General features: G+C 69.5%; 105 protein-coding genes, 3 tRNA genes and 2 pseudogenes (1 of these 110 cut by a window edge). 64 read left to right on the top strand and 46 right to left on the bottom strand.

Annotation, left to right across the window (positions count from 1 at the left end; all coding sequences use genetic code 11):
* Nucleotides 1–1705: the 3' portion of a YhgE/Pip domain-containing protein gene (locus Q0818_RS00545; protein ID WP_298870212.1), read on the top strand. It extends 233 nt beyond the left edge of the window; the window shows 1705 of its 1938 coding nt (coding positions 234–1938); its start codon lies off the left edge, out of view; the stop codon is at nt 1703–1705.
* A 93-nt stretch (nt 1706–1798) separates the two neighbouring features.
* Here the strand turns inward: Q0818_RS00545 and Q0818_RS00540 are convergent, their stop codons facing one another.
* Nucleotides 1799–3331 carry an ATP-binding protein gene (locus Q0818_RS00540; protein ID WP_298870211.1) on the bottom strand — a complete coding sequence of 511 codons (1533 nt, stop codon included), beginning with the start codon at nt 3329–3331 and terminating at the stop codon, nt 1799–1801.
* Nucleotides 3328–4050 (bottom strand): response regulator transcription factor, encoded by a 723-nt coding sequence (locus tag Q0818_RS00535; protein WP_298870210.1) that lies wholly within the window; start codon nt 4048–4050, stop codon nt 3328–3330. The genes Q0818_RS00540 and Q0818_RS00535 overlap by 4 nt, the downstream gene beginning before the upstream one ends.
* A 133-nt stretch (nt 4051–4183) precedes the next feature.
* On the opposite strand from Q0818_RS00535, the gene Q0818_RS00530 reads away from it, so the two are divergent.
* The 4 genes and pseudogenes from Q0818_RS00530 to Q0818_RS00515 form a co-directional block, all read left to right on the top strand.
* Nucleotides 4184–5662 (top strand): ABC transporter permease, encoded by a 1479-nt coding sequence (locus Q0818_RS00530; protein ID WP_298870209.1) that lies wholly within the window; start codon nt 4184–4186, stop codon nt 5660–5662.
* A 31-nt stretch (nt 5663–5693) separates the two neighbouring features.
* A complete protein-coding gene (locus Q0818_RS00525) occupies nt 5694–6401 on the top strand; it encodes an ABC transporter ATP-binding protein (RefSeq protein WP_298870208.1) in 708 nt (235 codons plus the stop codon).
* A gap of 416 nt (nt 6402–6817) precedes the next feature.
* Nucleotides 6818–7360 (top strand): SRPBCC family protein, encoded by a 543-nt coding sequence (locus tag Q0818_RS00520; RefSeq protein WP_298870207.1) that lies wholly within the window; start codon nt 6818–6820, stop codon nt 7358–7360.
* Nucleotides 7361–7471: 111 nt separating this feature from the next.
* A pseudogene (locus Q0818_RS00515) lies at nt 7472–7765 on the top strand (FAD-binding protein); the annotation flags it as partial.
* A 33-nt stretch (nt 7766–7798) separates the two neighbouring features.
* On the opposite strand, the gene mnhG reads toward Q0818_RS00515, so the two are convergent.
* From mnhG to Q0818_RS00480, 7 genes are all read right to left on the bottom strand, one after another.
* On the bottom strand, nt 7799–8179 hold the full coding sequence (gene mnhG / locus Q0818_RS00510; RefSeq protein ID WP_298870205.1) for a monovalent cation/H(+) antiporter subunit G: 381 nt from the start codon (nt 8177–8179) through the stop codon (nt 7799–7801).
* On the bottom strand, nt 8176–8445 hold the full coding sequence (locus tag Q0818_RS00505) for a monovalent cation/H+ antiporter complex subunit F (RefSeq protein ID WP_298870203.1): 270 nt from the start codon (nt 8443–8445) through the stop codon (nt 8176–8178). Before Q0818_RS00505 ends, mnhG begins: the two co-directional genes overlap by 4 nt.
* Nucleotides 8442–9056, bottom strand: coding sequence for a Na+/H+ antiporter subunit E (locus tag Q0818_RS00500; RefSeq protein WP_298870201.1), 615 nt, complete (start codon nt 9054–9056; stop codon nt 8442–8444). The genes Q0818_RS00505 and Q0818_RS00500 overlap by 4 nt, the downstream gene beginning before the upstream one ends.
* Nucleotides 9053–10609: a Na+/H+ antiporter subunit D gene (locus Q0818_RS00495; RefSeq protein ID WP_298870199.1), complete on the bottom strand. Its 1557-nt coding sequence runs from the start codon at nt 10607–10609 to the stop codon at nt 9053–9055. The genes Q0818_RS00500 and Q0818_RS00495 overlap by 4 nt, the downstream gene beginning before the upstream one ends.
* Nucleotides 10606–11187: a Na(+)/H(+) antiporter subunit C gene (locus tag Q0818_RS00490; protein WP_298870197.1), complete on the bottom strand. Its 582-nt coding sequence runs from the start codon at nt 11185–11187 to the stop codon at nt 10606–10608. Before Q0818_RS00490 ends, Q0818_RS00495 begins: the two co-directional genes overlap by 4 nt.
* On the bottom strand, nt 11184–14111 hold the full coding sequence (locus tag Q0818_RS00485; protein WP_298870195.1) for a Na+/H+ antiporter subunit A: 2928 nt from the start codon (nt 14109–14111) through the stop codon (nt 11184–11186). The genes Q0818_RS00490 and Q0818_RS00485 overlap by 4 nt, the downstream gene beginning before the upstream one ends.
* A 96-nt stretch (nt 14112–14207) precedes the next feature.
* The gene (locus Q0818_RS00480; RefSeq protein WP_298870193.1) at nt 14208–15257 is read right to left on the bottom strand and encodes a LacI family DNA-binding transcriptional regulator; all 1050 of its coding nucleotides are present in this window, start codon (nt 15255–15257) and stop codon (nt 14208–14210) included.
* Between the two features lie 77 nt (nt 15258–15334).
* On the opposite strand from Q0818_RS00480, the gene Q0818_RS00475 reads away from it, so the two are divergent.
* From Q0818_RS00475 to Q0818_RS00455, 5 genes are all read left to right on the top strand, one after another.
* Nucleotides 15335–16573: an MFS transporter gene (locus Q0818_RS00475; RefSeq protein WP_298870192.1), complete on the top strand. Its 1239-nt coding sequence runs from the start codon at nt 15335–15337 to the stop codon at nt 16571–16573.
* Between the two features lie 69 nt (nt 16574–16642).
* Nucleotides 16643–17341: an endonuclease NucS gene (gene nucS, locus Q0818_RS00470; protein ID WP_298870190.1), complete on the top strand. Its 699-nt coding sequence runs from the start codon at nt 16643–16645 to the stop codon at nt 17339–17341.
* A 69-nt stretch (nt 17342–17410) separates the two neighbouring features.
* Nucleotides 17411–18097 (top strand): HAD hydrolase-like protein, encoded by a 687-nt coding sequence (locus Q0818_RS00465; protein WP_298870188.1) that lies wholly within the window; start codon nt 17411–17413, stop codon nt 18095–18097.
* Nucleotides 18090–19286: a hypothetical protein gene (locus Q0818_RS00460; RefSeq protein ID WP_298870186.1), complete on the top strand. Its 1197-nt coding sequence runs from the start codon at nt 18090–18092 to the stop codon at nt 19284–19286. The genes Q0818_RS00465 and Q0818_RS00460 overlap by 8 nt, the downstream gene beginning before the upstream one ends.
* 36 nt (nt 19287–19322) lie before the next feature.
* A complete protein-coding gene (locus Q0818_RS00455; protein WP_298870185.1) occupies nt 19323–21401 on the top strand; it encodes a bifunctional lysylphosphatidylglycerol flippase/synthetase MprF in 2079 nt (692 codons plus the stop codon).
* A 58-nt stretch (nt 21402–21459) separates the two neighbouring features.
* Here the strand turns inward: Q0818_RS00455 and Q0818_RS00450 are convergent, their stop codons facing one another.
* Nucleotides 21460–21666: a cold-shock protein gene (locus tag Q0818_RS00450; RefSeq protein WP_136586350.1), complete on the bottom strand. Its 207-nt coding sequence runs from the start codon at nt 21664–21666 to the stop codon at nt 21460–21462.
* 331 nt (nt 21667–21997) lie between these two features.
* Between Q0818_RS00450 and Q0818_RS00445 the strand changes: the two genes are divergently transcribed.
* From Q0818_RS00445 to Q0818_RS00430, 4 genes are read left to right on the top strand one after another with little or no spacing between them, the layout of a single operon-like run.
* Nucleotides 21998–22606: a GntR family transcriptional regulator gene (locus tag Q0818_RS00445; protein WP_298870183.1), complete on the top strand. Its 609-nt coding sequence runs from the start codon at nt 21998–22000 to the stop codon at nt 22604–22606.
* A 48-nt stretch (nt 22607–22654) separates the two neighbouring features.
* Nucleotides 22655–23083 (top strand): hypothetical protein, encoded by a 429-nt coding sequence (locus Q0818_RS00440; RefSeq protein ID WP_298870182.1) that lies wholly within the window; start codon nt 22655–22657, stop codon nt 23081–23083.
* Nucleotides 23084–23087: 4 nt separating this feature from the next.
* Nucleotides 23088–24347 (top strand): histidine kinase, encoded by a 1260-nt coding sequence (locus Q0818_RS00435; RefSeq protein WP_298870181.1) that lies wholly within the window; start codon nt 23088–23090, stop codon nt 24345–24347.
* A complete protein-coding gene (locus Q0818_RS00430) occupies nt 24344–25021 on the top strand; it encodes a response regulator transcription factor (protein ID WP_298870179.1) in 678 nt (225 codons plus the stop codon). Before Q0818_RS00435 ends, Q0818_RS00430 begins: the two co-directional genes overlap by 4 nt.
* Nucleotides 25022–25250: 229 nt before the next feature.
* Here the strand turns inward: Q0818_RS00430 and Q0818_RS00425 are convergent, their stop codons facing one another.
* From Q0818_RS00425 to Q0818_RS00415, 3 genes are all read right to left on the bottom strand, one after another.
* On the bottom strand, nt 25251–26249 hold the full coding sequence (locus Q0818_RS00425) for an endonuclease/exonuclease/phosphatase family protein (RefSeq protein ID WP_298870177.1): 999 nt from the start codon (nt 26247–26249) through the stop codon (nt 25251–25253).
* A 141-nt stretch (nt 26250–26390) separates the two neighbouring features.
* Nucleotides 26391–26657 (bottom strand): GlsB/YeaQ/YmgE family stress response membrane protein, encoded by a 267-nt coding sequence (locus tag Q0818_RS00420; protein WP_298870161.1) that lies wholly within the window; start codon nt 26655–26657, stop codon nt 26391–26393.
* Nucleotides 26658–27242: 585 nt separating this feature from the next.
* Nucleotides 27243–27326 (bottom strand) — tRNA-Leu (locus Q0818_RS00415).
* Between the two features lie 152 nt (nt 27327–27478).
* Here Q0818_RS00415 and Q0818_RS00410 point away from each other — a divergent pair.
* Genes Q0818_RS00410 through pknB form a run of 7 tightly spaced genes read left to right on the top strand, consistent with a single transcriptional unit; the run spans nt 27479 to nt 36411 of the window.
* On the top strand, nt 27479–28216 hold the full coding sequence (locus Q0818_RS00410) for a DUF3662 and FHA domain-containing protein (RefSeq protein WP_298870159.1): 738 nt from the start codon (nt 27479–27481) through the stop codon (nt 28214–28216).
* The gene (locus Q0818_RS00405; RefSeq protein WP_298870157.1) at nt 28213–28755 is read left to right on the top strand and encodes an FHA domain-containing protein; all 543 of its coding nucleotides are present in this window, start codon (nt 28213–28215) and stop codon (nt 28753–28755) included. Before Q0818_RS00410 ends, Q0818_RS00405 begins: the two co-directional genes overlap by 4 nt.
* A 9-nt stretch (nt 28756–28764) precedes the next feature.
* A complete protein-coding gene (locus Q0818_RS00400) occupies nt 28765–30003 on the top strand; it encodes a PP2C family serine/threonine-protein phosphatase (RefSeq protein WP_298870156.1) in 1239 nt (412 codons plus the stop codon).
* Nucleotides 30000–31403, top strand: a complete 1404-nt coding sequence (locus tag Q0818_RS00395; protein WP_298870154.1) for an FtsW/RodA/SpoVE family cell cycle protein — start codon at nt 30000–30002, stop codon at nt 31401–31403. Before Q0818_RS00400 ends, Q0818_RS00395 begins: the two co-directional genes overlap by 4 nt.
* A gap of 40 nt (nt 31404–31443) precedes the next feature.
* A complete protein-coding gene (locus Q0818_RS00390) occupies nt 31444–32898 on the top strand; it encodes a penicillin-binding protein 2 (protein WP_298870153.1) in 1455 nt (484 codons plus the stop codon).
* Nucleotides 32895–34679, top strand: coding sequence for a serine/threonine-protein kinase (locus tag Q0818_RS00385; protein WP_298870152.1), 1785 nt, complete (start codon nt 32895–32897; stop codon nt 34677–34679). The genes Q0818_RS00390 and Q0818_RS00385 overlap by 4 nt, the downstream gene beginning before the upstream one ends.
* Nucleotides 34680–34710: 31 nt before the next feature.
* On the top strand, nt 34711–36411 hold the full coding sequence (pknB, locus tag Q0818_RS00380) for a Stk1 family PASTA domain-containing Ser/Thr kinase (RefSeq protein WP_298870150.1): 1701 nt from the start codon (nt 34711–34713) through the stop codon (nt 36409–36411).
* Here the strand turns inward: pknB and Q0818_RS00375 are convergent.
* The 3 genes from Q0818_RS00375 to Q0818_RS00365 are packed head-to-tail and all read right to left on the bottom strand — an operon-like array spanning nt 36383 to nt 37973.
* Nucleotides 36383–37039, bottom strand: coding sequence for an aminodeoxychorismate/anthranilate synthase component II (locus Q0818_RS00375; RefSeq protein ID WP_298870148.1), 657 nt, complete (start codon nt 37037–37039; stop codon nt 36383–36385). The two genes, pknB and Q0818_RS00375, sit on opposite strands and share 29 nt — an antisense overlap.
* Nucleotides 37036–37191: a hypothetical protein gene (locus Q0818_RS00370; protein ID WP_256334149.1), complete on the bottom strand. Its 156-nt coding sequence runs from the start codon at nt 37189–37191 to the stop codon at nt 37036–37038. The genes Q0818_RS00375 and Q0818_RS00370 overlap by 4 nt, the downstream gene beginning before the upstream one ends.
* The gene (locus tag Q0818_RS00365; protein ID WP_298870142.1) at nt 37191–37973 is read right to left on the bottom strand and encodes a class E sortase; all 783 of its coding nucleotides are present in this window, start codon (nt 37971–37973) and stop codon (nt 37191–37193) included. Before Q0818_RS00365 ends, Q0818_RS00370 begins: the two co-directional genes overlap by 1 nt.
* Before the next feature lie 54 nt (nt 37974–38027).
* Between Q0818_RS00365 and Q0818_RS00360 the strand changes: the two genes are divergently transcribed.
* Nucleotides 38028–38267 carry a cell division protein CrgA gene (locus tag Q0818_RS00360; protein ID WP_076673116.1) on the top strand — a complete coding sequence of 80 codons (240 nt, stop codon included), beginning with the start codon at nt 38028–38030 and terminating at the stop codon, nt 38265–38267.
* A gap of 51 nt (nt 38268–38318) precedes the next feature.
* On the opposite strand, the gene Q0818_RS00355 is transcribed toward Q0818_RS00360, so the two are convergent.
* The gene (locus Q0818_RS00355; RefSeq protein ID WP_298870135.1) at nt 38319–39245 is read right to left on the bottom strand and encodes a rhomboid family intramembrane serine protease; all 927 of its coding nucleotides are present in this window, start codon (nt 39243–39245) and stop codon (nt 38319–38321) included.
* A 16-nt stretch (nt 39246–39261) separates the two neighbouring features.
* Nucleotides 39262–39819 (bottom strand): peptidylprolyl isomerase, encoded by a 558-nt coding sequence (locus Q0818_RS00350; RefSeq protein WP_298870133.1) that lies wholly within the window; start codon nt 39817–39819, stop codon nt 39262–39264.
* Between the two features lie 101 nt (nt 39820–39920).
* Here Q0818_RS00350 and Q0818_RS00345 point away from each other — a divergent pair, with 101 nt between their 5' ends.
* Entirely contained in the window at nt 39921–40493 is a 573-nt protein-coding gene (locus Q0818_RS00345) for a DNA helicase (RefSeq protein WP_136586367.1), read from the top strand.
* Complete coding sequence (locus Q0818_RS00340; protein WP_298870132.1) at nt 40490–40963, top strand: aminoacyl-tRNA deacylase; 474 nt, start codon at nt 40490–40492, stop codon at nt 40961–40963. Before Q0818_RS00345 ends, Q0818_RS00340 begins: the two co-directional genes overlap by 4 nt.
* Nucleotides 40964–40969: 6 nt before the next feature.
* Here Q0818_RS00340 and Q0818_RS00335 read toward each other — a convergent pair whose 3' ends face one another.
* From Q0818_RS00335 to dnaA, 14 genes are all read right to left on the bottom strand, one after another.
* Entirely contained in the window at nt 40970–41401 is a 432-nt protein-coding gene (locus Q0818_RS00335) for an NUDIX hydrolase (protein WP_298870130.1), read from the bottom strand.
* Nucleotides 41402–41500: 99 nt separating this feature from the next.
* Nucleotides 41501–42928 carry a GntP family transporter gene (locus Q0818_RS00330; RefSeq protein WP_298870129.1) on the bottom strand — a complete coding sequence of 476 codons (1428 nt, stop codon included), beginning with the start codon at nt 42926–42928 and terminating at the stop codon, nt 41501–41503.
* Nucleotides 42929–42972: 44 nt separating this feature from the next.
* The gene (locus tag Q0818_RS00325) at nt 42973–43875 is read right to left on the bottom strand and encodes an NAD(P)-dependent oxidoreductase (protein ID WP_298870127.1); all 903 of its coding nucleotides are present in this window, start codon (nt 43873–43875) and stop codon (nt 42973–42975) included.
* Between the two features lie 54 nt (nt 43876–43929).
* Complete coding sequence (locus Q0818_RS00320) at nt 43930–45345, bottom strand: four-carbon acid sugar kinase family protein (protein WP_298870125.1); 1416 nt, start codon at nt 45343–45345, stop codon at nt 43930–43932.
* Between the two features lie 111 nt (nt 45346–45456).
* Nucleotides 45457–46158, bottom strand: coding sequence for a FadR/GntR family transcriptional regulator (locus Q0818_RS00315; RefSeq protein ID WP_298870123.1), 702 nt, complete (start codon nt 46156–46158; stop codon nt 45457–45459).
* 170 nt (nt 46159–46328) lie between these two features.
* A tRNA-Ala gene (locus tag Q0818_RS00310) sits at nt 46329–46401 on the bottom strand.
* 13 nt (nt 46402–46414) lie between these two features.
* A tRNA-Ile gene (locus tag Q0818_RS00305) sits at nt 46415–46488 on the bottom strand.
* Nucleotides 46489–46553: 65 nt separating this feature from the next.
* A complete protein-coding gene (locus tag Q0818_RS00300) occupies nt 46554–46955 on the bottom strand; it encodes a DUF3566 domain-containing protein (protein WP_136586371.1) in 402 nt (133 codons plus the stop codon).
* The gene (gene gyrA, locus Q0818_RS00295; RefSeq protein WP_298870120.1) at nt 46952–49582 is read right to left on the bottom strand and encodes a DNA gyrase subunit A; all 2631 of its coding nucleotides are present in this window, start codon (nt 49580–49582) and stop codon (nt 46952–46954) included. The genes Q0818_RS00300 and gyrA overlap by 4 nt, the downstream gene beginning before the upstream one ends.
* Before the next feature lie 45 nt (nt 49583–49627).
* Nucleotides 49628–51664, bottom strand: coding sequence for a DNA topoisomerase (ATP-hydrolyzing) subunit B (gene gyrB, locus Q0818_RS00290; RefSeq protein WP_298870119.1), 2037 nt, complete (start codon nt 51662–51664; stop codon nt 49628–49630).
* A gap of 119 nt (nt 51665–51783) precedes the next feature.
* Nucleotides 51784–52272 carry a DciA family protein gene (locus Q0818_RS00285; protein ID WP_298870117.1) on the bottom strand — a complete coding sequence of 163 codons (489 nt, stop codon included), beginning with the start codon at nt 52270–52272 and terminating at the stop codon, nt 51784–51786.
* Nucleotides 52265–53419: a DNA replication/repair protein RecF gene (gene recF / locus Q0818_RS00280; RefSeq protein WP_298870115.1), complete on the bottom strand. Its 1155-nt coding sequence runs from the start codon at nt 53417–53419 to the stop codon at nt 52265–52267. The genes Q0818_RS00285 and recF overlap by 8 nt, the downstream gene beginning before the upstream one ends.
* Before the next feature lie 59 nt (nt 53420–53478).
* Nucleotides 53479–54630 (bottom strand): DNA polymerase III subunit beta, encoded by a 1152-nt coding sequence (dnaN, locus tag Q0818_RS00275; RefSeq protein ID WP_298870113.1) that lies wholly within the window; start codon nt 54628–54630, stop codon nt 53479–53481.
* A gap of 449 nt (nt 54631–55079) precedes the next feature.
* Complete coding sequence (gene dnaA / locus Q0818_RS00270) at nt 55080–56510, bottom strand: chromosomal replication initiator protein DnaA (protein WP_298870111.1); 1431 nt, start codon at nt 56508–56510, stop codon at nt 55080–55082.
* Between the two features lie 294 nt (nt 56511–56804).
* On the opposite strand from dnaA, the gene rpmH reads away from it, so the two are divergent.
* The 9 genes from rpmH (at nt 56805) to Q0818_RS00225 (ending at nt 67693) form a co-directional block, all read left to right on the top strand.
* Nucleotides 56805–56942 carry a 50S ribosomal protein L34 gene (rpmH, locus tag Q0818_RS00265; protein ID WP_055952712.1) on the top strand — a complete coding sequence of 46 codons (138 nt, stop codon included), beginning with the start codon at nt 56805–56807 and terminating at the stop codon, nt 56940–56942.
* 8 nt (nt 56943–56950) lie between these two features.
* The gene (gene rnpA / locus Q0818_RS00260; RefSeq protein WP_076673104.1) at nt 56951–57289 is read left to right on the top strand and encodes a ribonuclease P protein component; all 339 of its coding nucleotides are present in this window, start codon (nt 56951–56953) and stop codon (nt 57287–57289) included.
* On the top strand, nt 57286–57642 hold the full coding sequence (yidD, locus tag Q0818_RS00255; protein WP_298870101.1) for a membrane protein insertion efficiency factor YidD: 357 nt from the start codon (nt 57286–57288) through the stop codon (nt 57640–57642). Before rnpA ends, yidD begins: the two co-directional genes overlap by 4 nt.
* A gap of 2 nt (nt 57643–57644) precedes the next feature.
* The gene (gene yidC / locus Q0818_RS00250; RefSeq protein ID WP_298870099.1) at nt 57645–58718 is read left to right on the top strand and encodes a membrane protein insertase YidC; all 1074 of its coding nucleotides are present in this window, start codon (nt 57645–57647) and stop codon (nt 58716–58718) included.
* 15 nt (nt 58719–58733) lie between these two features.
* Nucleotides 58734–59237: a R3H domain-containing nucleic acid-binding protein gene (locus Q0818_RS00245; protein ID WP_298870097.1), complete on the top strand. Its 504-nt coding sequence runs from the start codon at nt 58734–58736 to the stop codon at nt 59235–59237.
* Between the two features lie 8 nt (nt 59238–59245).
* Nucleotides 59246–59875 (top strand): 16S rRNA (guanine(527)-N(7))-methyltransferase RsmG, encoded by a 630-nt coding sequence (gene rsmG / locus Q0818_RS00240; RefSeq protein WP_298870096.1) that lies wholly within the window; start codon nt 59246–59248, stop codon nt 59873–59875.
* Between the two features lie 5512 nt (nt 59876–65387).
* Nucleotides 65388–66308: an AAA family ATPase gene (locus Q0818_RS00235; RefSeq protein ID WP_298870094.1), complete on the top strand. Its 921-nt coding sequence runs from the start codon at nt 65388–65390 to the stop codon at nt 66306–66308.
* Nucleotides 66308–67273 (top strand): ParB/RepB/Spo0J family partition protein, encoded by a 966-nt coding sequence (locus Q0818_RS00230; RefSeq protein ID WP_298870093.1) that lies wholly within the window; start codon nt 66308–66310, stop codon nt 67271–67273. The genes Q0818_RS00235 and Q0818_RS00230 overlap by 1 nt, the downstream gene beginning before the upstream one ends.
* Before the next feature lie 72 nt (nt 67274–67345).
* Entirely contained in the window at nt 67346–67693 is a 348-nt protein-coding gene (locus Q0818_RS00225; protein ID WP_298870091.1) for a tryptophan synthase subunit alpha, read from the top strand.
* A 324-nt stretch (nt 67694–68017) separates the two neighbouring features.
* On the opposite strand, the gene trxA is transcribed toward Q0818_RS00225, so the two are convergent.
* From trxA to Q0818_RS00205, 4 genes are all read right to left on the bottom strand, one after another.
* The gene (gene trxA, locus Q0818_RS00220) at nt 68018–68341 is read right to left on the bottom strand and encodes a thioredoxin (protein WP_108319841.1); all 324 of its coding nucleotides are present in this window, start codon (nt 68339–68341) and stop codon (nt 68018–68020) included.
* Between the two features lie 62 nt (nt 68342–68403).
* A complete protein-coding gene (gene trxB, locus Q0818_RS00215) occupies nt 68404–69390 on the bottom strand; it encodes a thioredoxin-disulfide reductase (RefSeq protein WP_298870090.1) in 987 nt (328 codons plus the stop codon).
* A gap of 73 nt (nt 69391–69463) precedes the next feature.
* Nucleotides 69464–71062, bottom strand: coding sequence for a murein biosynthesis integral membrane protein MurJ (gene murJ, locus Q0818_RS00210; RefSeq protein ID WP_298870089.1), 1599 nt, complete (start codon nt 71060–71062; stop codon nt 69464–69466).
* Complete coding sequence (locus Q0818_RS00205) at nt 71059–73266, bottom strand: DUF6049 family protein (RefSeq protein WP_298870087.1); 2208 nt, start codon at nt 73264–73266, stop codon at nt 71059–71061. The genes murJ and Q0818_RS00205 overlap by 4 nt, the downstream gene beginning before the upstream one ends.
* Before the next feature lie 109 nt (nt 73267–73375).
* Between Q0818_RS00205 and Q0818_RS00200 the strand changes: the two genes are divergently transcribed.
* Both Q0818_RS00200 and Q0818_RS00195 read left to right on the top strand, forming a co-directional pair.
* Entirely contained in the window at nt 73376–74887 is a 1512-nt protein-coding gene (locus Q0818_RS00200) for a methyltransferase (RefSeq protein ID WP_298870085.1), read from the top strand.
* Between the two features lie 89 nt (nt 74888–74976).
* Nucleotides 74977–76404 (top strand): CCA tRNA nucleotidyltransferase, encoded by a 1428-nt coding sequence (locus Q0818_RS00195; protein WP_298870084.1) that lies wholly within the window; start codon nt 74977–74979, stop codon nt 76402–76404.
* A gap of 258 nt (nt 76405–76662) precedes the next feature.
* Here the strand turns inward: Q0818_RS00195 and Q0818_RS00190 are convergent, their stop codons facing one another.
* Complete coding sequence (locus Q0818_RS00190; protein WP_298870083.1) at nt 76663–77697, bottom strand: NAD(P)-dependent alcohol dehydrogenase; 1035 nt, start codon at nt 77695–77697, stop codon at nt 76663–76665.
* 201 nt (nt 77698–77898) lie between these two features.
* Here Q0818_RS00190 and Q0818_RS00185 point away from each other — a divergent pair, with 201 nt between their 5' ends.
* From Q0818_RS00185 to Q0818_RS00160, 6 genes are all read left to right on the top strand, one after another.
* A complete protein-coding gene (locus Q0818_RS00185; protein ID WP_298870081.1) occupies nt 77899–79185 on the top strand; it encodes a GAF domain-containing protein in 1287 nt (428 codons plus the stop codon).
* Between the two features lie 77 nt (nt 79186–79262).
* A complete protein-coding gene (locus Q0818_RS00180) occupies nt 79263–79787 on the top strand; it encodes a hypothetical protein (protein WP_298870079.1) in 525 nt (174 codons plus the stop codon).
* A 205-nt stretch (nt 79788–79992) separates the two neighbouring features.
* A complete protein-coding gene (locus Q0818_RS00175) occupies nt 79993–81543 on the top strand; it encodes an aldehyde dehydrogenase family protein (protein WP_298870078.1) in 1551 nt (516 codons plus the stop codon).
* Nucleotides 81544–81794: 251 nt separating this feature from the next.
* Entirely contained in the window at nt 81795–82190 is a 396-nt protein-coding gene (locus tag Q0818_RS00170; protein ID WP_264629552.1) for a DUF779 domain-containing protein, read from the top strand.
* Nucleotides 82191–82787: 597 nt separating this feature from the next.
* The gene (locus Q0818_RS00165) at nt 82788–83060 is read left to right on the top strand and encodes a hypothetical protein (RefSeq protein ID WP_298870076.1); all 273 of its coding nucleotides are present in this window, start codon (nt 82788–82790) and stop codon (nt 83058–83060) included.
* A gap of 170 nt (nt 83061–83230) precedes the next feature.
* Nucleotides 83231–83455: a hypothetical protein gene (locus Q0818_RS00160; RefSeq protein ID WP_298870075.1), complete on the top strand. Its 225-nt coding sequence runs from the start codon at nt 83231–83233 to the stop codon at nt 83453–83455.
* Between the two features lie 46 nt (nt 83456–83501).
* Here the strand turns inward: Q0818_RS00160 and Q0818_RS00155 are convergent, their stop codons facing one another.
* From Q0818_RS00155 to Q0818_RS00145, 3 genes are read right to left on the bottom strand one after another with little or no spacing between them, the layout of a single operon-like run.
* Complete coding sequence (locus tag Q0818_RS00155) at nt 83502–84263, bottom strand: hypothetical protein (RefSeq protein WP_298870073.1); 762 nt, start codon at nt 84261–84263, stop codon at nt 83502–83504.
* Nucleotides 84260–84595: a hypothetical protein gene (locus Q0818_RS00150; RefSeq protein WP_298870071.1), complete on the bottom strand. Its 336-nt coding sequence runs from the start codon at nt 84593–84595 to the stop codon at nt 84260–84262. Before Q0818_RS00150 ends, Q0818_RS00155 begins: the two co-directional genes overlap by 4 nt.
* On the bottom strand, nt 84592–84987 hold the full coding sequence (locus Q0818_RS00145) for a YbaB/EbfC family nucleoid-associated protein (RefSeq protein WP_298870070.1): 396 nt from the start codon (nt 84985–84987) through the stop codon (nt 84592–84594). Before Q0818_RS00145 ends, Q0818_RS00150 begins: the two co-directional genes overlap by 4 nt.
* Before the next feature lie 224 nt (nt 84988–85211).
* Between Q0818_RS00145 and Q0818_RS00140 the strand changes: the two genes are divergently transcribed.
* The 3 genes from Q0818_RS00140 (at nt 85212) to Q0818_RS16700 (ending at nt 86933) form a co-directional block, all read left to right on the top strand.
* A complete protein-coding gene (locus Q0818_RS00140; RefSeq protein ID WP_298870069.1) occupies nt 85212–85922 on the top strand; it encodes a hypothetical protein in 711 nt (236 codons plus the stop codon).
* 177 nt (nt 85923–86099) lie between these two features.
* Nucleotides 86100–86390 carry a hypothetical protein gene (locus tag Q0818_RS00135; protein WP_298870068.1) on the top strand — a complete coding sequence of 97 codons (291 nt, stop codon included), beginning with the start codon at nt 86100–86102 and terminating at the stop codon, nt 86388–86390.
* A gap of 159 nt (nt 86391–86549) precedes the next feature.
* Nucleotides 86550–86933 carry an alpha/beta hydrolase gene (locus tag Q0818_RS16700; protein WP_366943081.1) on the top strand — a complete coding sequence of 128 codons (384 nt, stop codon included), beginning with the start codon at nt 86550–86552 and terminating at the stop codon, nt 86931–86933.
* Here Q0818_RS16700 and Q0818_RS00130 read toward each other — a convergent pair.
* Nucleotides 86903–87733: a class I SAM-dependent methyltransferase gene (locus tag Q0818_RS00130; protein WP_298870066.1), complete on the bottom strand. Its 831-nt coding sequence runs from the start codon at nt 87731–87733 to the stop codon at nt 86903–86905. The genes Q0818_RS16700 and Q0818_RS00130 overlap by 31 nt on opposite strands.
* Nucleotides 87734–87835: 102 nt before the next feature.
* Between Q0818_RS00130 and Q0818_RS00125 the strand changes: the two genes are divergently transcribed.
* Both Q0818_RS00125 and Q0818_RS00120 read left to right on the top strand, forming a co-directional pair.
* Nucleotides 87836–88777, top strand: coding sequence for an alpha-L-glutamate ligase (locus Q0818_RS00125; RefSeq protein WP_298870064.1), 942 nt, complete (start codon nt 87836–87838; stop codon nt 88775–88777).
* The gene (locus tag Q0818_RS00120) at nt 88770–90083 is read left to right on the top strand and encodes a PLP-dependent transferase (RefSeq protein ID WP_298870062.1); all 1314 of its coding nucleotides are present in this window, start codon (nt 88770–88772) and stop codon (nt 90081–90083) included. Before Q0818_RS00125 ends, Q0818_RS00120 begins: the two co-directional genes overlap by 8 nt.
* A gap of 37 nt (nt 90084–90120) precedes the next feature.
* On the opposite strand, the gene Q0818_RS00115 is transcribed toward Q0818_RS00120, so the two are convergent.
* Nucleotides 90121–91182 (bottom strand): LLM class flavin-dependent oxidoreductase, encoded by a 1062-nt coding sequence (locus Q0818_RS00115; protein WP_298870060.1) that lies wholly within the window; start codon nt 91180–91182, stop codon nt 90121–90123.
* A 126-nt stretch (nt 91183–91308) separates the two neighbouring features.
* On the opposite strand from Q0818_RS00115, the gene sfnG reads away from it, so the two are divergent.
* Complete coding sequence (gene sfnG, locus Q0818_RS00110) at nt 91309–92442, top strand: dimethylsulfone monooxygenase SfnG (RefSeq protein WP_298870059.1); 1134 nt, start codon at nt 91309–91311, stop codon at nt 92440–92442.
* Between the two features lie 104 nt (nt 92443–92546).
* The gene (locus Q0818_RS00105) at nt 92547–93584 is read left to right on the top strand and encodes a putative FMN-dependent luciferase-like monooxygenase (RefSeq protein WP_298870057.1); all 1038 of its coding nucleotides are present in this window, start codon (nt 92547–92549) and stop codon (nt 93582–93584) included.
* A 7-nt stretch (nt 93585–93591) separates the two neighbouring features.
* Here Q0818_RS00105 and Q0818_RS00100 read toward each other — a convergent pair whose 3' ends face one another.
* The gene (locus Q0818_RS00100; protein ID WP_298870056.1) at nt 93592–94497 is read right to left on the bottom strand and encodes a LysR family transcriptional regulator; all 906 of its coding nucleotides are present in this window, start codon (nt 94495–94497) and stop codon (nt 93592–93594) included.
* 104 nt (nt 94498–94601) lie between these two features.
* Between Q0818_RS00100 and Q0818_RS00095 the strand changes: the two genes are divergently transcribed.
* The 6 genes from Q0818_RS00095 to Q0818_RS00070 all read left to right on the top strand — a co-directional run bounded on the left by Q0818_RS00095 (nt 94602) and on the right by Q0818_RS00070 (nt 102450).
* Nucleotides 94602–95960 (top strand): MFS transporter, encoded by a 1359-nt coding sequence (locus Q0818_RS00095; RefSeq protein ID WP_298870054.1) that lies wholly within the window; start codon nt 94602–94604, stop codon nt 95958–95960.
* Nucleotides 95961–95965: 5 nt separating this feature from the next.
* Complete coding sequence (locus Q0818_RS00090) at nt 95966–96715, top strand: 3-hydroxybutyrate dehydrogenase (RefSeq protein WP_298870052.1); 750 nt, start codon at nt 95966–95968, stop codon at nt 96713–96715.
* A 210-nt stretch (nt 96716–96925) separates the two neighbouring features.
* Nucleotides 96926–98551, top strand: a complete 1626-nt coding sequence (locus Q0818_RS00085) for an ABC transporter substrate-binding protein (RefSeq protein ID WP_298871667.1) — start codon at nt 96926–96928, stop codon at nt 98549–98551.
* Nucleotides 98552–98625: 74 nt separating this feature from the next.
* Entirely contained in the window at nt 98626–99699 is a 1074-nt protein-coding gene (locus Q0818_RS00080) for an ABC transporter permease (protein ID WP_298870050.1), read from the top strand.
* A 1-nt stretch (nt 99700) separates the two neighbouring features.
* Nucleotides 99701–100765: an ABC transporter permease gene (locus Q0818_RS00075; protein ID WP_298870049.1), complete on the top strand. Its 1065-nt coding sequence runs from the start codon at nt 99701–99703 to the stop codon at nt 100763–100765.
* Nucleotides 100762–102450 carry an ABC transporter ATP-binding protein gene (locus Q0818_RS00070; RefSeq protein WP_298870048.1) on the top strand — a complete coding sequence of 563 codons (1689 nt, stop codon included), beginning with the start codon at nt 100762–100764 and terminating at the stop codon, nt 102448–102450. Before Q0818_RS00075 ends, Q0818_RS00070 begins: the two co-directional genes overlap by 4 nt.
* 80 nt (nt 102451–102530) lie before the next feature.
* Here the strand turns inward: Q0818_RS00070 and Q0818_RS00065 are convergent, their stop codons facing one another.
* Nucleotides 102531–103619, bottom strand: a complete 1089-nt coding sequence (locus tag Q0818_RS00065; RefSeq protein ID WP_298870046.1) for a DUF4148 domain-containing protein — start codon at nt 103617–103619, stop codon at nt 102531–102533.
* Between the two features lie 38 nt (nt 103620–103657).
* Nucleotides 103658–104836 (bottom strand): hypothetical protein, encoded by a 1179-nt coding sequence (locus Q0818_RS00060; RefSeq protein WP_298870044.1) that lies wholly within the window; start codon nt 104834–104836, stop codon nt 103658–103660.
* A 188-nt stretch (nt 104837–105024) separates the two neighbouring features.
* Here Q0818_RS00060 and rpsF point away from each other — a divergent pair, with 188 nt between their 5' ends.
* The 10 genes from rpsF (at nt 105025) to Q0818_RS00010 (ending at nt 112756) form a co-directional block, all read left to right on the top strand.
* Nucleotides 105025–105417, top strand: coding sequence for a 30S ribosomal protein S6 (gene rpsF, locus Q0818_RS00055; RefSeq protein WP_058622540.1), 393 nt, complete (start codon nt 105025–105027; stop codon nt 105415–105417).
* Nucleotides 105418–105422: 5 nt separating this feature from the next.
* A complete protein-coding gene (locus Q0818_RS00050) occupies nt 105423–105938 on the top strand; it encodes a single-stranded DNA-binding protein (RefSeq protein WP_295784192.1) in 516 nt (171 codons plus the stop codon).
* Between the two features lie 106 nt (nt 105939–106044).
* Entirely contained in the window at nt 106045–106299 is a 255-nt protein-coding gene (gene rpsR, locus Q0818_RS00045; protein WP_013584646.1) for a 30S ribosomal protein S18, read from the top strand.
* A gap of 10 nt (nt 106300–106309) precedes the next feature.
* Nucleotides 106310–106762 carry a 50S ribosomal protein L9 gene (rplI, locus tag Q0818_RS00040; RefSeq protein ID WP_295839745.1) on the top strand — a complete coding sequence of 151 codons (453 nt, stop codon included), beginning with the start codon at nt 106310–106312 and terminating at the stop codon, nt 106760–106762.
* Nucleotides 106763–106982: 220 nt separating this feature from the next.
* The gene (locus Q0818_RS00035; protein ID WP_298870042.1) at nt 106983–108359 is read left to right on the top strand and encodes an adenosylhomocysteinase; all 1377 of its coding nucleotides are present in this window, start codon (nt 106983–106985) and stop codon (nt 108357–108359) included.
* Nucleotides 108356–109645 carry an amidohydrolase family protein gene (locus Q0818_RS00030; RefSeq protein WP_298870040.1) on the top strand — a complete coding sequence of 430 codons (1290 nt, stop codon included), beginning with the start codon at nt 108356–108358 and terminating at the stop codon, nt 109643–109645. Before Q0818_RS00035 ends, Q0818_RS00030 begins: the two co-directional genes overlap by 4 nt.
* Nucleotides 109642–110085, top strand: a complete 444-nt coding sequence (locus Q0818_RS00025; protein WP_298870038.1) for a cupin domain-containing protein — start codon at nt 109642–109644, stop codon at nt 110083–110085. Before Q0818_RS00030 ends, Q0818_RS00025 begins: the two co-directional genes overlap by 4 nt.
* 191 nt (nt 110086–110276) lie before the next feature.
* Nucleotides 110277–111143 (top strand): ABC transporter substrate-binding protein, encoded by an 867-nt coding sequence (locus tag Q0818_RS00020; RefSeq protein ID WP_298870036.1) that lies wholly within the window; start codon nt 110277–110279, stop codon nt 111141–111143.
* A 6-nt stretch (nt 111144–111149) separates the two neighbouring features.
* Nucleotides 111150–112016, top strand: coding sequence for an amino acid ABC transporter permease (locus tag Q0818_RS00015; RefSeq protein WP_298870035.1), 867 nt, complete (start codon nt 111150–111152; stop codon nt 112014–112016).
* Entirely contained in the window at nt 112013–112756 is a 744-nt protein-coding gene (locus Q0818_RS00010) for an amino acid ABC transporter ATP-binding protein (protein WP_298870033.1), read from the top strand. The genes Q0818_RS00015 and Q0818_RS00010 overlap by 4 nt, the downstream gene beginning before the upstream one ends.
* Nucleotides 112757–112934: 178 nt before the next feature.
* Here the strand turns inward: Q0818_RS00010 and Q0818_RS00005 are convergent.
* Nucleotides 112935–113938: pseudogene (locus Q0818_RS00005) on the bottom strand (hypothetical protein); the annotation flags it as partial.

Below are 113938 nucleotides of genomic sequence, written 5' to 3'. Positions count from 1 at the left end.
GCAGCTGCTCGACGACGGCACCTTCGAGTGGCACCGGGTCTCGGCGGATCAGGCCGACGCCGGCCTGCAGGCGGGCGATTTCGACTTCATCGTCACCCTGCCGGCCGATTTCACGGAGGCCGTCGCCTCGCTCTCGAGCGACAGTCCCCGCCAGGCCGACATCGAGCTGCGAACGAACGACGCCAACAACTACCTCGCCTCGACGATCGGCACCCAGGCGGTCGCGAAGATCCAGACCTCCGTCGCACAGAAAGTGATCGACGAGGCCGGTGGGACCCTGCTCGACGCCCTGCACACCATCCGCGTGAAGCTCGTGGATGCCACAACCGGGGCCACACAGCTGGTCGACGGTCTCGCGACCGCGAAGGACGGCTCCTCCCAGCTGGCGAGCGGCTCGGTCACGCTCGCCGACGGTTCGTCTCAGCTGGCCGACGGAACGTCGCAGCTCTCGGCCGGAGCGAACCAGCTGCGCGACGGGACGGCGCAATTGCGTGACGGGTCGGCGCGCGTGGCCGACGGCGCCCAGCAGGTCGCGGGCGGCGTCGATCGCATCGACGCCGCCGCCCGACAGGTCGGCTCGATCTCCGCCGACGCGGCGGCACAGCTGCCGCAGGCGCGGAGCGACATCGCCACGGCCCTGGCCGACGCCGGGCTCGATCAGGCGCGCATCGACGAGATCCTCGCGCGCCTCGACCCGGTCGGTGAGCGCCTGACCGCCGCGAACGATCGCGTGCAGAGCACCGTCGCCCAGATCGACCAACTCGACGACGGCGCCCGCCAGGTCGCCGACGGCAGCGCCTCGGTGGCCTCGGGGGCAGCGACGGCCGCCGACGGAGCCTCGGCCCTGGCCGACGGCGCCGCCTCCGCGGCATCCGGGGCCGCACAGCTGCGCGACGGATCCGCCCAGCTCCGCGACGGCGCCGCTCAGCTCGACAGCGGCATCGCTCAGCTCTCCGACGGTGCGACCCAGCTGCGTGACGGCCTGGCCGCGGGGGTCGAGCAGATCCCCGACTCCGACGATGCCACGCGGCAGGCGCAGGCGGCGGCCATCAGCGATCCCGTCGCGGTCGGCACGAGCGCCGTCACCAAGGCGCAGAACTACGGCGCCGGCCTCGCCCCGTTCTTCGCCGCGCTGGCGGGATGGATCGGCATCTACGCCCTCTTCCTCATCGTGAAGCCCGTGTCCAAGCGCGCCATCACGGCGCTGCGCTCCCCCGTGCGCGTCACCCTCGCCGGGTGGCTCACGCCGGCGGGCCTCGGGGCCCTGCAGATGGTGGGGCTGTTCACGGTGCTCGCCATCGCTCTGCAGTTCTCGTTCGCGAACCCATGGGCGGCCCTCGGCATCCTGCTGTTCGCCTCGGCGACGTACGCGGCGATCGTGCTCGCGCTGAACGTGTGGCTCGGCTCGGTGGGGCAGTTCCTCGGCCTGGTGCTGATGGTGCTGCAGCTCGTCACCGCCGGCGGCACGTTCCCGTGGCAGACCCTGCCCGCCCCTCTCGCGGCGCTGCACCACGTGCTGCCGATGGGATACGTCGTGGATGCCATGCGGCAGGTCATGTACGGCGGCGACGTCTCGCGGGTCGGACCCGATCTGCTCGTGCTCGGCGCGTGGATGGCCGGTGGCGTGCTGCTCGCCGCGATCGGGGTGACGCGGATGACGCATCACCGCACCCTGCGCGACCTGCAGCCGAGCCTGATCGGCTGACGCGGCGCCCCCACCTCGCGCGAGTCGCCAGATTTCGTCGCTTCGCCAGTCTCCCAGGCGACGATTTCTGGCGACTCACGCAGGAGCGACGGGTCACGTCGGCAGACGCACCGCGAACACCGTGCGCCCCGGTTCGCTCTCGACCGCGATGCTCCCGCCGTGGGCCTCGGTGATCGCCTGCGCGATCGAAAGTCCGAGCCCCGTGCTGCCAGCATCCCGGTTGCGGGAATCGTCGGCCCGCGCGAACCGGTCGAACAGCCGCCCGGCGACCCCCGGGTCGATGCCCGGCCCGTCGTCGACGACGCGCAGCACCGCCTCCGCCCCGTCGCGGGCGAGCGAGAGGGTCACCGTCGTGCCGGGCGGCGTGTGCACCTGGGCGTTGCGCAGCAGGTTGGCCACCACCTGCCGCAGGCGGTTCTCGTCGCCGGTCACCGAGATCAGGTCGTCGGTGACGTCGAGGCGCCAGGCGTGCGTGGCATCCGCCGCCTGCGCGTCGCTCACAGCGTCGACGGCGAGCAGCGTGAGCTCCACCTCGTCGCGGCGCAGGGGCTGACCGGCATCCAGCCGCGCCAGCAGCAGCAGGTCGTCGACGAGGGATGCCATGCGCGTGGCCTCCGACTCGATCCGGTCGAACGAGCGCGCCTGCGTCGGCGTCATCGGGGCGTCTTCGCCGAGCGACAACTGCGCGTAGCCGCGGATGCTCGACAGCGGGGTGCGCAGCTCGTGACTCGCGTCGGCGATGAACCGGCGGAGCTGGTCCTCGCTGTGCTGGCGCGCCGCGAGCGAGGTCTGCACGTGCCCCAGGAGTCCGTTCAGTGAAGCCCCGACGCGGCCCACCTCGGTGGTCGGGTCGGTGTCGGCGTCACCCACGCGATCGGGGATCTCCACGCTCCCCGCGGCCAGAGACAGCGTCGACACCCGCTGGGCGACCGCGGCGACACGGTCGAGGGGCCGCAGACTCCGACGCACGAAGAGCGAGAGGCCGACCACGGCGATCAGCAGGGTTGCCGCGCTGACCGCGAGGAGGATCACCGTCAGGGCTGTCGTGGTCGCCGAGACGTCGGCATCCGAGTTGCCGGCGAACACCGTCGTGCCGTCGACCTCGGCCGCGGCGACCCGGAACGACCCCAGGTCGCCGCCGAGGTCGATCGTGACCGGGGTGCGGTCGGTGGGCACGTCCGCCTGCAGCAACGCGACCTGGTCCGCCGTCAGCTGCACCTGCGTGCCGTCGCTGCGCGTGTAGTCCGACGTGCGCACGGTGCCGTCGGAGGCGACGACCGCCTGCAGCGAACCGATCCGCGGCGCCGGGCGGTCGGCATTCTGGCCCTGATCCTGACCCTGGCCCGGCGGGGGCTGGGATCCGCCGCGGTTCTCGAACGACCCGCGACCGGATGCGAACGACAGCCCCTCGGTCACCTGCTGATCGAGCCGGTCGAGGGTGAAGGAGCGCAGCGACACGATCGTCGCGAGGCTCATGACGACGAAGGCGAGCGCGACCAGGAGGCTGGTGCCGACGACGAGGGTGCGGCGCAGCGTCCACCGCCGCCCCGGCGAGCGCCGATCGGACGGCTGCCGCGACGACGAGTGCGACGACGACGAGGACCGCGACACGGCGGACGCGGTCATGACGCCTTGATCGTGTAGCCGACGCCGCGCACCGTATGGATGAGCGGTTCGCCGAGCGTGTCGATCTTCTTGCGCAGGTACGAGATGTAGATCTCCACGACGCTGCCGTCTCCGCCGAAGTCGTAGCTCCACACCTGGTCGAGGATCTGCGCCTTGCTCAGCACGCGGCGCGGATTCTGCATGAGGTAGCGCAGCAGCTCGAACTCGCGGGCGGTGAGCTTGATCGGGATGCCGCCGCGCTCGACCTCGTACGCCTCCTCGTCGAGCGTCAGATCGCCCACGCGCAGCCGCGGATCGGCGTCGGCGACCGCGGCGACGTGGCGTCGGGCCATGCCGCGCAGGCGCACGACGACCTCCTCGAGGTTGAAGGGCTTCGTGACGTAGTCGTCGGCTCCCGCCGAGATGCCGGCGATGCGGTCTTCGACGGCATCCTTCGCCGTCAGGAACAGCACGGGAGCGTCGTTCCCGGCCGCGCGCACGCGGGCGAGCAGCGCCATGCCGTCGAGCCCCGGCATCATGATGTCGAGCACCAGCAGGTCGGGGTCGAACTCGCGGATGACGCCGAGCGCCTCCTGCCCGTCGGCGGCGGTGCGCGCCTCCCACCCCTCGTTCTGCAGCGCCATGCGCAGGAGCTCGCTCAGGTTGGCCTCGTCGTCGACGACGAGCGCGCGGATCGGCGTGCCGTCGGGGCGCAGGAGGGGGGCGGGGCGGGAGGTCATGGATGCCAGCATGCCCGCCCACAGCCGCCGTGTCACCGCGACATACGCGCTTCATAGAAACCGTGAGGCGGCGGTGAGGGTGCCGTTCCTACGTTCACTGCGACGGCCGCACCTCGCGTCCGGAAGGAGAAGCATGTACGGCACCTACCTGCGGCGCGAACTCGCCGGCCGCACCAAGCAGACCGTGATCGTCGCGGTCGGACTGGCGATCGCGATCGCTCTCGTCATCGTGGTCAACGCCCTGTCGGCGGGAGTGCGCGACGCGCAGTCGCAGGCGCTGTCGTCGGTCTACGGCGTGGGCACCGACCTCACCGTCACGGGCGCGCAGACCCAGCCCGGCGAGGACGGCGGGGGTCCGCGCTTCGACTTCGGCGCCGAGGACGGCGCCACCAGCGACGGCACGACCACGCTCAGCCAGTCGCGCCTCATGACCGACATGATGCGCGGAACGCTCGACGCGTCCACCGTGACGACGGTCACCGGTCTCGACGGCGTCACGGCCGCGACCGGCGCCCTCGCGCTGACCAACACCACGTTCTCGGGCCAGATCCCCGACCGCAGCGCCACCACCGACGGCAGCACGGGCAGCGGCTCCGCGCAGGGCCAGGGCATGGGCGAGCCCCCGGCCGGCGGTCCCGGCGGCGACGGCGGCAGCGCCTTCGGCGTCGACTCCTTCAGCGTCCTCGGCGTCGACCCCTCGGCATCCGTCGGCCCCCTCTCCTCCGTCACGGTCAGCGAGGGCCGCGCTCTGGATGCCGCGGATGCCGGCACCGACGTCGCCGTCATCGACGCGACCTATGCGGCGAGCGCCGGCCTCAGCGTCGGCGGGACCGTCGACGTGGGCGGCACCGCGATGCAGATCGTCGGCATCGTCGCCTCGGCCTCGGCCGACGCCGACACCGCCGCGAACGTCTACCTCCCCCTCGACGTGGCCCAGTCCCTCGCCGGGGTCGGCGACGTGGTGTCGACCGTCTACGTGCAGGCCGATTCGGCGGATGCCATCGACCAGGTGCAGAGCGAGATCGCCGCCGCACTCCCCGACGCCACCGTGAGCTCGCAGTCCGAGCTCGCCTCCACCGTCTCGGGTTCGCTCTCGAGCGCCTCGACGATGATCTCGAACCTCGGCACCTGGCTCAGCCTCGTCGTGCTGCTGGTCGCCCTCGCCCTCGCCGTCCTCTTCACGATCTCCGGCGTCGCCCGCCGCACCCGCGAGTTCGGCACGCTCAAGGCCATCGGGTGGTCGAACGCGCGCATCGTGCGGCAGGTCGCGGGCGAGTCGCTCGTGCAAGGCCTGCTCGGCGGCGTCGCGGGTCTGATCCTCGGGCTCGGCGGCATCCTGCTGGTCAACGTCATCTCGCCGACCATCTCGGTCGCGGCGAGCAGCTCGGGCGGCTCCGGAGGCCAGGGCGGGCCCGGCGCCGGTGGTCCCGGCGGCGGTTTCGGTCAGGCGGCGGCGCAGGCCACCGACATCGTGCTGAGCGCCCCCGTCACTCCGGTCGTCGTCCTGGCCGCGGTCGGCATCGCGGTGCTCGGCGGCGTGCTCGCCGGAGCGTTCGGTGGATGGCGCGCCGCTCGCCTCAGCCCCGCCGCCGCCCTCCGTTCGGTCGCGTGAGCGGCATCCCCCGTCCTTCGAAGGAGACATCATGACCCTCACCGTTCCCACCACCACCGCCACCGCGTATCGCCTCTCGAAGGTCACGCGCACCTACCGACAGCGCGAGCGCACCGTGCAGGCCCTCGCCGGCATCGACCTCGAGATCGCCGCGGGCGACTTCGTGACCATCCAGGGCCCGACCGGTGGCGGCAAGTCGACGCTGCTGCAGACGCTCGGCGCGCTCGACCGCCCCTCGAGCGGGTCGGTGACGCTCGGCGAGGTCGACATCGCGAGCGCGTCGAACGCGCAGCTGAGCCGCTTGCGCGCCGAGGAGATCGGCTTCGTGTTCCAGGGCTTCAACCTCATCCCCACCCTGACCGCGGCGGAGAACGTCGACATGGGGCTCGAGCCGTTGCACCTCGACCGCGGCGAGCGCGACCGGCGGGTGACCGAGGCCCTCACGCGCGTCGGCCTGGCCGATCGTGCCGACCACCGCCCGGGCGAGCTCTCGGGCGGTCAGCAGCAGCGCGTCGCGATCGCGCGTGCCGTTGCGAAGCAGCCCCGCGTGCTGCTCGCCGACGAGCCGACCGGCAACCTCGACGAGAGCATGCGCGACGAGATCCTCGACGTGCTCGAGACGCTCAACGCCGAGGGGCTGACCCTCGTCGTCGTGACGCACGACTCCGCCGTGGCGCGCCGGGCCCGCCGCCGGCTGCGTCTGGCGAAGGGCGTGGTGACCGACATCACGAACGGTTGACGCGGGGAGGGGTGGTCCGGGGCACCGGGCCACGCCTCCGCCGCAGCCGCGAGGCCCGGATCCTGTCGAGAACGCGAGGACCCTGCGCCTGTCGAAGGGTCCGGACCCCGCCCCGACCCCGAGCTCATCGAGACCGATAGGACCCTGAGCCTGTCGAAGGGTCCGGACCCCGCGCCGCCCCCGGAGGCTTCGACAAGCTCAGCCACCTCCGCCCCGATCCGCGCCGCGCCGACCCCGGAGGCTTCGACAAGCTCGGCCACCTCCGCCCCGATCCGCGCCGCCCCGCCCCGGAGGCTTCGACAAGCTCAGCCGCCTCCACCCGGACCCCTCCGCCCACCCGAGCCGTCAAGTCCCGCCGCGGCCGCGGCATCCACCCCCTACAGTCGAAGCACGTCGAAACCGAGGGATGGGATGCCATGGCCGCCCGCAACACCCGACTCATGCGCTGCACGCCCGACGACCTCTTCGCGGTGCTGTCGGACGGGTGGCTGTACCCCGTGTGGGTGGTCGGCGCTGCCCGCATGCGCGACGTCGACGCGCAGTGGCCGCGCGAGGGCAGTCGCATCCACCATTCGCTCGGCGTCTGGCCCGTGATGATCCACGACGAGACCGAGATCGTCGAGTGGGACCCTCCGCGTCGACTCCGCCTGCGGCCGGAAGCCGGTCTGCTCGGTCGCGGAGTGATCCGCATCGATGTGCGCCCGCACGGCGACGGGATCGCCGTGACGATCGTCGAGGAACCCGTGTCGGGCGCCGCCGCCCTCCTGCCCTCGCTGCTGTGGAAGCCGATGCTCGTGGCGCGCAATCACGAGTGCCTGAACCGCTTGGCGTTCCTCGCCGAGGGGCGCCGCGACGAGCGCGAGGCGCGCGAGCTCGACCACCGCACCGAGACACCCGATCCCGCCGAGGGAACCCCGTCGCCGCAGGCGGAGGAGGACGTGCGGGAAGCCGGCGTCTGACGCCGAACGCCTCGTCTCGGGGAAACGCTCCGTCGCACGCCCGCGGTCCCCACGGCCCCGGGAGATGATGCGAAGAACGCACGTCACCGCCGACGCGCGAAGGGAGAATCGGTGGATGCCGACGTCATCATCGTGGGCGCGGGACTGGCCGGCCTGGTCGAGAGCAACGAGCTCGTGCGGGCAGGCCGACGCGTGATCCTCGTCGACCAGGAGAACGCCGCGAACCTCGGCGGGCAGGCGTTCTGGTCGTTCGGAGGCATCTTCCTCGTCGACTCCCCCATGCAGCGTCGCCTCGGCGTGCGCGACTCGTTCGATCTCGCCTGGCAGGACTGGCAGGGCTCGGCCGGGTGGGACCGGCTCGACGGCCCGCACGGGGAGGACGAATGGGCGAACAAGTGGGGGCGGACGCTCGCGGCCGCGCTGTGACAGCGCCGGCGCTCAGCGCTCGGGTCGCTCCTGGGCGCCCGTCGACCCGGGCTGCTCGGTACGGTGCTGCAGCTCGTCGATGTAGAGGTTCTCTTCGTCGGTCGTGCGGTTTCGGTACGCCGCCCGCCCCACCATGTGCGCGGCGAGAGGCGCCGTGGCGAACTGGATGAGCACGATCGGGATGCCGAAGGCCACCACCTCCCACGTGCGCACCGACAGCGCCACGGCGATGACGATCAGCAGCACGCCCAGCACCTGGGGCTTGGTGGCGGCGTGCAGGCGCGTGGGCACGTCGCGCCAGCGGAGGAGCCCCATCGTCGCCGTCAGGCACAGCACGGCGCCGACCAGCACGAGGACGAGGGCGATGGTGTCGAGCACGGATTCGAGGCTCACCGCGGGTTCTCCTTCCGCGCGACGAAGCGGGCGACCGCGATCGAGCCGAACACGCCCACCGCGGCGATGATCAACATCGCCGGGAGCGAGCGCGTGTGGTGGTTGATCACCATGTCGGCGCCGAGGATGCAGACCACCTCGGTCAGCAGCACGTCGGCAGCGACGGCGCGGTCGAGGATCGAGGGCCCGATGACCAGTCGGATCAGGGCGAGCACGGCGGCCGCGGCGAATACGACCAGGATCACGACGACGAGAGCGGTGTTCACAGCGGGGTCCTCCCCTCGCGCGGCGATTCGATGGACTCGTGGTGGTGCGTCGAGCTGTCGGCGATGCGCGCGCGCAGTTCCTGCAGCTCCTCCTTCGAGCCCACGGCACGCGTGATGCGCGCTTCCCAGCCGAGCACGATGCGACGCTGGTGCTCGGCATCCTCGTCGCTTCGCACCCCGATGGTGTGCAGGTAGAGCGTGCGGTTCTCGCGATCGACGTCGACGATGAGCGAACCCGGGATGAGGGATGCCGTGACCGCGGTGTGCGCCATGATGACGTCGTCGTCGACCCGCAGCGGAACGGCGATGATCGCAGCCCCCGGCTGGCGTCGGAGGTCGAGCACCTGCCACGCCACGATGAGCGAGCCCTTGATGACGGCGCCGAGGAAGGTGACGACGAAGATGAGGCCGTACCAGAGGTTGATCCGGCCCGACAGCTCGACCGGGGGCAGGCGGAACACGCGGGTGACGAAGACCGCCATGACCAGGCCCGTGAGCAGGGCGAGCCAGGTGAACTGGCCCCACAGCAGCATCCACAGAGCGACCAGCCACACCAGCAGGGGCAGCTGGTGCAGGAAGAGAGACACCTGCGAGCGACGCGTCGGGCTCATCGTTGACCCGCCTGTTCCTGCAGCTGCACGAGGGTCACGCCGTCGGCGACGCGCTCCCCCGCACGAAGGCACGCGTCGAGCAGGGGGCCGGCGAACACCGTCAGCGAGATCGTGACGATCACCATGCCGGCCGTGGCCAGGGTCATGATCTTCGGAATGGTCCGGCGCTCGGTCGAGATCGCGGCGGCGGGGGCGTTGCCGAGGTAGGCGATGCGCTCGCTCGTCTCGGCGGAGTCGTCGTCCTCGCGCCAGAACGAGAGGTTCCACGCGCGCATCAGGGCGTAGAGGGTCAGCACCGAGGTGACGATGCCACCGACGATCAGCACCATCATCACCGGGGTGCCCACCTGGGCGGCCGCGTCGAAGAGCGCGTACTTGCCGATGAAGCCCGAGAACGGCGGGAGGCCGCCCAGGTTGATCGCCGGGATGAAGTACAGCACCGCGAGCAGGGGCGCTCCGCGCATGAGGCCCTTGACCTTCAAGATCGAGGTGCTGCCGGCCTTGCGCTCGATCAACCCCACCGCCAGGAACAGCGTCGTCTGCACGATGATGTGGTGGACGATGTAGTAGATCGTCGCGCCGATCGCGAGCGGGGTGTTGATCGCGAGTCCGAAGATCATGTACCCGATGTGGCTCACGAGCGTGAACGACAGGATGCGCTTGAGCTCGGCCTGCGCGACCGCCCCGAGCACCCCGACGATCATCGTAGCGAGCGCGACCATCATCAGCAGGAAGTTGATGTCGTTGTCGACGAAGAGCTGCGTCTCGGTGCGGATGATCGCGTAGACGCCGACCTTCGTCAGCAGACCCGCGAACACCGCCGTGACCGGGGCCGGAGCCGTCGGGTACGAGTCGGGCAGCCAGAACGACAGGGGGAACACGGCGGCCTTGATGGCGAAGGCCAGCAGCAGCATGAGGTGCAGGATCGTCTGGGTGTCCTGCGGCAGCAGCGCCATGCGCTCGCTGATCTGCACCATGTTCACGGTGCCCAGGGCGCCGTAGACCATGGCGATCGCGGCGAGGAAGAGGATCGACGACACCAGCGAGACGACGATGTAGACGACGCCGGTGCGGATGCGGGACTCGGTGCCGCCGAGCGTGATGAGCACGTACGAGGCCACGAGCAGGATCTCGAAACCGACGTAGAGGTTGAACAGGTCGCCGGCGATGAAGGCGTTGAAGATGCCCGCGCCCAGGATCAGATACGCCGGATAGAAGATCGAGACCGGGGTGTCGGCGTCGTTGTCGGCGGCCCCCTGGCCGATCGAGAAGAGCAGCACCGCGAGGAGCACGATGCTCGTCACCACCACCAGGAGGGCGGCCAGCACGTCGACGTAGAGCACGATCCCCAGCGGGATCTGCCACGCCGCGATGGCCACCGCGATGGGGCCGCTGGTGTCGACCGTGACGAGCAGGATCGCGCCCAGCACGAGCACGGTCGCGAGGGCGGCGACCGACACCACGATCTGCGTCCGCTTGCGGCGTCCGAAGATGAGGTTGATCGCGGCACCGATGAGCGGGATGCCGACGAGCAGGGGCACGAGGGCGCTCACGAGCGATCACCGTCCTGGGGGTCGCGGGAGTCGGCTCCCGCATCGTCCGTCTCGCGGCGAACCGCGACCCGATCGACCGGGGCGTCGTCGACGAGCTGCGAGAGGTCGCCCTGGTGCAGCACGCGGATGGGGTTGGCGACGTCGCCGACGAAGTCGGTGGTGACGTCCTCGTCGTCGGAGCGCGACTCCTCGTCCATCGCGTCCTCGACCTCTTCGGCGGTGCGCGTGCGCAGGGCCACGTCGTCGGCGTCGTCGATAACGGTGTCCGCCTGCCCCAGCTGCCACGACCGGTAGATCAGGGCCAGCAGGAACGCGGAGATGCTGAACGTGATGACGATCGCCGTGAGCATGAGCGCCTGCGGGAGCGCGTCCGACATGTCGGCGGCATCCGTCTCCCCGCCGTCGTAGAAGGGCGCCCGGCCGGGCGCGCCCATCACGACGAGCAGCAGGAGGTTGGCCGCGTTGCCCAGCAGCAGGAACCCGATGAGCACGCGCGTCAGGCTGCGCTCGAGCATCGCGTATACGCCGCACGCGAAGAGGACGGCCATCACGATGACCAGCACGAGGGAGATGCTCACGAGCTGCCCACCTCCGCATCCTCGGGCAGTTGCGACTGCCGATCGACCTCGGCACCGAGACTGCGCAGAACGTCGAGCACGAGGCCGATGACCACCAGGTACACCCCGATGTCGAAGATCGTGCTGGTGACGAACTCCCAATGCCCGATGATCGGCAGCTCACCCTCGAACGTGAAGCTCTGCAGCGGAGCGAAACCGAAGACCATCGGCACGAGGGCGCACAGCACCGCGATGGCCATGCCCGCTCCGAGCAGGCGGCCCGCGTCGGTGGGCGCCGCGGCGCCCAGCTCCCAGCGACCACCGGCGATGTAGCGCATGACGAGGCCCATGCCGGCCACGAGCCCGCCCGCGAAACCGCCGCCGGGCAGGTTGTGACCGGCGAAGAGCAGGTAGAGCGAGATGACCATGATCGAGTGGAACAGCACGCGGATGATGATCTCGAGCAGGATCGACCGGTTCTCGGGCTGCACCTTCGACCCCGAGATGAGCCACGCGCGCGGAGCCCCGGACTCGCCCACGCGCTGAGCGCGCACTCCGGCATCGGTCTCGATGAGCGGACGACGTCGGCCGAGTCCGACCCGACTGCGGGCCGTCCCCGAGCGACGGTTGAGGTTGTCGCTGCGGTCGGTGATGAACACGAGGGATGCCACGCCCGTGGCCGCGAGGATGAGCACCGACAGCTCGCCCATCGTGTCCCACCCGCGCAGATCGACCAGGGCGACGTTCACGACGTTGCGGCCGTGACCGATCTCGTACGCCAGCGCAGGCCACTCGAGCGAGACGGGCAAGTCCTGGCGCGCGCCGGTGGCGACGATGGCCACGAGCGCCATCATCAGACCCACGCCCGCGCCCAGCACGGCCCGGGCGATCGGGGCGACGGACTCGTTGTGCTCCCCCATGCGCGCCGGCAGTCGTCGCAGCACGAGGGCGAACACCACCAGCGTCACGGTCTCGACGAGCACCTGCGTGAGCGCGAGGTCGGGGGCGCCGCTGGTCGCGAAGAGCACCACGAGTCCCAACCCGGTCACCGAGACCAGCGCGACGCCCGTATACCGCTTGCGGGCACGGACGGCCAAGATGCCGGCGGCGATCATGAGCGGGGCGGCGATGAGCTGCGTCGGAGACTGCCACGCATCGAGTTGAGCGCGCCACTCGCTCGAGGCCAGCAGAGCGGTGCCCTCGGCGACGACGAAGACCACGAAGATCGTGCCCACGTAGAACGGCAGTGACCCGCGCTGGAACCGCGCCGTGACCCACTCGGACGAGTGATCGATCGCGCGCAGAGTGACGTTGTAGGCGTCGTTCGCGGTGAAGGGGAGCACCCGGGGCCGCTTGTGCAGCTGCGTCTTGCGCACCAGCCAGAACACGCCCGCGCCGAGCGCGAGGGTGCCGAGCGAGATGAACAGCGCGGGCTCGAGGCCGTGCCACAGAGCCAGGTGGTAGGGGTAGTCGGGAGCGGGAACGCCGGGCGTCGCCTCGGGGAGACCGTCGGCATAGGGCGCGAGCCAGTGGTCGACGATCGGGGCGAGGAGGCCGAGGGCCAGGGATGCCGCGGCCAGCAGGACGGGAGCCGACAGGAAGCCGATGGGCGGATCGGGCCAGTCGGTCGTCTCGACGTCGCGCTTGGTCCAGTACGCGCCCCACAGGAACCGGATGCCGTACCCCGCCGTCAGGGCGGAGCCCAGCACGATGCCGATCAGGGCCACGAGACCCCAGGGCGCTCCGGCCTCGGCCTCGTGCAGGAGCGCCGTCAGCGCGGTTTCCTTCGCGACGAATCCCAGCGTGGGGATGACGCCGGCCATCGACCCGATCGCGATGAACGACGCGGTCGCCATCACCGGCGCCTGCCGGCCGAGGCCCGACAGCTGCCCGATGTCTCGCGTGTTGAGCTGACGGTCGATGACGCCCACCACGAGGAACAGGCACGACTTGAACAGCGCGTGGCTGAGCAGGATCGCGACGCCCGCGAGGGCGGCATCCCTCGTGCCGTAGCCCAGCATGACCGTGAGGAAACCCAGCTGGCTGACCGTGCCGAAGGCGAGGATGCGCTTGAGGTCTCGCTCGCGCAGGGCCTGGAACCCGCCCAACAGCATCGTGAACACGCCGAGCGCGATGAGGGTCGGGCGCCAGAACGGCGTCTCCGCGAAGCCGGGCGCCAGGCGCGCGATGAGGTAGATGCCGGCCTTCACCATGGCCGCCGCGTGCAGGTAGGCGCTGACCGGGGTCGGCGCGGCCATCGCTCCGGGCAGCCAGAAGTGGAAGGGGAAGATCGCGGACTTGCTGAGCGCGCCGACCAGCAGGAGGAGGACCGCGATGTCGACGACCGTGCCCGTGGGCGGGTCGGCGAGGATCGCCGACAGGCTCGACGTTCCCGCCTGCACGACCAGCAGCACGACACCGATCAGCATCACGAGTCCACCGAGGGTCGTGACCAGCAGCGCCTGCAGTGCCGCTCGACGACTCGCTGCACGGGCGTGGTAGTAGCCGATCAGGAGGTACGACAGCACGCTCGTCGCTTCCCACAGCATGACCAGCACGACGATGTCGTCGGTGAGGACGAGACCGTACATCGCTCCCGCGAATGCGAGGAGAACCGCGGAGAACTGTCCGACGCCCCGCGTCTTGTCACGGAAATACCACCGGCAGTAGAGCATCACGAGCGCTCCGACACCCGTGACCACCAGGGTCAGGAGCCACCCGAGGACGTCCATGCGCATCGACAGCGAGACGTCGATCGCCGGGATCCATTGGTATTCCTCGAACGGAATGTCACCGGCGAACACCGCGGGGGCGAGGACGATCGCGTGCGCGAAAGCGAGCGCCGGAAGGACCGCGGCGATGTAGAAGGCGCGAGCCCCGATCCGCGAGACGAGCCAAGGGAGCGCCAAGGGCAGGACCGCGAAGGCGCCGAGGAACATCAACATGTTCGGGCCTCCTCGGGGTCGACGGGCGAATGCCCGGGCTCTCGGGGTGTCGGACCTATTCTATGCGGAGCATGAGAGTTCGCGGACCACGAATCCTCATGTGGTAGGCGGCGGGGCGGTCGTCGTGCCGGCGCGGAACGTGCATTTCAGGTCGAGACCGGAGGGTTCGGCATCCTCCAGCATCGCCGCGACCGCCTCCCCCGCCGCACGCCCCTTCGCGGTCGCGGGCTGGACGAGCGTCGTGAGCACGTGAGGGGCGAGGCCGTCGACCACCACGCCGTCGAAGCCCGTGACGCTGACGTCGTGCGGAACGCGCAGCCCGGTCTCCTCCGCCGCGCGGATGACACCGGCGGCGAGCAGGTCGCTCTGCGCGATCACCGCGGTGGGTCGGCGCGACGGATCGGCGAAGATCGTGCGGCCCGCGATCGTGCCCTCGTCGATCGAGCTCGTCGCGGCCGCGAGCACCGGCGCGTGGGGGAACACCTCACGCGCTCCCGCCAGACGATCGGCGGTCACGTCGACGCGGACGGGCTCGTCGGCGGCGACCCACCCGCGTCGCCGCGAGGTGTCGATCGGCAGGGTCACGAGCACGACGTCGTGGTGGCCGAGGTCGGCGACGTGCTGCGCCGCGGCGCGCTGAGCCTCGGCGTTGTCGAGCAGCACCCGGGGGACCCCCTCGCCCGCGTCGCCCTCGACGACCACGACCGGGATGCCGCGCCCCCGCACGATCTCGAGGGAATCGCGCATGCGCGGGCTGCACCCGATCAGCACGGCCGCGTCGATGGGGGCGGTGTGCAGCGAGGGTTCGCTGACGGTCTCGCCGTCGTCGCGCAGCAGCAGCAACGCCGCGCCGAGACGCGAGACGCCGTCGGCCAGGCCGTCCATCATGTGCGTGGTGACCGGGTCGAGGAACGCCGTGCCGAGGTGCGTGTCGAACACCACGCCGACGATCCCGCTGCGACCGCGACGCAGCGACGCCGCGCGCGGGTCGGGCCCCGTGTAGCCGAGGGCCTCGGCGGCCGCGAGCACGCGGGCCCGGGTGGCCTCGGAGGTGGGGGTCTTGCCGCTGAACACCACCGAGGCGGTCGACGCGGAGACGCCGGCCTCACGGGCGACGTCGCTGATGGTGGCGCGACGGGTGCTCACGGCCCGATCGTACCCGCGCTGTGCCCCGGCGCCGAATCGATTCGATCGATGTCGAATCGATTCGGTACAGTGTCCCCATGCCCACCTCGCTGACCCGCTCCCAGCTCGTGCGCTGGCACATCGCCATCTGCGCCATCTTCCTGGCGAGCGGACTGAGCATCTCGACCTGGGCGTCGCGCGTGCCCGCGATCCGCGAGTCGCTCGGCATCGAGAACTCCGGCGTCGGCCTGCTGCTTCTCGGCATGGGCGTGGCATCCATCATCGGCCTCTCCATCGCCCCGGCCGTGATCGCGCGGCTCGGTGCCCGTTCGGGCATGCTCGTCGCCCTCGTCCTCGTGGGGGTCGGACTCGCGATCATCGGATTCGGAGCCGACACCCTGCAGACCTTCGGGATCGCCCTCGTGGGCCTCGCCCTGTTCGGCTTCGGCAACGGCGCCGTCGACGTGATGATGAACGTCGAGGGAGCCGCCCTCGAGAAGGCGACCGGCCGCACGATCATGCCGTTGCTGCACGCGTTCTTCAGCTTCGGCACGGTCATCGGCGCCGGCCTGGGCTTCGTCGCCGTCAGCGCGGGCATCCCCGTGCTCGCGCACAGCGTCGTGATGGCCGTCGTCATCCTCGTCGTCGCCTTCGTCTCGGTGGCGAACGTGCCCCGCGCCGAGGTCGCGATGGACGCCCCCGCCGACGAAGAGCGCGCGCACTGGCGCGAGCGCCTCGCCACCTCGCTGCAGGCCTGGCGCGAACCGCGCACCTACACACTCGGCGTCATCATGCTCGGCATGGCCTTCGCCGAGGGCAGCGCGAACGACTGGCTGCCCTCCGCGGTGGTCTACGGCCACGGCGCACCGGAGGAGGCGGGCCCCGCGGTGCTCGCGGTGTTCTCGGTGGCGATGACCGTCGGCCGCATCGCCGGAGGCCCGATCGTCGACCGCCTCGGCCGCGTGCTCGTGCTGCGCGTGCTCGCCGGCACGGCGGCGGCGGGTCTGCTGCTGTTCATCCTGGCGCCGTACGGACCGCTGGTGTTCATCGGGGCGGCGCTGTGGGGTCTCGGGGCCTCGCTCGGATTCCCGATCGGCATGTCGGCGGCCGCCGACGACCCCGCCAAAGCCGCCTCCCGCGTGGCGGCGGCCGCGACCATCGGCTACGTCGCGTTCCTGTGCGGCCCGCCCATCCTGGGCTGGATCGGCGATCACATCGGTCTGCTGAACACCCTGTTGATCGTGGTCGGGCTGATCGTGGCATCCGGGCTCTTCTCCGGCGCGGCGAAGCCGCTCGTGACCGCCGAGGCGAAGGTCGACGAGGCCGCGCGCCGCTGAGGCCGGCCGGGTGCGCGGGCGGCGGACTCCGGGGTCGGTGTCGTCGGCGAGCGCGATTAGGCTCGTCGGGTGCGTCTCGTCATCGCCCGTTGCTCCGTCGATTACACCGGCCGACTCAACGCGCATCTGCCCCTCGCCACCCGCCTGCTCGTGCACAAGAACGACGGCAGTCTGCTGGTGCACTCCGACGGCGGCTCCTACAAGCCGCTGAACTGGATGAGCCCTCCGTGCAGCCTGACGCGCGAGGACCCCGACGAGGTCGACCTCGAAGACGGCGTGATCGAACGGTGGCGGGTGACGCACGCGAAGACCGGCGACGCGCTCCTCGTGCGCATCCACGAGATCGTGCACGACACCGCGCACGACCTCGGCGTCGATCCCGGGCTCATCAAAGACGGCGTCGAGGCCGACTTGCAGCGCCTCCTGGCCGAGCAGGTCTCGGTGGTCGGCGAGAACCTCACCCTCGTGCGGCGCGAGTACCCCACCGCGATCGGCCCGGTCGACCTGCTGCTGCGCAACGACGACGGGCCCGGCACGGTCGCCATCGAGGTCAAGCGCCGCGGCGACATCGACGGTGTCGAGCAGCTCACGCGCTACCTCGAGCTGCTGAACCGCGACCCGCTCCTGGCGCCCGTGACCGGCGTGTTCGCGGCGCAGGAGATCAAGCCGCAGGCGCGTGTCCTCGCCACCGACCGCGGCATCCGCTGCCTCACCCTCGACTACGACGAGATGAAGGGCGTGCAGTCCGGGGCTCCGCGACTGTTCTGAGCGGACACGCCTCGAGGCCCGCCCACCCGTGGGACCCGGGCCGCACGACTCCGCCGGTAGCGTGGTCGTATGCGCGTACGCTCTCCCTTCTCCTGCGTCCTGTGGGACGTCGACGGCACTCTCGTCGACGCATCGGAGGGGATCCTCCGCCGCCTGACCATCACGCTCGAGCACTTCGGCCACCGGGCGCCCACGCGCGGTGAGCTGTCGCACTGGATCGGCCCGCCGATGTTCGAGTCGTTCCAGGCCAACGTCGGGATGACGCCCGAGCAGGCGACCGAAGCGGTCGTGTTCTACCGCCAGCTCAACAAGAGCGAGGGCTACACGGTCAGCGCGCAGCTCTATCCCGGCGTGGCCGACCTCCTGCACGACGTGCACGCGGCCGGAGTGCCGCAGTCCACCGCGAGCTCGAAGCCCGAGGTCCAGGTCGTGGCCCTCATGGACCACTTCGGACTGGCCCCCGACCTCGAGGCCATCGTGGGGGCGACCCTCGACGAACGCACCCTCAGCTCGAAGGCCGACATCGTCCGCGAGGCGCTTCGTCGTCTCGCCGCCACCGGAGTCGACGTCTCGCGCCCCGTCCTGATCGGCGACCGGCATCACGACGTCGAAGGCGGGGCGGATGCCGGCGTGCCGGTGATCTTCGTGCGGTGGGGCTTCAGCTGGCCCCACGAGGCAGACGGCGCCCAGGCAGTCGTCGACGACGTCGCGCAGCTGCGCGCTCTGCTGCTCCTGGAGGATCCCTCCGGTGCCTGACCTCGGCGCGGCGGTGCCGTTCGTCATCGCCCTCGTCGCGGCGGTCGTCGTCGCCCTCGTGATCATGCTCGTCGTGCGGGCGGCGGGGCGCTCTCCGCGCGCCCGCAGCGCGGCCGACGAGGCCGTGGCCGGTGCGGCGGAGGCGCTGCGCCGGCTCGACGACGCCGTGGAGGAGCTCGACGTGGCCTTCGAGTCCGTCGACGCGCTCGACGCGCCGGACGCCCCGACGGAGCTGCGGCGCGGACGCTCCGCCGTGCACCGCGCCCGCGACCGCGGATTCATCGACCTGGACGCGCTGGACGACCGCTCCGCCGTCCCGGCGCGTCGGCGCGATCAGGCTCGACGTGTCGGCGAGGAGCTCGACGCGAGCCGGGCGCGGGTCGACGCTCTCGGAGAACGCCTCGACGAATGGGCTGCCGCCGGTCGCTCCCCCTCCGCCCTGCGTGACGCCGCACGAGCGCGCCGCGACGCGATCCTCTCCGCGACGGGCGACCCGGAACCCCTCCTCGCGGCTCTCCGGCAGCGCTTCGATGCATCCGACTGGATCGACGCGCAGCGAGCGGCCGATGCCGCTGCCGCGGCGCTCTCCGACGCCGACGAGGCGCTGCGCGACGCCGAGACCGATCCTTCTCCCGCCGTCCTCCGACGCGCGACCGCAGCGCTGCGACGCGCCGAGCGGCACGGACGTGCCGTCGAGGACGCCCACCGCATCGCTCTCCAGGCGGCCGACAACGCCGAGGAAGAACTCGCGGCCGCCCGCGAGGAGCTCGATGCGGCGCTGGCGATCGCCGTGGCCCGCCCCGCGGACTGCGCGCCGTCCGCCGAAGAGACGCTGCGCGCGGCTCTCGAAGAGCTCGACACCGCGGCCGCCGCCGCCGTTCGTCGCCCGCGCGAGGCGATCGCGACCGTGGCGCGCGTCCGAGAGACGCGCGATCACGCCCTGGGCACCGCTGTCAACGCGCGCCAGCGACTCGAAGCCGCTCGCGCCGCTCTTCCCGGCACGCTCGCGTGCGCGCGAGCCGCCGTCGCTGCGGCGGAGGCGCGCGACGACGCCCCGCCCATCGCCGACCGCCGGCGACTCGCTCGGGCGCGCCACGAGCTCGCCGCCGCCCGCGCGGCCACCGACGCCGCCGAAGCCCTGGCCAACGCCCGGGCGGCATGGCACGCGGTTCCCGCCGCCCGCGGCTGAGGCGGCGTCGCCGCACCGTGCAATATGGTGAGCGGCATGATGGTGAGTGGCACGGCGGACTCCTCCCGCATCGCACACCTCACGAATGCCGCACGGCGCATCCCGGTCACCCTCGGGCTGGTCGCCGTCCTCCTCGTCGTCGGAGTCGTCGGAGGCGGCCTGTGGTCGCCGTTCTCGGCCTCCCCGATGTGGGCCGACGTCGCCTACGGGCTGCCCGCCCTCGCCGAGAGGCGGTGGTGGACCCCCGTCACCGGCACCTTCTTCGTCTCGGCGCCCTGGGTGTATCTCGCCGGCATCCCCGCCCTGGCGGTGATGGCCTTCTTCGAGCACCGCCGGGGGAGCCGCGTCGCCGCGATCTACTTCGCCGGAGGCCAGCTCTTCTCCGTCCTGGCGGCCGCGGGGTTCCTCGCCCTCGCGTCGCTGTTGCCGTGGTCGTGGGCGCAGGAGCAGGCCGTCGTCCTCGACGTCGGCCCCTCGGGCGGTGTCTTCGCGTGCATCGCCGGAGCGCTCGCGCTCCTGCCCTCCCCGTGGCGACTCCGCGCGTGGACCGTGTTCATCGCGATCCTGGCCGTGACGTTCGTCTACTACGGCTCGCTCCCCGATCTCGAGCACGTGCTCGCGGTGGGCCTGGTGCTCGCGGTCGACCGCTCGCTCCGACCGCAGCGCGTGAGCGTGCGCGAGCAGCGCCTCATCGCCTTCGTCGTCGTGTGCGGCCTGGGTGCCATCGAGATCCTCGGGTACGTCGCGCCGATGACCGGCCCGTTCGGCACCTCGGCCGCGACCTCCGGCTCCTGGGTCGACGTGGCGATCAACACCGCGGTCGTGCTGGTCGTCGCCACGTCCCTGCGCCGGGGTCGCCGGTGGGCGTGGGTCCTCGTCCTGCTGTACTGCCTCCTCAACGTCCTGCTCGTCGTGGCGGTCATCGGCATCCTGATCGCCGTCGGCCTGTCCGGTGTCGAGGCCGAGATCGACACCGACGTCACGAGCATCCTGGCCTCGTCGGTGCTGTGGATCGTGGCATCCGCCTACTTCGTGCTCGTGCGCGGTGCGTTCCACGCCCGCCCGCGCGCCGCCCTCGGAGACCCGCCCGCACCGGCTGTCGACGACGTGAAGGCCGAGCTGCGCGCCACCGGTGGGGGGACGCTGTCATGGATGACGACCTGGGACGGCATGTCGTACGCGCGCTTCGGTCGCGGGATCGTCGCCTACCAACGCCGGTCCGGGGTCGCCCTCGCGCTCGGCGATCCGCTCGGGCCGGATGCCGATCGCGCCGCCACCGTGCGCCGCTTCGTCGAGCGGTCCGAGGCTGCGGGCCTCGCGCCCTGCTTCTTCAGCGCCGGCGAGGCGACGAGCGCCGCCGTGCCCGCGGATTGGCGTCGGATCGTCGTCGCCGACGACACCGTGGTCGATCTGCCGGGTCTGCAGTTCACCGGCAAGGCCTGGGGCGCCGTGCGCACGTCGCTGAACCGCGCGCAGAGAGAGGGAATGACGTTCCGGCTCACGCGCCTCGCCGACGAGCCGTGGGGAGTGCGCCAGCAGCTGCGGGCGATCTCCGAGAGCTGGGTCGGCGACAAGGGTCTCCCCGAGATGGGCTTCACCCTCGGCACACTGCACGAGGCCTCCGACCCCGAGGTGCGGCTGGCCCTGGCGGTCTCCCCCGACGGCGACGTCGACGGATTCCTGTCGTGGCTGCCGGTCTACGGCGAGGGGGAGGTGCGGGGGGGGACCCTCGATCTCATGCGACGGCGTGACGGCGGTTTCGGTCCCGTCATGGAATACCTGATCGGATCGTCGGCACAGCAGTTCTCGGCCGAGGGCGCTCAGGTCATGTCGCTGTCGGGCGCTCCGCTGGCGCACGAGTATCCCCCGGATGCCGGCGCCATCGCCGACCTGCAGACGCGCATGGCCGACATGCTCGAGCCGGTCTACGGCTTCGCGTCACTGCACCGCTTCAAGCAGAAGTTCCACCCGCGGTACGAGACGATGTACCTGCTCTACCGCGACGAAGCCGACCTCACGCGGATCGGTGCGGCGCTGACGCGCGCGTTCCTGCCCCACGCCACGCTCCGGCAGTTCGCGGCCGCCGGCGTGGACCTCGTGCGCCAGGAACGCTGATCGCCCCGACCGACGCGAGGGCGCGCGGGCGGGGCGGCACCGGCCGCAGCCGGACGCGTCAGAGCGCGCGGATGTTCTCGGCCTGCAGGCCCTTGGGGCCCTGGGCGATCTCGAACTCCACGCGCTGGTTCTCCTCGAGCGAGCGGTAACCGCCCGACTGGATGGCGCTGTAGTGGGCGAAGACGTCCTGCCCACCGTCATCGGGGGCGATGAAGCCGAAGCCCTTCTCCGAGTTGAACCACTTGACCGTGCCCTGCGTGCTCATCGTCATGCCGTTTTCCGCTTGAGCCGACGCCGAGCGCGCCGGTCTGTGCCCCCACGGTAATGGCCGGAATCGTCCAGTGCACGGCTCCGTGACATAAACGTTGCGGTCGGCAGAATGCGGCGGAATGGCCGGTGGAAATGCCCTGAGCCCATACGACGCCCGGGCTGAGCAGAGCTCGAAGCCCGGGCGTCGACGGATCCCCCCGGATATGCCACGCGATGCGTGACGGCGATCACTTTACCGGCGCGGAAGCGTGCGCGCGACACGAAAACGAAGAATCAGTCAGTTATGACGATGTTCTGTGCTAACGATGGGCCGTAAAATCCGCCTCATGGATGGTCGGCGGCGCGCTTCGGTCCTCGTCGACGAGGCGTATCGCTCTCTCGGCGAGGCCATCGTCGACGGTCGCCTGCAGCCGGGCGACCGTCTGCGCGACGTGGAATTGGCCGCGCTCATGGGTATCTCCCGCACCCCCGTCCGCGAGGCGTTGCAGCGTCTCGAGAGAATCGGTCTCGTCGAGGTCGCCGCCAACAGGTACACGCGCGTGGCCGCGCTCACCGACCGCGCCCGGACGGACATGCGCGAGTACGCCGCGCACACGATCGCGGGCGTGATGCACGTCGCCCTCGCTCGCGCCGACGACGAGGAGATCGTCCGATTGCTGAGCATCGTCGACGCCCTCCGCGAGGCCCCGTCCTCGAGCGCCTACGTCGAGGCCGCGATGACCTTGTATTCGCAACTGGTGGCCGATTCGCGCAATGTCGTCTTCCGGAAGGCCTACGAACAGACCGATCTCGTCCTCCGCCGCAATCTCGACGGATGGGCGAGCATCGACGACGACACCCGCGAACCGCTCTTCCGGCATCTGCGCGAACAGATCGCACGACGCGATGCCAACGGCGCCAGCTGGACGTTCCTGACGCTGCACGGTTTCGCCTGACCGCACAAGGTCTGACGCGCCGCCGCAGCACGGCGCTAGCGTGACGCCATGCCCCACATCGAGCTGCGCCCCCTCACCGACGACAACCGGGACGCCGCGTTCGACGCCGTGCGGGACAGCACATCGTCCTGGCCCCGCGGCGTCTTCGACGGCCGGGCGTCGTTCGATGCCTGGGTGGAACGTTCCGATGTCGAGGTCTTCACGATCTCCCAGGACGACCGGGTCACCGGCGTCGCTGCCGCGATGGACGTCGACGGCGACCGGGAGATCCTGCTGGCCGTCTCGCCGGAGGCGGATGACACCGCACCGACGGAGGCGCTGCGTCAACTGACGGTGCGCGAGGCCGAGCGTCCGCTCTACGCCTGCGTATCGGCCGACGACGAGCCCGCCCACGACATGCTCGCGCGCATCGGTTTCGTCGAGCACGAGCACGACGGGGCCGACGTGGTCTACGTGTTGCCGCCGACGCTAGAGTGACGCGGTGCCGACGAACGACGACTTCACCCGCGTCCTGACGCGCCCCCGCTCGATGGCGGTCTTCGTCGCGATCGTCTTCGTCGTCACCACGGTGCAGTCGCTCATCAACCCCCTCGCGGGCCTGCTGGAGGGCGAGTTCCCGTGGGAGGGACCCGTGCCCCTTCCCGCCGTCGTGGCCCTCGTGGTCCTCGGCTGCGCGGCCCAGAGCGCATTCCTCTTCCTGGGCGCCCGCGCGCCGGTGATCGCGGTCGTCGGCACCGCGGGCTGCTACGTCGCCCTCGTCGTCGGCCTGTCCATCCCCCGCTGGCTCACGGCTCTTCCCCTGGTGGTGGCGGTCGCCGTGTTCCTCCTCGCCGCGGGCAGGCGACCGCTCGTCGCGATCGTCTGGTCCGTCGCGGTCGTCGGCGCGGTGAGCCTGGCGCTGTTCGCCTGGGCGATGTCGACGGGCGTCACCCCGGGGATCGTGGCGAGCTTCGTCTTCGAGACCCTGCTCGCTTTCGGCACCCCGATCGCGGGCGCGGTGGCCCTGGGCATCTGGTGGGCGCGACGGATGCGCGTCCTCCGTCGAACGCGCGACGAGCTCGCTGCCGCCGCCGAACGTCATGCCGCCGAGATGGAGCGCGTCACCGCCCTCGAACGCGCGCGCATCGCACAGGAGCTGCACGACGTGGCGGGTCAGCACCTCGCCGGGCTGCTCTCCCTGGCCGACGCGGCGGTCGACATCGACGTCCTCGACACCGCGCAGGCGACCGAGCTGATCGCGGAGATGCGGGCCGAGGGCCGCTTCGCCTCGGCCAGCCTGTACGCCGCCCTGCGAGACCTGCGCATCCAGAACGGCTCCCGCGTCGAACCGACCCTCGACCTGCGCTCCCTCGACGCACTGCGCGACTTCTGGGCGGCGCGCGGCATGAGCATCGACGTCGACGTGCGCGGGTCCATCGCCGACCTTCCCGCGATGGTCTCCACGACGGCGTACCGCGTCGTGCAGGAGGCCCTCACGAATGCGAGCAAGCACGCGCCGGGAGCAGTGACGAGGGTCGACGTCGAGACCTCCCCCGCGATGCTGCGGGTCTCGGTGCAGAACGACGCCGCCCTCGTCCCCCGCGCCGCGCCGGATGCCGGGGGTCTCGGGTGGGGACTGACCGGCATGGCCGAGCGGGTGGACCTCATCCACGGCGCCCTCACCGCGGGCCCCCGCGAAGACGGCGGGTGGTCCGTGGTTCTCCGCGCGCCCGTCGGCGTCTTCGACTCGGTCTCGCCGTGACGGCCGACGACCCGGAGGTCAGCGTCCTCATCGTCGACGACAACCGCACGGTGCGCCGCGGCATCCGCCTCCGACTCGAGAACGCGCGGGGGATCCGTGTCGCCGGGGAGGCATCGAATGGCCAGGATGCCGTGGTCCTCGCGCGCGCAGAGCGGGTCGACGTCGTGCTCATGGATCTCCACATGCCCGGCATGGACGGCATCGAGGCCACCCGTCGGATCACGGCTGATCGTGGCGACCGCTGTCGTGTCGTCCTCCTCACCAGCGAGGTGTCCGACGCCTTCCTCGTCGACGCCCTCGAGGCCGGTGCCAGCGGGTATCTGGTGAAGGGGCACGACAGCGATCAGCTGCTGCCGGTGATCCGCGGCGCCGCGGCCGGCACCGCGACGATCTCGCCTCTGGTCGCCCCGCGGCTGCTCCGCGAACTCCGCGAGGCGCGGCCGGCACCGGCGGATCCCGCGCAGCTCGAGCTGCTCACCGCCGCCGAACGGCGGGTGGTGGGACTGCTGAGCAGTGGCGTGACCTCCAACGACGACATCGCCCGTCACCTCTGCGTCTCGGTCAACACCGTGCGGACTCAGACGGCGGCCGCCCTCCGCAAGCTCCATCTCGACGATCGGACGCAGCTCGCCCTCTGGGGCGCCCGGAACGGCCTCGATCGCCGCAACCCGTAGTCCGAACGGATGAAATCGCGGCCGGTCCCCGAGCCCGATTTCCGCGCCACGCGAGGGAGCACGCGAAGCACCCCGCAGGAATGATGCGCACGGCCCGCCGCGAACGCGCCAGAATGCTGCTCACAGCGGCAGGGCTTCGCCGCTGGTCCGCGCGGGGCCGGGAGTTTGGGGGCGGCCCCGCGCGGCCACCGGCCCGCGCGGGCGCTCCCCGCCTCAGCGTCGGTACGACTCAGCGTCGGGACAGCGTCGCCACGATCGGTCGGTGATCGCTTCCCGCGTCGTCGGACCCGGTGACGACGGCGAACCCGTCGACGACCCATCCCGAGCCGACGAGCACGTGATCGATGGGCGCCCCCAGGAGCGACGGTAGCCGCACGGGCCAGGTCCCGACCGCGGCGGCGCCCGCGACGGCTGCGGCATCACGGCATCCGCCCAGATCCCCTCCGTCGGTGCCGTACCCGGCGAAGTGATCGAGGGTCGCGTTGAGGTCGCCCGCGACGATCACGTCGTCATCGGTGCAGACGTCGGCGATCCAGCCCAGCCCGGCGTTCCACTGCGCGAGGACCTCGGGGAAAGGCGGCATCGGGTGTGCGGCGACCAGCGTGGGACCTGCGCCATCGGCGGGACGCCACACTCCGCTCGGCAGTCCGGGCGTCGACCCCGCGAGAGTGTCCCGCCGGTACGTACCGAGCTCATCGGAGATGAGGATCGAGGTGGGGATCGTCTCCCCGCCCTCCGCCGCCCACACCGTGTCGTGGTGCATCGAGACACCGTCCGCCTCCAGGATGGCGGTCACCTCGGCTGCGGCGAAGGCATCCGTCTCGGGCAGGCTCACGACGTCGGCGCCCGTCTCCCGCACCGCTCGAGCGATCCGCTCCGGAGGGACGGATCCCCCGTAGGTGTTCCAGGCCATGACGGTGAGGTCTCCGTCGGACACCACCGAGCCCGGACCACGCACCGCGAGCACGACGCCGTTGCCCACCGATGCCACGAGGAGCGACAGGGCGAGGGCCGCAGACACTCCCCAGCGTCGGCGTCGCGCCGCGACCGCGGCGAACGCGAGGGCCGCCACCGTGAGGCCGATCGCCAGCAGGGCCCGAAACGAGATGGCGTTGGCGACGAGCGGCAGACGATGGATGCCGATCCCCTGGGGCCAGATCGCGACGGTCGCCGCGACCGCACCGAACAGCAGCGCGATCACGAACGAGGGGCGGGGTCTGGTCGGCATCCTGATCAGTAAACCGCGCCCGTCATGACCTCGTACGACATTCCTCCGATGCGGAGGCACCGCGGGACTGTCGGATCGTCGTCGGCACGACGTGCGAGGGCCCGGGACGCGGTTTCGCGCCCCGGGCCCTCGGGTCAGTGATCAGCGCGCGGCGCGACGACCCACGATGAGGCCGTAGATCAGCAGCACGATGATCGATCCGCCGATGGCCAGCAGCCACGTCTGGATCGAGAAGAAGTCCTGGAGCGGAGCGTTGAACAGCAGGCCACCGAGGAATCCGCCGAGGAGCGCGCCCACGACACCGAGCAGCAGCGTGACGAGCCATCCGCCGCCCTGCTTTCCGGGGAGGATCAGCTTGGCGATGGCGCCGGCCAACAGGCCGAGGAGGAGAAATCCGAAGAATCCCATGTTGTCGTTCCTTTCGCGAGTGAGAATCGAAGCCCGCGGGAGGCGGGACTCTCATTGCTTCCAGGTTCCTCCCAGGTAAGCGTTTCGAGGGGTGGGTTGCGTCGGAGGGGTTTGTCTGGTTCGCGCGACGCGCGAACGCCCGTCCCGCGGCGGCGGTAGGCCTTCTCACGGCGGTGAAGCGCGACTCGCCGCTTCGCCGCCGAACCCCGATCCCCCAACTGTGGACAACTCTGTGCACAATCGAAAAAGTCATGTGGATAACCCTGTGGGAAGTCCGGATGGACGCTGCGGCGCAGCCTGATCGACGCCGCCGTCCAACGCGTCTTTCCGGGGTTGCGGGCGAATTACATCCGCGTAATTCTGCGGGACGGGTCCGTTGATCGGGACAGCAAGCGCGCTGGGGAGAACTTCGTTCACAAGGGGTGGAAACTGTGGATAACTTTCTCACCGATGGCGGCCGGCGCGCGTCTCCGCTTCCCCTGCGGCCGGCGGCGTGGGCCCAACCCCACACGCGTTCAAGCCCTCCCACTCCCGCAGACAACGAAAGAGACCCCGGGGATGAACCCCGGGGTCTCTTTCGTTCTGTGCGCGAGGGGGGACTTGAACCCCCACGCCCTTGCGGGCACTGGCACCTGAAGCCAGCGCGTCTACCTATTCCGCCACTCGCGCGAGATGCGGCACGGATGCCGCGAACTCAACTTCCCGAGAATATCACGGCGGCGTCCGCGTGACGAAACGCGGCCGTCGCAGGGCGCTTCCATGACCTGTCCAGCAGCCCTGGCTACGATGTGCCTACTGGTCTGCCTGCCCGAAGGAGTCTCGTGGGACTACTCGACAGTTTCGAGAAAGGTCTCGAACGCGCCGTCAATGGTGCGTTCGCGAAGACCTTCCGCAGCGGCATCCAACCGGTGGAGATCGCCTCCGCGCTGCGCAGCGAGCTCGACAAGAAGGCCGTTGTGGTCACCCGCGAGCGCATCCTCGCCCCGAACGCGTTCACGGTCCGCCTCTCGCCCGCCGATGACGAGAAGATGGGCGCCCTGGGCTCGACGCTGATCACCGAGCTCGACACGCTCGTGAAGAAGCACGCCCGCACGCAGGGGTACTCGTTCGCCGGTCCCGTGGCCATCACGATCGAGCGCGACGCCTCACTGTCGACGGGCACGCTCCGGGTGGACTCGCAGACCACCGAGGGTCGCGTCGCCTGGCGCGGGGTCGTCGACATCGACGGGAAGCGTCATCCGCTCACGAGCTCGCGCACGGTGATCGGGCGCGGAAGCGACGCCGACATCACCATCCCCGACGCCGGCACCAGCCGCAAGCACGTCGAGATCCTGTGGGACGGCGAGCGCGCCATGGTCCGCGACCTGGGTTCGACCAACGGCACCACCCTGAACGGCCGCAAGGTCTCCGAGGCCGCGCTGCCGCCGGATTCGACGATCTCGATCGGCCGCACCAATATCGTGTTCCGTGTGGTCGCGCAGGCGCAGCCGCCGCGGCGCCCGCAGGCGCCCGACGCCACGAGCATCTTCGACGTCCGGGAACGGGGACCCCTGTCATGAGTCAGCTGACTCTTCTTCTTCTGCAGGGCGGGTTCCTCGTGCTGCTGTGGTTCTTCGTGTTCGGCGTCGTGTACTCCCTGCGCGCCGACCTCTTCGGCGTCAAGGTGCGCAAGCTCCCCGAGCCCGCGGCCTCCCCCGCCCCCGCGGCGGCCGCACCGACCGCGTCTCCCGACGCCGTGACCACGCAGGTCAAGCGGCCGGCTGCGCCTCCCGCTCCCGCCCCGGTCGGCGGACTCGCGACGACCTCGGCGGTCTCGCGCATCGTCATCACGAGCGGCCCCAAGGCGGGTCTCGAGCTCCCGCTGGGCACCGAGCCGCTCACGATCGGCCGCTCGAGCGAGTCGGGTCTCGTCATCCGCGACGACTACACCTCCAGCCACCACGCGCGACTGGTGCTCTGGGGCGACCAGTGGATGCTGCAGGACCTCGACTCCACCAACGGCACCACCCACGACGGCGTCCGCGTCGCCTCGCCCGTGCAGGTCAAGGTGGGAGCGCCCATCAAGGTCGGCGCGACCACGTTCGAGTTGAGGACGTAAACCACCTCCATGGTCTTCCAGGGCTCGAGCGCCGCCATCTCGCACACGGGCAAGGTGCGCTCCAACAACCAGGACTCCGGCTATGCCGGGTCCAATCTCTTCGTGGTCGCCGACGGCATGGGCGGGCACGCCGGAGGTGACGTCGCCTCGAGTCTGGCGATCCAACGTCTCACCGAGCTCGATCAGCCCTACTCCACCCCCGCGCAGGCGGAGCACGCGATCCGCGACGCCCTCGCCGACACCGCGGCCGAGCTGATCGACACCGTCGCGCGACGCCCCGAGCTCGCCGGAATGGGCACCACCGTCAGCGCCCTGGTCATGGTCGACGACTACGCCGTGATCGGGCACATCGGCGACTCGCGCATCTACCTCTACCGCGACGACACCCTCACGCAGATCACGGCCGACCACACGTTCGTGCAGCGTCTGGTGGATTCGGGTCGCATCACGCCCGAAGAGGCGCGGTACCACCCTCGTCGTTCCGTTCTCATGCGCGTGCTCGGCGACATGGACCCCGACCCCGAGGTCGACAGCTTCATCATGCCGACGCAGGACGGCGACCGCTGGCTGCTGTGCTCCGACGGACTGTCCGGCGTCGTCGACGACGCGCATACGGCCAAGACGCTCGCCCTCGGCATGCCCCCGGCGCGTACGGCCGACGCTCTGCTCAAGCAGGCGCTCGACGGCGGCGCCCCCGACAACGTCACCGTGGTGCTCGTCGACGTGGGCGGCCAGCATCCGGTGTTCATCGGCACGCCGGCGATCGTCGGTTCCGCCTCCAACCCGAGTGGTGTCGTGGTGCCCGCGGCTCGGCCCAGCCGGCCCACCTGGCTGCACCACGCCCGCCAGGTCGCGAACGAACCCACCCACTTCGAGCCCGCCGCCGAGTTCCTCGAGGAGCTCATCGAAGAAGACCGCCGACGCGCACGCCGACGCCGCTTCGGGTGGCTCGCGGCGCTGCTGGTCGTGCTGGCCGGCATCGGTCTCGCCCTGTTCGCCGGATACAACTGGACGCAGACGCGGTATTACGTCGGCGCCGACGAGAACTCGGTGGTCATCTACCGCGGCATCCAGCAGTCCATCGGGCCGATCTCGCTGTCCACCGTCTACGCGGACACGAACATCGTCCTCGCCGACCTGTCGGACTTCGACCGTCAGACCGTCGAGGCCACGATCTCGGCCCGCTCGCTCTCCGATGCGGAGCTGATCGTCGACCGCCTGCGACCGGCGGCGGAGGGAAGCGGATGACCGACCAGAAGCAGACGCGTTCGCCCGACGCCGTGTCGACCGACACGGCCGTCATGCGCGCCCTGAAGAAGATCCGCGTCCCGGCGACGCAGCGCAACCGCGAGCTGGGCCTGCTCGTCTTCGCGATCGCCGTCTACGGCTCAGCGGTCGCCCTCGTGCAGCTCGGGGCCACCGGCGCGATCGACACCGGCTTCCTCACGCTCGCGGCGGTGCCGGCCGTGCTCGGTCTCGTCATCCACGTCGTGCTGCGCCTGCGCGTGCGCGACGCCGATCCGTTCGTCCTCCCCATCGCCACCGTGCTCACGGGCCTCGGGATCGCGATGATCTACCGCATCGATCTCGCCGACCAGAGCAGCGGATGGGATGCCACGGGCCACCGCCAGATCGCGTGGGCCGCCATCGCGATGGTCTGCGCGCTGGCCGTGCTGATCTTCGTGCGCAACTACCGCGTGCTCTTCCGGTACACGTACCTCTCGGGCCTGGTCGGCATCCTGCTGCTCCTCCTGCCGTTCGTGCCGGGACTGGGCACCGATCAGAACGCCGACGTGTGGGTCTCGCTCGGTTTCGTGTCGTTCCAGCCCGGCGAGCTGGCGAAGATCTGCCTCGCGATCTTCTTCGCCGGCTACCTCGTGCGCACGCGCGAGAGCCTGACCTCCACCGGCACGCGATTCCTCTTCATGACCTGGCCGCGGGCGCGCGAGCTCGGCCCGGTGCTGATCATCTGGCTCGTCTCGCTCGGCATCATCGTGCTGCAGCGCGACCTCGGTACGGGCCTGCTCATCTTCGGCATGTTCGTCGCGATGCTGTACGCCGCGACCGGCAAGACGAGCTGGGTCGTCATCGGCCTCATCCTCGTCGCGAGCGGTGCGTTCCTGGCATCCCGTGTCCTGCCCTACGTGCAGGGTCGATTCGCCAACTGGCTCAACGCGTTCGATCAGGACGTGATCGACCGCGACGGCGGCAGCTATCAGCTGGTGCAGGGCATCTTCGGCCTCTCGCACGGCGGACTGTTCGGCACCGGGCTCGGCCAGGGTCGCCCGTACATCACGCCCCTGTCGCAGAGCGACTACATCGTCCCCAGCCTCGGAGAGGAGCTCGGCCTCGTCGGGATCTTCGCGATCCTCGCGCTGTACATGGTGTTCACCAGCCGCGGCATCCGTGTCGGACTCGCCGGTCAGGACGACTTCGGCAAGCTCCTCGCGACCGGGTTCTCGTTCACGATCGCGCTGCAGGTGTTCATCATGGTCGGCGGCGTCACCCGGGTCATCCCGCTGACCGGTCTGACCACCCCCTTCCTCGCCGCCGGAGGATCCTCGCTGATCGCGAACTGGATCATCGTGGCGTTCCTGCTGCGCATCTCCGACGCCGTCCGCTCCCGCCCCCGGGTGGTGATCGGCTGATGCGCCGCACCCCCGCCGCCCCCCGACTCGAGGAGGCACCGTGACCAAAGAGCTCCGACGCCTCAGCATCGTCATGCTCGCCATGTTCCTGGCGCTGTTCGCCTCGACCAGCGTCATCCAGGTCGTCCAGGCGAACGCCCTGACCAACACCCAGGGCAACACCCGCGCCCTCTACGACTCCTTCGAGATCCAGCGCGGATCGATCATCGTCAGCGGCACGCCGATCGCCCAATCGGTCCCGTCCGACGACGTCTACAGCTGGCAGCGCCAGTACACGGATGCCGCGATGTGGGCGCCGGTGACCGGCTACATGAATCCCGTGCTCGACGCGAAGACCAACATCGAGGCCGCCGAGAACAGTGTGCTCAGCGGCTCCGACTCGAACCAGTTCTTCTCGCGCATCGACCGCGCCATCACCGGTCAGGCCCCGCGCGGCTCGAACGTCGAGCTCTCTCTCGACGCGAGCGTGCAGAAGGCGGCGTGGGACGCCCTCGGCGACCAGCAGGGGGCCGTCGTGGCAATCGAGCCCTCGACCGGCCGCATCCTCGCCATGGTCTCGAAGCCGAGCTACGACACGAACACCCTCGCCTCCCACGACTCGGATGCCGTGAACGCGGCGTACGACCAGCTGGTCGCCGACACCGCGAAGCCGCTCGACAACCGCGCGATCGCGGGCAACCTCAACCCCCCGGGCTCGACGTTCAAGCTCGTCGTGGCCTCGGCCGCCCTGGCATCCGGCAAGTACACGCCCGACTCGGCGTTCCCCAACCTCGCCGCCTACACGCTGCCGCAGTCGACCAACGTCGTCAGCAACGCGGGAGGCGGAACGTGCGGCGGCGGCGACACCGTCACCATCGCCACGGCCCTGCGCCTGAGCTGCAACATCCCGTTCGCCGAGCTCGCCGTCGAACTGGGCGACGACGCGATCCGTGCGGAGGCCGAGAAGTACGGCTTCGACACGTCGTTCACGATGCCGTTGCAGTCGACGGCCTCCACGTACCCCGCCAGCCCCAACGCCCCGCAGACCGCGCTGAGCGGCTTCGGCCAGGGCGACGTGCGGGCGACGCCGCTGCAGATGGCGATGGTCTCGGCCGGCATCGCGAACGACGGTGTGGTCATGAATCCGAGGATGGTCGATCGGGTGATCGAGCCCAACCTGTCGGTCACCGACGAGGGGACCAGCAGCGAGTTCGGTCGCGCCATCGAGTCCGACGTCGCAGCGCAGATGGTGTCGATGATGACGGCGAACGTCCAGGACGGCGCGGCATCGAATGCAAGAATAGACGGGGTCCAGGTGGCGGGTAAGACCGGCACCGCGGAGAACGATTCCCGCCCCTACACTCTCTGGTTCACCGGCTTCGCACCGGCGGACGACCCCCAGGTCGCCGTCGCCGTGGTCGTCGAAAACGGTGGAGGCCAGGGGCAGAGCGGGAGCGGCAACGAGATAGCCGCCCCGATAGCGAAGAAGGTCATGGAGGCGGTGCTGGGTAAATGAGACCGACACAGGGTGTGACCTTCGGCGGGCGGTACGAGCTCGATTCGCGGATCGCGATCGGCGGCATGGGCGAGGTCTGGGAAGCGACCGACCACGTCATCGGACGCACCGTCGCCATCAAGATCCTCAAAGACGAGTACATGGGCGACCCGGGCTTCCTCGAGCGCTTCCGCGCCGAGGCCCGACACGCCGCTCTCGTCAACCACGAGGGCATCGCGAGCGTCTTCGACTACGGCGAGGAAGACGGCAGCGCCTTCCTCGTCATGGAGCTCGTCCCCGGCGAGGCCCTGTCCACGATCCTCGAGCGCGAGGGGTCGCTGTCGAGCGACAAGACCCTCGACATCGTCGCGCAGACCGCTGCCGCTCTCCAGGCCGCTCACGCCGCGGGCCTCGTGCACCGCGACATCAAGCCCGGCAACCTGCTCATCACCCCCGACGGCCGCGTCAAGATCACCGACTTCGGTATCGCGCGCATCGCCGACCAGGTCCCGCTCACCGCGACCGGCCAGGTCATGGGCACGGTGCAGTACCTCTCCCCCGAGCAGGCGTCGGGGCACCCGGCGTCGCCGGCCACCGACACGTATTCGCTCGGCATCGTCGCGTACGAGTGCCTCGCGGGCAAGCGTCCGTTCACGGGCGAGTCCCAGGTGGCCATCGCGATGGCGCAGATCAACGAGCAGCCCGCTCCGCTGCCGCCGACGGTCGCCGTCCCGGTGCAGAACCTCGTGATGGCGATGATCGCCAAGAAGCCCGAGGATCGCCCGGCGTCGTCCGCCGCGGTCTCGCGCGCGGCCGCAGCCCTCCGTCGCGGCGACCTCGCCGCCGCCGCGGCTGCCGTCCCGGCGATCGCCGCCGGGACCGCCGTCGTCGACGACGCCACGCAGCTGCTGACGTCGGGGCAGACCTCGGCCACCACGCGCCTCCTGCCCGCGGCCGGCGCCGCAGCGGGTGCCACATCCCTCCTCACCGAGGAGCACACCGAAGAAGACAGCGCGGCGCAGAAGAAGAAGCGCAGCCCGTGGACCTGGCCGCTGGTCGCGCTCATCGTGCTGCTGGCCCTGGTGCTCGGCGGAACCCTCTTCACTCTGCTCGCGAACCAGAACGAGCCCGACGCGGTGGCGTCCAGCACCCCTCCCAGCTCCGCGACGCCCAGCGCCCCCGCATCGCCGTCGGCCAGTCCCACCCCCACGCAGACCACGCAGTTGGTCGACGTCGACGCCCTCGATCTCATCGGCAAGACCTGCGACGAAGCGCGCAGCATCCTGGGCGGGGCGAAGCTCGGCGCGACGTGCACCACCGGCACGGCTGCCGTCAACGCCGATCAGATCGGCCTCGTCTACATCGTCGACCCCACGGGACGTAACCCCGAGGGAACCAACATCACCGTGACCGTCTACGGCGAAGAGACGCCTCTGCAGCAGCCCGGCACGCCCACCCTGCCGGGCACGTCGGTCACGGCCGGCAGCGACGTCCAGGTGTCGTGGCAGCAGTACTCCTGCCCGGCCGGCACCGGCAGCGTGACGTCGTACGACTTCACCGCGACCAACGGCACGTTCGACACGAACGGCCAGTCCACGGCGTCGTTCTCGCCCGACGAGCGCAATGCGCAGCTGAAGGTGAGCAACGCAGCCGGACAGTCGCTGCGCGTCACGTACACCGTCAGCTGCTCGGGGACCGACCGCACGGCCGGTCCGTCGGGCGAGGCGTCCGCGTCGATCACGGGGGGCAACTCGCCCAGCCCGACCCCGACGAGCGCCGCCGTCCCCACCACCAAGCCCTGAGCTTCGATCCACCCTCTCCGGGAGTCTTTTCGTGACCATTGAGACGCGCGTCCTGTCGGGGCGCTACCGTGTCGACGACCTCATCGGTCGCGGCGGCATGGCGAGCGTCTATCGCGGCTACGACCAGACGCTCGGGCGCACGGTGGCCATCAAGATCCTCAAGGCCGATCTGGCGGGCGACGCCGCGTTCCGCACGCGCTTCCGTCTCGAGGCTCAGGCGGCGTCGCGCATGGCGCACCCGACCATCGTCCGGGTCTTCGACGCGGGCGAAGACGTCGAGGTGGGCGTCGACGGCCAGGAGCGCCCCGTTCCGTACATCGTCATGGAGCTGGTGCACGGTCGCCTGCTGAAGGAGATCATCGCCGAGGGCTCCGTGCCGGTCGACGACGCCCTGCGCTACGTCGACGGCATCCTCGAAGCCCTCGAATACTCCCACCGCGCGGGAGTCGTGCACCGCGACATCAAGCCCGGCAACGTCATGATCACGGATGCCGGGCGCGTGAAGGTCATGGACTTCGGCATCGCGCGCGCCGTGTCCGACTCGTCCTCCACCGTCGCCGAGACCACCGCGATCGTGGGCACGGCGGCGTACTTCTCACCGGAGCAGGCCAAGGGCGAATCGGTCGACGCCCGCGCCGACCTGTACTCGACCGGTGTCGTTCTCTACGAACTGCTCACCGGTCGCCCTCCCTTCCGCGGCGAGACACCCGTGGCCGTCGCCTACCAGCACGTGAGCGAGGCGCCGCTGCCGCCGAGCGAGATCGTCGAGAGCATCCCCCGCGCACTCGACGCGATCGTGCTGCGCGCCCTCGCGAAGGATCCGTTCCAGCGTCCGCAGGATGCCGCGGGATTCCGCGAGGCGCTCGACGAGACCGCCGACGGCAAGGCGCCGACGAAGCGTCAGATGTCGGCGCTGTCGAACGAGCTCTACGGGCCCAATCCCCGCCAGGCCGCGGAGACCGCCCGTTCGCTGCGGCAGCTCAGCACCGACACGACCATGCGTCGCACCCAACCCGGTCCTCCCGTGGCCTGGATCTGGGCCGGCGTCACCGTCCTCGCCGTCCTCCTCGTCGCGGTGCTCATCTGGGTGATGCAGATCCAGCCGAACGACGACGTCCCCACGAGCTCGTTCACCGTCCCCAACGTCGTCGACATGTCGTACGACCGGGCGGTCGAGACGCTCGAGGCGCAGGAGCTCACCGCGAGCCGCGTCAACGAACCCGACGCGAGCATCGCCGCGGGGAACGTCACGCGCACCACCCCCGCTGCGGGGACCACCGTGGCATCCGGTCAGCAGGTGACCGTCTACGTCTCGACCGGACCCGACACCGCGTCGGTGCCCGCACTGGAGGGCCTCTCCGAGACCGCCGCCCGCAGTGCACTGGAGGGGGCGGGACTCTCGGTGGGATCGATCCGTCGCACCACCGACCCCGCCCTCGCCGCGGGCACCGTGATCTCCGCGAGCGCCGAGGCCGAGACGCAGCTCGCCAAGGGCACCGCCGTCAACCTCGTGGTCGCCAGTGGTCAGGTCGTCATCGTCAACTACACCGGGTACACCCTCGACGGCGCCAAGCGCGAGCTCGAGTCCGACAGCAAGCAGCTGACGGTCATCGCCACGGAAGATCCCGGATGCCGTGCCACGACCCCGCCGACGGTGAGCGGTCAGTCGCTCGCGCCCGGCGAGGTGCCCGTGCACAGCGAGATCACGCTGACGGTCTGCTCGGGCTCCTGAGCCCACGCGGGTGCAGGCGGGCGGCGCGTTCCACCGCGCCCAGCATGCCGGCGTCCTCGAGCCACCGGCCCAGGAGGGCGTGACCTCCCTCGGTCAGAACGCTCTCGGGGTGGAACTGCACTCCCTCGATGGGCGCCGATCGGTGGCGGATCCCCATGATGACGCCGTGATCGGTGCGCGCCGTCACCTCGAGCTCGTCCGGGACAGACGCCGGGCCCACCGCGAGGGAGTGGTAGCGGGTCGCCGCGAATCCGTCCGGAAGGTCGGCGAAGACACCCGTACCGTCGTGTCGGACGACACTGGTGATTCCGTGGAGCAGTTCCGGGGCGTGGCCCACGCGAGCACCGAACGCCGTCGCGATGGCCTGGTGTCCGAGGCACACGCCGAGCAGGGGGATGCCGAGCTCCGCCGCCTCGAGGACCACTCGCTCGGACTGGCCGGCGTCGGCGGGGTGGCCCGGGCCTGGAGAGACGAGGACGGCGCGGGCGGTGTCGCGGACCAGGGCCGTCAGCCGGACGTCGTCGGCCGCCACGAGCACGGTCTCCGCGCCCAGGTCGCGGAGGTAGCCGGCGAGGGTGTGGACGAAACTGTCGCGGTTGTCGACGACGACGACGCGCCAGGGCTTCACTCGACCGTGACCTCCTGCGGGTAGACGATGTCGCTGACCCACGGGAAGACGTAGAAGAACAGTCCGTACAACACGGCCGCCAACAGCACGAGCACGATCAGCAGTCGTACCCACCAGGGGCCGGGGAGGACGCGCCACAGGGCTCCGTACATCAGGTGGCTCCAGAGGTGAGGGCGAGCGGCGGGCCCGCCTCGGTACGAGGGGTGTACGACTCGAAGACGCCGTAGGCGATCGCGCGCTCCGAGAAGCCGTAGCGCGGGCTGCAGGTCGTCATCGTGATGATGCGGTCCGTCGCCTCGATCTCGGGCTGCTGCGGGAAGGGCAGCAGCACGTCGACGGCATCCGGACGCACGTACTCGAGGTTGCGATAGCGGTAGGTGTACCACCCCGTCTCGGTCTCCACCACGATGGCATCCCCGATGTGCAACGACGGAAGGTCCGCGAACGGGGCCCCGTGGCTCCCGCGGTGACCGGCGATCGCGAAGTTGCCGAGTTGACCGGGCATGGCGGTGTCGGGGTAGTGCCCGAGGCCGATCGGGTCGAGCGTGCGCGACGCGCTCACTCCGCCGGCGAGGCGGAACTGGTAGTCGGGACCCAGACGCGGGATGCGGACGACGCCGAAGATCTGCGCGTCGTCGGGCTGCGTCATCTCGGGCGGATCGGCCGTAGGCGGAATGCCGGGGGTCGAGGTGTCGCCGGGGGCCGGTGGCGGCGGGTCGGCCGCCCAGGACTCGGTGATGTCGCGCGCCTCGTTCTTGAACTGCGACCCGATGATCACGTCGCCGATCCACAACTGCCACACGACGAAGAGGAGCACCAGCACACCGGCCGTGACGAGGAGGTCACCGATGACGCCGACGACCGAGAGCCCGCGGCGGGGGGCCGTCGTGCGCCGCCTCGCCCGTCGGGTCTGCGGCTGCGTGACGGTGTGCACGAGGCGAGTCTAGTTCCGTGGGTTCGCGGACACCGGAGCATTAGACTGTGCCGCATGGCTCGAACTGGCAAAGGCGAAGACCCGATCGCCGAACGCAACGACGGTGGATCCGCCCCGAACCCGGTGTGGTTCCTGCCCATCATGATCGGCCTGATGCTGATCGGCCTCGTCTGGGTGCTGGTGTTCTACCTCAGCAACTCGCAGTTCCCCATCCCGGGGATCGGCCCGTGGAACCTCGTCATCGGGTTCGGCATCGCCTTCGTCGGTTTCCTCATGACCACCCGGTGGCGCTGACTTACACCCGTGTAATTCATCCCCACCTGTGGATGGGGCTGTGGATAAGTCTCAGAGGTAGGCCACGGCGGGTATCGCCAGCAGGGCGATGAGCACCACCGTGAACGCCACGAGCAGACCGATCTGCAGACCTCGCTGTCGTTGAGCGCGCGTGCGCGAGTAGATCACGCCGACCACCGCGCCCGTGACCAGGCCGCCGAGGTGCGCCTGCCACGAGATGCCGATCGCCGAGAGCGACGACGCGAAGTCGCCGGATCCGATCGCGTTGATCCCCGCGAGGACGAACGGCCACGCGAAGTTGATGCCGATGAGGATCGCGATCACGCGGATGTCGGCGCCGAGGTGCCGCCCGATCACCAGCAGCGCGCCGAAGAGCGCGAAGATGGCCCCCGACGCACCGACCGTCCACACTCCCGGCGCCAGCAGCGCGACGGCCACCGAACCGCCCAGCGCCCCCAGCAGATACAGGATGAGGAAACGCGCGCGCCCGAGCAAGGGCTCGAGGCTGCGCCCGATGAACCACAGGGCGAGCATGTTCAGCGCCATGTGCAGGAAGCTGCCGTGCACGAGGGCCACGGTCAACAGGCGCCACGGCTGCAACAGCCCCGCCTGCGGGAGGAGGAAGAAGCTGTTGAACGCCAGCAGGTCGGACAGCACGCCACCGACGCCCGGGATCAGCCCGATGATGTAGACCAGGCCGGTCACGGCGATGATGCCGAGCGTCATGGTCGGACGACCGGACGACACGACCGACATGGGGCGGGACGCCCAGCGACGCTCCGCCTTCTTCTGGGAAGGCGTCTGCGCGGCGCGTTGCTGCGCCATGCACTCGGGGCAGATCACTCCGACGGCGGCGGGCGTCCGGCACTCCGAGCACACGGTGCGCATGCACCGCTGGCACAGCACGAAGCTCTGCCGGTCGGGATGCCGGTAACAGAAGTTGTCGCTGTTGCGACGGAACTCGTCGGTGGTGGACACCCGCCGCCGTCCGGGGTCAGACCGAGACGATGTCGACCGACTGCAGCACGACGTCTGCCTTCGGTCGATCCTGGGCACCGGTGGGGACGGCCGCGATGGCATCGACCACGGCCTTGGAGGCGTCGTCCGCCACCTCGCCGAAGATCGTGTGCTTGCCCTGGAGCCACGGGGTGGGGTCGGTGGTGATGAAGAACTGCGAGCCGTTCGTGCCCTCGGCCTGGCCGGTGATGGCGTTGCGGCGGAGGCCGGCGTTGGCCATGGCGAGCTTGTACGGCGCGGTGAAGTCGAGCTCGGGGTGGATCTCGTCGTTGAACGTGTACCCGGGGCCGCCGATCCCCTGACCGAGCGGGTCGCCGCCCTGGATCATGAAGTTGGGGATGATGCGGTGGAAGATGACGTCGGAGTAGAGGGGACCCTCTCCCTTGGCGCCGGTGGCCGGGTTGGTCCACTCCTGCGTCCCGTCGGACAGACCGATGAAGTTGCGGACGGTGCGCGGAGCGTGGTCACCGAAGAGGTTGACGACGATGTCGCCGTGGTTGGTGTGCAGGGTCGCGACGGCGGTGTGGTTGGCCATGGGTACATTCTCTCAGAGTTATCTGCAAGGGTCGGCGGCGCGGACAGCCCGTTCTGGCAAGATGAGGGCAACGTACATCCCATCGATAGGGAGGATGAGCCGTGGGCCTCAGCCGCAAGAGCAAGAAGGAACTGCGCAAGCTCCAGAAGCACGCCGCCAAGGTGTGGGAGTCGCAGCAGGTGCTGCTGGGCGAGAGCGGGAAGGTCGCTCGTGAAGCCGGCCACCAGCTCGGTCGCTTCAGCCGCGAAGATCTCGTCCCCGCCGTGCAGGACGGCTACAACAAGTACGCCGCACCGTACGTCGACAAGAGCGTGAAGTACAGCAACCGCTTCCTCAGCAACAAGGTCGTTCCGGCCGCCGGTGCTGTCGTCGGCGGCGCACTCTCGGTGTGGGACGCCGCGGGCGACACCCGTGACCGTCTCGCCAAGGGCAAGGGCTTCGAGCTCGACGCCCACAAGTACGCCAAGCGCGCCGAGAAGTACGGCAAGCAGGCCTCGAAGCGCCTCTCCAAGAAGCTCCCCTCGCAGCACGACGGGATCGGGGCCGGTGGCGTCATCGCCATCATCCTCGGCGTCGTCGCGGCGGCGGGCGTCGCGTACGCCGCATGGCAGACGCTGCGTGCGGACGACGAGCTGTGGGTGGCCGACGACCCGCTGCGCGCGCCGGACGCGTGAGCGATCCCACCATCAGAGTCAGAGAGGCCGCGCGCGAGCGCGGCCTCTCCGTCGATGTGCGGGAGCGCCCGGCGGCATCGAGCCTCGACGAAGCGGCCGCGCTGCTCGGCATCCCGCCGGCATCCATCGTCAAGACTCTCGTCGTGAAGAGGTCGGACGACACGTACCTCTTCGCCCTGGTTCCCGGCGACCGGGCCATCTCGTGGCCGAAGCTGCGGGCCGTCGTCGGCGTGAACAAGCTCCGCCTCCCCGAGCCCGAGCTCGCCCTCGCGGCGACGGGCTACGAACGCGGCACGATCGTGCCGATCGGCAGCTCCACCGCATGGCCCGTCTACGCCGACGAACGCATCGTGGGCACCCGTACCGCCATGGGCGCGGGCGCGCACGGCTTCAGCCTCTTCGTCGAGGCCGACGACCTGATCGCGGCCTACGGCGCCACCGTGGCCGACATCACCACCGAGCGTCCCTGACCGCGTTCACGGACGGGGCAGGTCCGCCATCCGGAACGCGATGTCGACGAGCTGCACCCTCCGCACCTTCCGGGCGGCCGCGAGCGTGAACCACGCCGCACGGTCGGTGGAGCCGTCGGTCTCGAAGCGGAGCCGCCCGCCCACGATCCGGGCAAGGTAGACGATCCGCAACGCGTGCAGCGGATCCCTGGCCCCCTCCGCGAGCCGCGACTCGGCCGGGATGACCCGCGAATGGATGCCGAGCAGGTCGCCGACGACCACCCGGAACCCGGTCTCTTCGCGCACCTCGCGGCGCACCGCCTGCACGGGATCCTCTCCGGGCTCGAGCCCCCCGCCCGGGAGCGTCCACGCGGCCCGGCGGCCGTCGATCCAGTGCGCGAGCAGCACGCGGTCGTCGGCGTCGGTGATGACGGCGTACGCGGCGACCCGCATGTCCATGACCAGACTCTAGCCACCTCCACCGGGTTGCGAGGACGCGCGGTACGCGCGAACCCGCCCGGTCCGCCCGGGAGGCGGACGCGAGCGGGCCGGCGCGGGTCAGCCGACCGCGGTGGCGATGCCCCAGAACACGGCGACCAGGGCGAATCCGCACACGCCCAGCACGGTGGTCAAGACGGTCCAGGTGCGCAGGCCGTCTCCGACGCTGAGGCCGAGGTAACGGGTGACCACCCAGAAGCCCGAGTCGTTCACGTGCGACAGGCCGAGCGCGCCGAAGGCGATCGCCAGGGTGATCGCGACGATCTGGAGCATCGAGAAGCCGCCGTTCGCGACGGTGTCGGTGAGCAGGCCGGCCGTGGTGAGGATGGCGACGGTCGCCGATCCCTGCGCGGCGCGCAGCGCGAGGGAGACCACGAAAGCCAGGACGAGGACCGGCAGCCCGGTCTGCAGGAGCACGCTCGACAGCGCCGAACCGATGCCGCTCTCGGTGAGGACGCGCGCGAACGCACCGCCCGCACCGCTGACCAGGATGATCGCCGCCGTCGGCGGCAGAGCCGATTCGAGCACATCGCTGATCTTGTCGCGGCCCCATTTGCGGCGCACGCCGAGGAAGTAGATCGCCAGCAGCACGGTGACCAGCAGCGCGAAGAGAGGGGCACCGATGAACTGGGCGATGTTGCGCAATGGGTCGCCCGACGGCAGCACCGTGGCGGCCGTGGTGCCGATCCCGATCATGATGAGGGGCGTCACGATGAGGGTGAGCACCATCCCCGCCGAGGGCGGTGCGATGGTGGAGGTGACCGTGCCCGTGACCGTCGTCTGCACGCCCCCGCGGCCCGCCTGCTCGAACATCTCCTCCGTGGAGGCCAGCATGTCGAACTCGCGACGCGTCAGACGCTTCGACAGCAGGTGGCTGACGAACGCCAGCGGGATGGCGATGAGGATTCCGACGATGGTGAGCCATCCGATGTCGGCTCCGAGGAGGGCGGCTCCGCCGACGACGCCCGGGTGGGGCGGAACCGACACGTGCACGGCGAGCATGATCCCCGCCACGGGAAGACCGAACCGCAGGGGCTTGAGTCCCGCCGCCTGGGCGAAGCCGTACACGATCGGCACGAGGATGATGAATCCGACGTCGAAGAAGACAGGGATCGCCAGCACGAGGGCGGCACCGGTCAGTGCGGCGCCCACGCGCTTCGGGCCGAGGATCTCGGTGAAGCGCCCTGCCAGGCTCGAGGCCCCGCCCGACAGTTCGATGATGCGGCCGAGTATGGCCCCCAGCGTGATGAGGATCGCGATGGAGCCGAGGGTGCTGCCGAGACCCGCCACGATGGCGGGCACGACGCCGAGCTTCTCGGGGGTGTCCTCCGTCGCGGGCACGGTGGCCAACGGCAGCCCCGCTGCCAACCCCACGATGATGCTGACGATCAGCAGCGCGAGGAAGGCGTTCAGCTTCAGTCTGATGATCAGGAGGAGGAGAAGGAGGATGCCTCCGACTCCGATGGCCAGAAGGACGGGCGTGCTCATTTCGCGGGGTCTCCCTTGACGGTGCGGGTGGGCGGGGTGAGGTGTCAGGACCGACGGGTCGGGGCGGAGATGCGGATCACCGCGGAGTCGTCGACCTCGCCGAGACCCTGGGTCTGCGCGACGAGGTAGCTCTGCTCCGCAGCGGCCGCCAGCGGTGCGGGCAGTCCCACGCGACGGGCGGCCGCGCCGACGATCCCCATGTCCTTGACGAAGATGTCGAGACGACTGAGGACCTCCGCGCCCTCGTCGTCCCAGGCCTGCAGCATCCGCGGTCCGCGGTTGCCGAGCATGAACGAGGCCGCGGCTCCGGCCTGCAGGGCCTCGAGGGTGCGCTCGAGGTCGAGCCCCAACCGGTCGGCGAGAGCGAGCGCCTCGGCCGCGGCCGCGATGTGCACCCCGCACAGCAGCTGGTTCACGGTCTTCAACGCCTGCCCGTCGCCGGCGAGCTCTCCCACGACCGTCAGCGTCGAGGCGAGGGCCTCGAGCACCGGTCGAGCGATCTCGAGGTCGGCGGGTGCGGCACCGACGACGATGAGCAGGTCGCCCTGGCGGGCGCGGACGGGCCCTCCGCTCAACGGCGCATCGACGAGGCCGATCCCCCTCTCGGCGAGGGCGGATGCCACGTCCGTGACGCCGTCGGTTCCGACGGTGCTCGTGAGCACGACGACCGCCCCCGCGGTGAGGACCTCCGCGATTCCCGCGGCCCCGAAGAGCAGGTCGGTCAGCTGCGCCGAGTCGCGCACCGCCACGAGGACGACCTGGGCTCCGGTCGCGGCATCCTGAGCCGACGGGGTGGGGACGACCCCCTCCTTCTCCGCGAGGGCGAGACGCGCGTCGGCGATGTCGAAGCCGCGTACGGGCAGGGTCTCGGCGAGGCGGGCGGCCATCGGAAGGCCCATCGCTCCGAGTCCGAGGACGGCGACGGTAGGTGCGGGGACGACGGTCATGGGGTGCTCCTTTGCGGACGACGGAAGGGGGAGGTGCGGCGACAAGTGCCGCGGTCAGGGCGTGGCGGAGAGCCGCTCGACGGCTGCGGTCAGCGAGGTGTCGTCGCCGACGTTGCCCGCGAAGACGACGTACGGGATGCCGGCGGCGAGACCGTCGACGGCTTCCCAGACCGAGACGATGCCCGGGAACAGCGAGCCCTTCACGTGGGCGCGACGGATGTCGAGACCTCGCGTCGCGACGTCGCTGGAGGTGATCCCGCCCTTGGCGATGACGAAGCGCGGGGTGCGTCGTTCGGCGGTGGCGTGCACGCTGTCGACCACCGCCTGGGACACACGCCGCGAGATCCGGAGACTCTCGTCGGGATCCTCCGTCCGCACGAGGGTCCTGCTGGTGTGCAGCACGACGTCGCCGCGCAGGAGCGCATCGGAGACGGCGGCGACGGCGCGCGACACCTCCTGCGTCCCGGTCTCGGGGTCGAGCAGACGGGGGACGTCGATCTCCACGACCGCCGCGAGGTCGCGGTTCGCGATGAGGTGGGCGAGCTGACGGCTGGTGAGTCCGACGTGGGACCCGACGACGATGAGGCCGCCGCGGGTGGCTCCGCCCTCGCCCGCCCGGTCGGTGGCGATGGGTTCGCGCCGGCGCTGCCCGATGCGCGCACGGAGGAACGGAGGTCCGACGCGGTAGACGAACGCGCGCCCCTCGGCCTCGACGATCTCGAGTCCGAGCGCCAGCTGCACGAGGTCCTCTTCGACGACGGCGTCGACGACGATGGGCGCACCCTCGGGGGCCGATCGCAGGGCGTCGGCGACGGCCTCCGCGCTGTCCCGCAGCACGTCGATGTGCACCTCGACGACCTCGGACGCCGCGAAGCGCCCGTGCGACTTCTCCTCGACCCAGTCCGCCAGGCGCGAGGAGGCGAACCCGAAGGTCGAGTCCTTCGCGAACTCGGTCTCGCCGATGGGGGTGAAGTCGCCGGCGTCGAGCATCCCGTGCGTTCCGCGCACCGTGATGCGCCCGGCATCCGGGAAGGCGGGGACGATGACCACGTTCGCGATGGGGGCCCCTCCCGCGTTCGAGACCTCCGACGAGATGACGTCGGGCTCGAGCGGGTAATGACCGCGCAGGGTGGAGTCGCTCCGGCTGACGAACGCGACCCGCAGGTCCGCCGTGGCCGCGGCGTCCATCGCGTTGCGCACGACCTCGCGGTTGACCCGCTCCGCGGACTCGGGATCGAGGCTCCGCGAGTTCGTCAGCACGTAGACCGCCGGGGCGCCCGAGGCGAAGGCCCACGCGAAGTCGTCGACGTCCCACGCGCCGAGGACGGGGAGGTCGGCGACCGACTGCGTGCCGGTGGGATCGTCGTCGAGCACGACGAACACGCGCCCGCTGCGCGCGACGCGAGCGGCGAGGGCGTCGACGTCGGGTTCGGCGGCCGGCGGCAGCGCGTGCAGATCGATGGATGCCACGTTCACTCCTCGTCATCGAGTGAGCGGCTCCCGCGCCGCTCTGCTGTCAGGTGTATGACAGCATGCAGCAGACAGTCGTCAGGAGTCAAGCGGGCGACGACGACGCCCAGCTCAGTGGAGGACGTAGTGGCGCAGATCGTCGAGCGTCTGCTGCAGGTGATGCTCCATGGCGGCGCGTGATGCAGCGCTGTCCCGGGAACGCAGCGCCGCGACGATCGCGCGGTGCTCGTGGATCGCATGCCGTTGGATCTCCGGCACCCGCGACGTCTCGGTACGACGATCGGCGAGCACCTCGGTCAGCGGGGCCAGCAGGACCGCGAGGAAGAGGTTGCCCGACGCCTCGAGGATGACGCTGTGGAATCGCAGATCGGATGCCACGAAAGCATCCACGTCCGCGGCCTTCGACGCGTCCTCCATCGCCGTGATGCAGGCCTCGCAGTCCTCGAGCGCCGAATCCGAGATCAGGGGGGCCGCGAGCGCGGCCGCTTCGCACTCGATGAGGCGGCGTGTGGAGATCAGCTGCTCCGACACGGTCGCGTCGTCGCCGTGAGCGGCCCGGTAGCGCAGCGCATCCGGTACCGAGCGCCATGCCTCGACAGGAGCCACCCGGGAACCGATGCCGGACACCACCCGCACGATGCCGCGCGTCGTGAGCGTGCGCAGGGCCTCCCGCACGGTGACCCGGCTGACGTCGAACTGCTCCCCGATCTCGGCCTCGCTCGGTAGCGGATCGCCGGGTCCGAACTCCCCCGCCACGATCCGGTCGAACAGATCGTCGGCCACGGTGTTCACCAGGGATTTCCGGCGGCTCACCGGGTGGTCCTCCGTGGCACGGGCGTCCGCCGCAGGCCCACCAGTCGCACCGCCGTCATGGGTCCAGCGTACGACCTCCGCCCGGGCGATCCCGTCGCGCCCCCTCGGGCGGATGCGGCGGCGGATATGCGAAAAGCCGACCCGAAGGTCGGCTTCTCGTTTCGCGAGAGTGGAGCCTAGGAGATTCGAACTCCTGACATCCTGCTTGCAAAGCAGGCGCTCTACCAGCTGAGCTAAGGCCCCGCGAGGGAAGGGGTGGGGCTACCAGGACTTGAACCTGGGACCTCTTCATTATCAGTGAAGCGCTCTAACCGCCTGAGCTATAGCCCCGTCTCGCTGACGTGATATCAACCTCGAAGACTTTACCGGACTCGCGAGGTTTTGACGAATCGACGTCAGTTCGAGGTGAAACCGACGAGCAGACCGCCGGTCACCTTCACCGCGAGGTTGTAGATGCCGGCCATCACGGCGCCGAGAACGGTCACGACGACCAGGTTGAGGATGGCCACGATCGCCGCGAACGCCATCACCTGCGGCAGTCCGATGTACTGCGAGAGCGTCGCCCCGCCGTCGGTGAAGCTGGTGAAGAACTCGTCGAGCTTCGTGAGCAGCGTCGCCGAGACCACCAGGTAGATCAGGAAGTACGACACGACGGTCACGATCGCGAGAGCGACCGCCACCAGGAACGACAGCTTCACGGCCGACCAGAAGTCGATGTACACCAGGCGCAGCCGCACCTGCTTGGCGGGGGTCTTGTGAGTCGACTTCTTGGCGAGCTTGTCGGCTACCGTGCTCATGCGTCAGTACTTTCCTCGGGGGTCTCGGGAGTGGAGGCGCTGGCCTCGTCCGCATCATCTGCGGTGGGCTCCGCGGGTGTCTCCGTCGTCTCGGTCAGGTTGCGCTCGGCGTTGCGGGCGATCGCGATGATCTTGTCGTCGCCGCCTGCGCGGGCGAAAACGACACCCATCGTGTCGCGTCCCTTGGCGGGCACCTCGGCCACGGAGGAGCGTACCACCTTGCCGCTGGCAAGAACCACAAGGACCTCGTCGGTCTCGGACACCATCATTCCGCCCGCGAGCACGCCGCGATCGTCGGTCAGACGGGCCACCTTGATGCCCAATCCGCCGCGGTTCTGCATGCGGTATTCGGTCACCGCCGTGCGCTTGGCGTAGCCGCCCTCGGTGACGACGAACACGTACTCATCGTCCTTCGCGACGGATGCCGAGAGCAGGCTGTCGCCCTCGCGGAAGTCCATGCCCTTCACGCCCGACGTGGAGCGGCCCATCGGTCGCAGCGCGCTGTCGGTGGCGGAGAAGCGCAGCGACATGCCCAAGCGACTGATCAGGAGGATGTCTTCGCCCTCGTCGACCAGCAGCGCGCTGACGAGCTCGTCGGCGCCGCCCTGCTCGGCGTCGTCGCCCTCGTCGGAGGCCTGACCGCGCAGCTTGATCGCGATCACACCGCCCTGACGGTTGGTGTCGTACTCCTCGAGGCGGGTCTTCTTCACCAAACCGCCCCGGGTGGCGAGAACGAGGTACGTCGCCACCTGGTAGTCGCGGATGTCGAGGATCTGTGCGATCTCCTCGTCGGGCTGCAGGGCGAGCAGGTTCGCGACGTGCTGACCCTTGGCATCCCGACCGGCCTCGGGAACCTCGTACGCCTTCGAGCGGTAGACCCGGCCCTTGTTCGTGAAGAACAGCAGCCAGTGGTGCGTCGTCGTGACGAAGAAGTGCTCCACCACGTCGTCGGCGCGCAGCTGTGCGCCCTTCACACCCTTGCCGCCGCGGTGCTGCGAGCGGTAGTTGTCGCTGCGCGTGCGCTTGATGTAGCCGTCACGGGTGACGGTGACGACCATCTCCTCCTCGGCGATGAGGTCTTCGATCGACACGTCGCCGTCGAATCCGTGCAGGATCTCGGTGCGACGGTCGTCGCCGAAGCGGTCGACGATGGCCGTCAGCTCGTCGCGGATGATCGTGCGCTGACGACCGGGAGTGGCGAGGATGTCGTTGTAGTCGGCGATGCGCGCTTCGAGCTCGGTGGCCTCGTCGACGATCTTCTGGCGCTCGAGGGCCGCGAGACGGCGCAGCTGCATGTCGAGGATGGCCTGGGCCTGCACGTCGTCGATGTCGAGGAGCTTCTGCAGTCCCTCGTTGGCATCCTGGGCCGTGGGCGACCGGCGGATGAGCGCGATGACGTCGTCGAGGGCGTCGAGAGCCTTGAGGTAGCCGCGCAGGATGTGCATGCGCTCTTCGGCCTTGCGCAGGCGGTAGCGCGTGCGACGGACGATGACCTCGACCTGGTGGTCGATCCACAGGCTGATGAAGCCGTCGAGCGGGAGGGTGCGGGGCACGCCGTCGACGATCGCCAGCATGTTGGCGCCGAAGTTCTCCTGCAGCTGCGTGTGCTTGTACAGGTTGTTCAGCACGACCTTGGCGACCGCGTCGCGCTTGAGGACGATGACGAGTCGCTGACCGGTGCGGCCCGAGGTCTCATCGCGGATGTCGGCGATACCGGTGATCTTGCCCTCGCGCGCGAGGTCGCCGATCTTGACGGCGACGTTGTCGGGGTTGACCTGGTACGGCAGCTCGGTGATCACCAGGCACGTCCGGCCCTGGATCTCCTCGATGTTGACCACCGCGCGCATCGTGATCGACCCGCGGCCGGTGCGGTAGGCGTCCTTGATGCCGCGGGTGCCGAGGATCTGGGCCGCGGTCGGGAAATCGGGACCCGGGATGCGGTCCATGAGGGCTTCGAGCAATTCCTCGCGGGTGGCATCCGGATGTTCGAGAGCCCAGAGCGCTCCGGCGGAGACCTCGCGGAGGTTGTGCGGCGGGATGTTCGTCGCCATGCCGACCGCGATGCCGACCGAGCCGTTGACGAGCAGGTTCGGGAACCGCGACGGGAGGACCGTCGGCTCCTGCGTCTGACCGTCGTAGTTGTCCTCGAAGTCGACGGTCTCTTCTTCGATGTCGCGCACCATCTCGAGCGCGAGCGGAGCCATCTTGGTCTCGGTGTACCGCGGGGCGGCGGCGCCCTGGTTTCCGGGCGAGCCGAAGTTGCCCTGGCCGAGGGCCAGGGGGTAGCGCAGCGACCACGGCTGCACGAGACGCACGAGGGCGTCGTAGATCGGCGCGTCACCGTGCGGGTGGTAGTGCCCCATGACCTCGCCGACCACGCGGGCGCACTTCGAGAACGACTTGTCGGGGCGGAAACCCCCGTCGTACATGCCGTAGATCACACGGCGGTGCACCGGCTTCAGACCGTCGCGGACGTCGGGCAGCGCGCGCCCGACGATGACACTCATCGCGTAGTCGAGGTAGCTCCGCTGCATCTCGAGCTGCAGGTCAACCTGGTCGATCCTGCCGTGGTTGTGTGCGGCCACGTCGCGGACGTCGCCGGGCTCGGGAGTGTTTTCGTCAGCCATGGGTTCTCAGTTTCGTGTCGTCGTTCGTCGTCGGCCGGGCCGGACTCAGATGTCGAGGAAGCGGACGTCTTTGGCGTTGCGCTGGATGAAGCTGCGTCGCGACTCGACGTCTTCGCCCATCAAGACCGAGAAGATCTCGTCGGCCGCGGCCGCGTCGTCGATCGTGACCTGCTTCAGCGTGCGGGTCTCCGGGTCCATCGTGGTCTCCCAGAGCTCGTGGTCGTTCATCTCGCCGAGACCCTTGTAGCGCTGGATGCCGTTGTCCTTCGGGATCCGGCGACCGGACGCCTGGCCGTCGACGAGCATCGCGTCGCGCTCACGGTCGCTGTAGGCGTACTCGTGAGCGTGGTTCGACCACTTCAGACGGTAGAGCGGCGGCTGGGCGAGGTAGACGTAACCGGCCTCGATCAGTCCGCGCATGTAACGGAACAGCAGCGTCAGCAGCAGCGTCGTGATGTGCTGACCGTCGACGTCGGCATCCGCCATCAGAACGATCTTGTGGTAGCGCGCCTTGGCCATGTCGAAGTCTTCGCCGATGCCCGTGCCGAAGGCCTGGATCATCGCCTGGACTTCCTTGTTGCCCAGGGCGCGGTCCAGACGCGCACGCTCGACGTTCAGGATCTTGCCGCGCAGCGCGAGGATCGCCTGCGTGTGGGGATCGCGCCCCTGCACGGCCGAGCCGCCGGCGGAGTCACCCTCGACGAGGAAGATCTCGCTGATCGAGGGATCCTTCGACGTGCAGTCCTTGAGCTTGTCGGGCATGGCCGCCGACTCGAACACGCTCTTGCGGCGAGCGGTCTCACGGGCCTTGCGAGCGGCCAGACGGGCGGTCGCGGCATCGATCGCCTTGCGGATGATGTTCTTCGCCTGACCCGGGTTGCGGTCGAACCAGTCGCCCAGCTTGTCTCCCACGACCTTCTGCACGAACGCGCGCGCCTCGGTGTTGCCGAGCTTGGTCTTGGTCTGCCCCTCGAACTGCGGCTCCGACAGCTTCACGGAGATGACCGCGGTAAGACCCTCGCGGATGTCGTCACCGGTGAGGTTGTCGTCCTTCTCCTTGAGGAGGTTGTTCGCGCGGGCGTAGCGGTTGACGAGCGTGGTCAGAGCGGCACGGAAGCCCTCCTCGTGCGTGCCGCCCTCGTGCGTGTTGATGGTGTTGGCGTAGGTGAAGACGTTCTCGGTGTAGGCGGTCGTCCACTGCATCGCCAGCTCGAGCGCGATCTTGCGATCAGTGTCCTCGGACTCGACCTCAATGATCTCGTCGTTGACCACATCGGCCTTGCGCACGCGGTTGAGGTGCTCGACGTAGTCGACCAGACCGCGCTCGTAGAGGAACGAGTCGTGACGCGCCGCGGTGACCTCTTCTCCGGGCTCGCCCTCGGTGACCATCGCCTGCGGGCGCTCGTCGCGCAGGCTGATGCGCAGACCCTTGTTGAGGAACGCCATCTGCTGGAAGCGCGTGCGCAGGGTGTCGTAGTCGAAGTCGACGGTGTCGAAGATCGTGGCATCCGGCCAGAACGTGATCGAGGTGCCGGTGTCTTCGCTGGCCTCGCCCTGCGCGAGCGGGGCCTGGGGAACGCCGCCGTCGCGGAACGACTGACGCCAGACGTGACCCTGGCGCTTCACCTCGACCTCGAGCCGGGTCGACAGCGCGTTCACGACCGAGGAGCCGACGCCGTGGAGGCCGCCGGAGACCGCGTAGCCGCCACCGCCGAACTTGCCACCGGCGTGCAGCACGGTGAGCACGACCTCGACGGTCGACTTGCCCTCGGTGCGGTGCATGTCGACCGGGATGCCGCGGCCGTTGTCGATCACGCGGACGGCACCGTCGCTCATGATCGTCACGTCGATGGTGTCGCAGTAACCGGCGAGGGCCTCGTCGACGGAGTTGTCGACGATCTCCTGCACGAGGTGGTGGAGTCCTCGCTCACCGGTGGACCCGATGTACATGCCGGGGCGCTTGCGAACGGCCTCGAGCCCTTCGAGCACCTGGATGGCGTCTGCCCCGTACTCGTTGGGAACCTTCGCGGGGGTGGTCGCTTCGGGTTCCTCGGAAACGTTGTCGGGGTTCTCGGACGTCATGAGTAAACGCGCTCCAGATCGATTCGTCGGAATCTCCATCTTACCGCGCGGGGCCCGCCGAAATGGCGTGTACGCCTCTACGCGGGGAGAAATCGTGTCGAACCGGGACCGACCATGGCCTAACCGTAGGTATCGCGCGGACCGCGGCCTGGAACGGCTCTGGGCCCCCATTTCCAAGAGGGGACGTCGGGCCCGACGAAGCGGATCGCCTCGACTCCCGCCTCGGGGAAGCGCCGGACGATCTCCGAGAGGATGTGCGCGCGCATGAGCTGCAGTTGCTTCGCCCACGCCGTCGAGTCGGCCTGCACCGTCAGCGTGCCGTTGTCCAACGCCACGGGCCGGGTGTGCGCGGCCGTCTCGGCGCCGGCCACCTCGTCCCAGGTGCGCACGAGGTCCTCACGCGAGAGCTGCGGCTCCCACCCCGCCGATCGCGTGAGCGTGGAGAGGACGTCGCCGAGGCCGTGCGGGTCGCGTCCGGGGGTGAAAGGCGCGTTCTCGCCGTCGTCGGCGCGACGCCGACGCTTCCTCTTCCGATAGGGCGACGGTTCGAGCCCGCGGAGCCGCAGGTAGGTGGCCATGGTCTCGGGGAGTTCCGGCTCCTCAGTCATCGGCGCTCTCCCGGATGCGACCGGCCTCGACCCGCACGACGTGGGCTCGGAGGGCGTCGGGCACGTCTTCTTCGACGGCGGAGGTGACGATGACCTGCTCAAAGCCGCCCGCCAGCTCGGCCAGGCGCGTGCGGCGACCGGCGTCGAGCTCGGCGAAGACGTCGTCGAGGATGAGGACGGGGTCGCCCAAGCGGGATTCGGCCCGCAGGAGTTCCGCGGAGGCCAACCGCAGGGCGAGCGCGACCGACCAGGATTCGCCGTGCGACGCGTACCCCTTGACCGGGAGGCCGCGCACCTCGAGCACGAGGTCGTCGCGGTGCGGTCCGACGAGGGTCAGCCCCCGCTCGAGCTCTGCGGAGCGCCGGGCGGCGAGGGCGGCGCGGAACTGGTCCGCGAGCGGTCCGGCCGGCCCTTCTGCCGCCCCGGCGTCACCCTCTTCGGGGTCGCCGCCGCCCACCGACAGCGCCCACGACAAGCGGGGCCCGTGGTCGTCGCCGGCGATCGAGGCGTACGCGCTGGCGACCGGGGCCGAGAGATCGGATGCCAGGGCGAGGCGCGCCTCGATCACTTCGGTGCCGAGGGACACCAGCTTCTCGTCCCAGACGTCGAGCGTGCTCAGCGCGTCGCCGCGCACTCCGCGTGCGCGCGCGGACTTCAACAGGGCGCTGCGCTGGCGCAGCACCCGGTCGTAGTCCGAGAGCACGGCCGACATGCGCGGGCTGCGCTGCACGATCAGCTGGTCGGCGAAGCGACGACGCGAGGAGGGGTCGCCCCGCACGATCTGGAGGTCTTCCGGGGCGAACAGCACGACCTGGGCGTACCGCGGGAGTTCGGAGGTGCGGACGTTCACCCCGTTGACGCGCGCCTTGTTCGCTCCCTGGCGGTTGAGCTGCAGCTCGAGCAGCACGGTGCGCTCACCGTGGGCGAGCCGCGCGCGGACGATCGCGGCATCCGTTCCGTCGCGCACCATAGGGGCGTCGTTCGACACTCGGTGCGAGCCGAGGGTGGCAAGGTACGCGACGGCCTCGACGAGGTTCGTCTTGCCCTGTCCGTTGCGTCCGACGAAGAGATTGGCGCCCGCGGAGAGCGAGACGTCGGCACCCGCGTAATTGCGGAAGTCCTTCAGTCCCAACTGCTCGACGATCACCGAGTCAGACTACCCGCCGCCTCCGACACGGTGACGGCGGACGGGTCGGGCTCCGTGCGTCAGCGCAGCAGCAGGTTGGGCTGCAGAAGGTACTTGAACGACCCCTCGCCGCCCTTGTCTACCGAGGTCTGCGGGGTGACCAGCACGGGGCTGAGCTTGTTCGCGTTGTCGCTCGAGGTGAACGTGATGCGCGTGAACTCGCTGCGCACCGCCCCGAGCGACTCCAGCAGGTACTGGGGGTTCAGACCGAGGGTCACCTCGTCGCCGACCAGGGTCGCGTCGACGGACTCCGTCGCGCGCGCCTGCTCGGTGCCCGACGCGTCCATGGACACGCCCTCGGGACCGAAGGTGAAACGCAGGGGCGCGGAACGATCGAGCACCAGCGCGACACGGCGGACCGCTTCGGCGAGCTCGGCGGTGTTCACGACGCTGTGGTGCTCGGTCTGAGCCGGGAAAAGGCGACGCACGGGCGGGAAGTTGCCCTTGATGAGCAGGGACGTGACGGTCTTGTTTCCCGACGAGAAAGCAATGATCTCGCGGTCTCCCGACCCGGAGAAGGCGATCGAGATATCGCCGCCGTGGGCGAAGGTCTTGCCGACCTCCTGGAGGGTGCGTGCCGGCACGAGCGCCGAGGTCGGCTCGTCGGATGCCGCGGCACCGCCGTCCCAGGGGATCTCGCGCAGCGCGACGCGGTAGCGGTCGGTCGCGACGAGGCTGAGCTGCGTGCCCGTGACCTCGAGCTGGACACCGGTGAGCACGGGGGTGACGTCGTCGCGGGAGGCGGCGAACGCCACCTGGGCGATCGCGGTCGCGAACTCGTCGGCCGGCACGAGGCCCGATTCCCCCGTGACCTCGGGGATCGCGGGGTATTCCTGCACGGGCATGGATGCCAGGGTGAATCGGGCCGAGCCGCACGTGAGCAGGATGCCGCCGTCATCGTCGACCGCGATCTGGATCGGAGCGTTCGGCAGGCGGCTCGCGATGTCGCTGAGCAGTCGGCCGTGGACGAGGATCGTGCCCGGCTCGTCGACCGTCGCCTCGATGGTGGTGCGAGCGGATGCCTCGTAGTCGAAGGCTGCGAGGGTGAGTCCCTGCTCCCCCGCCTCGATGAGCACACCGGCCAGGATCGGCTGCGGATTGCGCTGGGGCAGGAGCTTGACCACGAACGAGACGGCTTCGCTGAACACATCGCGATTGACGTGGAACTTCACGGGCGCTCCCTTGACGGCGGGTATGGCTTACCCATGCTAGTGCCCTGCTCCCGCAGTCCCCGTCGTCCGCCGTTTGCACGGCAAGGTCATCGGATCTCTCTTAACACGGATAAAGGATCTTCATCTTGTTAACCGCTGTGGAGACTGTGGATAACTCTCGACACGCGTGTTAACACAAGGGATCGAAGCGTCGGTGGGCTGTGGACGCTTTGCGGAGACCCTGGGCAGTTAACAGCGATCGCGGATGCGGCCCCCTCGGCGTCATCCACAGTGTTAACGCGTTCGTGCACATCTCATCCGCAGCAAATCAGAGTTATCCACAGGTTTTCCACACTGTGTAGAACCGGCTGAAAGATATCGCTCAGCGGCGTTTCGCGGCGAGCTGGCGCGCGAAAACGACCGAGGGGTCCGTCCGAAACCTCGGACGGACCCCTCGGGGAGAGGAGCGCTCAGCGCATGCGGCCGAGCTGGCTCGTGATCTCGGAGACCTGGTTGAAGATGGAGCGGCGCTCCTTCATGAGGTCGCTGATCTTCTTGTAGGCGTACATGACCGTGGTGTGGTCGCGGTTGCCGAAGAGCTGCCCGATCTTCGGCAACGACAGACTCGTGCGCTCCCGGCAGAGGTACATGGCGATCTGTCGGGCCGTCGCCACGGCCTGCGACCGGCTCGATCCGTAGAGATCGTCGACGGAGAGTTTGAAGTACTGCGCGGTCGCGGTGATGATGTCGGTCGGCGAGATCACGTTCGCGTCGTTCTGGTCGATGATGTCGCGGAGCACCGTCTGCGCCAGCGACATGTCGAGCGTCGAGCGGTTCAGGCTCGCGAACGCGGAGACACGGATGAGGGCGCCCTCGAGTTCGCGGATGTTCGACGAGACGACGGTGGCGATGTATTCGAGGACGTCGTCGGGGATGAGCAGACGCTCGCTCTGGGCCTTCTTGCGGAGGATCGCGATGCGCGTCTCGAGGTCGGGTGCCTGGACGTCGGTGATCAGACCCCATTCGAAGCGGCTTCGCATGCGGTCTTCGAAACCGGTCAGTTGCTTCGGAGGCAGGTCGCTCGTGATGACGACCTGCTTGTCGTGATCGTGCAGCGTGTTGAAGGTGTGGAAGAACGCCTCCTGGGTCTCGGCGCGACCCTGAAGGAACTGGATGTCGTCGATGAGCAGGATGTCGACGTCGCGGTAGCGGGCTTGGAAGGCCGAACCGCGGTTGTTGGCGATCGAGTTGATGAAGTCGTTCGTGAACTCTTCGCTCGAGACGTAGCGAACCCGGATGCCGGCGTACATGCTCGCGGCGTAATCGCCGATGGCGTGCAGCAGGTGCGTCTTGCCCAGGCCGGAATCGCCGTAGATGAAGAGGGGGTTGTAGGCCTTGGCGGGCGCCTCGGCGACCGCGACGGCGGCGGCGTGAGCGAAGCGGTTGGACTGACCGATCACGAAGTTGTCGAAGGTGTACTTCGGGTTCAGTCGTGTGTCGTTGCGCGAGGCCGGAACGATCGGCTCGGGGGTCTGCTCGATCGACGGCCCGTGCGAGCCGGAGTTCGCCGGCGAACGGTCGGGAGTCGTCATCGCCGGTGAGGTCGACGGCCGCGGGGCGTCGACGAGGTCCGGGTTCACGACGACGCGGAACGTCCCGACCGACGGGTCTTCTCCCTGCACCTGGGCGAGCGCCTCCATGATGGGGGCTCGCATGCGCTTGTTGAACTGGGCCGCGGTCAAGTCGTTGGGGACGTCGAGATACAGCGTCCCTCCCATCACGCCCTGCGGAACCGCGAGGTTGAGAAAGCCGTGCAGCTGCGGGGTGACGCGATCGTCGGTGAGAAGATGGTCCAGCACAGCTGACCAGACGGGGACATCCGGTACTTCGTGCAGAGACATGTCCCCTCCGGGGTCTAGACGCGACGGGTGATCGACGTGTCGCGCCGAACCTGTGGATAACTTCCGGGGCCACGCTAGTTCGCGGCTCTCGCGGAGCAAAATCCACTGTAAGACCCGGCCGCGTGTCTTTGCCACGCTTGTGGACAACGCCTGGGGATAATGGCCGGTCGGCTCCTCGGTTTGAGTTAACGGCGCGCGCGACGTAGCCTTAGTCGGTTGACTTATGCCTATACGGCAGTCCCGACCCCGTCCCCGGCAGAAGAGCATCGGGCGACACCACCTCCGGAGTGACCCATGAGCAAGCGCACCTTCCAGCCCAACAACCGCCGCCGCGCCAAGAAGCACGGCTTCCGCGCCCGCATGCGCACGCGTGCCGGCCGCGGCATCCTTTCGGCGCGTCGCGCCAAGGGCCGCACCGAGCTCTCGGCCTGATAGACCCGGTGCTCGCGAAGCCGAACCGACTCACCCGCGGATCGGACTACAAAGCCACAGTCCGACGGGGCTCTCGTTGTGCCGGAGCGCACACGATCACCTACGTCGGCTCGTCGGCCGAGACCGATTCGCCTCGCTTCGGCTTCATCGTGAGCCGACAGGTCGGCTCCGCTGTCACCCGCAACACCATCCGCCGCCGCCTCAAAGCAGTGTGCGCCGAGGCGCTCCCGTCCATCCGCGGGGGCGCCTCGATCGTCATCCGCGCACTTCCCTCCGCCGCCACGATCGACTACGCGACCCTTCGCGCCGACGTGGTGAGGTGCCTCGAACGAAAAGCGTCAGCATGAGCGCTTCGACACTCCCGACGTCCTCCACGGGGACCGGTCGCCTTCGAGCGGATGCCGTCCTGGCATCCGTCCCGCTCCTCCCGCGTAATGCGGGGCTCGCGCTGCTGCACGCCTACCGAGCGACGATCTCGCACGTCTACGGCGACGTGTGCAAGTACTACCCGTCCTGCTCCGCCTATTCGGTGGGCGCCGTTCAGCAGCACGGACTCGTGAAGGGCATCGCGTTCACCGCGGCCCGTCTCGCACGGTGTCATCCCTGGGCTCAGGGTGGCATCGACGACGTCCGTCCTCATCGGGCCTTCCGCCACGAACTCACTCGGCACGGATTCGTCGTGCCCGCCCGAAAGGACTGATCGTGCAATTCGATCTCATTGGGACCATCCTCTGGCCGCTGAAATGGGCGGTCGAGCTCGTGCTGGTGGGCTGGCACGCATTGTTCACGGCCCTCGGAATGCCGCCGGCAGCCGGTCTGACGTGGGTGCTCTCGATCATCGGCCTGGTCCTCATCGTCCGCGCGGCTCTCATCCCGCTCTTCGTGAGGCAGATCAAGAGCCAGCGCAAGATGATGGAGATCGCCCCCGAGCTCCGCAAGGTGCAGGAGAAGTACCGCGGCAAGCGGGACCAGCTCTCGCGTGAGGCGATGAGCCGCGAGACGATGGCGCTGTACAAGAAGCACGGCACCACCCCCGTGTCCAGCTGTCTGCCCCTGCTGGTGCAGATGCCGATCTTCTTCGCCCTCTTCAGCGTGCTGAACGACGTGTCGAAGCACGCGGCGAGCGGCGTCGGTGGTGTGGGGCTGCTCACGCCCGAGCTCACGACCGAGTTCTACGACGCACGCCTCTTCGACGTGGCATCCATGCACGTGAACCTCGTCACCGCGTGGACTCAGCCCGACGGTCAGGTCACCGTCGCGATCCTCCTGACGCTGGTCGTGCTCATGATCGGCTCGCAGTTCTTCACCCAGCTGCAGATCATCTCGAAGAACCTGTCGCCCGAGGCCAAGACCGGTCAGGCGTACCAGATGCAGAAGATCATGCTCTACATCCTGCCGCTGGCCTTCATCTTCTCGGGTGTCTTCTTCCCGCTCGGTGTCGTCATCTACTGGTTCGTCAGCAACCTGTGGACGATGGTGCAGCAGTTCGTCGTCATCCGTGAGATGCCCACGCCGGGCTCGGATGCAGCGAAGGCCCGCGAAGAGCGACTCGCGCGCAAGGGCAAGGCGATCGATTCGTCGGGCAAGGTCGTGCCGATCGAGAAATACGAAGCCGAGCAGCAGCGTCTCCTCGAGGAGGCCGAGCGTGCCCGTGCCGCGGCCCCCAAGCGTCAGCAGCCTGTCGGCAAGCAGCGCGCGAAGAAGCAGCAGTCCGCCAAGAACACCGGTGCCGCGGGCGGGTCCGCCGGCAGCCCCGGCTCCTCCCCCGCTTCCTGACATCCGGAGATCACGATGACGACGTCCGATCAGATCGCCCCCGACCAGACCGCCGCCACGGAAGAGCAGCTCGAGCAGGAAGGCGACATCGCCGCCGACTACCTCGAGGGGCTCCTCGACATCGCCGACATCGACGGCGATCTGGCGATGGATGTCCGTGGCGGGCGCGCATACGTGTCCGTCGAAGCCGAGGATGCCGCGGCCCTTGGGAGCCTGTCCCACCCCGACACGGTTCAGGCGTTGCAGGAGCTGACGCGGTTGGCCGTGCAGAACTCGACGGGCCGTTTCTCGCGACTCATCCTCGACATCGGTGGATCTCGAGACGCACGACAGCGGCAGCTCGAGACCCTGGTCGACCGCGCCATCGCCCGGTTGGACGAGGGAGCATCGCAGGCATCGCTGCCCGCGATGTCGAGCTACGAGCGCAAGCTCGTGCATGACATCGCCGCGGACCGCGGGTACGCCTCGGAGTCGTTCGGCGAAGGAGCCGATCGTCACACCGTGCTGCGTCGCGGCTGAGGCCGGAGATGCCGGAACAGCTCGAAACCGAGCCGGCCGTCGCCGCGTCGATCTTCGGCGAGAACATCGACCGTGCTCGCCGGTTCACGGAGAACCTGGCGCGGCACGGCGAAGAACGCGGTCTGATCGGCCCGCTCGAGGTCCCTCGACTGTGGACGCGCCACATCCTCAACAGCGCGATCGCGGCGCCCTACTTCCATGGCCGTGCGGTCGACGTGGGGTCGGGGGCGGGTCTTCCCGGGCTGGTGCTGGCGATCGCCCGGCCCGACGTGGAGTGGACGCTGATCGAGCCCATGGAGCGTCGCACGGCGTGGCTGTCGGAGCAAGTCGCGGAGCTGTCCCTCTCCAACGTCACCGTGGCGCGTATGCGCGGTGAGGAGTGGACCGGAGGTCGCGTGTTCGACGTCGCCACCGCTCGTGCGGTGAGCGCGCTGCGCACCCTGCTCCCCTTCACCGCACCGCTCGTGCGCCCGCAGGGACGTCTGGTGTTCCTCAAGGGTGCCAACGTGGGCGCGGAGCTGGAAGCGGCGTCGAAGCAGGTACGGAAGTTCGCTCTGGAGGACGTGTCGATCGAAGTCGTCGGCGACGGCGTTCTTGATGAGCCAACGCGGGTCTTCGTCGCGACCGTGGCGCGCTGATATCGAGCTGCCCTTTCAAAAAGACCTCTGATCAGGAATTTTCCTGGAGAGCTGTCAGTCGTGATCGCGGCTCGGTGTCGGAGCGTGGCTCTGAGGCGGAACGCGCCCGGGGGTCAGCACGGGTGCTTCCGGGAGTCACGTGTTGACGCCTGAGACCGGTCGCGCACTGGCCCGCGTTTTCTCGGCGATGATTCGGAGACTGATCGGCTATCGTCCGTGTGTTCGGATCGAGGATGCCGTTCGGCCGGCGCGTCATGAGCTCTGGAGACAACAATTCCTGCGGTTCTTCGCAGCGCACGCCGACAGTGGATCGACGAGCGGATCGACGTGCGATGTGAGGGGGTCGGCTGTGCGCGGGTGGACGGGGCTGTGGGCGGCGAGCCGCGTCCCTGCAAGGGTCACGATGGGTCTGCTCGAGAGGGGGTGGCGCCCAGCCGTTCCGTTGGGGACGCGAAACGTCTCGCAGATGCGGGTCGGGTCGCGCGACACGACGGTTCGCTCCCTCGTGCTGGTTCGTCATCCATCCACCCGCTCTGAGAGGTGAGACGCTTCGCCGGTATGGCCCGCCGAAACCGACCCGTTTGTGCCGGCGGGCCATGTCGCCGTCCGCGTGTCCGCTCGAGGATGGGGAACGTCCCAGCGCGTGGCTGACGACCGGGCCGGCTATTTCTCGGCGAGGGGCCGCCGATCAGATCCCCGTCGAGGCGGTGAGACGTCGTCGACGGGCTGAGAGTCCACGGGGCTCCTCCCCCAAGACGTCATAGCGGGTGCGTCGGACTGTGGACCGATGGCGACGTACGAGGGATGGGACTGGAGCATCACCTTCGGTGTCCGTAGATGGCGAACGCGCGGGTGGTGAGCCTGTTCCGCGTTGTTCCTCCTGCCATGGCGCGTTCTCTGACGGAGAACCGGTCGTCGTCTAGGCGCGATTTGCTGACGGATGGTTGGTCGCGTCTTGCAAGGTACTGGTGAGGGTTTCGATGAACCTGGCGCATGTGCGTAGTTCAGGTTCGATGCGCGGCGACAAGTCATTCGGACGACGCCGTTTCCGATAATGGGTTGTCGAGTGTGAGCTCGCGATCACCATACGCGTTTCGTCACCTCGTCCCCATCCTGCGGGTTGATGGCGGCGGGCAATGTTTCACGTGAAACGACGGAGATTGCAGAGGCGGGTTGAGGCTGATGCTGGGAAGAGGTGCCTTCAGGTCCTGTGTGCCTTCCGTCGGTTCTTGCGCGGGTCTCCCCCATGATCTCTCACGGGCCGCTCGGTGGTTCGGAATCGTTGACGTGAGGATTGCGAAGAGATTGCCCGCGCAACGCGAAGTGCGATGCAGGTGAGCATCGGTGTCACCGGCTCGCCGCCCCTGGCGGGGTGGCTGGACAGGAACGGGCAAGTGGATGGATTCGACACTTCCGTCAGCTTCTGCTTGCGGCCGCGCGGCTCGAGCAAGCGATAGTGGACTCTCTGAGCGATGCGGCAGCGTCGCATGGCGTCCCTGGGCGGTTCACACTCAGTGGTCAGAGAAGGCCCTCCCGTCCGCGTGGATAGGTCTGATGGTCGTTTTGCCGCCCGTCTGACCGACGAGGCTACGGCTGACCGCATTACCGCCCCCGTGATCGATGTCAGGAGACCTCCTGAGCACCCGTAGATGACGAGCGCTCGAGACCGGTCGAACTCGCCCAGTAGAGTCCTGGCTCGTTTCGCCTCCTCGTTCGGCTCTTCCAGTGAGAAGGGCTGAACATGCGTGTCACTCGACGGGTGGGAGCGTTCGTCCGCTTCGACCTGATGTCCCCGAGCGCCACCAGATTCTTCCGACGGGATCGATGTGCTGAGAGGAGGTGTCGGTCTGCAGTGCGGGGCGGAAGATCATCGGCCCCAGGGGCACCGCAGCGGTGCACGGGCGCTCCCCTGCCACGCTCCGGGCAGAGACCGCGGGTGATGTGGGCGAGAGCAGCCATCTGAGGCGCAGTACGCGAGATCTATGTTGGGTGAGCCGGCCTCGAGTGATGGAGGGGACGGATCAGTCGTCTGTGCATGCAACTTGTTTACACACAGCACAGCGCGGGGGTAGCCGCGATCTTCGAGTGCATGTTTCACGTGAAACGATCGCCGTGTGCGTGGGGCGCAACTGTGTCGTCACTCCGAACACGCGACTCTCGAACGCTGCACGTCAGGACACCGACACGCGACCGAACTCGACATAACGGCGCTTCGTGGGTGCGAATTGCTGGCGTGTCAAGTAGGTGCCGTTGCCCCTCCTCGTGTGCCGTCGACACGTGCATCTGATCGTCGCCAACCCGCTTGTCGGATCACTCGCGTGGCCTTGGTGCCCATTCGCAAGCCGGCGGCGGGACGCCGATAACCCAGTGCCGCTGTACGGCACACAGATGGGGCGGGTGTGACGGCTTCGCAGAAGTCGGTGCGCAGGCGGCGTGTTGTGCGCTCTGAGGCGACAACACCGCATCCGTTGTGGGTGCGGCTTTGAGACATCAGCTGACAGTGAGGATGTTTCACGTGAAACGGGAGGACATCGCTGCTGCCTTCGTTTCGCGGCTAGTGGAGCAGGATTGATAGGCACCCGAGGTGCGTGCCTCGGGAGGGACACATATGGGCAGAGCGGGCCTTGGCCGGGCATGTGCGTGTGCGAATGACGATGTCTGACGCGACGCGCTCTTTAGGATTCGGTGGGGCGGGTGCGGTTGAAACCTGCGGGTGGATCCCCGTATCCGGCTGTGACACGCCAGTGGGTGTCACAGAGTCGCCGGTTGGAGCCAGCAGGGACGGGTCCACAGCAGGGACGGGTCCACAGCAGGGACGGGTCCACCCACTGTGAGGGGGAGGCACGAGAACCCGTCACGCAAGGAGCGTCGCGAGGCTCACGCCGCGTCACTGATTGCCCCTCGCGGCGCTCATGGAACGCAGGAGGGGTCGGTGTGGATAGGTCCGGTCAGGAGTTGCTGCACGTTCTGGTCGAGGAGCTACTGCGCCGGTGACGAACGAAGTCCCATCGTAAACACCCACGCCCCGCACGAAGATGTCGTCAACATCGCCGACTATTGGGCATGGGAACCGGGGAGCAACCAACAGGACCGGTTGTGGTAGCTGAACCCTCCCCCCTCCCTCCCCCCCTAACCGTCGGGCGTCCTGCCCCTCGTTCAGCGGGCGTTGCCCGGATGCCTGGGTGGGCGGGACGATGATCATTTTCATCACGCCTCTCGCTGCGAGTTCTGCTTGAGAGGGGCGGTGGTGTCGAGACAGCAGCAGGGTGCCGAGAAGTGAGCACGACGGGAGATTTCGAACAGAGATGCACGTGTGTCGAATCACGGGCGCGAGTGCCGGAGTGCGTGGCGTTGTCCGTGGCCAGCGTGTCGAGAAGCATCCCGCTGAAGACGTGAATGAGTTTTGGATCGCACTGCAACTGTGTCTGAACTCGGGCGCTAGGCCTTCCGAAAGGGCGACCGACGCCGTTGGCAGTGTGGGTATCCGGTTTCCTCAGCGCCTCCGAGGCGCTCTGTGCGCAGAGCCCTGCCTAGTTGAGTCGTCACACGAGAATGGCCATCCGCACGGGGCAGGAGATTGCCCACGAAGAGCGGCTCGGATAAAGGAGGTCGCTCGGTGCTGGTTCCGAATGAAATGGTCGACGGTTCCCGGGGTCGCGTGACGCGCTTGAGCAGAGTCCGTCCTGTGCCGTGCTGTTGCGCAAGTCATTCTCGCTGTTCGCTTCGTTCGGCAGCGATTTCGTATCACACGGCCGAGGGGTGCCGTATCGCGCATTCCCGGCTTCACACGACACGGACGAGTATTTCCGATCCTTGGGGTCGCCGATCAGAGCCGGTCTCGCTGTGCGCTTCGTTCGTTGGTGATCCCACCTGACACGGTCGAGGTGTGCCGTTTCGAGCCTTGCCGCTGCCCACTATCGATCTCGAACGGCTCCTCGGTCGATTGTCGTTCCCCGTCGCCGTGGCGGTTGCTCCTGTTCTGAGGCGCGGCGCGGGTTCTACGGGATCCACCAAACGCTCACCCGCGAACGTCTTGGCCGTGCTTGGTCTGTTGGCCCGGAGTCTCAAGTGACAGTTGCCTAGTCGAACAGTCGCCGCATTGCCATGACGCGCCGCGCTCCCGTCCGGGTGCAGACGTGGGCACACACTCGACCGGGCGGATCGCGTTCGACTCCCTGGGTCCACCGAAGACACGTGTACGTTCAGCATGCCAAAGCGCGCGTTTCACGTGAAACATCGGAGCACTGTGATCACCGTAAGACTCCGGAGCGTCGTTCTACCGCGGAACCCATAGGACCCTGTTGCTTTTTGGACGCCCGGCAGTGAGGGAGTATTCACGGTCAGGAGAGCGACCAGGTTCTCGGCGGCCTCCTGTCCGGGCTCAGTTGAGAGAACCGCGAGCGTTCACGGCTTGATTCGGATTGACGTGACGCAAACACGTGTGCGTGTTTCACGTGAAACATCGAGGTGTCATCACTGCGCAGCCACAAATGTCGACGTCGTCGGACCCGCAAGGGCCATTCAGTAGTCGCGCCAGAAACGCGCGCCAGCATGCAATGGCCTAAGGGACCCAGGCCATCGCAGCCGTGGTGCGGTTGCCGGCAATGTCGCTGCGCCCACCTCATCGGTCGCCTTGAAGAGGGAGTTGCTTATCGCGGGTTCGATACGCCCGGGGCTCGCATAGAGACGTCGCGCGATTCGATGGGTGGACGAGTCCTCACGTGACGGTCGGAAGAAGATGATGCGCCGATGCGAATGGGTCTCGCGTCGTTAAGGGGTCTGCATACACCTGCCATCCCCAGCTCGCTGAACTACACGACTAGCTCTCCGTGCCAGCTCGCCAGGCCTGCTGGTCTGTCGCGATGAGAACTCTGGATAGAGCACTTCTTCGAACGCATGGAGCGCGAGCAGTTCGTGGCTAGGGCCATGAGCCGTCGAAGTCTGCCCTCTAGGGAGTGCGCGCTGAGGTGTTCTTCGTTAACCACCGGAGGGGGTTCAGCGTGCATGCGAGCATGCGTCGGCCCAAGTCTGAATGTCCGGTTGTTGGGGATGAACGGGGCCCTTCCGGGAGCGCTGACGACGGCTGAGCCCGCGATGATCGTGACCTCGGAACCCGACGATCCCGCCGATCGTTCGACTCGGGCGTGTGACGGGGGTGAGTCCCGTCGATGCGGGGGTGGAAGCGGCCCCAAAGGCTCATCCAGCTGGTACCGGAATCGATGTCAAAATGCCCGCAACGTTCAACGACGCGGAACGATCGAATGGCGCATCGAGCGTCGGGTGGCGGGTTCGGCCCGATCAGCCTCCTCGCCCAAATGACCGCGTCGCCTGTGTGCACCGCACTGCTCAGTCCGACCGGCAGGTTCGCCTCGGACTCAGTCAGCTGACGTCGGGGAACCGCGATATGAGCCACTTCTCAAGACGGTCCCTGTTCACCATGCGTGGAAGTCATCATCAAGGACGCACCACGCGGGTAGACTGGGCGAGTTCGCGACGGAGAGGTGTGTTTCACGTGAAACAGTCCGATGAGGCGTCCACGTCGTCGTTTTCGCTCGACGACTCCCCCATCGCTCGCGAGATCGCCGATCTGTCTGCCCGTCGTCGTGCGCTGGAAGCTGCGAAGGTGGAGCTCTCGGGTCGAACCCGCGTGTTCACCGTCTCGAATCAGAAGGGCGGAGTCGGCAAGACGACGACCGCCGTCAATGTCGCCGCGGCTCTCGCATCGGTGGGAGCGCGTGTCCTCGTCATCGATCTGGATCCTCAGGGAAACGCATCGACGGCGCTCGGCGTCGCGCACAACGCCGAGACGCCCAGCATTTACGACGTTCTCATCGACGAGTTCCCTCTCGTCGATATCGTTCAGACGAGCCCGGAGTCACCGAACCTCCTCTGTGCCCCCAGCACCATCCATCTGGCGGGAGCGGAGATCGAGCTCGTTTCCCAGGTGGCGCGTGAACATCGTCTCCGTGGAGCCCTGCGCGACTACCTGGCGATCGAGGACAATCACCTCGACTTCGTCATCATCGACTGTCCGCCCTCTCTGGGGCTGCTGACGATCAACGCATTCACTGCTGCTGACGAAGTCATGATCCCCATCCAGTGCGAGTATTACGCGCTGGAAGGCCTGAGCCAGCTGCTGGGCAGTGTGCAGATGATTCAGAAGCACCTCAACCCGACCCTGCACGTCTCGACGATCCTCCTGACGATGTACGACGGACGCACGCGCCTGGCGCAGCAGGTGGCGGAAGAGGTTCGGTCGCACTTCACGAGCGAGGTGCTCGACACCGTCATTCCGCGTTCGGTCCGCGTATCCGAGGCGCCGAGCTTCGGGCAGACGGTCATCGCGTACGATGGCCAGTCAGCGGGCGCCATCGCCTACCGCGAAGCAGCGGTGGAGATCGTCGCCCGAGACACCACGAAGAAGGGTTCCTGATGGCGAAGAGGACCGGACTGGGTCGCGGCATCGGCGCCCTCATCCCCACGGCGGAACCCTCGGAGGCTCGCCCGGTCGACGTGTTCTTCCCCGAAGGGAATGCAGCGTCGAAGAGCGACTCCCCCATGGAAGCTCCTTCCACCGAGGACGCTCTCGTCACCGTTCCTGGCGCTCGTCTCGTGCACATCGATCCGAAGTCGATCGTGCCCAATCCGCGTCAGCCGCGCACCCACTTCGATCCCGATGATCTTGCGGAACTCATTCACTCCGTTCGCGAATTCGGAGTGCTCCAGCCCGTCGTCGTCCGCGACAAGGGCGACGGCACGTATGAGCTCATCATGGGAGAGCGACGTACGCGTGCCTCCCGCGAGGCCGGCCTCGAGACCATTCCCGCCGTCGTGCGTGAGACGGATGACGAGTACCTGTTGCGCGACGCGCTGCTGGAGAACCTGCACCGGTCGCAGCTCAACCCGCTGGAAGAGGCCTCCGCCTACCAGCAGTTGCTCGAAGACTTCGGTATCACTCAGGAGGAGCTCGCGACGCGCATCGGGCGCTCCCGCCCGCAGATCAGCAACACCATCCGCCTTCTGAAGCTGCCGGTCCCGGTGCAGCAGCGTGTCGCGGCCGGCGTGTTGAGCGCGGGCCATGCTCGCGCGATCCTCTCCCTCGACGACGCGAAGGAGATGCAGAAACTCGCCGACAAGATCGTCAACGAGGACCTGTCGGTTCGAGCCGCCGAGGCGGCCGCGAAGATGCCCGGGGTCGCTCCGGTCCGCCAGAAGCCGACGGCCGGCTCGCGTCGTTCGGGCCTCGACGACGTCGCCGAGCGGCTCGGTGACCGGCTCGACACCAAGGTCCGCGTTTCTCTCAGCGCGAAAAAAGGCCAGATCAGTATTGATTTCGCGACCATTCAGGATCTCAATCGCATCCTCGCGGCGCTCGGCGAAGAGGGTTACGCGGGCTGATCCTCGTCTCGCATCCGCGGGGAGCGAACGGTTCCGGGCCTCCGTGTCGGCGGTGCGACGTACGCTGGAATGGTGACTGCGAACGATGACAACCTGCGCCGTCGCGCCAGCCTCGAGCTTCTGCGCGCCGAGGCGTCCGACGAATTGGCGGTCCTGATCCACGAGCGCCTTCGCGGCGGCGAGGATCCGTGGGACTTCATGGAAGACCTGCCCAGCGTCGACGAACTCGTCGTGCTCACTCTCCGCGCGGACAACATCGCCGAGAACGGGGGCGTCCGTCCGAACAAGGCGCGCAACTATCGCGTCCTACGGCAGATCGCCCTGGACTATCCCGCCCTCACACGCGCTGTGTGGCGCATTCTGGGCGATGAGGAGCCCCATCGGCGCTGGGATGCATCGGTGCGGCTCGACGCGTCCTGAGGGGCACACACGCCTTCTCAGCGCAGCCTTGCTCCCGGGAGCAAGCGATTCGCGAAAGGGCCGCCTCGCTCGGGCCGCGCGATCGTCTTGTCGCCGTCGACTCGAGGTGAGACCGGAAGTGCATGCTCGTCTCTCCCCCGCGCCGCGATGCGCTGCGGCGCCGGTAGTCGTCACGACGGCGCGTCCCCGAGAAGTCGACGAGGAATGGGGCCCAGGTCCTCCCCCGCTGCCGCGTACACGGCATCCGGGATGCCCCTGCCGGGTCGCCGGAACGAGAAGAGCCCCGACACCGAGGTGCCGGGGCTCTGTCGTCTGTGAGAGGACTCAGCCGATGAACGGGGCGAGGTCCTGCTCGAGCGCGTACTTGGGCTTCGCGCCGATGATGGTCGTCTTGACCTCACCGCCCTGGAAGACCTTCATCGCCGGGATCGAGGTGATCTGGTACTTCATGGCCAGATCGGGGTTCTCGTCGACGTTGAGCTTGAGGATCGTGATCTTGCCCGAGTTCTCGTTCTGGATCTCGTCGAGGACAGGGGCGACCATACGACACGGTCCGCACCACTCGGCCCAGAAGTCCACGAGAACGGGTCCGTCGGCCTGCAGGACGTCCTGCTCGAAGGTCGCAGAGGTCGTCGCCTTGGCGGTCATGTGATTTCTCCTTAGATGGAAGCGTCGGTTAGTGAAAACGCCGGTGAGGGCTGATTTGTTCCTCAGACGACGGCCGCGTCGGGGAGGCCCTCGATCGGGCTCTCGGCGACAGCGGGCTCGCCGGCCTCACCGCGCGCGGCGAGGAAGTGCTCGACGTCGAGAGCGGCCACCGTTCCGCTGCCGGCGGCCGTGATGGCCTGGCGGTAGGTCGGGTCGATCACATCACCGGCGGCGAACACGCCGTCGACGGACGTGCGCGACGAACGGCCGTCGACCCAGATGGTGCCCTGGTCGGTGAGCTGGAGCTTGTCGTGCACGAGGTGCGTGCGCGGGTCGTTGCCGATCGCGACGAAGAGGCCGTCGAGCGGGAGCTCGCGGGTGGTGTCGTCGACGGTCGAGCGCAGACGGACGCCGTTCACTGCCTCGTCGCCGAGGATCTCGTCGACCGCGCTGTTCCAGATGAACTCGATCTTGGGGTTCGCGAACGCGCGCTCCTGCATGATCTTCGACGCACGCAGGGTGTCTTTGCGGTGGATGACGTAGACCTTCGACGCGAACTTGGTGAGGAAGTTCGCCTCTTCCATGGCCGAGTCGCCGCCGCCGACGACGGCGATCGTGCGGTCGCGGAAGAAGAAGCCGTCGCACGTGGCGCACCACGAGACGCCGCGGCCGGAGAGGCGGTCTTCGCCCTCGAGGCCGAGCTTGCGGTACGCCGAACCGGTGGCGTAGATGACCGAGACGGCCTCTTCGACCTTGCCGCTGCCGAGCGTGACCTTCTTGACCGGTCCGTCGAGTTCGAGCGACACGACGTCGTCGTAGAGCACTTGTGCGCCGAACCGCTCGGCCTGGGCCTGCATCTTGGCCATGAGGTCGGGTCCCTGGATGCCGTCGGGGAAGCCCGGGAAGTTCTCGACCTCGGTGGTATTCATGAGGTCGCCGCCGGCTTCGACCGAGCTCGCGACGACGAGGGGCTCGAGGTTGGCGCGAGCCGCGTAGATGGCGGCCGTGTAGCCGGCGGGGCCGGATCCGATGATGATGACGTGACGCACGGTAGCGCGTTCCCTTCGTTGATTCCGCCGGATGAAACCCATGCTAGCCCTGGGGTATTCCGGGAGCGGGGGGCTATCGCCTGGGGAGGAGCCGTCGGCCGAGCGCGAGGGCCGGAGCCAGCTCGGGGGTGCGGAACAGAGCCAGGATGCCGATGTAGACGACCAGGACGACGATGCCGAGCACCGCGGCGCCGGCGGCGCCGGCGAGAGCGCTCGTCGTCATCCATCCCGTCGTTCCGCCGAGGAGCAGGAGAACGCCCCATCCCGCTGCGGCGGCCGGAACGGCGGCCAGGGCGAATCGACCCAGGGCGAGGAGCCACGAGCCCGTGCCGATACCGGACAGGCGACGACGCAGCAGAACCGTGGCGACGACGACTTGCACGATGCTGGCGATGGACTGCGTCAGGGCGACGCCCGCGGCCAACTCGGACCGTCCGAGCAGAGCGCCGGCCAGGAGAGCGCCTCCCGCGACGAGCACGCACTGCAAGAGCGTGAAGAAGAAGGGGGTCCGGGTGTCGTTGTAGGCGTAGAAGGTGCGCTGGATGACGAAGAGCACGGCGAGCGGCACGAGGCAGACCAGGAAGCACCACAGCACGGGTGCGGCTGCGGCGGCCTGATCCGGGCCGTTCGTGAAGATCCGGCTGGCGGGGACGGCGGCCACCGCGAGAGCGGCGGTGGCCGCGACGATGAAGAATCCGAGCGTGCGGATGCTGCGGGAGATGTCCGCCCGCACCTCGTCGTGGCGTCCCGCGGCGGCGTGCTCGCTGAGCTGCGTGAAGTAGGGGGTTCCGATGGACAGCACGATGATCGAGTACGGCAGCATGAACAGCAGCCAGGCGTTCTGCGAGGCGAAGATCGCGGGGTCGTCGCCCGAAGCCCCGGACAGGACGTTGGACTGCACGATTCCCGCGAGCTGCCCGGCCACGACCATGAGGAACGTCCACCCGGCCAGGCGGCTGATGTGTCGCAGCCCCACGCCCTTCCACTGGAAGTCCGGCCGGAGAGTGAGACCGGCGCGACGCCAGAAGAACATGAGCACCGCGGTCTGCACGACGATCCCCGCCGTTGCCGTGGCCGCGAGCACGGCGATCATGCTCGGCGTCCATGCCTCGACGTTCTTCTGCGGCCCCCCGAAGAGCAGGATGAACGCCCCGAAGCCGGCGATCGAGACGATGTTGTTGACGATGGGCGCCCACGTGTAGGGACCGAAGACACGGCGGGCGTTCAAGATCTCGCCGAGGAGGGCGTAGAGACCGTAGAAGAAGATCTGCGGCAGGCACCAGTAGGCGAACGCCGTCGACAGCGCGATCTGGTCCTCGGTGAACTTGCCGGCGTACACCTGCACGAGAAGCGGCGCGGCGATCATCGCGAGAGCGGTGGCGCCCAGCAGGCCGACGGTGCCCAGCGTGAACAACTTCGAGATGAAGGCCTGTCCCCCGTCGGCGTGGGCGGCGGCCTTCACGATCTGGGGAACCACGACCGCGGTCAGCAGACCCGTCGAGATGATGGCGTAGATGTTGTTCGGCAGCTGATTGGCGACCGCGAAGGCATCCCCGGCGCTGCTGATCGAGCCGATGGCGGCGACGAGAACCACCGTCCGCAGCAACCCGCTGACGCGCGACACGATCGTGCCCGCCCCGATGAGCACGCTCGCCCGTCCGATACTGCTCACGGGTGCGTCTCCTGGTCGGTGTCGGTGCTCTGGGCGTCGTCGGGATCGGCTTCGCCTCGGCCGTCGGCATCCGGATCCTTGTTCCCCACGCCGTCCACGGCGTCGGGGTCGCCTTCGGGGGGTGCGGCGGTGGCGCGGCGGCGGCGGGTGATGGTGCGGATGACGCCGAGGCTCAGGAACGCCACCACCAGCACGATGATGACGATGAGGCCGATGCTCTCCCACTCGGCGCGGACCTCGACGTCGACGGCCTGCGGTTGACCGATCGGCTCACCGCTGGGGCTGAACAGCTGCAGATCGACGCTGACCTCGCCGTTGGCGATGCGCGCCTCGACCGGAACCTCGACGCGGGTGTTGGCCGAGGCTTGAGCGTCGACGGTCGTGTGGTCCTGCACGCGGAGGCGGGCGTCGTCGGGGCGCACCGAGAGGACGACCGTCACCGGCCACGGCAGGTCGTTGCGCACCCAGGGCCGAAGCGGAGCGCTCGAACTGACGAGCCGGAAATCGGACGACAGGATGCCGACGGAGTCGAGCGTCGTGGAGGTCGCGGCGCGGTGGTCGGAGACGGCCTTGCGGGCGGCATCCCCCGTCCAGGACGTGCTGGTGACCTGCAGCACCTCGGCGCGCTCGCGACCGGTGAGCAGCTCGGGCTGGTCGAGGATCGTGGCGAAACGGTCGATCACCTGCTCGTCTCCGAGCAGAGCGCTCACCTCGGCCACGCGCGCGTCGTCGACGGTGGGATCGGAGAGGGTGACCGCGGATGCCGGGAGTGCCGCGATCGTCGCGAGGCGCGAGCCGGCGAATCCCGGCGCGGTGGCGATGAGCCCGAGGGTGGCGCGCAGACTCACGCGTGAGCGATCCGTCCCCCGGTCGAGGACGGCGAGGACGGGCTGATCACCGGTGGCCGCGCGGGCGATGGCGAGGTATCCCTGCGCGGCGGCGAGCGAGGCCCCGCGGAGGGTGGCGTCGTTCTGTCCGGCGGCGTCGGCGAGGGCGCGCGACACCTCGGCGTCGTAGACGGGCGTCGACACTCCCCCGACCGAGGCGGCGGCCTGTCGCGCTCCTCCGGTCACGCTCGTCGACGGGACCAGGACGTGGGCGGGATCGTCGGAGGTTCCCAGGGCGCCGAGGGCGGCGACGGTGTCGGACCCCGCGGAACCGGTGGACGGCCAGTACACATTGGGCGTCGCCGTGCCGATGTCGAGCAGCGTCGCGGTGGAGGGATACGTCGGCTGCCCGGGTGTCGACGCGGGCGAGGGGTCGGGGGTCGAGACGGCGGAGACGGCCGGGGCGGGCTCCGTGAAGTCGGCGGCCGTCATGTAGGTCTGCAGCGAGGTGGGTGCGAGGGGAATCGAGAGGCCGGCGCGCAGCTGAGCGGCGACGTCGGAATCGCCGAACTGCAGGGCGAAGCGGTCGTTCGGCAGAGCGAGCAGTCGCTGGAGCCAGGCCACCGCCGTGGGGGGCGCAGAGGAGCCCAGCACGCGGATGGCGGCGGGGATCGCGGGATCGATGGCCAGGGTCGCCCCGGTTCCGTCGACCGCGTCGAGTTGCGCCGAGAGGGCACCATCGACGGCGGTGAGCTCGGCGAGCTCGTTCGCCGTCAGCAGGCCGCGGGTCAGTGGCGCCGCGGTGATGGGGACGACGAGGGCGATCGGCGTCTGGGCGCCGGTGTCGGCGGGGACCACGACGACGCTCGGCGCCGAGAGACCGACGGTCGTCGCGCTCACCTGCACGGGATAGACGCCCGCGGCGCGGCCGGCCAGGGCGGGATCGGTCGCCGGTGCGGAGAGGGTGGTGGTGCTCTGGGCGCCGGCGGAGGTGGCATCCATCGATCCGGTCGCCACCTGCTGGAGGGTCACTCCTGTCGCGTCTCCGCTGAGCCAGCGCTCGAGTGCCGCGTCGTCGGCGAGCGGGTCGCGACCGAGGCTCAGGGCGACGGGGGTCGCCACGGCGCCCGAGGATCCCGCGGTGAGGGAGGTGACGACCGACAGGGTTTCACCGGATCGGAGGATGCCGTTCGCGGCCGGCGCTGCGGACAGCGTCGCCGGCGTGGTCGACGCCGAGGGCGACGGGGTGGCGTCGGCGACCGCCACCGAGGCCGGGAGCGCGACGCCGAGGGCCACGGCGAACGCCGCGAGGGTCGCCAGGAGTCGGCGCGTGCGGAGGCGCCGCGGCACGGGTGAGCCCGAAGGCAGAGAAGTCACGGTCATACGAGCGTCGGTGTCACGAGGGGGCAGGCCTCGCATCGCGACGAGTCTAGGCCGCGTCCCTTCACGCCCGCCGATAGCCTCGCGCAGACGGTTGAATGGACCGGTGCTCCCTGAACCCGATGCCCAGCTCTGCGACGCGCTCGCCTCCGACCTTCGCGCGGCGGGTTACACCAGCGCGGCGCTGAGAGAGGCGTGGGGTGAGCAGGCGGATGACGCTGTGGCCCGAGGGCTGCGCGGGCCGGCGGAGCGGGCGCTCGGCTCTCGCGACGACGCTCTCGCGACTCTGGGGCGCCTGTGGGGGCTGGGCCTCGAGGTTCTGCAGAGCGAGGTCGCGGCGGCACTGCCCGCGCTCGGTGTCGAGGGAGCCGTGGCGTTGGGCCTGCTCACCCTGACCGACCAGCAGGCACGCCCCGCGGTGCTCGTCCGTCCGCAGGCCTTCGCCGACGACGCGGGCGAGGTGGAATGGTGGATCGCGAGCGATCTCGACGAGGCAGCCCTCGGTGGACCCCTCCCCGAGGATCACGTGCTGGGCGTCGGCGGGGCCTCGCAGACCCTCGCCCGGCTCCAGCTCACGCGCCGCGGCGGCACCGCTCTCGATCTGGGCACGGGCTGCGGCATCCAGGCTCTGCGTCTGCGACGCCTGGTGGACCGCGTCGTCGCCACCGACATCTCGGAGCGCGCGCTGCGCTTCACCCGACTGAACGCCCTGCTGAACGGTGTGGACGGCATCGAGACGCGGCACGGCTCGCTCTTCGAACCGGTGGCGGGCGAGACGTTCGACCGGGTGGCATCCAACCCGCCGTTCGTCATCACCCCACGCGTCGAGGGGGTTCCCGCGTACGAGTACCGCGACGGCGGCATGGAGGGCGACGCCCTGGTGGCCACCGTGATCCGCGAGGTCGGGGTGCACCTGTCGCCGGGCGGTGTGGCGCAGTCGCTCGGCAACTGGGAGTACCACGAGGGCGAGTCGGGCCTCGACCGCGTGCGCGGATGGGTCGGCGACGCCCTCGACGCGTGGGTGGTCGAGCGCGAGGTGCTCGACCCGCTGGCCCACGCGGAGCTGTGGGTGCGCGACGGGGGGACGGTGCCCGGCACCCCCGCCTACGCCCGCCTCATCGAGGCGTGGCTCGACGACTTCGCCCGGCGCGGCGTGACCGGGGTCGGCTTCGGCTACGTCCTGGTGCGCCGGCCGCTCGCGGGCGCCCCGACCCTCGCGCGCTACGAACGCGTGGCGGGCGGCGGCGAGGCGGGTTTCGGTCCGCACCTCGCGGACTGTCTGGCCGCGCACGACCGCGCCGCTCTGCTCGACGACGACGACCTCGCCGACAGCCTGCTGCGCGTGGCGCCCGACGTCACCGAGGCGCGCCACCACCGGCCGGGCGAGGGCGACCCCTCGGTGATCGAGCTCCGGCAGGGCGGCGGTTTCGCGCGCACGATCGAGGTCGATCCGGCGTTGGCGGCCCTCGTGGGCGCGTGCGACGGCGACCTTCCCGTCGGGACCCTGGTCGACGCGATCGCCCAGCTGATGGAGGTGGATGCCGCGCACCTGCGCGCCGACCTGCTTCCGCGCGTGCGCGAGCTGCTGGTGACCGGCCTCCTGTCGTTCGAGGAGTGAGCGACGCCGGGTCGCGGCCGTTCGGATGCGGGCGTCGCCGTCCACAGCCCCGCTGAGCGCTGTCAGCGGCCCCGGTTAGGCTCGAAGGCATGCTGAACATGGCCGAGGGTCTCGCGCGCCTCGAGGAGCTCGCCGCGCACCCCGTCGTCGCCGCCGTCGCCCGCGCCTTCGCCGATGCGGGCCGCGATCTGGCGATCGTCGGCGGCCCGGTCCGCGACGCCCTCCTGGGTCGCATCACCCACGACTTCGACTTCACCACCGATGCCCGACCCGACGAGATCCTCGCGCTGATCAAGCCGATCTCCTCGGTTCAGTGGGACGTCGGGCGCGCCTTCGGAACGATCGGCGCCCGCGTCAAGGGCGAGCAAGTCGAGATCACGACGTACCGCGCCGACAGCTACGACGGCGTCACCCGCAAGCCCACGGTCGAATTCGGCGACACCCTCGAGGCCGACCTCAGCCGACGCGACTTCACCGTCAACGCCATGGCGCTGCGGGTTCCGGCCCGCACCCTCGTCGACCCCACGGGTGGCGTCGAAGACCTCCTGGCCGGGCGCCTGCGCACCCCGATCGATCCCGCCGTCAGCTTCGGCGACGATCCGCTGCGCATGCTGCGCGCGGCGCGGTTCTCGTCACAGCTCGACTTCGCCGTCGATCCCGCGACGCTCGACGCCATCAGCGAGCTGCGGGCGTCGCTCGAGATCGTCAGCCCCGAGCGCGTGCAGGCCGAGCTCGTGCGGCTGCTGCAGACCGACGACCCGGTGCGCGGCATCCGCGTGCTCGTCGAGACCGGTCTGATCGAGGAGTTCCTGCCCGAGGTGCCCGCGCTCCGTCTCGAGGTCGACGAGCACCACCATCACAAAGACGTCTACGAGCACTCGCTCACGGTGCTGCGTCAGGCCATCTCTCTCGAGAAGAGTCGGCACCCGGATGCCGCGCCCGACGTGCCTCTGCGCCTGGCGGCGCTTCTGCACGACATCGGCAAGCCCGCCACCCGTCGCCTCGAGTCGGGCGGCGGCGTGACCTTCCACCACCACGACATCAAGGGCGCGCGCATGGCCCGTAAGCGCCTGCAGGCGCTGCGCTTCGACGCCCACACGACCACCGTCGTGTCGCGCCTCGTCGAGCTGCACCTGCGGTTCTTCGGCTACGCCGAGGGAGCGTGGACGGATGCCGCTGTGCGTCGCTACGTGCGCGACGCCGGCGACGAGCTGGAACGCCTGCACATCCTGACGCGCGCCGATGTGACCACGCGCAACAAGCGCAAGGCGCAGCGTCTGGCATCCGCGTACGACGACATCGAGGCCCGCATCGCCGCGCTGCGCGAGCAGGAGGAGATCGACGCGATCCGCCCCGAGCTCGACGGCAACCGCATCCAGGAGGTGCTGGGTCTGAAGCCGGGACGCGAGGTCGGCGAGGCCTATCGGTTCCTGCTCGATCTGCGCCTCGACGAAGGCGTGCTGGGCGAGGACGAGGCCGAGAAGAGGCTGCGGGAGTGGTGGGCGGCGCGTAGCTGAGGCGCCGGTGGCCCTTGCGTGGTGCCTGCCGTGGGAGGTTGCGCCGTAGTGGGGCGTGATTCGCGCAGTGGGGTGTCCAACGACCGTCCCGTTGCACTGGCGGCGCCCCCGTCGGAAGGTGCTCCCTCCTGCGCGTGAGACCTTGTGTGCAGACGGCGCTCGACGTCCGCGTCGCTCCCGCCGTCAACGTATGCCGGATTCGGCATGCGCGGTGAGGGGTGGCATCCACCATCCGGACGCCACCCCTCACCCCATTTCTCAGGGGACGACGACCGCCCGGCCCCGGACGGCGCCCTTGTGCAGCTTCGCGTACGCCTCGACGGCCCCGTCGAAGCCGTAGCGCTCGACGTGCACGCCCACGGCGCCACTGCGCGCGAGGTCGAGGACCTCGATCAGCTCGCTGCGCGTGCCCCAGTACGGCGCGCGGACGGCCGCACCCATCGGCGTCGAGAAGAAGCCGGCGGGCATGATCCCGCCGCCGATGCCGACGATGTGGATGAAGCTGTCCATGCCGGCCACGGAACGGGCGAGGTCGATGGTGGGCTGTACGCCCACGAAGTCGAACACGGCGGTCGCCCCGAGGCCGTTCGTCAGCTCCCGGATGCGTTCCGCTGCGTGCTCGTCGGAGGTCACCGCGTGGTGCGCACCGACCTCGCGGGCGAGGGCGAGCTTGTCGTCGCCGAGGTCGACGGCGATGACGGTGGCCTGCGTGATCGCGCGGAGGATCTGCACGCCCACGTGGCCGAGTCCGCCGACGCCGATCACGACCGCCGTCGCACCGGGGTACAGCTTCTCCTTCGCGGCGACGATCGCGTGGTACGGCGTGAGTCCGGCGTCGGTGAGCGACACGGTCTCGACGGGGTCGAGGTCGCCGAGAGGGGCGAGGTGGCGCGGATCGTCGACGATCACGTACTCGGCCATCGCGCCGGGGCTGCCGAGACCGGGAGGGGTGATGCCCATCTCCGCCGCGTACGGGCAGTAGTTCTCGGCTCCCTGCGCGCACGCGTGGCAGCGGCCGCACCCCCACGGACCGTAGATCGCGTAGGCCGCACCGATCTCGACGCCCTCGACGCCCTCGCCGAGTTCGTCGACGACACCGGCGCCCTCATGGCCGAGGGTGAGCGGCAGACCGTAGGTGTACTGGTCTTCGGGGAGGTCCATCACGAACCAGTCGGAGTGGCACAGCCCCGCGGCCGTCACCTTGAGCCGCACCTGCCCCGGACCCGCGTGGGGTTCCTCGATCTCGACGACCTCGGGGCCCTTGCCGATCTCGCGATACTGCACTGCCTTCATGGCATCCCTTTCTCTCGTTCTCCCCACCGTGCCTCCACGCTGCCGCGTCGCGCGCGGGGGTTGACGGCGTTTTCCGCTGATCGGGAACGCATCTCACGGGCAGCGCGGCGCCGATTGCTGCGAGCCCGCCGCGAGGCCTGCCCGCGGAGCGGTCGCCGCCCTACACTGGTCGCACCTGCCGTCACCGTCGATGGGAGTTCCGTGCCTTCTCCCTGGTCGCGACCCGCGATCTCCCCCGAGACCTCGGGGCTGCTGATCGCGCGCGCCCACGACGAACTGCTCGCCGGAAACGAGGACCGGCGGCTCGCCGACGTGCGGCCGCTCGTGCAGGAGTCCTGGCGGCGGTCGCTGGCATCCCTCGTCGGACCCGAAGGTCTCCCCCACCTGGAATTCGCGAGTGACGAGCTCGAGGCGTACCGACGCACTCATCCGCTGGCGGGGGTCATGGACATGGTCCGCTCGCTCCTGCTGCCCGGAACCGCGGAGGAATCGGGGGTCGTCGTGGCCGTGGGCGACGCGGCGGGTCGCCTGCTGTGGGTGGAGGGCGACCGCCACATCCGCTCGCTCACGGGCGACATGGGCTTCGTCGCGGGGGCGAACTGGGCGGAGGATGCCGTGGGCACCTCGGCCCCGGGAACGGCCCTGACGCTCGACCGGTCGGTGCAGATCCGCGGCGCCGAGCACTTCAACCGGCTCGTGCAGCCCTGGTCGTGCACGGCGGCGCCCGTGCACGATCCGGAGACACGGCGGCTGCTCGGCGTGATCGACGTCACGGGAGGTCCCGAGGCCGTCACTCCGCAGGCTCAGCTTCTCGTGGATGCCACGGCCCGGGCGATCGAGAGCGAACTGCTCGTCGCGCGGCTGCGCGCGCAGCAGGCTCCTCCCCCGAAACGCTCGGCTCCGTCGCGGGCGCTGCTGCGCATCCTCGGCCGCGACCGCGCCCTGCTGGAGGTGGGCGGGTCGACACTTGAGCTCAGCGCGCGCCACGCCGAGATCCTGCTGCTGCTCGCGGTGCACCGCGAGGGGATGTCGGCCGAGGCGTTGAGCGAGGCGGTGTACGGTCACCCGGCCGTCGAGACGCTGCGGCCTGAGATGGTGCGTCTGCGGCGCGCGCTCGTTCCTCTGGCGCCTCGGGTGGTGCCGGCATCCCGGCCCTACCGGTTGCCCGACGACCTCGAGACAGACGCGCAACACGTGCTGTCGTTGCTCGATCGCGGTGCGCACCGGGTCGCCCTCGCGGCGTACTCGGGACCGGTGCTGCCCGAGTCCGAGGCGCCGGGCGTCGTGGAGGTGCGCGACTCGGTGCGCTCGGCACTCCGCGAGGCCTTGATCGCCGAGGCGGGGGTCGACGTCCTGCTGGCGTACGCCGAGACCCTGGAGGGCCGAGACGACGACGAGGTGCTCCGGCTGTGCCTGTCGATGCTGCCGCCGCGGTCGCCGCGTCGCGCCGGTCTGGTCGCACGGATCGAGCGGCTCGAGCGCGACTGAGGCGGACGGTTCCGCCTATCCACAGGCGACGCGCCGCACGGCCCCCCGATGTCGGAGGCCGTGGTTACAGTGAACATATGGACGAAAAAGCGCTCGACATCTTCTCGGCAGCCCGTGCCCGTCGCGACGTGGCGCGCATCCGCGAGGCGCTCGCCGAGGTCAAGGCCGGCGACGTCGCCCGCGTCATCGTCCGCTCCCCGCGCTACGGCCTCTACGCCCTCGAGGGCACGGTACGCATCGGCGTGGGCGGTCAGCCGCTCGTGGGCGATGTGATCCTCGCGACGAGCTCCGAGATCCAGCGCATCGACCTCGGCATCGAGGCGCCGCAGCCCGCTCTCGCGGCCGATGTGGTCGACCCGTCCACGCTTCCCCACGGCACGCCCGTGCGCGTCACGTTCCTCACGCCCACCCACCAGACGTTCGCTCTCACCGGGCCGATCACCGCGGGCAACGACCGCTTCCTGCTGGTCGGCAGCTGGATCGTCGCCGACGACCGCGCCATCGCGCCGCGCGTGCAGAGCATCGAGCGTCTCGACGACGTCGACCTGCACGAGGTCAACGTGCCGCCGCTGCGCTCGGTGCTGGCCGATGCCGACGCCTGACCGTCTCGCGTGAGGGATGCCACGGCCTGCGGGTCGTGGCATCCGTTCGTCTTGCGCGTACTCCGCTGCCGGCCGGGTGCCGGCATCCGGGATGCTTCTCGCGGCGCGTTCCCGCGCAACCGGATGCAACCTCCCCCGGCGTAGCGTCGGCGCATCGCCGCACCGGAGCCGTCGCGGCGTCTCATGACCGTCGAAGGAGACACGCATGACCATCGTCGAAGAAGGCGTCTCGAGCGTCTACGCCGCACCCGGAACCCGCGGGGCCGTCGCCGAATACCGCTCGCGGTACGGGCACTACATCGGCGGCGAATGGGTCGACCCGCACAGCGGCGAGTACTTCGAGAACATCACGCCCGTCACCGGCAAGCCGTTCTGCGAGGTCGCGCGCGGTGACGCCCACGACATCGATCGGGCGGTGGATGCCGCCTGGAAGGCGTTCGCGTCCTGGAAGAAGACCACGCCCGCCGAGCGCAGCGTCATCCTGAACAAGATCGCCGACCGGATCGAGGAGAACCTCGAGAAGATCGCCGTCGCCGAGACGTGGGAGAACGGCAAGCCCGTCCGCGAGACTCTCGCCGCCGACATCCCGCTGACCATCGACCACTTCCGCTACTTCGCCGGGGTGCTACGGGCGCAGGAGGGCTCGCTCAGCCAGCTCGACGAGAACACCGTCGCGTACCACTTCAACGAGCCGCTGGGTGTGGTCGGACAGATCATCCCGTGGAACTTCCCGATCCTCATGGCCGCGTGGAAGCTCGCCCCCGCCCTCGCCGCGGGCAACTGCGTCGTGATCAAGCCGGCGGAGCAGACTCCGGCATCCCTGCTCTTCCTGTTCGACATCATCGGCGACCTGCTGCCCGCCGGTGTCGTGAACATCGTCAACGGCTTCGGCATCGAGGCGGGTGCTCCGCTCGCGCAGCACAAGCGGATCCGCAAGATCGCCTTCACGGGTGAGACCACGACGGGCCGCCTGATCATGCAGTACGCCTCGCAGAACCTCATCCCGGTGACGCTCGAGCTCGGCGGCAAGAGCCCGAACGTCTTCTTCGAGGATGTCGCGCTGCGCAGCGACGACGCCTATTACGACAAGGCGCTCGAGGGCTTCACGATGTTCGCGCTCAACCAGGGCGAGGTGTGCACGTGCCCGTCGCGTTCGCTCATTCAGCGGTCGATCTACGACCAGTTCCTCGGTGACGGCCTCGAGCGCGTGAAGAAGGTGCGCCAGGGCAACCCGCTCGACCCCGAGACGATGATCGGTGCGCAGGCCTCGAACGACCAGCTCGAGAAGATCCTGTCGTACATCGACATCGGCAAGCAGGGCGGCGCCAAGCTGCTCCTGGGCGGTGAGCGGGTCGACCTCGGCGGCGACCTGACCGAGGGGTACTACGTCGCCCCGACGGTGTTCGAGGGCACGAACGACATGCGCATCTTCCAGGAGGAGATCTTCGGTCCGGTGCTGTCGGTCACGTCGTTCGACGACTTCGACGACGCGATCTCGATCGCGAACGACACGCTCTACGGCCTGGGTGCCGGCGTGTGGAGCCGCAGCGGCGACACCGCCTACCGCGCCGGTCGGGCCATCGAGGCCGGTCGCGTCTGGACGAACACCTACCACCAGTACCCGGCGCACGCCGCGTTCGGCGGGTACAAGCAGTCGGGCATCGGCCGCGAGAACCACCTCAAGATGCTCGACCACTACCAGCAGACGAAGAACCTGCTGGTGTCGTACGCCGACGGCGCGATGGGCTTCTTCTGATCGGCCGTGTCGGGGTCGTGGCGGCGATCCCGACCCGCGTGACCCCCGGGTTCGTCCCGGGGGTCACACCCCTTTTCGTCGCTGTCGCTCCGGGCCCGTTGCGGCTGGCGCGGTGACCGGCGGCGTTCCTGCAGCTGCCGCGCTGACCGTCGGCCTTCCTGTGGCGGCCGCGCTGACCCTCGTCCCACTTATGGCCGGTCACCGGCCGCGACACCGACACACTTTGGGACATGAACCGAAAGGAGTGGGACATGGCGACCCAGCTCTCCCGTGTGGATGTGACGGATGCCGCAGCTGCGCTGCTGCGCGACCTGACGGCCACGCACGGCCCCCTGATGTTCCACCAGTCCGGCGGGTGCTGCGACGGCAGCTCGCCGATGTGCTACCCGGTGGGGATGTTCCTGACCGGACCGAGCGACGTGCTGCTGGGCACCATCGACGCCGGGCTCGACGATCCGATCCAGGTCTTCATGTCGGAGTCGCAGTTCGAGTACTGGAAGTTCACGCACCTGACGATCGACGTCGTGCCGGGGCGCGGCGCGGGCTTCTCGGTCGAGGGGCCGACGGGGATGCGATTCCTCATCCGTTCGCGGATGCTGACGGAGGAGGAGGCGGCGGCGTTCGGGGTGGGCGCTGCTGCCGAATGAGACTCGCTCTCCAGCGTCGTTCGCGATACCAGGCGGTGGTTGCGAACGACATGGTGAGGAGCGGCACCGACATCGTGGCATCCGGAGCGAGACCCGCGATCAGGAATCCCGTGATCACGACCAGGATGACCGAGATCCAGTAGTTCGCCGGTCGAAGGGGGTCGATGAGGGCGCCCACGCCGTGCCGATCAGCGTCACGTAGATGCCGACAATCACGGCGAGGTTCGCGCTGTCTTCCATACGAACTCCTGACGGACAGGGTGAGAGATCAAGCTTCCCAGTCGCTTCGGCGCCTCTGTGCCGGCTTCACCCGTGATCGCATGGCGTTTCATCTGAGGGGCGTGCTCGAGCCCGGGCTTCGACGCCGGTGGGAGAGGACGGTCGAGACCTCCCCACCGCGGGTGCAGCGCGTGAGCGGTGAGCGGGTTCCTTCACGCGCGCGGGGGAAGGTCGCGCTCGAGGGGGTGAAACGCGAGCGGATCCGCGGATGCTGATGCACAGCGCTCACTAGCGTGTGGTGCCTCCGGGCGCGACGCCCGGGCCGCCCACGCTCGAGCGGGCGTGAAGTGTCGTGCCGTGCCGTGCGAGAGGTGCCTGATGAGATTCCGTGTCGGTCGCCTGGTGCTCGCCCTGCTCTCCCCCGTCATCGCCGCAGCGTTCGTCGCGGTGATGCTCATGCTGCTCGCGATCGTCGCGACCGAGATGGCGACCACCATCGACATCCCCTACCTCGTTACCTACACGGGGACCAAAGACCCGGGCGGGGGTGGGCGGACGCTCTTCATCGACGGGTCGTGGGCGGTGGCGATGGCAGTGACCGGCATCCTCGCTTCTCCGCTCCTGGCGCTGGCGCTTTTCCTGCCGGAGTGAACGAACGGGCAACGCCGGCCAGAACGTCGCTCCCTCACCACGAGAAACCCCCTGCATCGACGGACACCTCGAGGATGACGTTGAATGCCCCACGAACGCCTGCTCTGTCTCTGAGCGCAGACCGCGTCTTCGTGATGGTCTGTTCGTTAGCCATCTGCACCGGATTGAGCGTGATCGGAGCGCTCGTGCTCGCGGCGGTCGCGTTCAGTCAGGCCATCACCGTGTGCATTCCTCTCGTCGCGACGTTCCGTGGATTCGTGGACGAGGGGGGATCGCACGCCCTGACGGTGGACGCGGCGTGGGGCGGGGTGCTCGCGTCGGTGGTGCTCATGGCCGCGCCACTCTGCGTCATGGCCCTCATGGGTGGAGGTTCCGGCGCGCCGTGGAGAGGCTGATCAGCTCCTTGACCTCGCGACGATCGTTGGTCCGCCGTGACGGCGATCAGGCCGCGGCCGCGCGGTCGTCGAGCGCGGAGGATGCCCCCTCGACGAACTCCTTGATCGTCTTGGCGAGGTCGACGTAGGTGCCGGCCGAGGTGACGAGGTCGCGGACGAAGGACGAGAGCAGCGAGGTCCAGCGCGCCGACTTGATCGCGAGCTGAGCGGCGATCGCGGGGGTGGCCGCCCCGAGGGTGCAGGCGGCGACCGCCAGGCTCTGGACGACGAAGCCGACGAGATCGGCGATGACGTCGCGGACCACGTCATGCACCGCCTTGACGATGCCCGCCAGAAGATCAGCGGCGACGCCGAGCCCCGCGCTGAGCTCTGCACACCGCTGCAGCGAGGCGGTGAGAGTCGTCAGCAGTGCGCGGTAGGCGTCCGCCGCTGCGCCCTCGAGCTCGGCGAGGTCGCCCACCGCTCGAGACAGGGAACCCGAGGTCTCGCCTAGTCGACCCGACACGTTCTGCCACGTCTGCGCGAAACCGGCGACCTCGTGATGGTCCCCGGTCAGCTCATCCAGCCAGTCGTTCAGGGGCCACATGTGCTCGAGGAGCCAACCGACTCCGAGCGAGACCAGCGTCGCGATGGGGTTCACGACGGCATCGAAGCCCGAGACGGCGATGGACCCGCCGGCCAGGGAAGCGCCGATCCAGTCACCTCCCGCGATCGACGAGACGAGCGAAGCGCCGTCTTCGAACGGGCCGAGGCCGTCGGCCAGGCTTCCCTCCGTGGGTGGCGCGATCAACGAATTGGTTTCACTCACACGTACACCCCGCCGTCGATCTCGGCCCGCAGAGTCTCGAGCTCCTGCACGAAGCGGTTCTCGATGTTCTCGAAGTCGTCGGCCATCTGCGTCGCGGCCGTCGCAGCACGGATGAGCGCCCGCTGGACGGCGGAGACGGCATTCACGGCACCGAGGCCGAGCAGCGTGGTGGGGGGCGCGGCGAACGAGCACATGATGCCGAACGCCCGTCCCCCGAGAGCGACGTGAGCGGCGGCGGAGGTCGCATCGCCGATGTCGTGGGAGAGAGCGGTGATCTTCTGCGCGTGCTGACGCAGCAGATCGGGATCCACCTGGATGAGGTCGGCGCTCACTGCTCGTCCTCCTCCCGCTTGAGCTGCGGGCGGTAACGTTCGGCGTTCTCCCTCAGGCCCGCGACCGTCGGGGCGTCGGGTCCGAAGGCGGCGGATGCGAGGGCGACGCTGCGGCGGGTCGCCTCCTCGTACGCCTCGTCGAGCGAGTCCAGGAGCAGCGTGCGCACCCGCGACGGTTCGAGCGCCATCGCCCTCGAGGTCAGATCGATGTCGATCAAGCGTCCATTGGCATCCACGTGAACCGTCATCTCGCCCCCGGGCGATGTCACCTCGACGTGTATGGCTTCGATCTGCACGGCCAGGTCCTGCATGAGCTGGGCTCGGTGCTGACTCATCGCCACTTGCTCGTCGATCTTTCGCAGCGCCTCGTGCACTTCTGCGGAATTCGTCATTCAGCCCTCCAAGAATGTCGTGCTCGTACACCCTAGGCATTCCGGCGTTACGGAGGCAGCCCCAGATTCCTCTCGGAAGCGACCGGCAGAATGACACCGTGCATTGTGAAATCGACTACACCGCGTTGACGCACCCTGTCGCTCCCCCGGCACGGACCGACCCGACCGCCCACGCGGTCTCGCGCTTCGCGTCGGAGAACGGATGGCAGTACTTCACGCACGCCGTGGATCAGCAGCTCCCCGGTGTGGTGTTCCGCGAGGTGGACGGGCAGGCGCGGTTCTCTCAGCGCGCGGTGAACATCGTGCGCATTCCGGGAGATCCGATGGTCGAGGTCGGCGACAGCTTCTACACGGAGGTCGCCGTGGGGAATCAGTTCACGCAGCAATGGGGGTACGCCGCCGTGGATCTGGGGGTCGCCGTGCCCTCGGTAACCATCGAGGCGGTTCGCAACCGCGCGCGGTCGGCGCTTCCGGCGACCCCGGGCGGGGCTGCGGTGGACGACAGTCGTCCGGGCGTGCGGGTGGAAGCCGCACCCGGTTCGGAACAGGCCGTCGATGCGCTGCTCACGCCGGAGATCGTCGACGCCCTCGCTGACGAGGCCCATCCTCTCGACGCGGAGCTACGCGGTCAGTGGCTCTTCCTTTACGCGCCGCGTTCACTGTCAAACGACGACGCGACGTCGTGGCGGGCCGTCCTGGCCACCGTGGACCTGTTCGTGGCGCGCGTGCACGAGCTGAGGCTCCCACAGGCCGCTGCGGAGCTGCCTCCGGCCGCTGGAACCCCGGCCGCCGCACCGCCGGCCGGCGCGGTCCACGCGGAACCCCTGCAGTCGCGGGGATCGCGGGTGAACGGCGCGCGCGTGGGTCTGTACCTCGGGGTCGTGCTCGCCGCGATGGTCATCGCGGGCGGCGCCGCGCTTTTCTTCGGGCGGTGATGATCGCGGGCATCGCCGCGTCGGATCAGGCCCCGTGAACGACGGTGACGACCCGCTTCCCACCACCCGGACCGCTGCGGTGGCACGGTCGTCCAGATGAATGAGAGATCGCCCACATCCGGGTGAGCCTGTGGACAACTTCGCGGCGGTGTATCGAGATCTCAGTACGGTTCCGGGATGCGGAGCCTCACCGTCATCACCGACACCCTGCGTCGCGCGGCCGGATCGCTCGACCTGACGGCGCGAGCAGCCGAGGCGGAGACGGCGGTCGCCGACGCGCGACAGCTCGGGCATCCGCAGCTCGGCCAGGCCGTGGACGCCTTCATGCAGGCGATGACGGGAGGCTGGGCGGAGGCGACGGCGCAGGTGGACGACACCGCCGCGGGTCTCCAGGGGTCGGCGGGGTTGTACGAGCGGGTCGAAGAAGGTTCCGACGCCACCGTCAGAGCGCTGGCGGGTGACACATGAGCAGCCTTTCGTCTGCGTCGATTCCCGAGGAGATCGTCCCCGGATCCGTCGAAGCGGCGTACGAGGTCTCCCATCTGGCGGAACGGCGCGCGAAGGTCAGCGAGGAAGTGGTGGAGCGACTGCGCTCGCAAGCCGATATCGAGGGCTGGACCGGCGGATATGGAGAAATACGTGCGCGTTGCCCAGTCTCTCGTCGCGGAGCAGGCGCGTCTGGCGGATGCTCACCCCAGCGAATTCGCTGGACTCGCTTGGATCGGGTACCACCCGCCGATGCCCGACGTCCGGGCTTTCGAGGTGTTCTCGGACGACCGCGCGGCAACGGGTGCCGTCGCGCTTTCCGACGATCTGAAGGCCCTGCGGTCAGCGCGCAGTGAGCGGGGTCAATCCAGACGGCTCGCTCTCCGATCTGTGGATCGGAACGGGCATCGTGAATTTCAGCTACGTCAGCCCCTGCGTCCCCGGGGACATCTTCGAACTGCAGCCGCAGTTGTCCTCCTCGCCGGAACCGACCGTCACCCCGCCTTCGACGCTCTGATCGTGTAGCTCAGCGGCATCACGGAGGGCTGTTCGGTCAGCGCGTATTCGCCGTCCGAGCGCAGGGTCATCCGGCCCGGGAGAGCTTCCCACGGAACGCTGTCGTGCTCGACGAGAGTGTCGATGCGCAGGCCGTGCGAGAGGAGAGCGGTGACGATCTCGCCGAGCCCTCGATTCCACTCATACGTGCGCGTCGACGTCAGCGGCGCGGAGACCTCGACGTAGGTGCTGTCGTCATCCCACTCCAGCGGGACGGGCTGCTCGAAGTAGGGAAAGGCGAGGGTCAGGCCCGGCAGCGTCTCGTTCATCGACCACAGAACCGGGTGCCCCTCGCGAATGTGCAGCGTTCCGCCCGGCGCCAGAAGGTCGGCCACGACACCCGCCCACTCGTCGATGGACGGCAGCCAGCACAGGGCGCCGATTCCGGTGTAGACGAGATCGAACGTTCCTCGGGGGAGCACGTCTGCCGCTCTCCGGACATCCGACTGGACGAACTCCACGTCCACTCCGACCTCGGCAGCGAGCTTGCGGGCCTCGGCCACCGCGTTCTCGGAGAAGTCGAGTCCGGTCACCCGGGCGCCCAGTCGGGCGAGGGACAGGGTGTCGGTGCCGATGTGGCACTGCAGGTGAACGGTGCGCTTGCCGACGATGTCTCCCAGGAGAGGCGCGTCGAAGCGCACGACGTCTGATAGGGCCTCGGGGTCGTCCACGTACCGCTGGACGCCGTAGCCCGAACCGTCGCGCGCGGCGTGCAGGGTCGCGCGTTCGTCCCAATTGGCGCGGTTGGCATCGATGAAGTCAGAACTCATGGCATCCCCTCGGAGAATCTCGAGCCTAGGGAAATCGATCGTCGGTGTCGCCTCGTGACGACGAAAGAACACGATGTCGGGGCCCCGGGTTAGCCTGGCCGCATGTCGGGCAAGGTCTATGTCATTCACGAGAACCCCCAGTGGATCCCGCCGTTCGCGGCGGCGTTCGAGGCCGAAGGCGTGCCCTTCGAGGAGTGGATGCTGACCGACGGGTCGATCGATCTGGCGGTCGAGCCGCCCGAGGGCATCTTCTGGTCGCGCCTCAGTGCGTCGGCCCACACGCGCGACCACGCCTACAGCAAGGAGTTCGGCCGGGCCGTGCTGCGATGGCTCGCCTCGTGGGGGCGCACGGTCATCAACGGCGCCGACGTGCTCGAGCTCGAGGTCAGCAAGGTCGCGCAGCACGCGGCGCTGCGTCACGCGGGCATCGACGTTCCGCGCACGGTCGCCGTCTTCGGCGTCGACGACCTCGTCGCTCAGGCCGAGCGCTTCGGGGCGCCGTTCATCAGCAAGCACAATCAGGGCGGTAAGGGCCTCGGAGTGCGGCGGTGGGAGACGGTCGAGGAGTTCGCCGCGTGGGTCGCGGGTGCCGAGTTCGAGCCCTCCCCCGACGGCATCACCCTGCTGCAGGAACTGCTCGTCGCGAAGTCGCCGTTCGTCACGCGCGCCGAGTTCGTCGCCGGTGACTTCGTCTATGCGGTGCGCGTCGACACCAGCGCGGGGAGCTTCGAGCTCTGCCCCGCCGAAGCCTGCGCCGTCCCGGGAGCCGACGGCGTCGAACCCGAGCCGCTCTTCCGCCGCCGCGACGACGTCGACCCCGCTCTCATCGACAGCTATCTCGCCTTCCTCGCGGCCGAGGGCGTCGGTATCGCCGGCATCGAGTTCATCGAGACGCGCGACGGACGCACCGTCACGTACGACGTGAACACCAACACGAACTACAACCCCGACGTCGAGGCCACCGCCCCCCGTTCCGGACCTCGCGAGATCGCCCGATGGCTGGGCTCCCTGCTCCCGAAGGAAGCGGTCGGTCTCCGTGGCTGAACCGGCAGCGCCGCACACCGAGTGGGCGGGCTTCGGTTTCGCCACCCGCCAGGTGCACGCGGGCGAAGAAGAAGATCTCACGCACGGGTCGCGGATCACGCCCGTGCACCTGTCGGCGGCCTATCGCTTCACCTCGTTCCAGGAGGCCACCGATCGGTTCGGCGCCGTCGACCTGGGGCATCTGTACTCGCGCAATGCCAACCCCACCAACCAGGTCGCCGAGCGCCGTCTCGCCTCTCTCGAGGGCGGCTCCGGGGCACTCGTCGTCGGATCGGGTCAGGCCGCGATCACGATGGCCCTGCTGGGGCTCGCGGGCAGCGGGGAGCACATCGTCTCCACCGCGAGCATCTACAGCGGCACGCGGGTGCTCTTCGACCGCACCTTCGCGCGCCTCGGCGTCACCGTCGAGTACGTCTGGAACCCCCTCGACGAATCCGAGTGGGACGCCCTCATCCGGCCCGAGACGAAGGCGATCTTCACCGAGACCCTCCCCAATCCGAAGAACGACGTCGTCGACATCGACGCGGTCGCGCGGGTGGCGCGTCGCCACGGCATCCCGCTCGTCGTCGACAACACCATCGCCACGCCCTTCCTCATCCGTCCGATCGAGCACGGCGCCGACATCGTCGTGCACTCGGCCACCAAGTTCCTCTCCGGGCACGGGGCCAACCTCGCCGGGGCGGTCGTCGACGGCGGGACGTTCGACTGGGCGGCGGCCGACCGTTCCTATCCCGCGCTCACTGATACGCCCGTCGCCGCGCACTCGTCGTTCGTCGAGGCGTTCGGCCCACGCGCGTTCGAGCTGTCGCTGCGCTTCGGGATCGCCAACGACACCGGACCGGCGCTGTCGCCGCTCAACGGGTTCCTCCTGCAGCAGGGCATGGAAACGCTGTCGGTCCGCATGCGCCAGCACCTCGCGAGCGCGCGCACGATCGCGCAGTGGCTCGACGCGCACGATGCCGTCGAGAGTGTGAATTACGCCGGGCTCCCCTCTCATCCGCAGCACGCCATCGCGGTGCGCGATTACAACGGTCTCTCGGGCTCCGTCTTCTCGTTCACCGTGCGCGGGGGGCGTGACGCCGCGGAGCGCTTCTTCGACGCCCTCCGGCTCTTCAGCCGCATGACGAACATCGGCGACACCCGCTCCATGGCGCTGCACCCGGCGACCACCACGCACTTCGGATTCACGCAGGAGACGCGCGACCGCCTCGGCATCGGCGACGGCCTCATCCGCCTGTCGATCGGCCTCGAGGATGCCGACGACCTCATCGCCGACCTCGATCAGGCGCTCCGCGCGGCGCGCTGACACTCGCGCGAGGCCGGCGAATGCTGCGCGGCGAACGTCAGGCGTCGCGCTGCGCCTCCAGGCGACGCACGCGCGGGATGACCTCCGCCGCGAAGCGCTGCATCTCGGGCAGGTGCGGGGAGAACTGCAGCAGAAGGGTCGAGACGCCGACGTTCGCGAACTCCACGATGCGCGCGGCGACCTGGTCGGGGGTGCCGACGAGGTTCGGGCGGAGGCCGCGGTTCGAGACCGAGTACTCCTTGAGATCGACCTGGGTGTCGAGCTTCGACTTGCTCACGAAGTCCTGGTACGACCCGTAGGCCGCTCCCCCGCGCACGTCGGTGATGCGGTCGATCTCGGCCTGGGCCTCGTCGTCCGTGTCGCGCACGATCGCGTAGGCGGCCATGCCGAACGCCTCGAACGGCGTCGCCCCCGCCTCGGCACGGCGACGGCGCATGTCGGCGACCTTGACCTCGAGCTCGTCCAGCGTGCCGCCGTGCGTCAGGTAGGCGTCGGCGAAGCGCGTGATGGCGGTACGACCGGCCTCGCTCTCCCCGCCGGCGTACAGGCGCGGCACGACCCGCGGCTTCGGCTCGGTGTACGTGCCCTCGGTGCGGTAGTACTCCCCCTCGTAGGCGAAGGGCGTCTCCGACCAGAGGCCCCGCAGCACCTCGACCCACTCGATCGTGCGGGCGTACCGGTCATCGTGCGCGCTGAAGAGACCGTCGTACTGCTTGGCCTCCTCGGCCCACCATGCCGAAACGACGTTCAGGGTGAACCGTCCGCCGCTGATCTCGTCGATCGTGGCCGCCTGCTTCGCGGTGTGGAACGGGCTGTGGAAGCCCGGGCGCACGGCGGTCATGAGCTCGAGTTTCGACGTGATCGCAGCGAGACCGGCGGTCACGGCCCACGCATCGAGCGAGGGCGCCTCGACGCCCTTGATGTCGTTGAGGTTCAGCTCGGGGATCAGCGTGAGGTCGAAACCGCCCTCTTCGGCAGCGCGGGCGATCTCGGCGATGTGCGCGAACGACACGGGGGTCTGCTCGTCGTCGACGTTGCGCAGCCATCCGCCGAAGATCGGGGTCCAGTAGCCGAAACGCACACGCTGGGGAGAGGTCATGGGCTCCATCCTCACCCGCTCGACCCGACCCGGCGTCACAGGACGAAACCCTCCGTCATATGTCGTTGACGCCCGTGACGGGCCGGTGCGACGGTAGCCGGGTTCCGATCCCGCCAGGAGGACCCCATGACCGAGACCACCCCCACCCACGAGCCGCTGAAGTTCGCCTACTGGGTGCCCAACGTCAGCGGCGGGCTCGTGATCAGCTCGGTCGAGCAGCGCACCGACTGGAGCTACGACTACAACGTCAAACTGGCGCAGACCGCCGAGCGTGTGGGATTCGAGTACGCGCTGAGCCAGGTGCGCTACGCCTCCAGCTATGGCGCCGCCCAGCAGCACGAGTCCACCTCCATCAGCCTTGCGCTGCTGCTGAACACCGAGAAGCTCAAGGTCATCTCGGCGATCCACCCGGGCATCTGGCATCCGGCGGTCCTGGCGAAGTTCATCAACACCGCCGATCAGTTCTCGCACGGCCGGGCCGCCGTCAACGTCGTCAGCGGGTGGTTCAAAGACGAGTACACCGACCTCGGACTCGAATGGCTCGAGCACGACGAGCGGTACGAGCGCGCGGCGGAGTTCATCCAGGTGCTGCGCGGGCTCTGGACGGAGGAGAAGTTCTCGTTCCACGGCAAGTACTACGACATCACCGACTTCACGCTGCGCCCCTTCCCCTACGACGTGCCCGGTCGCGCCCACCCCGACATCTTCCAGGGCGGCAACTCGACGGCCGCCCGCTTCAACGGCGGGGCCTATTCCGACTGGTACTTCTCCAACGGCAAGGACTTCGACGGCTTCACGGAGCAGTACGACGACGTCACCCGCATCGCCGCCGAGCACGGGCGTCGCACGCGCTTCGGACTCAACGGCTTTGTCATCCAGCGCGACAGCCGCGCCACGGCCGAGGAGCAGCTGCGCGAAATCATCGCGCACGCCGACGATGGCGCGGTCGAGGGCTTCCGCAAGAGCGTGCAGGAGGCGGGTGCGTCGACGAAGGACGGCAAGGGCATGTGGGCCGACTCCTCGATCGACGACCTCGTGCAGTACAACGACGGATTCCGCACGCAGCTGTTCGGTGACGCGCAGCAGATCGCCGAGCGCATCATCGAGTACAAGAAGCGCGGCGTCGATCTGTTCCTGCTGGGGTTCCTGCACTTCCAGGAGGAGCTCGAGCGGTTCGGCGAGACGGTGATCCCGATCGTGCGCGAGATCGAGGCCGACCTCGCCCGCACGGGCGACCCGATCGAGGTCGCGTCGCGCTGAGAGGGACGTGGGAGTCACCGGCGCCCGGCCGACCCCTCTGCGAACAGTCTTAGCCTGGAGGGCGACGACATTCCGTGACGGGAATGCGTCGGAGAGGATGACGGATGACCGGCGCGCGGCTCGGGTTCTTCACGCGGCTTCTGGATGCCGGGACCGACGGCGAGCGATACCGCGCGGCGCTCGCGCAGGTGCGCGCCGCCGAGGAGAACGGGTTCGCGTCGGCGTGGGTCGCTCAGCATCACTTCGACCGCGACGAGGGCGGATTGCCGTCCCCGTTCCCGTTCCTCGCCGCCGCGGCCGTGCAGACGCAGCGCATCGCGCTCGGCACCGGCATCGTGACCCTCCCCCTTGACGAGCCGGTGCGGGTGGCGGAGGACGCCGCCGTCGTCGACGCTTTGAGCGGGGGCCGGGTGCAGCTCGGCATCGGGACGGGCGGAACCCCGTCGTCGTTCGCCGCGTTCGAGCGTTCCTCTGACGATCGGCGCGAGATCCAGGCCGCACACGTGGCGGTGCTGCGCGACGCGTTCGGCGGGCGCGGCATCCGGAATACCGACTTGCGTCTGAACCCCGCCGCACCGCACCTGGGCGGGCGGTTCTGGCAGGCGACCTTCTCGGTCGAGGGTGGCCGCCGCGCGGGACTCGCGGGCGACGGCCTGCTGCTGTCCCGCACGCAGCCGCGTGACGAGGGGCAGGCGCTGCACGAGGTGCAGGTGCCGATCGTGGAGGCCTATCTCGCCGCCCTGCCCGACGGCGTTCCGCCGCGCATCCTCGCCTCGCGCACGGCGGTGGTGGTGGATGCCGACCGCCTCGACGAGACCTGGAGGGCGGCCGACCACGGCGTCCGGCGTCTTACCCGCACATTCCTCAAGAGGAATGCGGAGGGCGATCTCCGCGACCTCGCGCGGTCGACCGATACGCACCTGGGAACCGTCGAGCAGGTCGTCAGGTCGCTGTCCGCCGATCGGACCCTTTCCCTCGCCACCGACGTGGCGTTCCAGGTGCACTCCGTGGACCCGGCCGCCGAGATCACCCTCCGCTCGATCGAGCTGCTGGCCACCGAGGTCGCGCCGCGGCTCGGGCTCCGTACGGGCGCGTACGCCGCCGCGGAGCTGCACCGACTCGGAACGCCGGTCCCCCGCTGACTCAGGGTCAGCCCCGTCCGTCCAGCATCGTCCGTGAGCGCGCCGTCTGCTCGCGCAGGGCGTCGGCGAGGGCGGCGACGGCGGGGATCCGAAGCGAGTCGGCGCGGATCACCATCCAGTAGGGCAGGCGCTCGGTCACGAGCTGAGGCAGCAGCCGCACGAGGTCGTCGTGGCGGTCGGCGACGAAGCACGGGAGCATGCCGATGCCCGCCCCGGCCCGTGTGGCCTCGACCTGCACGAGGACGTTCGTCGATGTGACGCCGTCGCGCATGCTCGGCACCACGCGGCGCGGCAGGTCGAGCGCCTCGACCTGCAGCATCGCGTCGACGAAGTAGACCAACCGGTGCGTCTGCAGCTCGTCCATGTCACGGGGCTCTCCGTGCGCCGCGAGGTAGACGCGCGAGGCGTACATGCCGAGCGTGTAGGAGCCGAGCTCGAGGGTCGTTCCTCGCGAGGTCTGAGGACGACCGACCACCACCTCGAGATCGAGACCGGGGCGGTGCAAGGCCGCGCGGCGCTGTGCGGCCACGATCTCGACGACGAGGTCGGGATGCCGCTCGCGCAACCGGGCGATCGCGGGGGCCGCGATGTACGCGCTGAAGCCGTCGGTCGCCGACATGCGGACGACGCCGGCGACGGGGTCGGGCTCCTCTCCCCCGGCGGCCAACTGCGTCATCGCCGCTTCGATGCGCCCGGCGGCCTCGGTCGCGCGGCGGCCGAGAGAGGTGAGCTCCCATCCGCGGCCCGATTGGGCGACGACGCGGCCCCCGAGGGAGTCTTCGAGTGCCGCGATGCGGCGGGCGATGGTGGTGTGGTCGACACCGCGCACCTGCGCCGCAGCGCTGTACGTGCCCGTTCGCGCGACCGCCAGGAGCATGAGCAGGTCGTCGGCCCGCGCGGTGATGGCATCCATTCTGCAATTGTGCACAGCGCGGGAGCACGAATGGGCATTGTCGCATCTTCATACCGCCCGCAGACTCGACGGCGGATGTCACCGTCGACACCGAAGGAGCCAGCATGGAATCCCCCGCCGCGGCGCAGCGCAGCGCCTCCCCCGAAATCGCCACCGGCAAGATCAAGAAGGTCGTCGCCGCGTCGATGGCCGGCACGGTCGTCGAATGGTACGAGTTCTTCCTCTACGCCACGGCCGCGAGCCTGGTGTTCGGCACGTTCTTCTTCCCATCGTCGGGTTCTCCGCTCGATGGCATCATCGCCGCCTTCGTCACCTACGCCGTCGGCTTCGTCGCCCGGCCCCTGGGCGGCATCGTCTTCGGCCAGATCGGCGACCGGTTCGGGCGCAAGCCCACGCTGCAGGCGACGATCATCATCGTCGGTGCGGCGACCTTCCTGATGGGATGCCTCCCCGGCTTCGCCTCGGTCGGATACTGGGCGCCCGCCATGCTCGTGGCCCTGCGCTTCATCCAGGGCTTCGCCGTCGGCGGTGAATGGGGCGGCGCCGTGCTGCTCGTCGCGGAGCAGAGCCCGAACCGCTCGCGCGCGTTCTGGGCGAGCTGGCCGCAGGCGGCGGTCCCCGTCGGGAACCTCCTCGCGACGACGGTGCTTCTGGTGATGTCGTTCATCCTCTCTCCCGCCGCGTTCCTCGACTGGGGCTGGCGCGTCGCGTTCTGGCTGTCGGCGGTGATCGTGCTGGTCGGCTTCTACATCCGCACCCACGTCGAGGAGGCGCCCATCTTCCTCGAGGCCAAGAAGCAGGTGCAGCAGGAGAAGGCGACCTCGTTCGGCGTCGTGGAGGTGCTGCGGCGCTACCCGAAGGGCGTCGTCCAGGCCATGGGTGTGCGCTTCGCGGAGAACATCGTCTACTACATCGTCGTGAGCTTCTCGATCGTCTACCTGAAGGTCGTGCACTCCTACGACACGAGCCAGCTGCTGCTCGCGCTGCTGATCGCGCACATCATCCACTTCGCCGTGATCCCCCCGATCGGGCGCCTCGCCGACCGCATCGGCCGCAAGCCCGTCTACCTCGCGGGCGCGATCCTCAGCGCGACCTGGGCGTTCTTCGCCTTCCCCATGTTCGACACGCTGAACCCCGTCGTCATCGTCGCCGCCGTGGCGCTGGGCCTGGTGTTCCACGCCGGCATGTACGCGCCGCAGCCGGCGGTCATGGCGGAGCTGTTCCCGACGCGCATGCGCTACTCGGGCGTCTCGCTCGGGGCCCAGGTGACGGCGATCCTCGCCGGTTCGCTCGCGCCGATCCTCGCGACGCAGTGGCTGCGCGACTTCGGTTCGTGGCTGCCCATCGCGCTGTACATCGTGGCGGCCTGCGTCCTGACCTCGATCGCCGTACTGTCGCTGAAGGAGACGCGCGGGATCTCGCTGCGCGACATCGACGCCGCCGACGCCGCGCGGGGGAAGTGAGCACCATGACCATCGACCTAAGCGGACGCCGGGCCCTCGTCACGGGCGGTGCCAGCGGCATCGGCGCGGCGATCGGGCGAGCCTTCGCCGAGGCCGGTGCCGAGGTGACGGTCGCCGATCTCAACGCCGAGGGCGCTCAGGCCCTCGCCGACGAGATCGGCGGCCGCGCCTGGGCGGTCGACCTCTCCGACACGTCGGCGCTGGCCGGCTTGGAGCTCGACGTCGACATCCTCGTCAACAACGCCGGCATCCAGCACGTGAGCCCCATCGAGGAGTTCGCCCCCGAGCGGTTCTCCTTCATGCTGCGCCTGATGCTCGAGGCGCCGTTCCTGCTCATCCGTGCGGCGCTGCCCGGGATGTATGAGCGCGGATTCGGACGCGTGCTGAACGTGTCGAGCGTCCACGGTATACGCGCATCGGCATACAAGTCGGCGTACGTCACCGCGAAGCACGGTCTCGAGGGGCTCTCCAAGACGACGGCGCTCGAGGGCGGTTCTCACGGGGTGACGAGTGTGTGCATCGATCCCGGGTACGTGCGCTCCCCGCTCGTCGAGAAGCAGCTGGCCGACCAGGCCCGGGCCCACGGCATCCCGGAATCCGAAGTGCTCGAGACGGTGCTGCTGAAGGATGCCGCGATCAAGCGGCTCGTCGAGCCGGCGGAGGTCGCCTCGCTCGCCCTCTGGCTCGCCGGCCCGGATGCCGCGATGGTCACCGGAACGAGCTACGTGATGGACGGCGGGTGGTCCGCGCACTGAACACGAGCTGCCGTGTCGAGAGCGCTCCCTCGCGGAGATCTTCGGGACTGCGAGAGGCGGCGCCGGAAGAAATCCGACTTCTTCCGCGAGTTTCGGTAATGTAAAAAAACCTCGGAGCAATTGGTGACCAGCCCGCCGGGGACAAAGATGTCCGAAGGATGGCGGCATTTGTCGCGATCGACACTTCACAGCAGAGGTAATGCGATGACAATGCACACCAGCGGTCGAGGCCGTCTCGGTTTCGCCCTCGGCGCCCTCGGCGTCTCGGCTCTCGTCCTGGCCGGATGCTCCGCCAGCGGCGAAGACGACGGATCCGGCAGCGGCTCGACCGACCCGCTCGTGGTCGGCACGACCGACAAGATCAGCTCGATCGACCCGGCCGGCTCGTACGACAACGGCTCGTTCGCCGTGATGAACCAGGTCTACCCGTTCCTGCTCAACAGCCAGTACGGCACCTCGGACGTCACGCCCGACATCGCGGAGTCGGCCGAGTTCACCTCGCCGACCGAGTACACCGTGAAGCTGAAGTCGGGTCTGAAGTTCGCGAACGGCCACGACCTGACCTCGTCCGACGTGAAGTTCTCGTTCGAGCGTCAGCTCACCATCGCCGACCCCAACGGCCCCTCGTCGCTGCTCGGCAACCTCGACAGCGTCGAGACCCCCGACGACACCACCGTCGTCTTCACGCTGAAGAACGGCGACGACCAGGTCTGGCCGCAGATCCTGTCGAGCCCCGCCGCACCCATCGTCGACGAGGAGGTCTTCTCGGCCGACTCGGTCACCCCCGACGACACCATCGTCGAGGGCAAGGCCTTCGCGGGGCAGTACACGATCGAGTCGTACAAGCTGAACGAGCTGATCTCGTACGCGCCCTACGCCGACTACCAGGGCTCGCTGCCCAAGCCCGAGAACGGCGGCATTTCGGCGAAGTACTACGCCGACGCCTCCAACCTCAAGCTCGACGTGCAGTCCGGCGCGATCGACGTCGCGTTCCGTAGCCTGAGCGCCACCGACATCGCCGACCTGTCGTCGAACGACGCGGTCAAGATCGTCGACGGCCCCGGCGGCGAGATCCGCTACATCGTCTTCAACTTCGACACGATGCCCTTCGGCGCCACGACGCCCGAGGCCGACGCGGCCAAGTCGCTCGCCGTGCGTCAGGCCGCGGCCGACCTCATCGACCGTCAGGCGATCGCGACCGACGTCTACAAGGACACGTACTCGCCGCTGTACTCCTACGTTCCGCAGGGCCTGGCCGGCGCCAACGAGGCCCTCAAGGACCTCTACGGCGACGGCAGCGGCATGCCCGACGCCGCGAAGGCGAAGGCGACGCTCGAGGCCGCCGGTGTCTCGACGCCCGTCACGCTGAACCTCCAGTACAACGGCGACCACTACGGCCCCTCGTCGGGCGACGAGTACGCCGCCATCAAGGCGCAGCTCGAGGAGGACGGCCTGTTCACCGTCAACCTCGCCCAGACCGAGTGGGTGCAGTACACCAAGGACCGCACCGCCGACGTCTACCCCGCGTACCAGCTCGGCTGGTTCCCGGACTACTCGGATGCCGACAACTATCTGACCCCGTTCTTCTCGGCGGACAACTTCCTCGGCAACCACTACGACAACGCCGAGGTCCAGCAGCTGCTCGTCGACCAGGCGACGCAGACCGACAAGACCACGCGTGAGCAGGAGATCGGCGACATCCAGGACAAGGTGGCCGCCGACCTGTCGACCCTCCCGCTGCTCCAGGGCAAGCAGGTCGCGGTCGTGGGCTCCAGCGTGGAGGGCGCCGTGCTCGACGGATCCTTCAAGTTCCGCTACGCCCCGCTGCACAAGTAATCGATCGGCGGGTGCCCGGTCCCTCAGTGGATGGACCGGGTGCCCGCCGCTTTCCGTTCCCCAGTTAGGTCCTCATGGCCACCGCCGTCGACGCCCCCGTCATCGCCGCGCCCGCCTCCCCCAAGGGCGGCGGACTCTGGCGCTACATCCTCGTCCGACTCCTCCTGATCATCCCCACGGTCTTCATCCTCGTCACCGTCGTCTTCCTGCTCATGCGGGTCACCGGCGACCCGATCACGGCCGCCCTCGGCGGACGCCTTCCGCCCGAGCAGCTCGCGGAACGCATCGCCGCAGCCGGCTACGACCGCCCCCTGTACCAGCAGTACGTCGAGTACATCTGGGGCGTGCTGCGGGGCGATTTCGGCACCACCATCACCGACAACCGTCCGGTCATCGGCATCCTGCTGCAGTACGGCTCGGCCACCCTCGAGCTGGCGATCTACGCCCTCGTCGTGGCGCTGCTCATCGGCATCCCGTTCGGTCTCATCGCGGCGTACCGTCGCGATCGCTGGCAGGATGCCACGCTGCGCATCGGGGCGATCCTCGGCTACGCGACCCCCATCTTCTTCGTCGGCCTGCTGCTCAAGCTCGTGTTCGCGGTGTGGTTGAGCGTGCTTCCGGTCGCCGGTCGCGCGAACACCCGCACGGAGCTCAAGCTGTCGACGCTGGATGCCCCGAGCGGCATATACCTGCTCGATGCGATCCGTCTCGGCGACGGTGCGGCGGTGGGCGACGTGCTGACCCACGCGATCCTGCCCGGTGTGGCCCTCGGCATCCTGACCGCGGGCATCTTCCTGCGGCTCGTGCGGACCAACGTCATCGGCACGCTGGGCTCGCAGTACGTCACATCGGCGCGTTCGCGCGGCGTGGGGGAGTACCGCCTCGTCACGAAGCACGCGTATCGCCCGGCGCTCATCCCGATCATCACGGTCATCGGTCTGCAGATCGCGCTGCTGCTGTCGGGTGCGGTGCTGACCGAGACCACCTTCGAGTGGAAGGGCCTGGGCTTCATGTTGAGCGAGTACCTCAAGGCCCGCGACTTCGTGGCCGTGCAGGGCATCGTCGTCATGATCGCCGTGCTGGTCGCCTTCACGAACTTCCTCGTCGACGTCATCGCGGCGATCATCGACCCGCGAGTGAGGTACTGACATGACGGATGCCACCACATCCACGGCCCTGTCCGAGCGCAAGGTCCCACTGCGCGACCGCCTGCCCGTGATCTCGCACCTGCGCCGCAGCGTCGGACTGCAGCGCACCATGCTCGTGCTGGGCCTGGTCATCACGACGGTGTTCGTGATCGTCGCCGTCTTCGCGCCCCTGCTCGCCCCCTACGGTTTCGCGCAGCAGGAGGCGGACGGGGTGAAGTTCGGCACGCAGCAGGCGCCGGACGCGATGAACCTGCTCGGCACGACCGTCGGTGGTTTCGACGTGCTCTCGCGCGTGATCTGGGGCGCGCAGACCGCGCTCCTGGTGATCGTGTGCGCGATCGCGTTCTCGATCTTCCTCGGCATCTTCCTCGGCCTGGTCGGCGGCTACTTCGGCGGATGGCTCGACCGCGTCCTCGTGGTGCTGTGCGACGCGATCTACGCCTTCCCCTCGCTGCTGCTCGCGATCGTGATGTCCATCGCGATCACCAAGGGCCAGTCGACGCTGTGGGGCGGCATCCTGGCCACCGCCATCTCGATCACCGTGGTGTTCGTGCCGCAGTACTTCCGCGTGATCCGCGCCGAGGTGGTGCGGGTCAAGGCGGAGCCGTTCGTCGAGTCGGCCCGCGTCATCGGCGTGCCGACCGCGCGCATCCTGCTGCGGCACGTGCTGCGCAACTCGACGCGGTCGCTGCCGGTCGTGGTCACGCTCAACGCCTCCGAGGCGCTGCTGACCCTCGCGGGACTGGGCTTCCTCGGCTTCGGCATCGAAGCCACCGCCGCCGCGGAGTGGGGGTACGACCTCAACCGCTCGGTCAGCGACGTCACCAGCGGCATCTGGTGGACGGCCATCCCGCCGGGCGTCGCGATCGTGCTCGCCGTGCTCGGCATCACGCTCGTCGGCGAGAGCCTCAACGACCTCAGCGACCCGCGCCTGCGCACCCGTCGGCGCGCCGGACGCGCGCCCGCCCCGGTCACGGCCGTCGACCCCTCGACGGCTCCGGCCGACGCATCGACCACCGCCCCCGCCGGAACCCCGGCCTCCACCACCGACGGGAGCCCCTCATGACCGGCACCGCGGCATCCGTCGCCCGCATCGACGACCTCCGCGTCACCTTCGCCACCGACGGCGCCCCCGTCGCCGCCATCAACGGGATCTCGCTCGAGGCCCGTGCCGGCGAGGTGCTCGCGATCGTCGGCGAGTCGGGCTCGGGCAAGACCGTGACCGCGAACACGCTGCTCGGGCTGCTTCCCGAGACGGCGACGCTGTCGGGCGCCGTGATCGTGCGCGGCCGCGACGGCGGCGAGACCGACATCGTCCACGCCACCGGTGCCCAGCTGCGCGAGATGCGCGGACGCGACGCGGCGATGGTGTTCCAGGAGCCGTCGACGGCGCTGAACCCCGTGTACACCGTGGGGTGGCAGATCGCCGAGGGACTGCGCGCGCACGAGAAGCTGTCGAAGGCCGAGGCCAAGGCCAAGGCCGTCGACATCCTGCGCCGCGTCGGCATCCCGGATCCCGAGAAGCGCGTCGACGACTACCCGCACCAGTTCTCGGGCGGGCAGAAGCAGCGCGTGGTGATCGCGATGGCCCTGGTGCTGGATGCCGGTCTGATCATCGCCGACGAGCCCACCACCGCGCTCGACGTCACCGTGCAGGCCGAGATTCTCGACCTGTTGCGCACGTGCCGCGACGAGTTCGGGGCGACGATCGTGCTCATCACCCACAACATGGGCGTGGTGGCCGACCTCGCCGACCGCGTCATCGTGATGTACCGCGGCGACATCGTCGAGCAGGCTCCGGTGCGCGAGCTGTTCGCCGCGCCCCGCGAGGAGTACACCCGCGACCTCCTCGCCGCTGTTCCGCACGTGGGCCGCGGCAAGAGCTCCCACCAGGCGCTCGACACCCCCGCCCCCACCGCTCCGCCGGAGGGTAGCCTCGTCGTGGCCGAGAAGGTCGAGATCGGATACCCCGGTCGCTTCGGCTCCGCCGGCGTGGTCGCGGTGAAGGGCGTGGACTTCTGGATCGGTCCCGGCGAAGTGCTGGGCCTGGTGGGGGAGTCGGGCTCGGGCAAGACCACGATCGGTCGCGCGATGGTGGGCCTGACCTCGGTGGTCGGCGGCTCGTTGAAGGTGCTCGGGACCGAGATGCGCGGAGCCAAGCCCCGGCACCTGGCCAAGACGCGACCGGACATCGGTTTCGTCTTCCAAGACCCGGCGACGAGCTTCAACCCGCTGCTCACGATCGCGGAGTGCATCGCCGAACCACTGGTCGTGCACCAGCGCGCCGCGGGCGGCCGAGCCGCGCGTCAGCGCGTCGACGAGCTGCTCGACGCGGTGCAGTTGCCGCGGGCCTTCGGCGACCGCTACCCGCACGAGCTCTCGGGCGGTCAGCGTCAGCGCGCGTCGCTCGCGCGAGCGCTCGCGCTGGACCCCAAGCTGCTCATCGCCGACGAGCCGACCTCGGCGCTCGACGTGTCGGTGCAGGCGCGCGTGCTGCAGCTGTTCGCGCAGCTGCAGGCCGAGTTCGGCTTCGCGTGCCTGTTCATCAGCCACGACCTCGCCGTCGTCGACGAGGTGGCCGACCGGGTGATCGTGCTGCGTCAGGGCGTCATCCGCGAGCAGGGCACGACGGTGCAGGTGCTCACCGAGCCGCGCGACGACTACACCAAGCGCCTGCTGGCGTCGCTGCCCGTGCCCGACCCGGTCGAGCAGGAGGCACGCCGCGAGCTCTGGCGCGCAACGCGCGGCTAGCGCGCGTCTGCGCGAGTCGCCGGAATTCGTCGCCCTGCATGCCGCACAGGCGACGAATCCCGGCGACTCACGCTCACGTCCTACCGCAGGAACGTGTCGGAGATCACCGTGAAAAGCCACCAGCCGATCGCCAGGACGGTGATCACGCCGCCGACCCACGAGAAGCCCCGGCGCAGCCGCCGGCCCTCGCGGGCGACGCCGACGGGCGGGGGAGTCAGGAGCGGGACACCGGATGCCACCGGCGCAGGAGCCGCCGGCAACCGCTCGTCGCGCCACCGCGCCCACTGGCCGAGCTTGTCGTCGATGGCATCCACCGTTGCGAAGATCCACTCCCACGTCGCCGGGTCGATCGTGGACAGCTCGCGCCGCGCGTAGAGGAAGAGGCGGTCATCGACGATCTCGACGTCGAGTGCGGCGGCGTTGTCGATGAAGCGCGCCATGACGTCGGGGGTGAAGAGGTACAGCGCATCGCGCTCGTAACCCTTCGGGCAGTACAGCGCGAAGTGCTGGTCGAAGTCGCCCTCGAGGCTCAGGCGCTGATCGCGCGAGAACGTCGCCGGGAGGTTCGACGCCCCGAACAGGCCGTTGTTGCCCACGGCATCCAGGACGATGTGGGGGAGCGGGGTGTCCAGTCGCAGCTGTACGTACGCCCACTTGTGGGTCTGCTCGTTCTTGCCCGACCCGGTCTTGTACGTGTAGTTGCCGACCTCGACCCATCGGGGACGCGGCCCGTGGACGACATCGGTGGCCTCGCGCGAGTGGCCCTCGCTGAAGATCATGCCGGGAAGGTCGGGCGTCGGGACGGTGGGGAACCACGACAGCCCGTTCTCCTGCGCGAAGTGCGCGAGCCGATAGCGGCGCGTCGCGCGTCCGCGGAAGAGGACGATCAGCGCGTAGGCGATCAGCGCGACGACGGCGGCGAAGAAGATCAGGAAACCGATGCCGATCGGGTTCGGGCGACCCTCATCGGCGAACAGTCCGAAGCTGACCACGGTGGCCATCAGCGATGCGGCGACGAGCAGGATGCCGCCCACGAGGACGAATCCGATCGTGGTGATGACGACGCTCGTCAGCGTCCCCTGGCGGCGCAGCTGCGCGGTGAAGGCGCGCACCTCCGCACGCGTGACCGGTCGTGTCAGGGCAGAGGTGTCCAGGGCCGTACCGCTCATGGCCCCACGCTACCGAGGGCGTCTCGCGAGCGTCGGTGTCAGCGCGCCATCATCAGGAGGATCGGCACGAACACGAGCGCCGCGAATCCCAGCGCCAGCACGACCGTTCCGGCGACGATCGCCGTGATCACCCACACTCCTCCTCGCCGCAGGCGGCGTCCGGGGGCGGCGACACCCGGCGGCGGATTCCGGATGCCGACGGGCACCGCGGCATCCGGAGCAGGGACCGCCGCGCTCGCCGTCGCCGCCCCGCCCGGGCCGGCGATGGCGGGGGCCGCGACGACGGTTGCGGTGGGCGCATCCGACAGCCGGTCGTCGCGCCACCGGCCCCACTGCTCCAGCTTGTCGAGCAGGGTCGACACCACCGAGAACACCCACGCCCACCGTGCGGGGTCGAGCGTCGACAGTTCGGTGGAGGAGTACAGGAACAGCCAGTCGTCGACGATCTCGACTTCGAGCGTGGCCGCGCTGTCGATGAAGCGCGCCATGACGTCGGGGGTGAAGAGATAGAGCGCGTCGCGCTCGTAGCCGGTCGGGCAGTACAGGCGGAAGTACCGGTCGAAATCGCCCTCGAGGCTGAGGTGCTGTCCTCGCTCCCACAGGCCGAGACGGACGCCGTTGCCCTGCGCATCGAGCACGATGTGCGGCAGCGGCACGTCGAGACGGATCGCGATGTATCCCCACCGCGAGGTGGTGGTGTTCTTGCCGTTGCTGACCGTGTAGGAGTGGTTGCCCACCTCGACGAATCGCGGGTGGGCGGAACGCACCAGGTCGTACGCGGTGCGGTCGCCGCCGATCTGGAAGATCGCGCCGGGGAGCGGCGGCTCCGGCAGAGCGGCAACGTACTCCATCCCCACGTCGCGGGCGAACCCGGCGAGGCGCCAGCGCCTGTCCTCCTGCTTCCGCTGCCCGTGGCGGACGGCGAACAGCGCGGCCACGAGCGCCCCGAGGCCCAGGAGGATCGGGATCGCGAAGATCAGGCCGAGCACGACGACGCCGTCGCCGATCGCGGTGCGGAAGATCGCGAGCAGCACGACAAGGAAGACCCCCGCACCGCCGATCAGGGCGAACGCGAAGACGTAGGCGACGACCGCCACGGCGGTGTTCGCCCGGGGCAGGCGGCCCTCCGCGCGCAGCCGAGCCGTGAACGCCCGTGCCGCGGAGGCGTCGCCCGGCATCGTCAGCGCGCGCGCGTCGAATGGTCGGATCCCCGTCATCCCGCCCCCTGCCGTCGTCGGTGCTCCCCAGGCTATCGATGTCGATTCCCCGGGGGAGTCCGCATCCGTTAGACTACGAAGGTTGCCCGGCGACGCCCATGCGCGTGTGAGCCCGCGGCGACGTGCAACACACCCTCCTGCTGCCGGGAAATGCCCGTCAGCCGTTCTAGTCCGAAGGAGGTGGGTTAGTGACGCACCAGTACGAACTCATGGTCATCTTCGATCCCGAGGTCGACGAGCGCCAGGTCGCTCCGAAGCTCGACGGATTCCTCAAGGTCATCACGGCCGATGGGGGAACCATCGACAAGATCGACATCTGGGGCCGCCGTCGTCTCGCCTACGAGATCCGCAAGAAGAACGAGGGCATCTACGCCGTCGTCAACTTCGTCGCGACCAGCGAGGCCACGAACGAGCTCGACCGTCAGCTGAAGCTGAACGAGCAGATCATGCGCACCAAGGTCCTGCGCGCCGAAGAAGCGATCGCCCAGGTCGCCGCCGAGGCCAAGCGCTCCGAGGAGAAGGCCGCCCGCAAGGCCGCCGCTCCCCGCAAGGTCGAGTCCGCCGAGAAGGCTGCGAAGTAACGACGATGGCCGGCGAAACCGTCATCACCGTCGTGGGCAACCTCACGGCCGACCCCGAGCTGCGCTACACGCAGAACGGGCTTCCCGTGGCGAACTTCACGATCGCGTCGACTCCCCGCACGTTCGACCGTCAGGCGAACGAGTGGAAGGACGGCGAGGCGCTCTTCCTGCGCGCCTCGGTGTGGCGCGAATTCGCCGAGCACGTCGCCGGTTCGCTGACGAAGGGCAGCCGTGTCATCGCGACCGGTCGCCTCAAGCAGCGTTCGTACCAGGACCGCGAGGGTAACAACCGCACCTCCATCGAACTCGAAGTCGATGAGATCGGCCCCTCGCTCCGCTACGCGACCGCCCAGGTCACCCGTGCCGCCGGTGGCGGCGGGGGTGGCGGGGGCCAGCGCGCGCAGGTGCAGCAGTCGAACGACGAGCCGTGGTCGACCCCCGGCTCGAACAACGGCGGCGGCAACAGCGGCGCTGACGCGTGGAGCACTCCTGGTTCCTACGGAGACGACACCCCGTTCTGATCTTCGCCCCGCTCTCGAGCGAGACGACAGACCCCTCGAAATTCCGGATGCCATGCCCCGGTCCGCGTGACCGGCCCGGCATCCGAACCACACGAAAGAAGGAAGCATGGCTGGAAAGGCCACTGGCGACCGCCGCAAGCCGCGGAAGGGCGCGAAGAACGCCGCCCCCGCGAAGGCGATCCGCGTCGGCGTCATCGACTACAAGGACGTCGCAACCCTCCGCAAGTTCATCTCGGAGCGCGGGAAGATCCGCGCCCGTCGTATCACCGGTGTCTCCGTGCAGGAGCAGCGCCTGATCGCCCGCGCCATCAAGAACGCGCGCGAGATGGCTCTCCTGCCCTACGCCGGCGCCGGCCGCTAAGGAGCACCCGATGGCAAAGCTGATTCTCACGAATGAGGTCACCGGGCTCGGTAGCGCCGGTGACGTTGTCGAGGTCAAGAACGGGTACGCCCGTAACTACCTCATCCCCCAGGGCTTCGCCGTGGCCTGGAGCCGTGGTGGCGAGAAGCAGGTCGCGTCGATCCGCGCCGCTCGCGAGTCCCGCGCGATCCACGCTCACGAAGACGCCGTGGCGCTGAAGAACTCGCTCGAGTCGAACACCGTCAAGCTGTCGGTCAAGGCCGGCAACGAGGGACGCCTGTTCGGTTCGGTCAAGCCCGCCGACGTCGCCGACGCCGTCAAGGCCGCCGGTCTCGGCGAGCTCGACAAGCGCAAGATCCAGATCACCTCCTCGATCAAGTCGGTCGGCGAGCACGAGGCGACCGTTCGCCTGCGTGACGACGTCACCGCCGTGATCACCCTCCAGGTGGTCGCCGCGAAGTAATTCGCGACGCACGATTCGGCCCCGCTCCTGCTCCGGCAGGGCGGGGCCTTTTCGCTTTCGTCTTCGGGGTTTGGGGCGGATTCTCGCGGTTGGGGCGCGAATCGTTCGCCCCGAAGGGAGAAATGCGCCCCGAACCGGGCTGCCGGGGGTGTTGAGCCTCACGGCGCCGGAGGACCCCGGCCGCACGGTCGCCCGCACCCGCGACCCTAGGCTGAACCCCGTGACCGACCCTCGCGCACCCGAGCGCATCGTCCGGCGCTTCGCGCGCGCGTCCAACCTCCTGCTCGCCGGCCGTCCCTTCGCCGTGCGGGGCACCGGTTCCGCGAGCCTGCACGATGTGCTCGTGCGGCTGGGTGGCATCCCGAGTCCCGAACCGATGCCCGGGCGGGTGGAGTTCGACCTGGATGCCGACACCGTGCGCCTCGACGGTGCGCCGCTCCCCGAGCGCGGCGACGCCGCCGGTCGCATCGCCTTCGCTCGCACGCACATGCCCGTCTCGGCCGCGATGGCCGAGCGCCTCGAGCTGACCGGTCTGCGCGTGGGGGTGGCGATGGTGCTCGAGCCCAAGACCGCCGTGCTGTCGCTGCTGCTGCGCGAGCGCGGGGCCCAGGTGTCGGTGTACGCTCACCCCGACGAGACCGACCCGGCGGTGGCCGACGCGCTGCGGGCGCAGGGGCTCGCGGTCTCGGCCGATCCGGCGGTGAGCGGCGCCGCGGAACTCGCCGCCGCCCGCGCCTTCCTGCGCGCGGGCCTCGACGTGCTGCTCGACGACGGCGCGCACCTCATCCGCCTGGCCCACGACGACGATCCCGCCCTCGTCGCCGGCTGGATCGGGGCGTGCGAAGAGACCACGAGCGGGCTGACGCCGCTGCGGCGGATGCAGGACGCCGGCATCCTGCGCACCGCGGTCATGGCGGTCAACGACGCCCGCACCAAGACGATGTTCGACAACCGCTACGGCACCGGCCAGTCGTGCGTGTTCGCGATCGCCGACCTGCTCGAGGAGCGGGGGATCGCCCTCACCGACCAGCCGGCGCTCGTGCTCGGGTACGGCCCCGTCGGCCGGGGCGTCGCGGCGCACCTGCGCGCGCTCGGCGCCGAGGTGCGGGTCGCCGAGACCGACCCCGTGCGGGCCCTCGAGGCGCGGCACGACGGCTATCCCACCGGCCGGGCGGCGTCGCTGGCGGAGGGTGCTCTCGTCGTTTCGGCGACCGGCGTCCCCGGCACCGTCACCGCGGAGATCGCCCGGGCGGCGCGGGTCGTCGCCGTGGCCGGGGGAGTACCCGGCGAGGTCGCGCCGCACGCCGAGCCCGGCGCGCTGCTGCTCGGTGGGGGAGGAGCCGTGAACATCACCGCGGCCGAGGGCAACCCCATCGAGATCATGGACCTGTCGTTCGCCGTGCAGCTCGCCGCCCTCGGCGAGCTGCTGCGCCGCCGCCCGGCACCGGGCGTGCACGCCCTGGGCCCCGAGGTCGACGACCTCGTCGCGCGCGAGGCGCTCCGCGCGCGCGGCGCCGAGATCGACGCGCCGCGGCCCGTCGACCCCGAGGGCCTCGACGACTGGCGTTCGCCCCGCTACGCCGGGGGTGGGCGATGAAGGTGTACTCGGCATCCCTCGTCGTTCCGATCACGGCGCCCCCCATTCCGGGTGGGGCGATCGCGGTGGCGGGTGGGCGCATCCGGCACGTCGGCGACCGCGAGTGGGTCGTTCACGAGCTGCGGGCACGGGGGATCGCGTTCGACGAGACGCATTGGCCGGGCGTGCTGACCCCGGGCCTGGTCAACGCCCACTCCCACCTGCAGTACACCGGCATGGCCGAGGTGGGTCGGGGGTCGTACGCGGGGTTCGACGACTGGGACGACGCGTTCACTCCGGTCTACCGCGCCGGCCACGACTGGGCTCGGGATGCCGCCGCGGGCGCGCTCCGGATGATCGCGGCGGGCACGACCGCCGTCGCCGACATCGTCACCGACGTCGAAGCCGCTTCGGCGCTGCACGACGCGCGCCTGCACGGCATCACCTACTGGGAGGTGATGAGCTGGACCAACGCCGCGTGGGCCGAGCGCGGCCGCGCCGAGGTCGAAGCCCGGCTCGACGCGCTGCCCTCGCCGCCCGGCACCGGACTGTCTCCGCACGCGCCGTACTCGCTCGACGTGGAGCCGCTGCTCGAGATCCCCGATATCGTGCGCGAGCGGGGGAGCCGCCTGCACCTGCACCTGGGCGAGGCGGCGTTCGAGCGCGAGCACGGCGAGGCGGTGCCGTGGCAGAAGCAGCGTCCCGCGAGCTTCCGCGCCCTGCGCGACGAGGGGTTCGGCACCGGAGCGACCGAGTTCGTCGACGAGCTCGGCGTGCTCGGCCCCGACTGCCACATCGCGCACGGCGTGTACATGACGGCGCGCGACCGGGCGATCCTGCGCGCCCGTGGCACGACCGTGGCCCTGTGCCCGCGATCGAACGCGGTGATCGGACTCGACGAGCCGCCGGTCGCGGCCTACCTCGTCGAGGGGAACGCGCTCGCCGTGGGCACCGACTCGCTGGCATCCAGCCCCTCGCTCGACCTGCTCGCCGACGTGGCCGAACTGCACCGGCTCGCGCGGGCGCAGGGGTACGTCAACCGCGACCTGTCGGAGCTGCTGCTGCGGGCGGCGACGCTCGGGGGCGCTCACGCGATGGGTCTCGACACCGGTCCCGCCCGCACGGGGTATCTCGCGGTCGGCGCCGTGGCGGATCTGGCGTTCTTCGACATCCCGGTGTCGGAGGTGGATGCCACGATCGAGCATCTCGTGGTGTCCGGCGCCGGGACGACCGCCGCGACCTTCATCGACGGCGAGGCGCGCTTCGCCTCGCCCGCCTTCACCCGTGAGACAGGAGTGCGCGCATGACCGATCGAGCCGACACCGACCGCCCGGAGACCGCGCGGCTGCTCGACCTCGCACCGCATCCCGAGGGCGGGTGGTTCCGGCGCATGTGGACGGGGTCGTACGCGGTCGACACCCCCGCGGGCCAGCGCCCCGCGGCGACCTGCATCCACTACCTGCTGCAGCCCGACGAGCGCAGCGCGTGGCACGTCGTCACGAGCGACGAGGTGTGGCTGTGGCACGGTCCGGGTGCGCTCGAGCTGTCGCTGGGCGGAGCGGGGGCCGAGCCGGGTGAGGCGCAGACGATCACCCTCGGCCCCGACCTTGCCGCGGGTCATGTGCTGCAGCACACCGTTCCGGCGGGAGTGTGGCAGGCGGCCCGACCCACGGGCGACGTGGAGGTCGTGGTGAGCTGCGTCGTGTCGCCGGGGTTCAGCTTCGACGACTGGCGGCTGGCCGAGTAGACGACCGTCTGCGGTGCCGCGATCGTGCGCCCCGCGGCCGGCCGGCGCTTCGCCCTCGAGCACGTCTCCGCGCCGTCGAGGAGACCGTGTCGCCAGGTTTCACCGGCGACCGTCCCGGAAACATGCCCCCGGTACGCTGAGCACATCACAGCACTCCGGGGATGACCCCGATACGTCCACGAGGAGACATCGTGACCGCTTTCGCACGTCTGCGCCGCGCCGCCGCCCTGACCGCCGTGGCTGCGGCCACGGTCGTGTCGCTGACCGCCTGCGCCTTCGCCCCGACGGGCTCCGACGCCGGTTCCGCGCCCGCCACGGAAGGCGCCCTGCAGACCGTCACGGCCGGAAAGCTCACCATCGCCACGGGAGAGCCCGCGTTCTCGCCGTGGGTCGAGAACGACGACCCCGCCTCGGGTGAGGGCTTCGAGGCCGCGGTCGCCGACGCGGTGGCGACCCAGCTCGGCTTCTCGAAGGACGACGTCGTGTGGGTGCGCAGCACCTTCGACAGCGCGATCGCCCCCGGCGCCAAGGACTGGGACCTCAACCTGCAGCAGTTCTCGATCACCGAGCAGCGCAAGCAGGCCGTCGACTTCTCGTCGCCCTACTACACGACCACGCAGGCGGTCGTCTCGACCGGTACGTCGCCCGCCGCCTCGGCGACCACCGTGGCCGAGCTGAAGAACCTGCCCGTCGGCGTCATGAGCGCGACCACCAGCTACCAGGTCGCCGCCGACCAGCTCGGCACCGGCAACCTCAGCGTCTTCAACTCCAACGACGATGCCGTGGCCGCCCTGCAGGCCGGTCAGGTCGACGCGATCGTGGTCGACCTGCCCACCGCGTTCTACCTCGCCGGAGCCGTGCTCGACGACGGCAAGGTCGTCGGCCAGCTGCCCGACTCCTCGGCCGGCGGTGACGAGCTCGCGTTCGTCCTGCCCAAGGGGTCGGCCTTGACCGGGCCCGTCACCGACGCGGTCGACGCCCTGCGCGCCGACGGCACGCTCGACGAGCTGCAGCAGGAGTGGCTCGGGGGCACCGACGCCGCTCCCGTCTTGAAGTAAGACCCCGTGGCATCCCCTCCGTCCGAGGCCGCGTGGCGGCCGAGCGAGCTCGAGCTCGGTCGGCGCGCAACGCGGCGTCGGCAGTCGACGAAGTCGGTGCTGATCGCGCTGGTCAGCTCGGTCGTGTTCGTCGTCGTGGTGGGCTGGGCGATCCTGTCGAGCCCCGGGTGGGAAGACGTGCGCCGCGCGTTCTTCGACCCCGAGATCGCGCTGGCGAGCTTCCCGTCGATCCTCGCGGGGCTGTGGGTCAACATCCAGGTGCTGTTCGTCGCCGCGATCGCCGTCGCGAGCCTCGGCACGACCCTCGCGGTGCTGCGGTCGCTGCGCGGGCCGGTGTTCTTCCCGCTGCGCGCGCTCGCGACGATCTACACCGACCTGTTCCGCGGCATCCCCCTGCTGATCGTGCTGTACCTGGTCGGCTTCGGGCTGCCGGCGCTCGGCGTCTTCGGCCGTGTGCCGGTGGTGCTGTGGGGCACGATCGCGATCGTGCTGACCTATTCGGCGTACATCGCCGAGGTGCTGCGCGCGGGAATGGAGGCCGTGCACCCCTCGCAGCGCATCGCGGCCCGCTCGCTCGGTCTGAACCACGCGCAGACGCTCCGGATCGTCGTGATCCCGCAGGGCGTGCGCAAGGTCGTGCCCGCGCTCATGAACGACTTCGTGTCGCTGCAGAAGGACGTGGGGCTCATCTCGGTGCTCGGAGCGGTGGATGCCGTGCGCGCGGCGCAGATCGCCTCGGCTCAGGCCTACAACTTCACGCCGTACATCGTCGCGGCGCTGCTGTTCGTGGCGATGGCGCTGCCGATGATCCGCCTCACCGACTACGTGTCGGCCCGACTGGCGAAACGCGAGCAGATGGGCGGAACCGTATGACCGTGCTCGAGGTCCGCAGCGTCCGCAAGGCCTTCGGCGACCACGTGGTGCTCGACGGCATCGACCTGGAGCTCGCGCAGCACGAGGTGGTCGTGCTGATCGGCGCCTCGGGCTCGGGCAAGTCGACGCTGCTGCGCACGATCAACCTCATCGAGCGCGTCGACGACGGGCAGATCCTGCTGAACGGCGACGACCTCACCGATCCGACGATCGACCCCGACGCCGCGCGGGCCCGCATCGGCGTCGTCTTCCAGCACTTCAACCTCTTCCCGCACCTGCGCGTGATCGACAACGTCACCCTCGCCGCCCGTAAGGTGCACGGGATGCCGAAGACCGAGGCCTACGTCCGCGGCACCGAGCTGCTCGAGCAGCTCGGGCTCGGCGCGAAGGCCCGCGAGTTCCCCGACCGCCTGTCGGGCGGGCAGCAGCAGCGCGTCGCAATCGTTCGCGCCGTGATGACGAACCCCGAGCTGCTGCTGCTCGACGAGATCACCTCGGCGCTCGACCCGCAGCTCGTGGGCGAGGTGCTCGACCTCGTGCGGGTGCTGCGCGACCGCGGGTCGACCATGCTCATGGCCACGCACGAGATGTCGTTCGCGCGCGAGGTCGCCGACCGCATCGTGTTCATGCGGGGCGGACGCATCGTCGAGCAGGGCACGCCCGCGCAGATCCTCGACGACCCGCAGCGCCCCGAGACGATCGCGTTCCTCGAACGCGAGCGCCGCGGCGGGGCCCTGTAGCCCGGCACCCCCACGGCGGAGGGGCCTGAGCCGGCACCCCCGGCGTGGGAGGGCCCTGAGCCTGTCGAAGGGTCCGGGCCCCGGCCGGGCCCCGTCGCGGGCGCGCCACGACACCGGATGCCACGACAGCACGTCGGCATCCGGTGTCGTTCCGCTGAGGGTCAGTGCCCTCCGCGGGTCACGCGCGCGAGCGGCGGCGCAGCAGCACCCCTCCCATCAGCAGGGCGAGTAGGCCGGCGAGACCGAGGCCGAGAGCCGACGAGCCGTCGGTCCCCGTCACGGCCAGAGACGTCGCGCCGTTCGTCGCGAGGGGCGCCGCGGCGCTGACCGTGGCGACGGATCCGACGACGACGGTGCCGCCGTGGGCTCCGGGCGTTCCCGGGGTTCCGGGGGTTCCGGGCGTTCCGGGGGTGCCAGGCGTCCCGGGGGTGCCGGGGGTTCCGGGGGTTCCGGGGGTTCCGGGGGTTCCGGGGGTGCCAGGCGTCCCGGGGGTGCCGGGGGTTCCGGGGGTTCCGGGGGTTCCGGGGGTGCCGGGAGTTCCCGGGGTTCCGGGGGTTCCGGGGGTTCCGGGGGTGCCGGGAGTTCCCGGGGTTCCGGGGGTTCCGGGCGTCCCGGGGGTGCCGGGCGTTCCCGGGGTTCCGGGGGTGCCGGGCGTTCCCGGGGTTCCCGGAGTCCCGCCGGTGTGCGAGCCCTCGGTGGTGCTGTCGCCGATCACCGAGACCGCGTTGCCACCGATCGTGACGGGCAGCTGGATCGGGATGGCCAGCTGGTTCCCGCCGCCGATGCTGCCGGCGCCGTCGGTGGTGATGCCCCCAACGACACCACCACCGCCCGCGCCGCCGGTCGTGGTCGCACCCGTGGAGGTGCTGTCGCCGACGCCCGAGACGGCGTTGCCGCCGATGGTGACGGGGACGACGATGGGGATGATGGCCTGGTTGCCGCCGAGGATGCTGTCGGTGCCGTCGGTTTCGACGTCGCCGATGGAGCCGGAGCCCGTGCCGCTGCCGGTGCTGCCGCCGGTGGTGGTGGCGTCCTCGGTGTGGCTGTCGCCGATGACGGAGACGGCGTTGCCGCCGATGGTGACGGGGACGACGATGGGGATGACGGCCTGGTTGCCGCCGAGGATGCTGTCGGTGCCGTCGGTTTCGACGTCGCCGATGGAGCCGGAGCCCGTGCCGCTGC

The sequence above is a fragment of the uncultured Microbacterium sp. genome, from assembly GCF_947489255.1.
Classification (GTDB): domain Bacteria; phylum Actinomycetota; class Actinomycetes; order Actinomycetales; family Microbacteriaceae; genus Microbacterium; species Microbacterium phycohabitans.
The sequence above is the reverse complement of the archived record's forward strand: the minus strand, read 5'-3'. Positions and strand labels throughout refer to the sequence as shown.

What these genes read in the sequence shown, in the direction of transcription:
- Q0818_RS00540 (WP_298870211.1), bottom strand. Translation starts at nt 3,331, where the DNA reads ATGACCGCGTCCGCCGTGTCGCGGTCCTCGTCGTCGTCGCACTCGTCG.
- Q0818_RS00535 (WP_298870210.1), bottom strand. Translation starts at nt 4,050, where the DNA reads ATGACCTCCCGCCCCGCCCCCCTCCTGCGCCCCGACGGCACGCCGATC.
- Q0818_RS00530 (WP_298870209.1), top strand. Translation starts at nt 4,184, where the DNA reads ATGTACGGCACCTACCTGCGGCGCGAACTCGCCGGCCGCACCAAGCAG.
- Q0818_RS00525 (WP_298870208.1), top strand. Translation starts at nt 5,694, where the DNA reads ATGACCCTCACCGTTCCCACCACCACCGCCACCGCGTATCGCCTCTCG.
- Q0818_RS00520 (WP_298870207.1), top strand. Translation starts at nt 6,818, where the DNA reads ATGGCCGCCCGCAACACCCGACTCATGCGCTGCACGCCCGACGACCTC.
- Q0818_RS00500 (WP_298870201.1), bottom strand. Translation starts at nt 9,056, where the DNA reads ATGAGCCCGACGCGTCGCTCGCAGGTGTCTCTCTTCCTGCACCAGCTG.
- Q0818_RS00485 (WP_298870195.1), bottom strand. Translation starts at nt 14,111, where the DNA reads ATGTTGATGTTCCTCGGCGCCTTCGCGGTCCTGCCCTTGGCGCTCCCT.
- Q0818_RS00475 (WP_298870192.1), top strand. Translation starts at nt 15,335, where the DNA reads ATGCCCACCTCGCTGACCCGCTCCCAGCTCGTGCGCTGGCACATCGCC.
- Q0818_RS00465 (WP_298870188.1), top strand. Translation starts at nt 17,411, where the DNA reads ATGCGCGTACGCTCTCCCTTCTCCTGCGTCCTGTGGGACGTCGACGGC.
- Q0818_RS00455 (WP_298870185.1), top strand. Translation starts at nt 19,323, where the DNA reads ATGATGGTGAGTGGCACGGCGGACTCCTCCCGCATCGCACACCTCACG.
- Q0818_RS00450 (WP_136586350.1), bottom strand. Translation starts at nt 21,666, where the DNA reads ATGAGCACGCAGGGCACGGTCAAGTGGTTCAACTCGGAGAAGGGCTTC.
- Q0818_RS00445 (WP_298870183.1), top strand. Translation starts at nt 21,998, where the DNA reads ATGGATGGTCGGCGGCGCGCTTCGGTCCTCGTCGACGAGGCGTATCGC.
- Q0818_RS00440 (WP_298870182.1), top strand. Translation starts at nt 22,655, where the DNA reads ATGCCCCACATCGAGCTGCGCCCCCTCACCGACGACAACCGGGACGCC.
- Q0818_RS00425 (WP_298870177.1), bottom strand. Translation starts at nt 26,249, where the DNA reads ATGCCGACCAGACCCCGCCCCTCGTTCGTGATCGCGCTGCTGTTCGGT.
- Q0818_RS00420 (WP_298870161.1), bottom strand. Translation starts at nt 26,657, where the DNA reads ATGGGATTCTTCGGATTTCTCCTCCTCGGCCTGTTGGCCGGCGCCATC.
- Q0818_RS00405 (WP_298870157.1), top strand. Translation starts at nt 28,213, where the DNA reads ATGAGTCAGCTGACTCTTCTTCTTCTGCAGGGCGGGTTCCTCGTGCTG.
- Q0818_RS00400 (WP_298870156.1), top strand. Translation starts at nt 28,765, where the DNA reads ATGGTCTTCCAGGGCTCGAGCGCCGCCATCTCGCACACGGGCAAGGTG.
- Q0818_RS00395 (WP_298870154.1), top strand. Translation starts at nt 30,000, where the DNA reads ATGACCGACCAGAAGCAGACGCGTTCGCCCGACGCCGTGTCGACCGAC.
- Q0818_RS00385 (WP_298870152.1), top strand. Translation starts at nt 32,895, where the DNA reads ATGAGACCGACACAGGGTGTGACCTTCGGCGGGCGGTACGAGCTCGAT.
- Q0818_RS00370 (WP_256334149.1), bottom strand. Translation starts at nt 37,191, where the DNA reads ATGTACGGAGCCCTGTGGCGCGTCCTCCCCGGCCCCTGGTGGGTACGA.
- Q0818_RS00360 (WP_076673116.1), top strand. Translation starts at nt 38,028, where the DNA reads ATGGCTCGAACTGGCAAAGGCGAAGACCCGATCGCCGAACGCAACGAC.
- Q0818_RS00350 (WP_298870133.1), bottom strand. Translation starts at nt 39,819, where the DNA reads ATGGCCAACCACACCGCCGTCGCGACCCTGCACACCAACCACGGCGAC.
- Q0818_RS00335 (WP_298870130.1), bottom strand. Translation starts at nt 41,401, where the DNA reads ATGGACATGCGGGTCGCCGCGTACGCCGTCATCACCGACGCCGACGAC.
- Q0818_RS00330 (WP_298870129.1), bottom strand. Translation starts at nt 42,928, where the DNA reads ATGAGCACGCCCGTCCTTCTGGCCATCGGAGTCGGAGGCATCCTCCTT.
- Q0818_RS00325 (WP_298870127.1), bottom strand. Translation starts at nt 43,875, where the DNA reads ATGACCGTCGTCCCCGCACCTACCGTCGCCGTCCTCGGACTCGGAGCG.
- Q0818_RS00300 (WP_136586371.1), bottom strand. Translation starts at nt 46,955, where the DNA reads ATGAGCACGGTAGCCGACAAGCTCGCCAAGAAGTCGACTCACAAGACC.
- gyrA (WP_298870120.1), bottom strand. Translation starts at nt 49,582, where the DNA reads ATGGCTGACGAAAACACTCCCGAGCCCGGCGACGTCCGCGACGTGGCC.
- gyrB (WP_298870119.1), bottom strand. Translation starts at nt 51,664, where the DNA reads ATGACGTCCGAGAACCCCGACAACGTTTCCGAGGAACCCGAAGCGACC.
- Q0818_RS00285 (WP_298870117.1), bottom strand. Translation starts at nt 52,272, where the DNA reads ATGACTGAGGAGCCGGAACTCCCCGAGACCATGGCCACCTACCTGCGG.
- dnaA (WP_298870111.1), bottom strand. Translation starts at nt 56,510, where the DNA reads ATGTCTCTGCACGAAGTACCGGATGTCCCCGTCTGGTCAGCTGTGCTG.
- rpmH (WP_055952712.1), top strand. Translation starts at nt 56,805, where the DNA reads ATGAGCAAGCGCACCTTCCAGCCCAACAACCGCCGCCGCGCCAAGAAG.
- yidD (WP_298870101.1), top strand. Translation starts at nt 57,286, where the DNA reads ATGAGCGCTTCGACACTCCCGACGTCCTCCACGGGGACCGGTCGCCTT.
- Q0818_RS00245 (WP_298870097.1), top strand. Translation starts at nt 58,734, where the DNA reads ATGACGACGTCCGATCAGATCGCCCCCGACCAGACCGCCGCCACGGAA.
- rsmG (WP_298870096.1), top strand. Translation starts at nt 59,246, where the DNA reads ATGCCGGAACAGCTCGAAACCGAGCCGGCCGTCGCCGCGTCGATCTTC.
- Q0818_RS00230 (WP_298870093.1), top strand. Translation starts at nt 66,308, where the DNA reads ATGGCGAAGAGGACCGGACTGGGTCGCGGCATCGGCGCCCTCATCCCC.
- trxA (WP_108319841.1), bottom strand. Translation starts at nt 68,341, where the DNA reads ATGACCGCCAAGGCGACGACCTCTGCGACCTTCGAGCAGGACGTCCTG.
- Q0818_RS00195 (WP_298870084.1), top strand. Translation starts at nt 74,977, where the DNA reads ATGCTGAACATGGCCGAGGGTCTCGCGCGCCTCGAGGAGCTCGCCGCG.
- Q0818_RS00190 (WP_298870083.1), bottom strand. Translation starts at nt 77,697, where the DNA reads ATGAAGGCAGTGCAGTATCGCGAGATCGGCAAGGGCCCCGAGGTCGTC.
- Q0818_RS00180 (WP_298870079.1), top strand. Translation starts at nt 79,263, where the DNA reads ATGGACGAAAAAGCGCTCGACATCTTCTCGGCAGCCCGTGCCCGTCGC.
- Q0818_RS00175 (WP_298870078.1), top strand. Translation starts at nt 79,993, where the DNA reads ATGACCATCGTCGAAGAAGGCGTCTCGAGCGTCTACGCCGCACCCGGA.
- Q0818_RS00170 (WP_264629552.1), top strand. Translation starts at nt 81,795, where the DNA reads ATGGCGACCCAGCTCTCCCGTGTGGATGTGACGGATGCCGCAGCTGCG.
- Q0818_RS00165 (WP_298870076.1), top strand. Translation starts at nt 82,788, where the DNA reads ATGAGATTCCGTGTCGGTCGCCTGGTGCTCGCCCTGCTCTCCCCCGTC.
- Q0818_RS00145 (WP_298870070.1), bottom strand. Translation starts at nt 84,987, where the DNA reads ATGACGAATTCCGCAGAAGTGCACGAGGCGCTGCGAAAGATCGACGAG.
- Q0818_RS00135 (WP_298870068.1), top strand. Translation starts at nt 86,100, where the DNA reads ATGCGGAGCCTCACCGTCATCACCGACACCCTGCGTCGCGCGGCCGGA.
- Q0818_RS16700 (WP_366943081.1), top strand. Translation starts at nt 86,550, where the DNA reads ATGGAGAAATACGTGCGCGTTGCCCAGTCTCTCGTCGCGGAGCAGGCG.
- Q0818_RS00130 (WP_298870066.1), bottom strand. Translation starts at nt 87,733, where the DNA reads ATGAGTTCTGACTTCATCGATGCCAACCGCGCCAATTGGGACGAACGC.
- Q0818_RS00125 (WP_298870064.1), top strand. Translation starts at nt 87,836, where the DNA reads ATGTCGGGCAAGGTCTATGTCATTCACGAGAACCCCCAGTGGATCCCG.
- Q0818_RS00115 (WP_298870060.1), bottom strand. Translation starts at nt 91,182, where the DNA reads ATGACCTCTCCCCAGCGTGTGCGTTTCGGCTACTGGACCCCGATCTTC.
- sfnG (WP_298870059.1), top strand. Translation starts at nt 91,309, where the DNA reads ATGACCGAGACCACCCCCACCCACGAGCCGCTGAAGTTCGCCTACTGG.
- Q0818_RS00105 (WP_298870057.1), top strand. Translation starts at nt 92,547, where the DNA reads ATGACCGGCGCGCGGCTCGGGTTCTTCACGCGGCTTCTGGATGCCGGG.
- Q0818_RS00100 (WP_298870056.1), bottom strand. Translation starts at nt 94,497, where the DNA reads ATGGATGCCATCACCGCGCGGGCCGACGACCTGCTCATGCTCCTGGCG.
- Q0818_RS00095 (WP_298870054.1), top strand. Translation starts at nt 94,602, where the DNA reads ATGGAATCCCCCGCCGCGGCGCAGCGCAGCGCCTCCCCCGAAATCGCC.
- Q0818_RS00090 (WP_298870052.1), top strand. Translation starts at nt 95,966, where the DNA reads ATGACCATCGACCTAAGCGGACGCCGGGCCCTCGTCACGGGCGGTGCC.
- Q0818_RS00085 (WP_298871667.1), top strand. Translation starts at nt 96,926, where the DNA reads ATGCACACCAGCGGTCGAGGCCGTCTCGGTTTCGCCCTCGGCGCCCTC.
- Q0818_RS00080 (WP_298870050.1), top strand. Translation starts at nt 98,626, where the DNA reads ATGGCCACCGCCGTCGACGCCCCCGTCATCGCCGCGCCCGCCTCCCCC.
- Q0818_RS00075 (WP_298870049.1), top strand. Translation starts at nt 99,701, where the DNA reads ATGACGGATGCCACCACATCCACGGCCCTGTCCGAGCGCAAGGTCCCA.
- Q0818_RS00070 (WP_298870048.1), top strand. Translation starts at nt 100,762, where the DNA reads ATGACCGGCACCGCGGCATCCGTCGCCCGCATCGACGACCTCCGCGTC.
- Q0818_RS00065 (WP_298870046.1), bottom strand. Translation starts at nt 103,619, where the DNA reads ATGAGCGGTACGGCCCTGGACACCTCTGCCCTGACACGACCGGTCACG.
- Q0818_RS00060 (WP_298870044.1), bottom strand. Translation starts at nt 104,836, where the DNA reads ATGACGGGGATCCGACCATTCGACGCGCGCGCGCTGACGATGCCGGGC.
- Q0818_RS00050 (WP_295784192.1), top strand. Translation starts at nt 105,423, where the DNA reads ATGGCCGGCGAAACCGTCATCACCGTCGTGGGCAACCTCACGGCCGAC.
- rpsR (WP_013584646.1), top strand. Translation starts at nt 106,045, where the DNA reads ATGGCTGGAAAGGCCACTGGCGACCGCCGCAAGCCGCGGAAGGGCGCG.
- rplI (WP_295839745.1), top strand. Translation starts at nt 106,310, where the DNA reads ATGGCAAAGCTGATTCTCACGAATGAGGTCACCGGGCTCGGTAGCGCC.
- Q0818_RS00030 (WP_298870040.1), top strand. Translation starts at nt 108,356, where the DNA reads ATGAAGGTGTACTCGGCATCCCTCGTCGTTCCGATCACGGCGCCCCCC.
- Q0818_RS00025 (WP_298870038.1), top strand. Translation starts at nt 109,642, where the DNA reads ATGACCGATCGAGCCGACACCGACCGCCCGGAGACCGCGCGGCTGCTC.
- Q0818_RS00010 (WP_298870033.1), top strand. Translation starts at nt 112,013, where the DNA reads ATGACCGTGCTCGAGGTCCGCAGCGTCCGCAAGGCCTTCGGCGACCAC.